The organism is Vagococcus proximus (assembly GCF_029143285.1).
Taxonomy (GTDB): Bacteria; Bacillota; Bacilli; order Lactobacillales; family Vagococcaceae; genus Vagococcus_D; species Vagococcus_D proximus.
The window spans coordinates 1-115,343 of record NZ_JAPDSH010000003.1 but is presented as its reverse complement, the minus strand read 5'-3'; the positions used below and the strand labels follow the sequence as shown (position 1 = coordinate 115,343).

The 115,343-nt window shown below is 35.1% G+C and carries 110 protein-coding genes, 1 tRNA gene and 1 pseudogene (1 of these 112 running past the window's edge); 83 read left to right on the top strand and 29 right to left on the bottom strand.

Annotated features, from left to right (window positions below; all coding sequences use genetic code 11):
* Positions 1-1,706, top strand: the 3' portion of a protein-coding gene (locus OL233_RS05145) for a Na+/H+ antiporter (protein ID WP_275471298.1). The gene continues 232 nt to the left of window position 1, outside the view; the window shows 1,706 of its 1,938 coding nt (coding positions 233-1,938); its start codon lies off the left edge, out of view; the stop codon is at positions 1,704-1,706.
* A 41-nt stretch (positions 1,707-1,747) separates the two neighbouring features.
* Here the strand turns inward: OL233_RS05145 and OL233_RS05140 are convergent, their stop codons facing one another.
* From OL233_RS05140 to OL233_RS05120, 5 genes are all read right to left on the bottom strand, one after another.
* On the bottom strand, positions 1,748-2,212 hold the full coding sequence (locus tag OL233_RS05140) for a hypothetical protein (RefSeq protein WP_275471297.1): 465 nt from the start codon (positions 2,210-2,212) through the stop codon (positions 1,748-1,750).
* Between the two features lie 138 nt (positions 2,213-2,350).
* Positions 2,351-2,497 (bottom strand): hypothetical protein, encoded by a 147-nt coding sequence (locus OL233_RS05135; RefSeq protein ID WP_275471296.1) that lies wholly within the window; start codon positions 2,495-2,497, stop codon positions 2,351-2,353.
* 431 nt (positions 2,498-2,928) lie between these two features.
* Positions 2,929-3,765, bottom strand: coding sequence for a hypothetical protein (locus OL233_RS05130; RefSeq protein ID WP_275471295.1), 837 nt, complete (start codon positions 3,763-3,765; stop codon positions 2,929-2,931).
* A 108-nt stretch (positions 3,766-3,873) separates the two neighbouring features.
* Positions 3,874-5,433, bottom strand: coding sequence for a LysM peptidoglycan-binding domain-containing protein (locus tag OL233_RS05125; protein WP_275471294.1), 1,560 nt, complete (start codon positions 5,431-5,433; stop codon positions 3,874-3,876).
* A complete protein-coding gene (locus tag OL233_RS05120; protein ID WP_275471293.1) occupies positions 5,417-5,806 on the bottom strand; it encodes a hypothetical protein in 390 nt (129 codons plus the stop codon). The genes OL233_RS05125 and OL233_RS05120 overlap by 17 nt, the downstream gene beginning before the upstream one ends.
* A gap of 189 nt (positions 5,807-5,995) precedes the next feature.
* On the opposite strand from OL233_RS05120, the gene OL233_RS05115 reads away from it, so the two are divergent.
* A complete protein-coding gene (locus tag OL233_RS05115; protein WP_275471292.1) occupies positions 5,996-6,322 on the top strand; it encodes a helix-turn-helix domain-containing protein in 327 nt (108 codons plus the stop codon).
* 125 nt (positions 6,323-6,447) lie between these two features.
* On the opposite strand, the gene OL233_RS05110 is transcribed toward OL233_RS05115, so the two are convergent.
* Entirely contained in the window at positions 6,448-6,921 is a 474-nt protein-coding gene (locus OL233_RS05110) for a hypothetical protein (protein WP_275471291.1), read from the bottom strand.
* A gap of 574 nt (positions 6,922-7,495) precedes the next feature.
* On the opposite strand from OL233_RS05110, the gene OL233_RS05105 reads away from it, so the two are divergent.
* Positions 7,496-7,642 carry a hypothetical protein gene (locus OL233_RS05105; RefSeq protein WP_275471290.1) on the top strand — a complete coding sequence of 49 codons (147 nt, stop codon included), beginning with the start codon at positions 7,496-7,498 and terminating at the stop codon, positions 7,640-7,642.
* 3 nt (positions 7,643-7,645) lie between these two features.
* On the top strand, positions 7,646-8,842 hold the full coding sequence (locus OL233_RS05100) for a PIN-like domain-containing protein (RefSeq protein WP_275471451.1): 1,197 nt from the start codon (positions 7,646-7,648) through the stop codon (positions 8,840-8,842).
* Between the two features lie 468 nt (positions 8,843-9,310).
* Here the strand turns inward: OL233_RS05100 and OL233_RS05095 are convergent, their stop codons facing one another.
* Entirely contained in the window at positions 9,311-9,826 is a 516-nt protein-coding gene (locus OL233_RS05095) for a helix-turn-helix transcriptional regulator (protein ID WP_275471289.1), read from the bottom strand.
* A gap of 368 nt (positions 9,827-10,194) precedes the next feature.
* Here OL233_RS05095 and OL233_RS05090 point away from each other — a divergent pair, with 368 nt between their 5' ends.
* The 4 genes from OL233_RS05090 (at position 10,195) to OL233_RS05075 (ending at position 13,063) form a co-directional block, all read left to right on the top strand.
* Positions 10,195-11,238: a replication initiation factor domain-containing protein gene (locus tag OL233_RS05090; RefSeq protein ID WP_275471450.1), complete on the top strand. Its 1,044-nt coding sequence runs from the start codon at positions 10,195-10,197 to the stop codon at positions 11,236-11,238.
* Positions 11,239-11,338: 100 nt separating this feature from the next.
* Complete coding sequence (locus OL233_RS05085; protein WP_275471288.1) at positions 11,339-11,539, top strand: DUF3173 domain-containing protein; 201 nt, start codon at positions 11,339-11,341, stop codon at positions 11,537-11,539.
* Complete coding sequence (locus tag OL233_RS05080; RefSeq protein ID WP_275471287.1) at positions 11,539-12,714, top strand: site-specific integrase; 1,176 nt, start codon at positions 11,539-11,541, stop codon at positions 12,712-12,714. Before OL233_RS05085 ends, OL233_RS05080 begins: the two co-directional genes overlap by 1 nt.
* A gap of 1 nt (position 12,715) precedes the next feature.
* On the top strand, positions 12,716-13,063 hold the full coding sequence (locus tag OL233_RS05075) for a hypothetical protein (RefSeq protein WP_275471286.1): 348 nt from the start codon (positions 12,716-12,718) through the stop codon (positions 13,061-13,063).
* A gap of 81 nt (positions 13,064-13,144) precedes the next feature.
* On the opposite strand, the gene OL233_RS05070 is transcribed toward OL233_RS05075, so the two are convergent.
* The 6 genes from OL233_RS05070 to OL233_RS05045 all read right to left on the bottom strand — a co-directional run bounded on the left by OL233_RS05070 (position 13,145) and on the right by OL233_RS05045 (position 18,807).
* Positions 13,145-14,221, bottom strand: a complete 1,077-nt coding sequence (locus OL233_RS05070; RefSeq protein ID WP_275471285.1) for an HpaII family restriction endonuclease — start codon at positions 14,219-14,221, stop codon at positions 13,145-13,147.
* The gene (locus OL233_RS05065; RefSeq protein WP_275471284.1) at positions 14,218-15,171 is read right to left on the bottom strand and encodes a DNA cytosine methyltransferase; all 954 of its coding nucleotides are present in this window, start codon (positions 15,169-15,171) and stop codon (positions 14,218-14,220) included. Before OL233_RS05065 ends, OL233_RS05070 begins: the two co-directional genes overlap by 4 nt.
* Positions 15,172-15,215: 44 nt before the next feature.
* Positions 15,216-15,401, bottom strand: a complete 186-nt coding sequence (locus tag OL233_RS05060; RefSeq protein WP_302470540.1) for a helix-turn-helix domain-containing protein — start codon at positions 15,399-15,401, stop codon at positions 15,216-15,218.
* Between the two features lie 182 nt (positions 15,402-15,583).
* On the bottom strand, positions 15,584-17,140 hold the full coding sequence (guaA, locus tag OL233_RS05055; protein WP_275471283.1) for a glutamine-hydrolyzing GMP synthase: 1,557 nt from the start codon (positions 17,138-17,140) through the stop codon (positions 15,584-15,586).
* A gap of 80 nt (positions 17,141-17,220) precedes the next feature.
* Entirely contained in the window at positions 17,221-18,144 is a 924-nt protein-coding gene (coaA, locus tag OL233_RS05050; protein ID WP_275471282.1) for a type I pantothenate kinase, read from the bottom strand.
* 126 nt (positions 18,145-18,270) lie between these two features.
* A complete protein-coding gene (locus OL233_RS05045) occupies positions 18,271-18,807 on the bottom strand; it encodes an acyl-CoA thioesterase (protein WP_275471449.1) in 537 nt (178 codons plus the stop codon).
* A gap of 111 nt (positions 18,808-18,918) precedes the next feature.
* On the opposite strand from OL233_RS05045, the gene OL233_RS05040 reads away from it, so the two are divergent.
* Positions 18,919-19,479 carry an SGNH/GDSL hydrolase family protein gene (locus tag OL233_RS05040; RefSeq protein ID WP_275471281.1) on the top strand — a complete coding sequence of 187 codons (561 nt, stop codon included), beginning with the start codon at positions 18,919-18,921 and terminating at the stop codon, positions 19,477-19,479.
* A gap of 11 nt (positions 19,480-19,490) precedes the next feature.
* A complete protein-coding gene (locus OL233_RS05035; RefSeq protein WP_275471280.1) occupies positions 19,491-20,093 on the top strand; it encodes a class I SAM-dependent methyltransferase in 603 nt (200 codons plus the stop codon).
* A 31-nt stretch (positions 20,094-20,124) separates the two neighbouring features.
* Here OL233_RS05035 and OL233_RS05030 read toward each other — a convergent pair whose 3' ends face one another.
* Complete coding sequence (locus OL233_RS05030) at positions 20,125-20,544, bottom strand: hypothetical protein (RefSeq protein WP_275471279.1); 420 nt, start codon at positions 20,542-20,544, stop codon at positions 20,125-20,127.
* A 419-nt stretch (positions 20,545-20,963) separates the two neighbouring features.
* On the opposite strand from OL233_RS05030, the pseudogene rpoB reads away from it, so the two are divergent.
* From rpoB to comGG, 12 genes and pseudogenes are all read left to right on the top strand, one after another.
* Positions 20,964-24,506, top strand: a pseudogene (rpoB, locus tag OL233_RS05025) (DNA-directed RNA polymerase subunit beta); the annotation flags it as partial.
* Positions 24,507-24,681: 175 nt separating this feature from the next.
* On the top strand, positions 24,682-28,335 hold the full coding sequence (gene rpoC, locus OL233_RS05020; protein WP_302470538.1) for a DNA-directed RNA polymerase subunit beta': 3,654 nt from the start codon (positions 24,682-24,684) through the stop codon (positions 28,333-28,335).
* Positions 28,336-28,450: 115 nt separating this feature from the next.
* Complete coding sequence (locus tag OL233_RS05015; protein ID WP_275471277.1) at positions 28,451-28,738, top strand: hypothetical protein; 288 nt, start codon at positions 28,451-28,453, stop codon at positions 28,736-28,738.
* Positions 28,716-29,240, top strand: a complete 525-nt coding sequence (locus tag OL233_RS05010; protein WP_275471276.1) for a VanZ family protein — start codon at positions 28,716-28,718, stop codon at positions 29,238-29,240. The genes OL233_RS05015 and OL233_RS05010 overlap by 23 nt, the downstream gene beginning before the upstream one ends.
* A 23-nt stretch (positions 29,241-29,263) precedes the next feature.
* Entirely contained in the window at positions 29,264-29,989 is a 726-nt protein-coding gene (locus OL233_RS05005; RefSeq protein ID WP_275471275.1) for a YebC/PmpR family DNA-binding transcriptional regulator, read from the top strand.
* 83 nt (positions 29,990-30,072) lie between these two features.
* Complete coding sequence (gene comGA / locus OL233_RS05000) at positions 30,073-31,089, top strand: competence type IV pilus ATPase ComGA (RefSeq protein WP_275471274.1); 1,017 nt, start codon at positions 30,073-30,075, stop codon at positions 31,087-31,089.
* Positions 31,070-32,095, top strand: a complete 1,026-nt coding sequence (gene comGB, locus OL233_RS04995; protein WP_275471273.1) for a competence type IV pilus assembly protein ComGB — start codon at positions 31,070-31,072, stop codon at positions 32,093-32,095. The genes comGA and comGB overlap by 20 nt, the downstream gene beginning before the upstream one ends.
* Entirely contained in the window at positions 32,092-32,412 is a 321-nt protein-coding gene (gene comGC, locus OL233_RS04990; RefSeq protein WP_275471272.1) for a competence type IV pilus major pilin ComGC, read from the top strand. The genes comGB and comGC overlap by 4 nt, the downstream gene beginning before the upstream one ends.
* Positions 32,393-32,851, top strand: a complete 459-nt coding sequence (gene comGD, locus OL233_RS04985; RefSeq protein WP_275471271.1) for a competence type IV pilus minor pilin ComGD — start codon at positions 32,393-32,395, stop codon at positions 32,849-32,851. The genes comGC and comGD overlap by 20 nt, the downstream gene beginning before the upstream one ends.
* Entirely contained in the window at positions 32,832-33,170 is a 339-nt protein-coding gene (locus OL233_RS04980; RefSeq protein WP_275471270.1) for a hypothetical protein, read from the top strand. Before comGD ends, OL233_RS04980 begins: the two co-directional genes overlap by 20 nt.
* Entirely contained in the window at positions 33,154-33,588 is a 435-nt protein-coding gene (gene comGF / locus OL233_RS04975) for a competence type IV pilus minor pilin ComGF (protein ID WP_275471269.1), read from the top strand. Before OL233_RS04980 ends, comGF begins: the two co-directional genes overlap by 17 nt.
* The gene (gene comGG / locus OL233_RS04970) at positions 33,551-33,901 is read left to right on the top strand and encodes a competence type IV pilus minor pilin ComGG (RefSeq protein ID WP_275471268.1); all 351 of its coding nucleotides are present in this window, start codon (positions 33,551-33,553) and stop codon (positions 33,899-33,901) included. Before comGF ends, comGG begins: the two co-directional genes overlap by 38 nt.
* Before the next feature lie 59 nt (positions 33,902-33,960).
* On the opposite strand, the gene rpsD is transcribed toward comGG, so the two are convergent.
* On the bottom strand, positions 33,961-34,572 hold the full coding sequence (gene rpsD / locus OL233_RS04965) for a 30S ribosomal protein S4 (RefSeq protein WP_275471267.1): 612 nt from the start codon (positions 34,570-34,572) through the stop codon (positions 33,961-33,963).
* 409 nt (positions 34,573-34,981) lie between these two features.
* On the opposite strand from rpsD, the gene OL233_RS04960 reads away from it, so the two are divergent.
* From OL233_RS04960 to OL233_RS04950, 3 genes are all read left to right on the top strand, one after another.
* Positions 34,982-35,389 (top strand): CidA/LrgA family protein, encoded by a 408-nt coding sequence (locus OL233_RS04960; RefSeq protein WP_275471266.1) that lies wholly within the window; start codon positions 34,982-34,984, stop codon positions 35,387-35,389.
* Positions 35,367-36,071 (top strand): LrgB family protein, encoded by a 705-nt coding sequence (locus OL233_RS04955; protein WP_275471265.1) that lies wholly within the window; start codon positions 35,367-35,369, stop codon positions 36,069-36,071. The genes OL233_RS04960 and OL233_RS04955 overlap by 23 nt, the downstream gene beginning before the upstream one ends.
* Before the next feature lie 153 nt (positions 36,072-36,224).
* Positions 36,225-37,007, top strand: coding sequence for an HAD family hydrolase (locus OL233_RS04950; RefSeq protein ID WP_275471264.1), 783 nt, complete (start codon positions 36,225-36,227; stop codon positions 37,005-37,007).
* Between the two features lie 35 nt (positions 37,008-37,042).
* On the opposite strand, the gene def is transcribed toward OL233_RS04950, so the two are convergent.
* Positions 37,043-37,606 (bottom strand): peptide deformylase, encoded by a 564-nt coding sequence (gene def, locus OL233_RS04945; RefSeq protein WP_275471263.1) that lies wholly within the window; start codon positions 37,604-37,606, stop codon positions 37,043-37,045.
* 282 nt (positions 37,607-37,888) lie between these two features.
* Between def and rpsO the strand changes: the two genes are divergently transcribed.
* Both rpsO and pnp read left to right on the top strand, forming a co-directional pair.
* Positions 37,889-38,158: a 30S ribosomal protein S15 gene (rpsO, locus tag OL233_RS04940; RefSeq protein WP_275471262.1), complete on the top strand. Its 270-nt coding sequence runs from the start codon at positions 37,889-37,891 to the stop codon at positions 38,156-38,158.
* A 240-nt stretch (positions 38,159-38,398) separates the two neighbouring features.
* The gene (pnp, locus tag OL233_RS04935; protein WP_275471261.1) at positions 38,399-40,540 is read left to right on the top strand and encodes a polyribonucleotide nucleotidyltransferase; all 2,142 of its coding nucleotides are present in this window, start codon (positions 38,399-38,401) and stop codon (positions 40,538-40,540) included.
* Between the two features lie 36 nt (positions 40,541-40,576).
* Here pnp and OL233_RS04930 read toward each other — a convergent pair whose 3' ends face one another.
* Positions 40,577-43,084: a glycosyltransferase gene (locus tag OL233_RS04930; protein ID WP_275471260.1), complete on the bottom strand. Its 2,508-nt coding sequence runs from the start codon at positions 43,082-43,084 to the stop codon at positions 40,577-40,579.
* Between the two features lie 249 nt (positions 43,085-43,333).
* On the opposite strand from OL233_RS04930, the gene OL233_RS04925 reads away from it, so the two are divergent.
* Positions 43,334-44,467 carry a CDP-glycerol glycerophosphotransferase family protein gene (locus OL233_RS04925; RefSeq protein WP_275471259.1) on the top strand — a complete coding sequence of 378 codons (1,134 nt, stop codon included), beginning with the start codon at positions 43,334-43,336 and terminating at the stop codon, positions 44,465-44,467.
* 30 nt (positions 44,468-44,497) lie between these two features.
* Here the strand turns inward: OL233_RS04925 and OL233_RS04920 are convergent, their stop codons facing one another.
* Positions 44,498-45,145, bottom strand: coding sequence for a pentapeptide repeat-containing protein (locus tag OL233_RS04920; RefSeq protein WP_275471258.1), 648 nt, complete (start codon positions 45,143-45,145; stop codon positions 44,498-44,500).
* Between the two features lie 273 nt (positions 45,146-45,418).
* Here OL233_RS04920 and infC point away from each other — a divergent pair, with 273 nt between their 5' ends.
* The 6 genes from infC to nrdG all read left to right on the top strand — a co-directional run bounded on the left by infC (position 45,419) and on the right by nrdG (position 51,304).
* Positions 45,419-45,940, top strand: a complete 522-nt coding sequence (gene infC, locus OL233_RS04915; RefSeq protein WP_126831677.1) for a translation initiation factor IF-3 — start codon at positions 45,419-45,421, stop codon at positions 45,938-45,940.
* 27 nt (positions 45,941-45,967) lie between these two features.
* Positions 45,968-46,171 carry a 50S ribosomal protein L35 gene (gene rpmI, locus OL233_RS04910; RefSeq protein ID WP_275471257.1) on the top strand — a complete coding sequence of 68 codons (204 nt, stop codon included), beginning with the start codon at positions 45,968-45,970 and terminating at the stop codon, positions 46,169-46,171.
* A 56-nt stretch (positions 46,172-46,227) separates the two neighbouring features.
* Positions 46,228-46,587, top strand: a complete 360-nt coding sequence (gene rplT, locus OL233_RS04905; protein WP_275471256.1) for a 50S ribosomal protein L20 — start codon at positions 46,228-46,230, stop codon at positions 46,585-46,587.
* Between the two features lie 296 nt (positions 46,588-46,883).
* A complete protein-coding gene (locus tag OL233_RS04900) occupies positions 46,884-48,167 on the top strand; it encodes a dicarboxylate/amino acid:cation symporter (RefSeq protein WP_275471255.1) in 1,284 nt (427 codons plus the stop codon).
* Positions 48,168-48,476: 309 nt separating this feature from the next.
* Complete coding sequence (gene nrdD / locus OL233_RS04895) at positions 48,477-50,651, top strand: anaerobic ribonucleoside-triphosphate reductase (RefSeq protein WP_437184404.1); 2,175 nt, start codon at positions 48,477-48,479, stop codon at positions 50,649-50,651.
* A 56-nt stretch (positions 50,652-50,707) separates the two neighbouring features.
* A complete protein-coding gene (gene nrdG, locus OL233_RS04890) occupies positions 50,708-51,304 on the top strand; it encodes an anaerobic ribonucleoside-triphosphate reductase activating protein (protein WP_275471253.1) in 597 nt (198 codons plus the stop codon).
* A 36-nt stretch (positions 51,305-51,340) separates the two neighbouring features.
* Here nrdG and OL233_RS04885 read toward each other — a convergent pair whose 3' ends face one another.
* Together OL233_RS04885 and OL233_RS04880 are read right to left on the bottom strand one after the other, a co-directional pair.
* A complete protein-coding gene (locus OL233_RS04885; RefSeq protein WP_275471252.1) occupies positions 51,341-52,384 on the bottom strand; it encodes a sensor histidine kinase in 1,044 nt (347 codons plus the stop codon).
* Between the two features lie 18 nt (positions 52,385-52,402).
* Positions 52,403-53,077 carry a response regulator transcription factor gene (locus OL233_RS04880; RefSeq protein WP_275471251.1) on the bottom strand — a complete coding sequence of 225 codons (675 nt, stop codon included), beginning with the start codon at positions 53,075-53,077 and terminating at the stop codon, positions 52,403-52,405.
* A 186-nt stretch (positions 53,078-53,263) separates the two neighbouring features.
* On the opposite strand from OL233_RS04880, the gene OL233_RS04875 reads away from it, so the two are divergent.
* The 7 genes from OL233_RS04875 to dltD all read left to right on the top strand — a co-directional run bounded on the left by OL233_RS04875 (position 53,264) and on the right by dltD (position 60,934).
* The gene (locus tag OL233_RS04875) at positions 53,264-54,031 is read left to right on the top strand and encodes an ABC transporter ATP-binding protein (RefSeq protein WP_275471250.1); all 768 of its coding nucleotides are present in this window, start codon (positions 53,264-53,266) and stop codon (positions 54,029-54,031) included.
* Complete coding sequence (locus OL233_RS04870) at positions 54,018-56,096, top strand: ABC transporter permease (RefSeq protein ID WP_275471249.1); 2,079 nt, start codon at positions 54,018-54,020, stop codon at positions 56,094-56,096. Before OL233_RS04875 ends, OL233_RS04870 begins: the two co-directional genes overlap by 14 nt.
* A 313-nt stretch (positions 56,097-56,409) precedes the next feature.
* A complete protein-coding gene (locus tag OL233_RS04865; RefSeq protein ID WP_275471248.1) occupies positions 56,410-56,571 on the top strand; it encodes a teichoic acid D-Ala incorporation-associated protein DltX in 162 nt (53 codons plus the stop codon).
* A gap of 40 nt (positions 56,572-56,611) precedes the next feature.
* Complete coding sequence (dltA, locus tag OL233_RS04860) at positions 56,612-58,123, top strand: D-alanine--poly(phosphoribitol) ligase subunit DltA (RefSeq protein ID WP_275471247.1); 1,512 nt, start codon at positions 56,612-56,614, stop codon at positions 58,121-58,123.
* The gene (dltB, locus tag OL233_RS04855) at positions 58,123-59,406 is read left to right on the top strand and encodes a D-alanyl-lipoteichoic acid biosynthesis protein DltB (protein WP_275471246.1); all 1,284 of its coding nucleotides are present in this window, start codon (positions 58,123-58,125) and stop codon (positions 59,404-59,406) included. The genes dltA (OL233_RS04860) and dltB (OL233_RS04855) overlap by 1 nt, the downstream gene beginning before the upstream one ends.
* Positions 59,407-59,432: 26 nt before the next feature.
* Complete coding sequence (gene dltC / locus OL233_RS04850; protein WP_275471245.1) at positions 59,433-59,669, top strand: D-alanine--poly(phosphoribitol) ligase subunit DltC; 237 nt, start codon at positions 59,433-59,435, stop codon at positions 59,667-59,669.
* Entirely contained in the window at positions 59,669-60,934 is a 1,266-nt protein-coding gene (dltD, locus tag OL233_RS04845; RefSeq protein ID WP_275471244.1) for a D-alanyl-lipoteichoic acid biosynthesis protein DltD, read from the top strand. Before dltC (OL233_RS04850) ends, dltD begins: the two co-directional genes overlap by 1 nt.
* A 37-nt stretch (positions 60,935-60,971) precedes the next feature.
* Here dltD and OL233_RS04840 read toward each other — a convergent pair whose 3' ends face one another.
* Positions 60,972-61,745: an endonuclease/exonuclease/phosphatase family protein gene (locus OL233_RS04840; RefSeq protein ID WP_275471243.1), complete on the bottom strand. Its 774-nt coding sequence runs from the start codon at positions 61,743-61,745 to the stop codon at positions 60,972-60,974.
* Positions 61,746-61,910: 165 nt separating this feature from the next.
* On the opposite strand from OL233_RS04840, the gene OL233_RS04835 reads away from it, so the two are divergent.
* The 8 genes from OL233_RS04835 to lrgB all read left to right on the top strand — a co-directional run bounded on the left by OL233_RS04835 (position 61,911) and on the right by lrgB (position 70,024).
* The gene (locus OL233_RS04835) at positions 61,911-62,996 is read left to right on the top strand and encodes a M42 family metallopeptidase (protein WP_275471242.1); all 1,086 of its coding nucleotides are present in this window, start codon (positions 61,911-61,913) and stop codon (positions 62,994-62,996) included.
* A gap of 128 nt (positions 62,997-63,124) precedes the next feature.
* Positions 63,125-63,865 carry an MBL fold metallo-hydrolase gene (locus tag OL233_RS04830; RefSeq protein ID WP_275471241.1) on the top strand — a complete coding sequence of 247 codons (741 nt, stop codon included), beginning with the start codon at positions 63,125-63,127 and terminating at the stop codon, positions 63,863-63,865.
* 11 nt (positions 63,866-63,876) lie between these two features.
* Positions 63,877-64,881, top strand: coding sequence for a lipoate--protein ligase (gene lplA, locus OL233_RS04825; RefSeq protein ID WP_275471240.1), 1,005 nt, complete (start codon positions 63,877-63,879; stop codon positions 64,879-64,881).
* 114 nt (positions 64,882-64,995) lie between these two features.
* A complete protein-coding gene (locus tag OL233_RS04820; RefSeq protein ID WP_275471239.1) occupies positions 64,996-66,072 on the top strand; it encodes a M24 family metallopeptidase in 1,077 nt (358 codons plus the stop codon).
* A gap of 157 nt (positions 66,073-66,229) precedes the next feature.
* Entirely contained in the window at positions 66,230-67,999 is a 1,770-nt protein-coding gene (locus OL233_RS04815; protein ID WP_275471238.1) for a sensor histidine kinase, read from the top strand.
* Positions 67,996-68,727 carry a LytTR family transcriptional regulator DNA-binding domain-containing protein gene (locus tag OL233_RS04810; protein WP_275471237.1) on the top strand — a complete coding sequence of 244 codons (732 nt, stop codon included), beginning with the start codon at positions 67,996-67,998 and terminating at the stop codon, positions 68,725-68,727. Before OL233_RS04815 ends, OL233_RS04810 begins: the two co-directional genes overlap by 4 nt.
* Positions 68,728-68,901: 174 nt before the next feature.
* On the top strand, positions 68,902-69,339 hold the full coding sequence (lrgA, locus tag OL233_RS04805) for an antiholin-like murein hydrolase modulator LrgA (RefSeq protein ID WP_275471236.1): 438 nt from the start codon (positions 68,902-68,904) through the stop codon (positions 69,337-69,339).
* Between the two features lies 1 nt (position 69,340).
* Entirely contained in the window at positions 69,341-70,024 is a 684-nt protein-coding gene (gene lrgB, locus OL233_RS04800; protein WP_275471235.1) for an antiholin-like protein LrgB, read from the top strand.
* A gap of 96 nt (positions 70,025-70,120) precedes the next feature.
* On the opposite strand, the gene trpS is transcribed toward lrgB, so the two are convergent.
* Complete coding sequence (gene trpS, locus OL233_RS04795; RefSeq protein ID WP_275471234.1) at positions 70,121-71,137, bottom strand: tryptophan--tRNA ligase; 1,017 nt, start codon at positions 71,135-71,137, stop codon at positions 70,121-70,123.
* A gap of 316 nt (positions 71,138-71,453) precedes the next feature.
* On the opposite strand from trpS, the gene spxA reads away from it, so the two are divergent.
* From spxA to OL233_RS04780, 3 genes are all read left to right on the top strand, one after another.
* A complete protein-coding gene (gene spxA / locus OL233_RS04790; protein ID WP_126831655.1) occupies positions 71,454-71,852 on the top strand; it encodes a transcriptional regulator SpxA in 399 nt (132 codons plus the stop codon).
* Between the two features lie 137 nt (positions 71,853-71,989).
* Positions 71,990-72,700, top strand: coding sequence for an adaptor protein MecA (locus OL233_RS04785; protein ID WP_275471233.1), 711 nt, complete (start codon positions 71,990-71,992; stop codon positions 72,698-72,700).
* A 55-nt stretch (positions 72,701-72,755) separates the two neighbouring features.
* Positions 72,756-73,442: a YjjG family noncanonical pyrimidine nucleotidase gene (locus OL233_RS04780; protein ID WP_275471232.1), complete on the top strand. Its 687-nt coding sequence runs from the start codon at positions 72,756-72,758 to the stop codon at positions 73,440-73,442.
* A gap of 20 nt (positions 73,443-73,462) precedes the next feature.
* On the opposite strand, the gene nrdF is transcribed toward OL233_RS04780, so the two are convergent.
* From nrdF to nrdH, 3 genes are all read right to left on the bottom strand, one after another.
* Positions 73,463-74,431, bottom strand: a complete 969-nt coding sequence (gene nrdF / locus OL233_RS04775) for a class 1b ribonucleoside-diphosphate reductase subunit beta (protein ID WP_275471231.1) — start codon at positions 74,429-74,431, stop codon at positions 73,463-73,465.
* A gap of 15 nt (positions 74,432-74,446) precedes the next feature.
* Entirely contained in the window at positions 74,447-76,609 is a 2,163-nt protein-coding gene (nrdE, locus tag OL233_RS04770) for a class 1b ribonucleoside-diphosphate reductase subunit alpha (protein WP_275471230.1), read from the bottom strand.
* A gap of 207 nt (positions 76,610-76,816) precedes the next feature.
* Positions 76,817-77,044 carry a glutaredoxin-like protein NrdH gene (gene nrdH / locus OL233_RS04765; protein WP_275471229.1) on the bottom strand — a complete coding sequence of 76 codons (228 nt, stop codon included), beginning with the start codon at positions 77,042-77,044 and terminating at the stop codon, positions 76,817-76,819.
* A 414-nt stretch (positions 77,045-77,458) separates the two neighbouring features.
* Here nrdH and OL233_RS04760 point away from each other — a divergent pair, with 414 nt between their 5' ends.
* From OL233_RS04760 to OL233_RS04745, 4 genes are all read left to right on the top strand, one after another.
* Complete coding sequence (locus tag OL233_RS04760) at positions 77,459-77,923, top strand: FeoA family protein (RefSeq protein WP_275471228.1); 465 nt, start codon at positions 77,459-77,461, stop codon at positions 77,921-77,923.
* A 3-nt stretch (positions 77,924-77,926) separates the two neighbouring features.
* On the top strand, positions 77,927-80,083 hold the full coding sequence (gene feoB, locus OL233_RS04755; protein WP_275471227.1) for a ferrous iron transport protein B: 2,157 nt from the start codon (positions 77,927-77,929) through the stop codon (positions 80,081-80,083).
* A gap of 12 nt (positions 80,084-80,095) precedes the next feature.
* A complete protein-coding gene (locus OL233_RS04750; RefSeq protein WP_437184403.1) occupies positions 80,096-80,239 on the top strand; it encodes a FeoB-associated Cys-rich membrane protein in 144 nt (47 codons plus the stop codon).
* Positions 80,240-80,317: 78 nt separating this feature from the next.
* Positions 80,318-80,390, top strand: a tRNA-Lys gene (locus tag OL233_RS04745).
* Positions 80,391-80,747: 357 nt separating this feature from the next.
* Here the strand turns inward: OL233_RS04745 and OL233_RS04740 are convergent.
* Together OL233_RS04740 and OL233_RS04735 are read right to left on the bottom strand one after the other, a co-directional pair.
* Positions 80,748-82,097 (bottom strand): FAD-dependent oxidoreductase, encoded by a 1,350-nt coding sequence (locus OL233_RS04740; protein ID WP_275471226.1) that lies wholly within the window; start codon positions 82,095-82,097, stop codon positions 80,748-80,750.
* Between the two features lie 118 nt (positions 82,098-82,215).
* A complete protein-coding gene (locus tag OL233_RS04735) occupies positions 82,216-82,983 on the bottom strand; it encodes a class I SAM-dependent methyltransferase (RefSeq protein ID WP_275471225.1) in 768 nt (255 codons plus the stop codon).
* A gap of 164 nt (positions 82,984-83,147) precedes the next feature.
* Between OL233_RS04735 and OL233_RS04730 the strand changes: the two genes are divergently transcribed.
* From OL233_RS04730 to OL233_RS04700, 7 genes are all read left to right on the top strand, one after another.
* Positions 83,148-85,298, top strand: coding sequence for a HelD family protein (locus OL233_RS04730; RefSeq protein WP_275471224.1), 2,151 nt, complete (start codon positions 83,148-83,150; stop codon positions 85,296-85,298).
* Between the two features lie 67 nt (positions 85,299-85,365).
* Positions 85,366-85,854 carry a methylated-DNA--[protein]-cysteine S-methyltransferase gene (locus tag OL233_RS04725; protein WP_275471223.1) on the top strand — a complete coding sequence of 163 codons (489 nt, stop codon included), beginning with the start codon at positions 85,366-85,368 and terminating at the stop codon, positions 85,852-85,854.
* A 116-nt stretch (positions 85,855-85,970) separates the two neighbouring features.
* Positions 85,971-86,681, top strand: a complete 711-nt coding sequence (gene yycF, locus OL233_RS04720) for a response regulator YycF (protein ID WP_275471222.1) — start codon at positions 85,971-85,973, stop codon at positions 86,679-86,681.
* An 11-nt stretch (positions 86,682-86,692) separates the two neighbouring features.
* The gene (gene walK / locus OL233_RS04715; RefSeq protein WP_275471221.1) at positions 86,693-88,516 is read left to right on the top strand and encodes a cell wall metabolism sensor histidine kinase WalK; all 1,824 of its coding nucleotides are present in this window, start codon (positions 86,693-86,695) and stop codon (positions 88,514-88,516) included.
* Positions 88,516-89,814, top strand: coding sequence for a YycH family regulatory protein (locus OL233_RS04710; protein ID WP_275471220.1), 1,299 nt, complete (start codon positions 88,516-88,518; stop codon positions 89,812-89,814). Before walK ends, OL233_RS04710 begins: the two co-directional genes overlap by 1 nt.
* Positions 89,815-89,906: 92 nt before the next feature.
* The gene (gene yycI, locus OL233_RS04705; RefSeq protein WP_275471219.1) at positions 89,907-90,632 is read left to right on the top strand and encodes a two-component system regulatory protein YycI; all 726 of its coding nucleotides are present in this window, start codon (positions 89,907-89,909) and stop codon (positions 90,630-90,632) included.
* 31 nt (positions 90,633-90,663) lie between these two features.
* Positions 90,664-91,470: an MBL fold metallo-hydrolase gene (locus tag OL233_RS04700; protein ID WP_275471218.1), complete on the top strand. Its 807-nt coding sequence runs from the start codon at positions 90,664-90,666 to the stop codon at positions 91,468-91,470.
* Positions 91,471-91,515: 45 nt separating this feature from the next.
* Here the strand turns inward: OL233_RS04700 and OL233_RS04695 are convergent, their stop codons facing one another.
* Positions 91,516-92,775 (bottom strand): S1C family serine protease, encoded by a 1,260-nt coding sequence (locus OL233_RS04695; protein ID WP_275471217.1) that lies wholly within the window; start codon positions 92,773-92,775, stop codon positions 91,516-91,518.
* A 375-nt stretch (positions 92,776-93,150) separates the two neighbouring features.
* Between OL233_RS04695 and rlmH the strand changes: the two genes are divergently transcribed.
* From rlmH to OL233_RS04660, 7 genes are all read left to right on the top strand, one after another.
* The gene (gene rlmH, locus OL233_RS04690) at positions 93,151-93,630 is read left to right on the top strand and encodes a 23S rRNA (pseudouridine(1915)-N(3))-methyltransferase RlmH (RefSeq protein ID WP_275471216.1); all 480 of its coding nucleotides are present in this window, start codon (positions 93,151-93,153) and stop codon (positions 93,628-93,630) included.
* A 66-nt stretch (positions 93,631-93,696) separates the two neighbouring features.
* Positions 93,697-95,037 carry a hypothetical protein gene (locus OL233_RS04685; RefSeq protein WP_275471215.1) on the top strand — a complete coding sequence of 447 codons (1,341 nt, stop codon included), beginning with the start codon at positions 93,697-93,699 and terminating at the stop codon, positions 95,035-95,037.
* A 64-nt stretch (positions 95,038-95,101) separates the two neighbouring features.
* Entirely contained in the window at positions 95,102-95,500 is a 399-nt protein-coding gene (locus OL233_RS04680; RefSeq protein ID WP_275471214.1) for a hypothetical protein, read from the top strand.
* 384 nt (positions 95,501-95,884) lie between these two features.
* The gene (locus OL233_RS04675; protein WP_275471213.1) at positions 95,885-97,687 is read left to right on the top strand and encodes a zinc ribbon domain-containing protein; all 1,803 of its coding nucleotides are present in this window, start codon (positions 95,885-95,887) and stop codon (positions 97,685-97,687) included.
* 3 nt (positions 97,688-97,690) lie between these two features.
* Positions 97,691-99,301 carry a hypothetical protein gene (locus OL233_RS04670; protein ID WP_275471212.1) on the top strand — a complete coding sequence of 537 codons (1,611 nt, stop codon included), beginning with the start codon at positions 97,691-97,693 and terminating at the stop codon, positions 99,299-99,301.
* A 463-nt stretch (positions 99,302-99,764) separates the two neighbouring features.
* On the top strand, positions 99,765-100,025 hold the full coding sequence (locus tag OL233_RS04665) for a helix-turn-helix transcriptional regulator (RefSeq protein ID WP_275471211.1): 261 nt from the start codon (positions 99,765-99,767) through the stop codon (positions 100,023-100,025).
* Positions 100,026-100,038: 13 nt separating this feature from the next.
* Positions 100,039-100,431, top strand: coding sequence for a DUF805 domain-containing protein (locus OL233_RS04660; protein WP_275471210.1), 393 nt, complete (start codon positions 100,039-100,041; stop codon positions 100,429-100,431).
* 134 nt (positions 100,432-100,565) lie between these two features.
* Here the strand turns inward: OL233_RS04660 and OL233_RS04655 are convergent, their stop codons facing one another.
* On the bottom strand, positions 100,566-101,477 hold the full coding sequence (locus tag OL233_RS04655) for a helix-turn-helix transcriptional regulator (RefSeq protein ID WP_275471209.1): 912 nt from the start codon (positions 101,475-101,477) through the stop codon (positions 100,566-100,568).
* Positions 101,478-101,801: 324 nt separating this feature from the next.
* On the opposite strand from OL233_RS04655, the gene OL233_RS04650 reads away from it, so the two are divergent.
* The 13 genes from OL233_RS04650 to OL233_RS04590 all read left to right on the top strand — a co-directional run.
* Positions 101,802-102,281 carry a prolyl-tRNA synthetase associated domain-containing protein gene (locus OL233_RS04650; RefSeq protein WP_275471208.1) on the top strand — a complete coding sequence of 160 codons (480 nt, stop codon included), beginning with the start codon at positions 101,802-101,804 and terminating at the stop codon, positions 102,279-102,281.
* Between the two features lie 296 nt (positions 102,282-102,577).
* Positions 102,578-105,061, top strand: coding sequence for a lectin-like domain-containing protein (locus tag OL233_RS04645; RefSeq protein WP_275471207.1), 2,484 nt, complete (start codon positions 102,578-102,580; stop codon positions 105,059-105,061).
* On the top strand, positions 105,051-105,386 hold the full coding sequence (locus tag OL233_RS04640) for a hypothetical protein (RefSeq protein WP_275471206.1): 336 nt from the start codon (positions 105,051-105,053) through the stop codon (positions 105,384-105,386). The genes OL233_RS04645 and OL233_RS04640 overlap by 11 nt, the downstream gene beginning before the upstream one ends.
* The gene (locus OL233_RS04635) at positions 105,370-106,116 is read left to right on the top strand and encodes a WxL domain-containing protein (protein WP_275471205.1); all 747 of its coding nucleotides are present in this window, start codon (positions 105,370-105,372) and stop codon (positions 106,114-106,116) included. Before OL233_RS04640 ends, OL233_RS04635 begins: the two co-directional genes overlap by 17 nt.
* 59 nt (positions 106,117-106,175) lie before the next feature.
* Positions 106,176-107,189 carry a WxLIP family cell surface protein gene (locus OL233_RS04630; protein ID WP_275471204.1) on the top strand — a complete coding sequence of 338 codons (1,014 nt, stop codon included), beginning with the start codon at positions 106,176-106,178 and terminating at the stop codon, positions 107,187-107,189.
* Between the two features lie 508 nt (positions 107,190-107,697).
* The gene (locus OL233_RS04625; protein ID WP_275471203.1) at positions 107,698-108,390 is read left to right on the top strand and encodes a hypothetical protein; all 693 of its coding nucleotides are present in this window, start codon (positions 107,698-107,700) and stop codon (positions 108,388-108,390) included.
* Positions 108,391-108,525: 135 nt separating this feature from the next.
* Positions 108,526-108,891, top strand: a complete 366-nt coding sequence (locus OL233_RS04620; RefSeq protein ID WP_275471202.1) for a DUF960 family protein — start codon at positions 108,526-108,528, stop codon at positions 108,889-108,891.
* 425 nt (positions 108,892-109,316) lie between these two features.
* Positions 109,317-109,460, top strand: coding sequence for a teichoic acid D-Ala incorporation-associated protein DltX (dltX, locus tag OL233_RS04615; RefSeq protein ID WP_275471201.1), 144 nt, complete (start codon positions 109,317-109,319; stop codon positions 109,458-109,460).
* Positions 109,461-109,487: 27 nt separating this feature from the next.
* Positions 109,488-110,996 (top strand): D-alanine--poly(phosphoribitol) ligase subunit DltA, encoded by a 1,509-nt coding sequence (gene dltA, locus OL233_RS04610; protein ID WP_275471200.1) that lies wholly within the window; start codon positions 109,488-109,490, stop codon positions 110,994-110,996.
* A 35-nt stretch (positions 110,997-111,031) separates the two neighbouring features.
* Positions 111,032-112,276: a D-alanyl-lipoteichoic acid biosynthesis protein DltB gene (gene dltB / locus OL233_RS04605; RefSeq protein WP_275471447.1), complete on the top strand. Its 1,245-nt coding sequence runs from the start codon at positions 111,032-111,034 to the stop codon at positions 112,274-112,276.
* A gap of 18 nt (positions 112,277-112,294) precedes the next feature.
* Positions 112,295-112,525 carry a D-alanine--poly(phosphoribitol) ligase subunit DltC gene (gene dltC, locus OL233_RS04600; RefSeq protein ID WP_275471199.1) on the top strand — a complete coding sequence of 77 codons (231 nt, stop codon included), beginning with the start codon at positions 112,295-112,297 and terminating at the stop codon, positions 112,523-112,525.
* Between the two features lie 175 nt (positions 112,526-112,700).
* Complete coding sequence (locus OL233_RS04595) at positions 112,701-113,693, top strand: hypothetical protein (RefSeq protein WP_275471198.1); 993 nt, start codon at positions 112,701-112,703, stop codon at positions 113,691-113,693.
* A 401-nt stretch (positions 113,694-114,094) separates the two neighbouring features.
* A partial coding sequence (locus tag OL233_RS04590) for a SpaA isopeptide-forming pilin-related protein (RefSeq protein WP_275471197.1) occupies positions 114,095-115,343 on the top strand: 1,249 nt, incomplete at its 3' end.

Below are 115,343 nucleotides of genomic sequence, written 5' to 3'. Positions count from 1 at the left end.
GGAAAGAGCGCAAGGCAGTGCTAGTCTTATCAATCGGCTTGGTTTTTGTGACGGTTGCGGTTTTAGGGAGCTTTATTCACTGGCTCATTCCATCTGCACCGTGGGCGGCTAGTTTTGCCTTAGCGGCAGCTCTTGCACCGACCGATCCGGTTGCGGTGTCGGCTTTAGCTGAGAAAGTAAAAATTCCTCACAGAATTATGCACACGCTTGAGGGTGAGTCGTTAATCAATGATGCGTCGGGGTTGGTATCATTCCAATTCGCTTCGGCAGCATTATTAACAGGTATTTTCTCATTCACCAATGCCAGTATTAGTTTTGTCCTGATTTCTTTGGGTGGAATTTTTGTAGGGATTGTGATTAGTTTCTTAGCAATGCAACTGGTTCGGTGGTTGCGAAGCCAAGGGATTGAAAGTACGGTATCGTTTATGTTGTTAGAGTTACTGTTACCTTTTGGCATTTTCTTAGTAGCAGAGCATTTTCATGTAAATGGCATCCTAGCTGCGGTTAGTGGTGGGATTGTCTATTCCTTTAGTTATAATAAGGTGACACCAGAGGTTGCGCAGTTGACAGTGTTGTCAAAAAACACGTGGTCAATTTTAAGCTTTAGTTTAAATGGCTTAGTTTTCGTTTTACTAGGAACGCAATTACCTCGTGTTATCCGTGTTGTATGGGAAAATAATAACATCAGTAATGTCACCTTAATCCTATATATATTAAGTATTACTGCTATTTTATTAGCCATTCGTTTTGTTTGTTTCTGGTTATTCAAGAACTTCGATAAAAAAGGTGACAACCGTTTAGCGACGTCATTCTTATACACGATTTCAGGTGTCCGTGGAACGATTACCCTAGTCAGTGCCTTGAGTTTACCTATCTTTTTAGCAGATGGATCGGCTTTTATGGAGCGAGAGTTGATGATTAGTATTGCAGGTGGTGTTATCATTGCAACCCTAATTTTAGCCAACTTTGCGATGCCGTTATTCGCAGAAGAGAAAGAAAGTTCGACAGAGCGCATGGCTCATGAGAAGGAAATTGAGATTTTAAGAGATGTTATTTTACAGCTGAAAGCACAAGAGACGGAAGACAATCATCTAGCCGTGGAACGTGTGATTACAATGTATAATGATCGAATTATTACGCTATTGAACTCTGATGAGACGGACGATAGCCAAGACCGCTTGATGGAAACCATTTTGAAATGGAAATACGTGGATACAATTAGTCAAATGGCGAATGGAAAGGTGAGTTTTCAAACGGCCTTCTTAAATTTAAGACGTTTGAATAAACGCTTGTACCGATTAACTCACGATAAAAGTTATCGTAGTCAGATGTTCTATGGGCGTTTGATTCGTAAAAAACTACGCTTCGCGAAATTGCGGTCAGGAAGTTTTGATGACCGACGAGCTGAGCGAGAGTATTTGAAGCAGAGTAACCGTGACTATGTGCTTAATCATCTGGAAGAATTAGATCAAGATGCTTTTCCGCAAGAGTTGGTAGACTTTTACTTTGCGAGATTACAGCACCGAGGACCAAGAGCGGGACGTGCGTCGGTTGACCGTGTTGATGAGTGGTTGACGTATGCAATTCAATTGGAACGTGACAGTATCCAAGATGCTTTTGAATTAGGTGATATCAACCGTAATGAAATGCGTGTTTACCGTGAAAACTTACTTGCTATTGAAAATACGATCCAGTATATGGTGTAATAAAAAAAGGTTCCTGACAGTTGTCGGGAACCTTTTTTTATTTATAGTCCTTTATGGCATTTACGGATGTTCTTTACCACTTTGTGAACTAACTCTTGGGCATCTAAGACCTTTTCATAGGCATTATGATCGAGCGCTAAGATGTTATCTAGAATACTATTCAATCGGATAAGGTCAGTGTCGCCGTAATATTTTTCGTAGCGTTTGGTATCGATGGAATTGAGAACACGGGCAAAATTTTTCCCACTCATACTAAATTTGACGTCGATTTCATCTTTAACAAAGACAGGATAAGATTCGTCAATTCTTAAAAAACTAGCCGCAGCACCAAGCATATCGGCATAATGGTCTTCAAGTGACTCGGCTTTATCTTCATTTATTCGGCGAGCAGCCTGCTTTCGGTCGTAAAAAATACCAAGTGCCCACAAGATAATCCCAGCATACAAAGCAATCGATAAATCGCGTAAGTACTCACCAGATGAAAAGAATTTGATAAAATTTTCCATTATTGTCACCTCCGTTAGTGTTATTTTAAGTATAGCAGAGATGGTCGGAAAAGTAGTGTGGGAGCCTGAAGGAAATAGGGATAAGAAACGCAAAAAGCCTAGATCTATATTGATGAGATCTAAGCTTTTTTACTGTTATTATTTATCAGTGTTCTTTTTGTTTTTTAGCATTTTTTCACGGAGCGCTTTTACTTGTTGTTTTTTATCGAATTTTTCAGGTTTATTTTTTTCGTAAAATTTTGTAATAGCAGCTTGCCCTTTATTATCGAATAGATATTTTCCCATGTTAATCACCTCATCTAATAATATACCTTATTTTTTAGGTGAGTGCATTAAAAGGTCAATTGTTTTATTAGTCCTGAGGCAATCTATTTTACGTTTGAGCCTACGGATTTAAGATTATTCCACATTAATATAAGCTGTTTTTTTAACGGTTACTCCGACGAGTGATGCTCTTATGTGAGGCATAGCTATGACGCCTTTCATAGCTGTAAAACTGTTGACTAACTTCACTAAAGTATTGTGTAGTCAATTTTTTTGTGTTGAGTAATTGTTCACAAATTTTATAGATGTATAAAATTTGTAGCGGAATAGTTGTGGAGAGATGAGAAAAGGAAAATTCCAAATAAGTAAAACCAAGATTCAGAACAAAAGATATTGTTTTAAATTTTGGTTTCACTGTTTAGAAATTAATTTTTTGTGATTTTATTGAAAAGCTAGTTATCTTTAAGGTTAATATTTCTCACTAATTTTAGTAGAGATTTTTGAAATGTAATTAAGGTTATAAGGATAAAAAATAAAATAGAATAAGGCATAATAAGCAATCCAATTAAAAAAAGTGAAATATTCATGATAGCGGAATACTTTTTAGGTCTAAGTTGGTTGTAGATGCTAAAGGCAATGGTAAGTAGAGAAATATAGATTATGATAGTAAGACTATCAGTTTTCTTAATAGAGCTTTGTATTGCAATGGATAATGTTCCTAATCCTAACAGTATAGTAAATAGAGTGAAACGACCAATTTTGATTTTAGAGTGGACTTTCAGCCAATTCTTCGCGTCTGCTTCTTGTAGTTTAGCTTCAAATGTTTGTGCGTTAAGATATTTTACTTTTTTAGTTTGATAGTGTTTCTTCTTTTTAAGTTGCTGTTCTTTGCTAATTCTCTGTAGGCGTTCAGCATTATGAGCGTCAAACTGTTTATTTTTAACAATTTGTTGTTTATCCCAAAGGAATTTGTGTAGATTTACAAATTCACCAGTACTAATTTTAGTTTTTGTCAAAGATTTAAAGTAGAGTGTAATCCATTTTTTCGTTTGCTCCATGTCGCCTTGAATAGACCAAGCGTAATTATTATGAGAACTAACGCCTTTTCTTGGACTTCCGACAATAGCTAATAGTGATTGAACATCTTGGATCCTAATATTGTACTTTTGTGCTAACTGTAAGGGGGTGAATCCTTGATTATACACATAAAAGTGGATTGAGTTTTTAGAACGGGTAAACTTGTCAGAACTCATAGTTTGTATATGGTTTATTGCTGTATTCAGGTTCATCTTATTCTCCTTTTCTAATGACCTAACCCAAATGATATAGTTAGGAAAAAACGCTAGCATAGGAAGTACCCATATCTAGCGTTTCTCTTATTTATTATTTTTGTTTACTTATACGTAATCAACATAAAATACAATCGTGTAATATGTTGAGCCGTCAGTCATTTTGACTGGGGCAGTTTTATAAGCCCAAACTTTATCGTCGGAACCTTCATTGATTGCAAACCATGCCCAGTAGAATTCTGAGTTAGGATCGTTGTGCATTGCTTCGCCTTGTGCTCCAGCGTCAGCCAGAGTTGAAGCTAAGATACCACTGTTACCCACATCATTTGGATTTACTGGTACTACTTCAACAGGAGCATTCTTCTTCCAAGTTTTGGTAGTGGTATAAGTAGTGATTGTATTTCCGTTTGGTAGCGTTTGGACACTTGAAGTTGTTGATTCAGATACAAACGAGTACCCATCAACGTTATCTAATATAGTGCCGTTTACGTCAACATTAATTGTGACATACTTATCTTCATTTGTTGGTTCAGTTGGCTTTTCGTCTAACTTCCAGATTTTTGTAGTGGTGTGAGTAGTGATAGTATTGCCATTTTCAAGTGTTTCAACCTTTTTATCAGTAGATTCTGATATGAAAGAGTACCCTTTAGTTGAAGTTAAAACTGTTCCATTTACGTCAATATTAATTGTGACATACTTATCTTCATTTGTCGGTTCAGTTGGCTTTTCGTCTAACTTCCAGATTTTTGTAGTGGTGTGAGTAGTGACAGTATTGCCGTTTTCAAGTGTTTCAACCTTTTTATCAGTAGATTCTGATATGAAAGAGTACCCTTCAGTTGAAGTTAAAACTGTTCCATTTACATCAACATTAACTGTTACAAAAACATCTTTATTTGTTGGTGTGGTTGGCTTTTCAGCATCTTTTACCCATACTTTTGTAGTGGTATAAGTAGTGACAGTATTTCCTTTATCGTCTTTTACCACTTTTTTGGCAGTAGATTCTGAGAAGAATTTGTAGCCCGTAGTTGATTCAAGTAAATTTCCTTTTTCATCAACGTTGATAGTAACAAATTTATCACTATTAACAGGTTTTTCATCAGGTTTTACTGGCTCAATCGGTTTAGTGGGCTTACTTTCACTAGTATCATTATTGGGATTAGGCAATTTACCAGTATTGTTAGGTTTACCAATTATTTCAGAAGGGGTCACTTTACCTGCTGAAATCTCTTTAGAAACGTTTGCTCCGATTGGTTTGTCTTTAACAATTTTGTTGCTATCGTTGACTTTAACACCTTTATTGATAGCAGAACCAGTTGAGTCGACTGCCTTAATTTTTGATTCGTCAAAATGAATGACTGTTCCGATTTGTAGTGTAAATTGGTCACCATTAGATAAATTGATGTTATTTATTGAGGCTAATGTGTTGACGTTTATATTTGTTTTAATGGCAATAGCCCAAAGTGTATCACCGCTCTTCATGGTGTAAGACTGAGAGCCTTGTGAGATTTGAATACTTTCTGGAGTATTTGCAACCCATTCAGATGCAAGTACTGGAACAGCAAATGCCCCTAATATAATACCAGTAGCACAAACAGTTGTGACCTTAGCTAATCGCTTATTTCTTATCTGATTAGCTAAGTTTTTCTTATAATTACTTCGTTTTTCCATTGTTTTCCTCCTGTAAACTGTGTAGTTGTTTCAGCTTCTTTAAGATTTCTGTATTGGTTTTTGCAATTATAGCGGTGTTTCTGAACTTTACAATTGAAAAGTTTAATAAGTAGTAGACAACTAAGGTTATTACAAAAACAACACCGACCAATAGCGCTATTATTTGAATGCCTGTTACGGTTGTTAAGATTATAGCTGCTAATGTTCCCACTATTAAACTAATAAGTAAGTTTAATGCTTGAGCTATTCCGATATAAGAAAAACCAAAATTCTTGTAGTCTCCTGATACTCTAATTTCAGATTGCTGTTTAATACCCCACACCATGTAAAAAGCTAAAATAATAAAGATTACAATAATACCAACAACAATCATAATAAGTGTGTCAGTTCCCGATTAATCACCCCGGCCCAATTGTTAATAAATGCTTACAGCTAATATTTTACCATTCTGTTTTCTATTAGTAAAGTTAATGTTCTGTATATATACAATTGTTCATATATAGAATGAGATGTTCTATATACAATTGTAAATATTAGGGAGATAGGAAAGGGGTGTAGGAGAATGAAGCAAGATTTATTGAATTCTTTAGGTAGTCAAGTAAGAGCTTTACGTTTAGGACAAGGGATGACCCAGCAAGAGTTAGCAGAGAGGTGTGAACTGAGTTTACCGTTTATAAATTTGATTGAGAATAATAAACGGAACGTGTCGTTAGAAACACTGGTGAAGTTACTTTCAGCATTGAATATTTCCCTAAGTGAGTTTTTTGAACCATTCTCACACGGTGAAGATGAAGGCTTGACTGCATTCTTGCTATTACTTCAACAATCACCTAAAAAGGATAAGTATATTAAGCTTTTTACTCAAGTTTTAGAGCTTTCAGAGGAATAAAAATGATGATATACATATTAAGATAACTGTAATAAGTATTTAATTATCTAAAAAAACAGCCTACTAAGCAGATTAGTAGGCTGTTTTTTTTTAGATAATTTAAGTTGCTTTAAATCATTTGTAGATTATTTTAAAAAAGAAAGTATGGTTACAATATTCGCTATAAAACCACTCAAAATCATAATAGAGCTTAAAATTATTTTAAAGTTGCTGTTGTTAGACTTATTTTTAGATGTAGTTTGTTGGGTGGCCTTTTGTTTATTGAAATGTAGTAATTTAAGTCCACCTGAGACTATGAAATTAAAACTAATTAAAAGCATTACTAGAAATAATATTTTGGTAAAGGTATTAAAGAAAAGTATTAAAATAGAAACTCCTATAAGTAAAATGCCTAGCCCCATAAATGTATTTGTATATCCGCTGTTAGGGTATAAGCTCTCTAGTTCTATTCCTGAGCCTGTAATTCCCATAGCAATTAAAAAAATTGAAACTGTCATTATAATTTTAATAGGGAATAGAAGTGGTAATGCAATCCCAACGATTATTAATCCAGCACCTAAACCGATACCATTAAAAAAAGCATCATTCTTTTTATCCATATTTACCTCCAAAATAAATATATTTCTAAGTACTAATTATATCATAGTAACCTAGGAATGTATGGATTGGTTTGCATTGCATTGCATTTAAAATAATGTGAACACCCTTCAAAGTTTAAGAGTCTACACTGATATGAGCATTAACAAAAATTTATCAAAACAATAATGTTATGTCATTATAAATTATAATATTTGTTTTATATAATAGTATCAGTGTTGTATATAAAAAGAAGAAGCTCACTAAAAATTAATTAGTGGGCTTCTTCTGGAGACAATCTTGGAGACAGTTCAAGTCATTTTAAATGATTTCAAACCATTCTAAAAATTGCTAAATGCTGTCAAATCAAGGATTATAGGTGTAAGTTATCCATTACTATTATTCCCATTCGGTAAATAGTTATATTTTATAGTTGTTTAGCATTTGTTAATATAATTTTAAAGTTGATTTAAGTATAAAAGATTATTAGATATTCGAGTTGATGGTATCGAATAGGTATCAAATATAAAAAATATCAGTGATATGGTAGAATGAAATCATGTTATTTAATTAATAGATAATCGAAAGGATGTTTTTATGGCAAAGTTAAAAGAGCTTTTTCCAGAATTTTATCAACCTGGTTTAAAAGTATCTGATTTGGCTATTGAATCGGATAACTTAATAGTTTTAGATACGAACTATCTATTGGATATAATCCAGCTACCTACAGTAGTTTCAAAATAGTATATCGAAGCATTAGAAAAAGTTAAAAATAATATATATATACCTTATTTAGTGGCATTAGAGTTCAATTTTCAAAAAAGTAGTTTAAAAAAAAGAAAGATAAAAAATATTCAAAAATATAAAGATGAAGTGCGTAGTTCACTCGGGAAAATTAAGAATATGATTTCTCCAGGTGAATTGATAGATGAGAGTGAAGAAGAAGAGTTTACAGAGGAAATGTTAAGTTTAACGGATAAGTTTTCTGAAGAGCTTATGGGACTGGTCGATTCTAAAATTAAATCAGTTATAACTGAGGAAGAAAGTGACATATATGATAGATTAATTAATCTAATCGAAGGCAGTATTGGTGAAAAATATACACAAGAGTGGATTGATGTCGTAGAGAAAGAAGGACAAGAACGTTATAGTAAAAAAATACCACCAGGATTTGATGATTCTTCTAAAGAGAATGAAGAAGATGCAATAAGATATTACGATAATATAAAATATCAAAGAAAATTTGGGGATTTATTGATATGGAAAGAAATTATTGATTATACAAAAATTGGGAATGAATCAGGAAGAAAGGTTATTTATGTTACAAATGATGGGCGGTCTAAAAGAAAGTCGGATTTGTTATATAAAGTAAATGATTTAGTAGTAGGTCCAAGTATATATTTAATGAATGAATTATGTAGGGAGTCCGATAAGCAACTCTATATAGTTAGTAATTTAAGGTTTATTCAACTTGTGAATGACTTGTCTGAGACGGAGGTAGATAAATTAAAAACCTCTTCTGAAACATTATATAGAATCAAGTTTCCCTCAGATTATATGGAGCAAGCGATAAAAGATATAGAAGAACTGAATAAGCGAGATGACGGGTTTGTGCATAGGATAAATGATGAAGGTTATTTAGAGAGAAAACAAATAATTGATGAGGATGTATTAAAACAAAGAATTAATGATGATATATTAAAACAAAGAATTAATGATGATATATTAAAACAAATAATTAATAATGATATATTAAAACAAAGAATTAATGATGATATATTAAAACAAATAATTGATGAGGATGTATTAAAACAAAGAATTAATAAGGATGCATTTAAACAAATAATTGATGATGATATATTTAAGCAAAAAATTAATAAGAATACATTCAAACATTATAAGAATATACTGGCTGAAAATAAGTATATTAGTGATGAAGAATAAATTTTTAAAATTACTTATGGATATTAATTTTAGGTAATAATAGTGTATTTTAGAGGGTCTAACGCTATAGCGATAGTATTATATAAATATTATTGTGAAATGATACATTTTGTATCTAAAGATAAGTGTTATATGGAATAACCATCAAAGCTGTGAAAAATGGTCGGCGAGGTCTCCTCGTTGAAGCCGTTCCGTGAGGTTAAGGCGTCCATTTTTAGACGGAAGTTGATGTCTCATCAACGTGAGTTGCTAGGCTTTTTAAGAATTAAGAAAGTTGGTATCTGTTTAGACAGGTACTGGCTTTTTTTGTTTTCAAGAAGCAGTCAGTTAGATAACAAACTTATAACTCACCAATCTGCCTTTTGCCAACCCTCTTTTATGCTGAATAAATAGGGCGTTAGAGGATAAAAAAATAGTGAGAGCAATAGAAAGTTAGCTCCCACCAATCAACGTTTCTGAACCACGTGTTTAATCTTTAAATCTTTTGATCTCTTTAATCTGCATTGCAAGTTTTTCGATTTCTTGAACGGGGACTTTACTATAAGGGCTATCGGCAAAGCTAACTTGGTTATCGTTGTCTAAAATTGGTTCTCCAGTTTCATCAGTACGAGGAGTTTTACTGAAAAAGTTTTGAATATAGCTAACTTGGTCTACAAGATTATCTAAATCAATTTTGTTAATTTTTTCGAGAGCTTGTTCCAATTTTAAGATGTTATGGATTTTATCTTGGTAACTATCGACTTCATCTAGCAATTTTGGAGTGTTATATAAAAGAATTTCATTTTCTGTTCCGAATAGTTCAGTAGGACCAGCTTTTAGTAACTGACTTATTTTTTCTAATGTTGTGAATGAAGGATAAGCTTTACTTTGTTCTATGTTGGAAATGGTTTGTTTAGTGATGCCTAGCATTTCAGAAAATTCTGTTTGAGTTAAGTTACGTTCTTTTCTTAGTCTTGCTAGGTTAGAACCGAAATTTTCAATCATGATAGTTAATAGCTCCTTTGATAATTTATTTAGTGTAATTATACGTTTTTAACTTGTATTAATCAATGTTAGTGGTATACTTCCATTAACGAGTATATGTTTTAGGTTTATTAGGTAATGTATTCACGTTACCGTTTAACGTTTAAGGTTTATACGTTTTGCTCGTTAGCGTTTGTTTAATAAATTAAAAATGTTGGGATTTAATCAATTGGATAAAGGGCAAAAGTGTTGTTTAAAGATGGGGTGCCCTCTAATAGCACCCTAATAGCACCCTGACATTCCTGTGGAAAACTGCTGTAACCGTTGATATGACGGTGTAAAACGCATTTGAGTTTTTACACAAAAAAGTGCGAAAGGAGGTGTGATATATTAAGACGACATTAGCTAACGTTACAGGCAAAATAGACTGGCTACAAATCCTGTTTTATCAAGTACCATTGGAGGAAATTCTTAGTCATTTGATGATGATTGATGTAACTTGTTTTACGATTGAAGAAGCAAAGGTGAAACATAAAGATTACGATTTAGCCTATGTATATGGCGATATAAGAGTTTATACAACTGAGCTTGATACTTTATCAGAAACATATCTAGTATTAAGTGGTGAAGGTTGTACGTTGTTTGAAAGGCTATTAGAGAACCTGGGAGAAACATGGAAAACCTTTTTTAAGAAATTATTTTTAGAATATATGGGTCATTTCAAAGTTAAACGAGTAGACTTGGCATTAGATGACAAGAATGAAAAACCGTTTTTTCAAGTGGAACAGTTGATCAAAAAATGTAAAAAAGGGCAATTCAATTCAAGCGGACGTACTTATCGTTTGAATGAAAGTAAATTTTTAGGCAATAAGACAGCTAAGACATTATATATTGGAGTGAGAACATCAGATGTGATGTTTAGGATTTATGAAAAAGACAAAGAACAAGCAATTAAACAAGATATAGCGATTGAGGAAATTGGCTCATGGAAACGAACAGAGGTTGAAGTGAAAAATGAGATTGCAGAAAGTATTATAAGGATAATCGCTTTTTCTGATGATAGTTTAGAAAATACGATAAGAGGATTTATCAAAAAAGAATTGGTTTTTTATTCAACTAGTGAGATGCAAGAAGTGGCGAGATTTTGGAAAAGTTATCTAGGAAAAGCTAAAGCTTTGGAGATTGAAAAGCTCTATGAAGTAACTGGATTGCATGAAACGGAACGTTGGTTAGAATTTGGTGGAGCAATTGGGGCAATTAAAGCCTTTCAGTTTTTGAGTGAACATAGGGCATTAGGAGAATTGAAAGATGTTCAAGATATGTTAGCAGATGTTGAATATCCAAGGGCATTGTCAAATAAACTAGTGTCTCATTTAATCAATATAGGTCGAGATGATTTGGTAAAAGAAGTATATGCAAATACAAAAAAGTGAACTCGGAAAAGAATGATAAAATCCCTTAGCCAAGCTCAACCTCGCAAGATGAGTATATCATATAAGGATTTATCATGACATAAGAAAGGTGGTAACAAGTATGATTACGGTAACGAAAAAAGATTTAATTGATTTAGGATTTGGACCTACTCAATCGCAAGACATTGTAAGGTTATCAAAGTATCTTATGGTTCAAAAAGGGTATGATTATTACAAAAGCAAACGTTTAGGTAGAGTTCCTGTTCAAGCAGTTGAGGAGATTTTAGGCGTAACACTGTATGTTCATAACGAGGAAAAATAATGTCTAACGTTTATAAAGATAAGGCGACAGGTAAGTATTATTTTTCGGCAAGTATCGGTTATGACAGTGTGACTGGCAAAAGGATAAGAAGTGTTAAGAGAGGTTTTTTGACAGAACGAGATGCAAAAAAAGCTTATCATCAATTCATGAATGATTATGGAGATATGGCTTTTAAGACTAATACAACTATGAGTTATAAAGAGTATTTTGAAAGTATATTTTTACCGTGGTACAAAGGGCGAGTAAAGAAGAGGACGTATGACAATCGGCTATCTACGATGTTAATTCATTTCAAAACATTTAATCGAACTAAACTATCGGAAATTAGTCCGATACAAATTCAAAAGTGGCAGAATAAAATGTTAGAAACTCAAAGTAATAGTTATACTAGAAATATTTTTGGTTTGTTTTCTATGAGTTTGGAACGTGCTGTGTTGCTGGGGATGTTGGTTAAAAATCCTGCTAAGGTAGTTGGTAATGTAAAAAAGAAAAGAGTAGAGGTTAGTTTTTGGACGTTAGAAGAATTTGAGAAAGTTATAGCGACCTTTGATAAATCAGATTATTACGAGCATTTTAGTTTTGTGGTTATATGGTTATTTTTTATGACAGGCTTACGATTAGGAGAAGGACAAGCATTGACTTGGAAAACCGATATTGATTTGGAGAATTGTCTTCTAAAAGTAACGAAAAGTATGTTTTATCAAAATTTAGAAGAATTTGAAATAGTACCACCAAAAACACCATCTAGTATTAGAACACTGGCATTAGATAGTGATACGGTTGAGGTATTGAAAGAGTGGAAAGTAGTTCAAGATGGTATGGGAGGTTCTGATTATGTTTTATCATACAACGGTATTCCGACGAATAAGCATACTGTAAGGCATATTATAAGGAGGCATTCGTCACTTGCAGATATTAATGATATTAGAATTCATGGTTTAAGACATTCTCATGCCTCGCTATTAATTTCATTAGGAGAAAATGCTTTGATAATAAAGGATAGATTAGGTCATGCTGATATTCAAACAACATTAGGAACGTATGGGCATTTGTATCCGAATAGCAATCTTGAAGTAGCAAATAAATTAACTGGTTTAGTCTCAATTGATGAAGAAGTGAATGTGAAGAAAAGGAAATTTAATGGGAACCAATATCTCAAGAAAGAAGGAAAATAAAATGGCGGAAATGAAAATGAAGGACTTTGATTTAGTAGGGCAGTTAGGTAAAGATTTAATGTTGATTGAGGTCACACCCAAAGTGAAGTATGAACTAAATGCAACTACTGGGAAAAATGAACGTACTGGAGAAATTGAAGGCTATAACTACGAAGTGTTGATGAAAGACAAAAAGCATAAAAGTATTAAAGTAAGTGTACTTGGAAACAGACCGATTGTGACACAAGATGAAATTGATAAAGGTAAAGTTATTTCAGTGAGATTTGAAGGTCTAACGTGTAACCCGTATGTACAAGGGAGAGGGATTAATTTATCATTCAAAGCTGAAAGTATGCATCCGCTAGTCTAGTTTATTCCGAAATTGGTATCGGATTAAAAAAATACTTAGGACACTTATAAGTAAGAGAGTCCTAAGTATTTTTGTTTTGTATTAACTAAACCGTACCTGTAAACTCAATTTAAACGTAGCCTCTGAGGTGTTTTTGTTGAATTCTAGTAAACCTGAACCAGTTCTTCCTGTAGAAGGGGTATCGAATTTGGTATGATTATATAGGTATGTTCTTAGTTTATTCCTATCGTATATGTGATAGCATAAAATCTCGCCATCACTTTTGACAACGATATAGCCACCATTAGCATCTTCTAATCCATCCCAGTGAGTGTTAGGTTCCATTCCTAATGCGGCGGCAGTTAGTAAATCCTTTATTTTATACTCGATAAGCTGTTCATCTTCATTATATTTTTTAACGTAATATTTAACAACATCTGTCATTTTTTTTCCGGAAACAAAGTAAGAAGATAAATATAAATTAGCAAGAATTTCAGGCAATCTAAAGTCGATCATTTGTAAATTTCTAGAAAATATATTACTGGAAAGTCCGATGTATTTTAATGTGATACCATGAGTATAAATGTGTTCAATTCTATCTTTTATTTTGTTCCGTGACTCTATTTGATTGATAGTATTTACAAATTGCTCAGTAACTAGATTTCCTTCTGTAGTGTAAGAAAAGACTGTTGCACCAGAAGAATTAATTAGTGTAGGCGCACCACCGATGTATGATTTAACAGAAAATCCAATTTGAGGTTTGAACCCAGTGAACTCATCATGAACTTGAAATATTAAATCTTTTTTACTATCACTACTTGCTTTAATTTTATCAACAAGTATTTGTTCCAGAAATTCTTCGATTTCGGGTATTTCAAAAGAGCGACCAGTTCCATTTTTTATACCTTCTAAAACTATAGGACCAAAGTTTAAAAAATCGGCTATCGGAATGCTTATTTTTTTTGTGCCATTGCTATAGATGACAACTAAATTTTTCTTTGTATCTCTCGAATATCTTTTTTCTTCATTTTCTTCTATTTTTATAGCTTGTAAAACAGTGTAGTAAGCTTCTTCAATTTTATTTAAATCTTCATCAGCAGCATATAATTTTCCTGTGGCTAAAACTGATAAAAACACATATAGTTCAGCCCATTCGCCTTTGTTTACTTTATGTTTCATTTTGTTCTCCTACCGTGACTGTTATTTTTAGTTGATGCGTAAAATTCTATTTTCATTGCATTTGCAACCTCTTTAATCATTGGGATAGCAACGGAATTTCCAAATTGACGATACATTTGAGTTCTTGAAACAGGTATTATAAAATCATCGGGAAATCCCATTATTCTCTTGCATTCTAATTGGGACAAAAGACGAATACCTGTTTCTCCACCTTTAACAAAAGTACCAGTAAGTCTTTGTATTTTGTGATAACTTGCTACCAAGGTCTTAACTTGAATATCAGAATTCTTATCTATTAACTGAGGTCGACCGTCATCCTTTTTGAATAAATATGATGACTGTAAGTGTTTTGATATTGAGTAACCAGTTGGGTTCTCTTCTAGAAATTTCCCTATTGGAACATTTGATTCTTGTCCTTCAGGAATATTAAAATTTGTGATGTTTAAATTATTATCAAAACCAACGATTATCACTCGTTTTCTGACTTGAGGTAACCCAAAATTTTGTGCATCTAGAACTTTGTATGAAACGTTATATCCTAATTCGTTCAAAGAGGCTACAATAACTCGCATAGTATTACCACTGTCATGTGTTAGTAAACCTTGTACATTTTCTAGTAAAAACATCTTAGGTCTATGATATTTTATTATTCTTAACACATCAAAAAAAAGAGTTCCTTGTGTTTCGTGCATAAACCCTTCACGCTTGCCAATCGAACTAAAAGGTTGGCAAGGAAACCCTGCTAATAATACATCGTGTTCGGGAATATCTTTTTCTTTAATTTCGGTAATATCTCCATAAGGGATTTCACCGTAGTTCGCCTCATATGTTTTTTGTGAAAATTTATCCCATTCAGAACTGAATACACATGTAGTATTATCATCTTCGAACCCTTGACGCATTCCTCCGATACCAGCAAATAAATCTATAAATTTTAGTTTTTTATTCATGTGTGGTCACCTCGTTTTCTATAAATTCGATAATGTCTCCGATATCACATTGTAGTGTACGGTATATTCTCCAGTGATACGTCTTTATTTTTACTAAGCCGAGCTAAAGTGGAAGAGGTTATTCCGCATTTATCTCTAAGTTGTGTCTTATTTAAATTTTTGTCTATAGTTAATTTCCAAAGGTTATTATAAGAAATAGGTATAGTACATTCCTTTTTATATTCATGCATATAAATTCTATATATGTAAACTTTATCGTGTTTTATATCTTATCACATTTTCAATAGATATACAGTTGATAATTGATTTTAATGATTATATTTTTTATTAGGAATTGGTATCATATTGGTATCACGAGAAACAAAAAAGCCTTAGAAACCCTTTAAACAAAGGACTTCTAAGGCTATTTATTCTATTCCCACTCAACAGTTGCTGGTGGCTTAGATGTAATATCGTACACGATACGGTTAACGTGTGCCACTTCATTTACGATACGTACTGATATTTTTTGTAAGATATCCCAATCGATACGAGCGAAGTCAGCTGTCATACCATCGATAGATGTGATCGCACGTAGACCAACAGTGTAGTCGTAAGTACGTCCGTCACCCATAACACCGACTGAACGGATACCAGGTAGGACTGTGAAGTATTGCCAGATGTCACGGTCAAGACCGGCAGCAGCGATTTCTTCACGTAAGATAGCATCAGATTCGCGAACGATTTCTAATTTCTCTTCAGTAATTTCACCAAGAACACGGATACCTAATCCAGGTCCTGGGAAAGGTTGACGCCATACTAATTCTTCTGGCATTCCTAATTCGATACCTAAAGCACGTACTTCATCTTTGAATAAAGTATTTAAAGGTTCGATTAGTTTGAATTGCATATCATCAGGAAGGCCACCTACGTTATGGTGAGACTTGATCACTTCAGCAGTTTCAGTTCCACTTTCGATAACGTCTGTATAAAGAGTTCCTTGAGCTAAGAATTCCATACCGTCTAATTTAGTTGCTTCATCATCAAATAGGTAAACGAATTCGTTTCCGATGATTTTACGTTTTTGTTCAGGGTCAGAAACACCTGCTAATTTGTCCATGAAACGTTCTTTAGCATTCACACGGATAATGTTTAGGCCGAATTTACCTGATAGGCTATCCATAACTTGGTCGCCTTCGCCTTTACGTAGTAAACCGTGGTCTACGAAGATACATGTTAATTGGTCGCCGATAGCGCGTTGTAAAAGCACACCAACTACTGATGAGTCTACGCCGCCTGATAGGCCAAGTAACACTTTTTTATCGCCAACTGTTTCGCGGATTTTTGCGATTTCGCTTTCGATAAAGCTGTCCATTGTCCAGTCGCCTTTACAGCCACAGATATCAAAGGCAAAGTGACGTAATAAGTCATTACCGTATTCTGAGTGGCGTACTTCTGGATGGAATTGTACAGCATGGAAGTTTTTCTCTTTGTTTTCCATAGCTGCGATTGGGCAGTCTGGACTTGTTGCTGTGATTTCAAATCCAGCGGGTACTTCAGTTACTAAGTCACCATGACTCATCCAAACTTGTTGGCGAGCAGGTAAGTTTTCGAATAAACCAGCTTTAGCATCTTGGATGTCGATGAAGGCTTGTCCGTATTCTTTTTTAGACGCTGCTTCAACTTTTCCGCCGAATTCAGCTGTCATTAATTGCATACCATAGCAGATACCTAATACTGGAATCCCTAAGTTAAAGATTTCAGGGTCTACTTTGAAGGCATCGTCAGCGTAAACGCTGTTTGGTCCGCCAGAGAAGATAATCCCTTTTGGATTGATGGCTTTAATTTCTTCCGCCGTGATGCGGTGGCTCATTAATTCTGAGAACACACCAAATTCACGAATACGGCGTGTGATTAATTGGTTGTATTGACTACCGAAGTCTAATACGATTACTTTTTCGATTGTTGTCATGTTGGCAACGTTGGTCACGTGTCTTCACCCTTATCTATATAGTTTTTTATCTAAAACTGATTAAAAATCAGCTTGTTAATACATTGATTGGGCCGAGGTTAATACTTATTCAAAGAGACTTGGTCAATTTGATGACCTTCTGTTTTGTGTAAGATAACGTTGGCGTTGTTACGTGTTGGTAAGATGAATTCTTCCAAGTTTTTTAAGTTGACGTCACGCCAGACATTTCGCGCCATGTTAAAGGCTTCCTCACGGTCACCAATGGCATAGGAATAGTAGAAATTATCTGGGTCAAGAAAAGCAGAGTCAAGTAATTTTCCGAAACGGTTAAGGTACCATTTTTCGATTAATTCTGGCTCGGCATCGACGTATACTGAGAAATCAAAGAAGTCGCTGATGTAAACTTGTTCGCTAGTAGGGACTTGTAACACGTTAATCCCTTCGACGATTAAGATGTCAGGTTCATTGATCGTTTCAGTCTTATTTGGAATAATATCATAAATATCGTGAGAATACACGGGAGTTTCAATATTTTCTTTACGATTTTTCACTTGTTCAAGAAAGGTGATCAATCGTTCCATATCATAACTCTCTGGAAATCCCTTACGATTCATGATGCCTTTTTCTTCGAGTACCTTATTTGGATATAAGAAACCATCAGTGGTAATCAGTTGAACATTGCGACGTTTAAAGATACGCGACAACATCATTTGTAGTAAACGAGCAGTCGTACTCTTACCGACAGCAACGCTTCCAGCGATTCCAATTACAAATGGTGTGACACCTGGATAAGATTGCATAAACAGGCCCTTACTTAATTGGAGTGATTCGTATTCCTTCATATAAATATGAATCAAGTGAGTTAAAGGCATATAAATGTCTTGTACGTCTTGTAAGGAAATACGGTCGTTTAAACTTTTAATCTCTTGCAGTTCGTTTTCTGTTAGTGGAGGAATACCATTACGATAAAATCGTTGCCACTCATCCCTAGAAAACTGATGGAATTTCTTTGTGCTATTCATTAAGTTAAAGCCTCCATTGTCTCGTGCGTCTGATTATGAATCTATTAGCAATTATTTTATCACAAAGCGTCTGAAATATCTTATATATATAAGTAAAAATCGTATTTTGCTAACGAAGTTTTAATGTTAGCCCCAAGGAACATCTAATGAGACCGTTTTCGAGAACTGTTCGTGGAAGGCAAGTTCTTGAAGTCCGCGTTTTCGACGCTCTTCATAGCCGCTTGTTACCATTTTTTCTTCATCCGTTTCGGGTACAACGTGTGGGACGGTAAAGTCTTTCTCTGGTTTTTCAGGAGAAGGAACAGCTACAAAGGTCATAAAACAAGTTGCAGCTAAGTAACGGTCGCCAGATACTAAATCTTCTCCAATGATTTTGGCGAAAACTTCCATAGATTTTCGACCTGTTCCACTAACATAAGTTTCCACACAAACAGAGTGGTTTTCATTAATAGGGTGCAGGAAATCTAAACGATCCATTGATGCGGTCACCGCATTACGGCGAGAGTGACGGGTAATTGAGATAGATGCCGTATCATCGATTAGCGACATTAATTTGCCACCAAAGAGTGTGCCGTGTGAATTTAAATCCGTTGGAAAGACGCGGTGAGTTTGGATCACGCGTGATTCGCGGCAAGCTTTGGTTGTGCGTTCTTCATTTGACATATTCAAAACTCCTCTAGCATGCTATGATGATGCTATAATATTTTTTATAATTTTTAATTATAGCACAGATTTGACTATCTGTTATTAAACAGGATTAGGAGTCGAGATAATATGACGAAACTTTTTTTATTTGGCGATAGTATTACGGCAGGATATGGCGAGGAAGGTATCACAGATGAACTGACAAAACGAGTGCAACAGGCTTTTCCTGATACAGAAGTTATTAATGCTGGTATTCCAGGAGATACGACAGCAGACGGCTTAAAGCGTATTGACGAGCATATCTTACGTTATAATCCAGATGAGGTTGTGGTCTTTTTTGGTGCCAATGATGTGGCAAATTATGTTGGAGTGAGTCCGGTTGATTACCGTCGTAATTTGATGGAGATTATTGAGCGAATCGGCAAAGAAAAAGTGATACTGTTATCTGGTCCTTATACGGGGCAAAAACGTCACGGTGAAGATCGTTCACTAGTTGCCATTAAGCAATATGTAGCAGTGGCAGAAACGGTCGCTTGTGAAACAGGAGTACCATTTGTTAATCTATTAGAAGCGATGGAAAAAGAAGCAGATGTAATGGCACTCTTGCAAGAGGATGAGTTACATTTTTCAGATAAAGGCTATGACTTTTTAGCTCGCATTATTAATCAAGAAATTGTTAAGAAACGATAAGGAGAATAAGTATGACAGAGAATAATCATTATTTTACTAACCAACCAAGTACCCCGCATGATTTATCAGAGTGGACGTTCGATTTAAAAGGCAAGCGATTCCGTTTTACAACGGATAGCGGTGTGTTTTCTAAAAAGACCGTTGATTTCGGCTCACGTGTTTTAATTGATGCATTCACGGAAGAAGACTTGCCAGAAGGTGATATTTTAGATGTTGGTTGTGGTTACGGACCAATCGGTTTATCGTTAGCGTCACAAAGTTCACGCGTTGTCGAAATGGTTGACATCAACGAACGCGCAGTTGAATTAGCTAAATTAAATGCTAAACATAACGGTGTTGCAAACGTGGAAATCCATGTGTCAAATATCTACGAAAGTGTAGAAGGTGAATTTGCAGCTGTCTTAAGTAACCCGCCAATCCGTGCTGGTAAAGCAGTCGTTCATACAATTTTAGAAGGCGCTTATCCTTTACTTGTTGAGGGTGGCACGCTAACAGTTGTCCTACAAAAAAAACAAGGGGCGCCAAGTGCGGCTAAAAAAATGGAAGAAGTTTTTGGAAACGTAAAAACTTTAACGAAAGATAAAGGTTACTATATTTTACAAAGTAGAAAGTAGCTTCTAAATAAAAAAACAACTCACTGTTCTTTTAAGGGAACAGTGAGTTGTTTTTTGTTGATTTAGGTAATTTAAAAATTAAGTACACTTGGATTAACAGCAATACGATGCCAACGACACCAAATACCCAATTCGTCCAAGTTGGAAGTGGGACGCTAGCACTGTTCTGTTTATCGAAGTAAACAAGAGGTAGGTTAATCATTGCGCTATAAAACAAGGAAGCTAAGATGAGGGTAGAGGTCATTAGGCGGGCTAATACGAATTTACCGTCAGTGTAGGTTGTCAACGCTACTAATGGTGAAAAAATAATAAGTGGGAAAACAAGTAACGTTATACCTGATGTGTGCAGAAATCCTTTTAGAGTCATTGTCCAAATAAGGATGGCATAGAATACGAGATAAAGTATCAGGTGTATCGTCCATAAGACGGGATTTGTTTTAAAGTTTTTCAAGTTGTCGCTCCTTAAAGGTGTTATTTAACACTAGTGTAGCATTAATGTTTTTGAAATTAAATTTTGAAAGTCTATCCAAATAAATCAATAGTGTTACAAATCTGAAAATACACAGCAGAAAATTTATGAAAACAACGGAAAAGGGGTTGTGGTGCGTTGACATTGTAAATGAAAGACGATATAATTAATAGTTGCAAAAGCTATCTAAAAACAAGGAAATACAGAGTGAAATATTGTCCATTTTGTGTTTTTAATCATAGGAAAACAAAAGTAGAAGCTCATATGAACGAGAAAATTCTATTTTTGGTTTTTTTTTGCCTTAAAAGGGTCTTGAAATATATATGTAATCAAATCTTAACATTTGTAACATATTGAAATTGATGGTGTTTTGAATAAAAAAATTCAGAGGGGTGAAGAGCTTGGCTGGACACGTAGTGAAATACGGAAAGCATCGCGAAAGAAGAAGTTATGCGCGAATTAGTGAAGTGTTAGAATTACCAGATTTAATCGAAATTCAAACAAACTCTTATCAATGGTTCTTGGATAGAGGACTTAAAGAGATGTTCGAAGACATTTTACCAATCAAGGATTTTAGTGACAAATTATCTCTAGAATTTGTTGGGTATGAATTGAAGGAACCAAAATATACAGTAGCAGAAGCTCGCGCACATGATGCGAACTACTCAGCTCCTATTCATGTGACATTACGTCTTGATAACAAAATTACAGGCGAAATTAAAGCACAAGAAGTATTCTTTGGAGATTTCCCATTAATGACTGAGATGGGTACATTTATTATCAACGGAGCAGAACGTGTTATTGTTTCTCAATTAGTTCGTTCTCCTGGTGTTTACTTCAGTGGTAAAACAGATAAAAATGGCCGTGAAAGTTTTGGAACAACTGTTATCCCTAACCGTGGTGCATGGTTAGAAATGGAAACAGATGCTAAAGATATCTCATATGTACGTATTGACCGTACACGTAAGATTCCTTTATCAGTATTAGTTCGTGCGTTAGGTTTCGGGTCAGATGATACAATCTTAGAAATCTTCGGCGATAACGAAAGCTTACGCTTGACGTTAGAAAAAGATATTCATAAAAATTCATCAGATTCTCGTACAGAGGAAGGCCTGAAAGATATTTATGACCGTTTACGCCCTGGTGAGCCGAAAACAGCTGACAGTTCTCGTAACTTGTTAAATGCTCGTTTCTTCGATCCAAAACGTTACGACTTAGCAGCAGTTGGTCGTTACAAAGTAAACAAAAAATTAAGTCTAAAAACTCGTTTATTAAACCAAACATTAGGTGAAACATTAGTTGACCCTGAAACTGGTGAAATCTTATTCGAAAAAGGTACTGTGATCACTCACGCTATCATGGAAGAATTAGAAAAACATTTAGATGCGGGTATCAACAACGTGACTTACTACCCATCAGAAGATGCGGTTGTAACGGAACCGATGACACTCCAAGTGATTAAAGTGGTATCACCTAAAGATCCTGAACGTGTTGTTAATGTGATCGGTAACGGTCAAATTGATGCAGATTGTAAAACAATTATTCCTGCTGATGTAGTTGCTTCAATGAGTTATTTCTTTAACTTACAAGAAGATATCGGTAAAGTGGATGACATCGATCACTTAGGTAATCGTCGTATCCGTTCAGTTGGTGAGTTATTACAAAATCAATTCCGTATCGGTTTAGCTCGTATGGAACGTGTGGTTCGTGAAAGAATGTCTATTCAAGACACTGAAACATTAACACCACAACAATTAATTAATATCCGTCCAGTTGTTGCGTCAATTAAAGAGTTCTTCGGTTCTTCTCAATTGTCACAGTTCATGGACCAAACAAACCCATTAGGTGAGTTAACTCACAAACGTCGTCTATCAGCCTTAGGGCCTGGTGGTTTGACTCGTGACCGTGCCGGTTATGAAGTTCGTGACGTACATTACTCGCATTACGGCCGTATGTGTCCGATTGAGACACCAGAGGGTCCTAATATTGGGTTAATCAATAGCTTGTCTAGTTATGCGAAAATCAACGATTATGGGTTCATCGAAACACCATACCGTCGTGTTGATCGTAAAACTGGTAAAGTAACAGAACATATTGATTACTTAACCGCTGACGAGGAAGATCATTACATGGTCGCTCAAGCGAACTCAAAATTAAACGAAGATGGAAGCTTTGCTAACGATGTTGTTATGGCTCGTATCCAAAGTGAAAACTTAGAAGTATCAATTGATAAAGTTGACTACATGGACGTTTCTCCTAAACAGGTAGTTGCCGTTGCGACATCTTGTATTCCTTTCTTGGAAAACGATGACTCCAACCGTGCCCTAATGGGAGCGAACATGCAACGTCAAGCTGTGCCACTAATCCAACCTCGTTCTCCATTTGTAGGAACGGGTATGGAATACAAAGCAGCTCATGACTCGGGTTCAGCTTTAGTATGTAAACATGATGGTGTTGTTGAATTTGTTGACGCTAGCGAAGTTCGCGTTCGTCGTTCAAACGGAACACTTGATAAATATTCAGTTATTAAATTTAGCCGTTCTAATGCGGGTATGTGTTATAACCAACGTCCAATCGTGACATTAGGTGAAAAAGTAGATAAAGGCGACGTTCTTGCGGATGGCCCATCTATGGAAGAAGGCGAAATGGCTTTAGGTCAAAACGTCTTAGTTGCCTTCATGACATGGGAAGGTTATAACTACGAGGATGCGATCATTATGAGTCGCCGTCTGGTTAAAGATGATGTGTATACATCTATCCATATTGAAGAATATGAATCAGAAGCTCGTGATACAAAATTAGGACCTGAAGAAATTACTCGCGAAATCCCTAACGTAGGGGAAGACGCTCTTAAAAACTTAGACGAAATGGGTATTATCCGTATCGGTGCTGAAGTTAAAGATGGTGACTTATTAGTTGGTAAAGTAACGCCTAAGGGTGTCACTGAATTATCAGCTGAAGAGCGTTTATTACACGCTATCTTTGGTGAAAAAGCGCGTGAAGTTCGTGACACGTCTCTACGTGTTCCACACGGTGGTGATGGAATCGTTCATGATGTTAAGATCTTTACTCGTGAAGCTGGTGATGAATTATCTCCTGGTGTTAATATGTTAGTTCGTGTTTATCTCGTTCAAAAACGTAAAATTAACGAAGGGGATAAAATGGCCGGACGTCATGGTAATAAAGGGGTAGTTTCTCGCATTATGCCAGAAGAAGACATGCCATTTATGCCAGACGGTACACCAGTTGATATCATGCTTAACCCATTAGGGGTACCATCTCGTATGAATATCGGGCAAGTACTTGAGTTACACTTAGGTATGGCTGCTCGTCAATTAGGTATTCATGTTGCAACTCCTGTATTTGATGGAGCTGACGAGGATGATGTATGGTCAACAGTTCGTGAAGCGGGTATGGCTAAAGATGCCAAAACAATTCTTTACGATGGTCGTACAGGGGAACCATTTGATAACCGCCTATCTGTTGGGGTTATGTACATGTTGAAATTAGCCCACATGGTTGATGACAAATTACATGCACGTTCAACAGGACCTTACTCATTAGTTACACAACAACCTCTTGGTGGTAAAGCACAATTTGGTGGACAACGTTTCGGAGAGATGGAAGTATGGGCACTGGAAGCTTACGGTGCGGCTTATACTCTTCAAGAAATCTTAACGTACAAATCAGATGACGTGGTTGGTCGTGTTAAAACTTACGAAGCAATCGTTAAAGGTGAACCAATTCCAAAACCAGGCGTACCGGAATCATTCCGCGTGTTGGTGAAAGAATTACAATCATTAGGTTTAGATATGCAAGTACTTGATATTGACGATCAAGAAATTGAATTGCGCGATATGGATGATGATGAAGACGATTTAATTACCGTCGATGCATTAACGAAATATGCTCAAGAACAAGCAGCAAAGAATGCAGAGAAAAAAGATTAATTGATCGTTAGTCTTTTTGAGGCTAGCATTTTAAAAATCGATCTGTTTAATAGAAGAATAGCAAGGGATATTACTGTGAAGTAACCTTCCTTGTTGTTCTAGCTATTAACAGCGACTAAGTTTAAATTCTCTAACTTATAGTCATAATATGAAATGGAGGGAACACCTTTTGATCGATGTAAATAAATTCGAAAGCATGCAAATTGGTTTAGCTTCTCCAGAAAAAATTAGAAGCTGGTCTTATGGTGAAGTTAAAAAGCCAGAAACAATCAATTATCGTACATTGAAACCAGAACGTGAAGGATTATTCTGTGAACGTATCTTTGGTCCTACTAAAGATTGGGAATGTGCGTGTGGTAAATACAAACGTATCCGTTATAAAGGAATCGTCTGTGACCGTTGTGGCGTGGAAGTAACACGCTCAAAAGTTCGTCGTGAACGTATGGCTCACATCGAGTTAGCAGCACCAGTATCACATATTTGGTACTTTAAAGGGATTCCAAGTCGTATGGGTCTTATCTTAGATATGAGTCCTCGTGCCCTTGAAGAAGTCATCTACTTTGCATCATATGTAGTGATTGAGCCAGGTGATACAACTTTAGAGAAAAAACAATTATTAACTGAACGTGAATATCGCGAAAAACGTGAACAGTACGGTCAATCTTTCCAAGCTGGAATGGGTGCGGAAGCTGTTAAACGTTTATTAGATGATGTTGATTTAGAACGCGAAGTTGTTGAATTAAAAGAAGAGTTAAAAACAGCTTCAGGTCAAAAACGTACACGTGCTATCCGTCGTTTAGATATTTTAGAAGCATTCCGTAGTTCAGGCAATCAACCTGGTTGGATGGTGATGGACGTCGTTCCAGTTATTCCACCAGATTTACGTCCGATGGTTCAATTAGAAGGTGGCCGTTTTGCTACATCTGATTTGAATGATTTATATCGTCGTGTAATTAACCGTAATAACCGTTTGAAACGCTTATTAGACTTAATGGCACCAAACATTATCGTTCAAAATGAAAAACGTATGTTACAAGAAGCTGTAGATGCTTTGATTGATAATGGTCGTCGTGGCCGTCCAGTTACTGGACCAGGTAACCGTCCGCTTAAATCTCTTTCTCATATGTTAAAAGGGAAACAAGGTCGTTTCCGTCAAAACTTACTTGGTAAACGTGTCGATTATTCAGGTCGTTCAGTTATCGTAGTAGGACCGTTCTTAAAAATGTACCAATGTGGTTTACCAAAAGAAATGGCGATTGAATTATTCAAACCATTTGTTATGCGTGAATTAGTTGGACGCGAAATCGCAAGCAATATTAAAAATGCGAAACGTAAAATCGAACGCCAAGAAGACGAAGTTTGGGATGTATTAGAAGATGTTATTAAAGAACATCCTGTATTACTTAACCGAGCACCTACTCTTCATAGACTTGGTATCCAAGCGTTCGAACCAGTTCTTGTTGAAGGACGCGCTATCCGTCTTCACCCATTAGTATGTGAAGCCTATAATGCCGATTTCGATGGAGACCAAATGGCCGTTCACGTGCCACTTAATGATGAAGCTCAAGCTGAAGCGCGTATGTTAATGCTTGCTGCTCAAAATATCTTGAATCCAAAAGATAGTAAACCAGTAGTAACACCATCTCAGGATATGGTCCTAGGTAACTACTACTTAACAATGGAAGAAGACGGCCGTGAAGGTGAAGGTATGGTCTTCCGTAACGTTCAAGAAGCTGAATTAGCATGGAAAAATGGCTATGTACATTTACACACTCGTATCGGGTTACAAACGTCATCAATGCCAGAAAAACCATTCACTGATTGGCAAAAAGAACGTACATTGATTACAACTGTTGGTAAGGCTCTTTTCAATGAAATTATGCCTCCTGAGTTTCCATACTTAAATGAACCAACAGATTATAACTTAACAATTCAAACTCCAGATAAATACTTCGTTGAAAACGGAACAGATATTCCTGCTCATATTAAAGCGCAAGAATTAGTTGGACCATTCAAGAAGAAAAATCTAGGTAATGTTATCGCTGAAGTCTTCAAACGCTTCAAGATTACAGAAACATCTAAAATGTTAGATAGAATGAAAGATTTAGGTTATAAGCACTCAACAATTGCGGGTATGACTGTAGGGATTGCGGATATCGTAGTCTTACACGAAAAACAAGAATTAATTGAAGAAGCCCACACTAAAGTTGAAAATGTAACAAAACAATTCCGTCGTGGTCTGATTACAGATGACGAACGTTATGAACGTGTTATTGGAATTTGGAATGGCGTTAAAGATGCCATCCAATTAAAACTGATGGAAAGTTTAGACGACAAAAACCCGATCTTCATGATGAGTGATTCTGGAGCCCGTGGTAATATCTCTAACTTTACGCAGCTTGCTGGTATGCGTGGACTGATGGCCGCTCCGAATGGACGTATCATGGAATTACCAATCATCTCAAACTTCCGAGAAGGTTTAACAGTCTTAGAGATGTTTATCTCAACTCATGGTGCTCGTAAAGGTATGACCGATACAGCCCTTAAGACAGCCGATTCAGGTTACTTAACTCGTCGTTTAGTTGACGTTGCCCAAGATGTTATTATTCGTGAAGACGATTGTGGTACTGATCGTGGTTTAGATGTAACGGCAATTAAAGAAGGTAACGAAGTTATTGAAACATTAGAAGAACGTTTATTAGGACGTTATGCTCGTAAGACAATTCTTCACCCAGAAACTGGCGAAGTGATTGTTGGGGCTAATGAAATGATTACTGAAGATTTAACAAAACAAGTTATTGAAGCTGGCGTTGAGAAAGTGACTATCCGTTCAGTATTTACATGTAATACTAAACATGGTGTTTGTCGTCACTGTTACGGCCGTAACATGGCTACTGGTCTTGAAGTTGAAGTGGGTGAAGCAGTTGGTACAATTGCCGCTCAATCAATCGGTGAGCCTGGTACTCAGTTAACAATGCGTACGTTCCATACGGGTGGGGTTGCCGGAGATGATATTACTCAAGGTTTACCTCGTATCCAAGAGATTTTTGAAGCACGTAATCCGAAAGGGCAAGCAGTTGTAACAGAAGTAACAGGTGATGTTATTGATATTACAGAAGATGCAGCTACTCGTACTCGTGAAATCACAATCAAAGGAACAACTGATACACGTACATATGCAGTCCCTTACACTTCTCGTTTGAAAGTGGCAGAAGGCGATATGATTAAACGTGGTGAAGCTCTTACAGAAGGTTCAATCGAACCAAAACAATTATTACAAATTCGTGATGTTTTATCTGTTGGCGTATACTTACTTCGTGAAGTACAAAAAGTATACCGTATGCAAGGGGTAGAAATCGGCGATAAACATATTGAAGTTATGGTACGTCAAATGTTACGTAAGATCCGCGTTATGGATCCAGGTGACACTGACATCTTACCAGGTACTTTAATTGATATCTCAGAATTTAAAGAACAAAACTACAGCACACTTGTTGCCGGTGGTACACCAGCGACTGGTCGTCCAGTATTGTTAGGTATTACTAAAGCGTCTCTAGAAACGAACAGTTTCTTATCAGCTGCATCATTCCAAGAAACAACTCGTGTTCTTACAGATGCTGCGATTCGTGGTAAGAAAGATCCATTACTTGGTCTTAAGGAAAATGTTATCATTGGTAAGATTATTCCAGCCGGAACAGGTATGCCTAAATACCGTAACATGGAGCCAAAAGAAGTTGGCGTAGCAAGCGAAAATGTGTATAGCATTAGCGATATTGAAGCGCAAATGGCTGCTGAAGATGCTTTACTTTCTGAAAAGAAATAGTCATCTAGCTAACTGAAGGGTCGAGACATCTGTCTCGGCTCTTTTTTGTATTTGAAAGAGTCGTTAAAAATATGGTACAGTTACGATAGAGAACTTATAGAAAGAAGGCATTTTTATGTTTGGTGTAAAAAGTTATATCAAAAAGAATTATGCAGGTGAAGAACAAGAGCGATTATTAAAGCTCTATACAAAATTTGCAGGTGTACTAAAAGGCAATTTTTATATTTGGGAAAATGAATTTTATGATTTAAGTAAAGAAGAACAAAATCACACAGGTTTAGAAGCATTTTTAACCAAAAAAATAAAACAAGTTATGGAAGCGGCTAAAGTGATTAGAGAAGAAGAGTTGTTGAAAGAACAGGCGGAAGAGGAAGAGGCAAGTGGCGAATTCAAAGAAGAGTAAGTATTTAAAGAATGGAAGTTTTTATTTAGGTGCAGCGTTACTAGTAGGTTTAATTTTATTTTTCAGTTCGTCACAGACGTATGAAGAGCAGTCGCAAGTTGGCTTACTTAGTAAGTTGCTAAGTGGTGAACCTTTTAAAGAACGACTGAGTCAGATTAGTTTTATGTATGGTGGAAGCCCTGTTAGTATAGAAGCGAGTGGTTATGCAAAATTTGTTGAGTTTTTTATCCGTAAAGCAGCCCATTTTATGAGTTTCTTTTTACTATCAGGTGCTTTATTTTTAGGACTAAGACCGAGATTGAAGAATTTAATGTTAACGGGAGTTGTGAGTTGGTTATCAGCTACAGGTTATGCAGCGCTTGATGAATGTCACCAAATGATTACAGGTGGACGTTCACCGATGTTTCAAGATGTTATTTTGGACAGTATTGGTGCGGCGACAGCAGGTATTATTTGTATATTAGTTTTTACAATTAGTACAAGTAGGAAGAAAAAATCATAATGGAATAGAAAGAGGTGTTTGGAATGGCAGGACATTCTAAATGGAAAAATATTCAAGGACGAAAAAATGCACAAGATGCGAAACGTGGAAAAGTATTTCAAAAATTATCGCGTGAAATTTATGTCGCAGCTAAAAGTGGTGGCCCTGATGCAGATACAAATCCCTCATTACGTCTGGTTTTAGATAAGGCTAAGTCTGCTAATATGCCAAATGATAATATTGAACGTGCGATAAAAAAAGCAACATCAGCCGGTGAAGGTGAAAATTATGATGAAGTAGTTTATGAGGGATATGGTCCAGCCGGTGTCGCTATTTTAGTTCATTGTCTGACGGATAATCGCAATCGTACAGGGACAAATATTCGTGTTGCTTTTAATAAAAATGGTGGGGCTTTAGGTGAGACGGGCTCTGTTAGTTATATGTTTGATAGAAAAGGTTATATTGCAATTGCTAGAGAAGACTTGGATCTGGATGAGGAAGACATGCTGATGTTAGTATTAGAAGCCGGTGCAGATGACTTACGAATAGAGGAAGATGTGTTTGAAGTGTATACGGAAGCTGGTGATTTTACAACGGTTCGTGATACGTTGAAAGCAGAAGGGTTGGAACTTGCTCAAGCCGAGTTAACAATGGAGTCACAAACGATGGTTGAATTATCCGAAGAGCATCAAGAAGTGTTAGAAAAACTGGTAGCAGCATTAGAAGAAGATGACGATGTATCAGAAGTATTTACATCTGCTGCTTTATAAAAAGACGACTTATTTTATAAGTTGTCTTTTTTTTTTCGTGAAATTTGGAGTTTATAGCATACTTTAATGCAAGGGAGGTAACTATGAACATAAAAGAGTTAGGAACACACTTGATGAAAGAAGGACAACGCTATAGAGCAAATGATTTGTATGTTTTACCCGTTGAGAAAGGGTATCGAATTGTATTTCGCCGAGGGAATACTCAATTTTTACCAATGGTTGTAAGTGAAGATGACGGTAAGCAATTGATATTATTTTTTAAGTACATGGCGGATATGGATGTGTCTGAAAAAAGAAGAGGGCAGATGGGAGCAGCAAATGTTGAGTTATCTGAAGTCACACAAACTGTTAGGATACGCTTGTCTACAGTAGCAGATTTTAAGAATAAGGAAAGCTTAGTCATACGATTTTTAGGTTATTTTACAGAGGAGAGTCCTTACCGTTTGTTTTTTCCTAATCAGTGGCAAGGTCTCTCTATAAATGTAAAGAAAAGAGGACTTTATCTATTTTGCGGACCAACAGGATCGGGTAAAACGAGTACAATGTACCGACTAGTAAACGACATCGTGAAAGACAGTGAACAGGTGATTTGTATCGAAGATCCCGTCGAAATAGAGGTGGCTAATTTTTTACAATTGCAGGTTAACGAAAAAATTGGAATGACGTATGATTCATTAATAGCGGTATGTTTGAGGCACCGACCAGATATTTTGATAGTTGGTGAAATAAGAGATAGTGAAACGGCAAGGGCTGTTATTAGGAGCGCGTTGACTGGGCATATGGTTTTCTCAACAGTTCATGCTAGAAGTAAACATCATGTTATTGAGCGATTAGTTGAGTTGGGAGTAACACGTAATGAAATTAATCAGTGTTTGGAAGGGGTTATATATCAACGCTTACTTCCTATTTATTGTCCTTATTGTGGCGAGCAGTCATGTAAGAAAGGGTGTTTAGGCAAAGGGGAGGGAGCGATTTTTGATACGTTATTTGGTGAAGAACTTCTTGCGGGAGAGGACTTTAAGACGTGGCGACACACGTTGCAAAAGGCTTGGGCATATGGTTTTATATCTAAAACAAATTATGACCAAGAAGCGCTATAGTAAACATAAAAAGAGGAGGCAACAAGCGGCTTTTTTAAAATTATTAGATGATTTATTGCGTAACGGGTTTAGTATTCAGGAGAGTTTATCTTATATAGTAACGATTAAAGCAGAATCAGCTTATCTAGCTGAACAGCTTCGACTAGATTTGGCTGAAGGAATAAGTTTATCTTCCGGTTTGGCAAAATCAAAATTCGAGTCGCAACAAGTCATGTTGTTATATTTAGCAGAAACACATGGTGATTTAGAAGGGACTCTTTCATTAATACATAAACAGGTCTTGGATAGGGAACGTCAGTTGGTAGAGTTAAAAAGAGTCCTGGCTTATCCTAGTTTACTTATCTTTTTCTTAGTAGGTGTTATGTTGATGATGAAAAGTGTTATCTTACCTCAATTAGGACTCAACAAAGAGGTGAAAGATTTACCGTTAGGACAAAAAATGATTGATAATGCTCCTACGTTGGTGATTAGTATTATTTTGTTAGCTGTAGTTAGCGTGCTTATAATTAATTATTCTTTTAAGAGTAAAAGTATGATTAGTAAGATTGTTTTTTGGTCAAAGATTCCTTTAGTGAGACAAATTATTCAAAGATACTATACCTCTTTTTTTGCAAGTGAATTAGGAAAATTACTGAATCAAGGCTTAGAGTTGAAACAAATTGTTCATTTGATGTCGGAAGTAGATGAACAAACGTTATTAAAAGAGGTTGCAATAGAAATTGGGAAAGAACTTGAAGAGGGACATTCGATATTATTTCCAATAAGGCGATGGTGCTTTTTTCGAAAAGAGTTGGTTTGGATTATAGAGCAAGGGGAAATGAAGGGGAATTTGGGAGACGAATTACAAGTTTACGGTAAACAATTATGGGAGGAATTGAACGATAATGTCTTGCGTTTATTTTCATGGATTCAGCCCATTATTTTCATATTAGTTGCGTTACTTATTGTGTTAGCTTATGGTTCTCTCTTGTTACCTATTTATCAAGAGATGGAGGGGATGTTATGAAAAATATGTTTAAAGGTAAACATGCACATAAAGCGTTTGATGGATTTACATTAATAGAGATGTTAGTTGTGTTATTTGTGATATCGGTATTGGTTCTTTTATTTGTACCTAATCTAGCTTCTCAACGTGTAAAGATTGAAGATCAAGGGAAAATTGCCTTTGAGAAAGTTATCAAAACGCAAGTAGAATTATTTGAAATGAATGAAACGATAGAAGTGTCTTATGAAAATTTAGTTAAAGAGCACTATTTAACTAAAAGCCAAGCTGACAAAGCGATTTCATGGCATATTTCTTTAGATGATGATACCGGAAAATAGAGCGTGGTCAGGTTTTACCTTACTAGAAATGATTTTAGTTTTATTTGTAGTGTCGGTTATTATGCTAGTCCCGAGTATGAAGATACCTAATATGGAACGCGCATTAACTGACATTTTTTTCTTTGAAGAATTTGAGAGGTTAATTCAAGTGACACAAGAATCTGCTGTTTTTTCAGGACAAGCTTGCCGAATTGTTATGAAAAAAGGGTCTAATGAGATACTGTTTGATTACGTTTTAAGTACAGGCGGTAAGAGACATTCCTATATAGAAATCCCTGAAACTATAAAGGCTCAAACTGATACATTTGTGACTTTTTTAGGTGAGACAGGAACGCTTAGTAAAGTCACGAAGTTCAAATTTTTAGTAGTTAAGTCTAATAAAACAGTAGTTTATCAGTTTTATTTGGGAAGTGGTAAATTTGTTAAAAAAGAAAATTAAGACGAAGCAATTTGGAGGATATATTTTATTAGAGAGTAGTGTAGCGTTAGGATTAATAACATTTATAATAGTGACGATAGTGCCGCTCTTTGTTTTTATAAATCATCAGCGTGAGTTAGATAGTAGTAAGATGGAAATGGCGAGATATTTATATGAGGAAACGGAATTAATTAGAAGAAGTAAACCTGTTATTGGAGAAAAGAAGAGCGGTCGTTTTATAATGAGTATGGACTATCGTAAGGATGAAAAAGGGATTATGACGCTAACGGTAAAAGGAAAGGATAAACAAATGGTTGTTATTAGTGAAGGGAAAAATTAAATGGTCAGGATTTACTCTTATAGAGAGTATTGTGGGGTTAGCGGTCGTCTCTCTAATGGTTATATTATTGAATATGCTAATTAAGGTGGAAACGAAAACGATTGAGTCAATTCAACAAAAATCTGAAATGAACTGGCATGTTTTTCTTAGTCAACTAGAATACAATAGTAATGATTGGGAATTTAAGGAAGTTAAACAAAACAGGCTCTATTTTTTAGAAAAGTCTGATAAAGGAAATGAAACTGTTATAGTGATTGAAAAGTATGCCAATCAACTGAAGGAACGTAAAAATGGAGGTTATAACCCCCTACTTATGGGAGTTGAAGCATGCACTTTTAGTAAAGTTGGTTATGGGGTGATAATAGATGTGACTATGGAAGATGGTAAAAAATTTAAAAGTATATTTCCGCAATGGTAATAGTTTTTCAGGCGGGATTCTTCCTTCTGTAGTGATAGTTTTTCTACTTCTATCTTTTGTTTTATTAAAATTTTTGACAGTGTATCGAGATGAATCGGAAATGTTTAGGCAAGTCACGCATTACTATGAAGGAAAAATATTAGAAGAGTTAACGATTAAACAGTTGTTAGAAGAGGATATTTTATCAGAGGAAGGAAGCTATTCTTATAATTTAGGAGTAGTGAAGTATACGATTATGAAAAAAGAGGTAGAATTTGATATTGTGCTTAATTCTGGTATGAGTTATACGAGGATTGAAAAATATAATAGATAATAAAAAAACTGTTTTCGTATAAAACGAAAACAGTTTTTTTGTAACTTGTAAGACGGATCTTAAAGTTTTTTGTTGTAGAATTCAACGATGAATGACTCATCAATTTCTTGAGATAATTCTTCGCGTTCAGGTAAGCGAGATAAGCTACCTTCTAATTTTTCTTCATCAAAAGTAACGTAAGCAGGGCGTCCTAGAGCAGTTTCTAAAGCACCTTTAACGATTGTTAAGTTTTGTGATTTTTCACGTAATGAGATCACTTGACCAACTGCTACTTGGTATGAAGGGATATCAACGCGTTTGCCATCAACCATGATATGACCGTGGTTTACTAATTGACGTGCTTGACGACGAGTAGTAGCTAAACCTAATTGGTAAACAACATTATCTAAACGTTGTTCTAATAAGATCATGAAGTTAACACCGTGTTTACCTTCTTTAATTTTTCCAGCTTTAACGAATGTGTTAACGAATTGACGTTCGTTCATTCCGTACATGTTACGTAATTTTTGTTTTTCAGCCATTTGTAAACCGTATTCTGATTTTTTACCGCGGCTGTTTGGTCCGTGTTGACCTGGAGCGTAAGGGCGACGAGCTAACTCTTTCCCTGTTCCTGATAATGAGATTCCTAAACGACGTGAAATTTTCCAACTTGGTCCTGTATAACGTGACATAATATAATTCCTCCAATAATGTTTTTTTGGAGTAAAATAATTTCTTGAAAATATTAGTATTCGTTCAGTTCAACCTTCAATCTTCACCGTTGCAGCCGTGGTTACGCAATTGAACCTCTCGGGCGCTAAACTGTTGACGAGTTACTTATTTTCTAGCTGCTTATTTTACACAAAGTCTATTATACGATAGTAATAGTGAAATATCAAGGGTTAGTATCAGGTTCTATTTTAAAAAAATGAGTAAATTTCTCCATGGTATTATACTTTTAAAGTAAGGGTTTTCACAAAGGCTTAGTGTAGTGAGTCACAATGGTTTGTATAAGGGATTGTTAATATAAAACCTTTAAAATAACGTTTCATGTGAAGTAATTCTGCTATATAATAAATGAGAACGTTAGGAGGAGAGAAAATGAAGTTGTTTAAAGAGTTTTTATTGATTATTAGTTTTTCTTATTTAGGGGAAATTGTATCAAAGCTATTTAAATTACCTATCCCCGGAAGTGTGATTGGCATGCTTTTACTATTCGCAGCTCTGTACTTTAAGTTTGTGAAAGTAGATGATGTTGATACGGTTGGGACCTTCTTATTAGATAATTTAAGTATTTTATTTTTACCAGCAGGAGTCGGTATTATGGTCGATTTCGATTTGGTTAAGGATAATTGGTTTAGTCTGTTATTGATGACTATTGTATTAACAGGTTTAACAATGGCGGTCGTTGGTCGTGTCGTTCAATTTGTTAAACGGAAATATGAAGGTGATTTAGCAGGGTTAAACGAAGAGGAGGAGCATGGGCATGTTACAAGAATTGACGAGTAATTATTTATTTGGTTTAGTTTTATCGATTGCTGTATTTTTATTAGCGAGAGAATTAGCAGCTAAGTTAAAGTTACCGATTTTTAATCCGCTGATTGTCTCTATCTTAGTAGTGATTGCATTTTTAAAGCTAACAAACATTCCATATGAAAATTATAATCGTGGCGGCAGTATCTTAACAATGTTAATTGCACCAGCGACTGTAGCTATAGCTATTCCATTGTATAAATCATTTCATTTGTTAAAATACCATGTGCGTTCAATCATGGCAGGAATTATTGTAGGCTCATTTTTCAGTACATTTATTACAGCTATTACGGCTATTTTATTTAAATATAGTCCAGAATTAACGGCGTCGGTATTGCCCAAATCTGTCACAACAGCAATCGCATCAGAGATTGCCGTTAAAATGGGTGGCATTCCAACGATTACTATTATTGTAGTAATCATCTCGGGTATCATGGGTGCAATTATTGGACCTACCGTTCTTAAGTGGGCAAAAATTGAAGAGCCGGTTGCTAAAGGAATAGCGTTAGGAACATCAGCCCATGCGATTGGCACCTCTAAAGCGATGGAGCTTGGAACAGTTGAAGGAGCAATGTCAGGCTTAGCGATTGGTGTAGCGGGTGTCGTGACGGTGGTCGCTGCGCCGCTTACTTTAAAAGTTGTTGCATTATTTATATAGAATAAAAAACAGTCGAGTACATACTAGGCTGTTTTTTTGTTTTACGGTGGAAAAGTTGCATCATAAAGTGATTTAGCATACCATAAAGAGGCAAGTCAAAATGAGTAAAGTATTTTCAATAATAGATAGAAAAGTAAGGGGAATGGACAAGGTATGACTAAAAAATTAATAGCATTTGATATTGATGGGACATTGTACACATCAGATCGTAAAATTTTGGATAGTAGTTTACGTGTGTTGAGAGAATTAGAAGAAGCAGGCCATTATGTAACGGTTGCGACTGGACGTAGTTATTTTACTGCCCAAGAAGCACTTAAAGAATTAGGTGTTAAAAATTACATATTGTGTAATGGAGCATATGCGTATGAAAATCATGAGTTATCTCATAGTTTTCCTATTGATAAAGAAGAGTTAAAAGAAATCGTTGCGATGGCAAATGAAAAAAATATAGACATTCTCTATCAAACAGAGCGTGAAGTGAAACAACAAAAAGAATTTAGAGAACAAAGTGATCGTCAGAAAAAAGTAGGATATGAGCATTTCAAACCATCATTTGAATTTGATATTGATAAGGAAAAAGCGATTTATCAAGCTATTATGTTCTGTAAAGCTGATCAAGAGGAATTTTTCACACCGTTACTTGATAAATTAAGATTTACACGTTGGGTATCTGACGGGGTAGATGTCGTTTCAAAACATGGTTCAAAAGCAGAAACCTTAAAAGTTATTGCTAAAGATAAAGGAATTTCTGAAAAAGATATTATTGCATTTGGTGATGGTGAAAATGACATTGAAATGCTAAATCTTGCAGGTTTAGGTGTTGTAATGGGAAATGCCTCTGACTTAGTAAAAGGGCATGGAGACTATATAACTAAGAGTAATGATGAACATGGCATTTTGCATGCAGCTATTGAGCATGGTCTAATTCAGAAATAAAAAAGACGCTTCCGCAAAAGGGAGCGTCTTTTTATTTAGTCAATAATTAAAACATCTTTGTTAATTGCGAAAGGTTGAACTTTGTTGATGTGATCGTAGAACATGACACCATTTAAATGGTCAATTTCATGTTGGATAACAATAGCATCGTAGTTTTTGAATTTTTTCTTTTGCGTTTCGCCGTTAACATCAGTATAAGTTACTGTAATACGTGCATGTCGGACAACATAGCCAGGAACTTCACGATCTACTGATAAGCAACCTTCACCATCACGCAGGCAAGCATCTTGAACAGTATGGCTAATGATTTTAGGATTAATCATCACATCGCTAAAAGTGGGTTCGTTAATTTCAGGGTCCATGTTGGGAATGTGAACAGCAATCATGCGTTTTTTCTTATCAAGTTGAGGGGCAGCAAGACCAACACCACCACGTAAGTTATACTTTTCAGCGATTTCGGGATCTTGACTATTCTTTAAGAATGTTAACATCTCATCGGCTAGAGTTTTATCGTCGTCAGATAGAGGTAGTTCAACTTCTGGAACAACTTCTCTAAGTGTGGGGTTACCTTCACGGATAATATCCTTCATTGTAATCATAATTAGTATCTCTCCTTATTCTTTAAATGACGTAAAAAATATAGTTGTACGTCATTTTTCATCACTATATTGTATCATAAAATAGTGAAAAAAGAATAAAAAGTGGCTGAAGTTATTGTCGACTAAAAAAGGGGAGAAATAGGGATTTTAACTTGCATTTAGATAGGGCTTAAGGTAAAGTAAGAATGTACGATTTAACTCGTATGACCCACTACTTGGTTTATCGAGTCACCAACGGTTTACTCAGTTTTCGGGTGAAACTATAGAAAGAGGTGGATACACATGGCAATGTCAAAAGAGCAAAAAAATGAAATCATCAAAGAGTACGCACGTAAAGAAGGAGATACTGGTTCACCAGAAGTACAAATCGCTGTATTAACTGCTGAAATCAATCACCTAAATGAGCATTCTCAAACACACAAAAAAGATCACCATTCATACCGTGGTTTAATGAAAAAAGTTGGACACCGTCGTAACCTATTAGCTTACTTACGTAACAACGATGTAGCTCGTTACCGCGAATTAATCCAAAAATTAGGTTTACGTCGTTAATCATAACTGACAACCTACTCGAAAGTGAGGTTCATTATGAATCTCGCTTTCTTTTGTTTTTTATTTACAGATAGAAAGTAAAAGTAGAAATGGAACAAAGGCGAGTATTCCAAAGGGATAGTCGTTTATATATAATTAAAGGGTGACGATAACCGCTACTATGCAAATGAGATGATCTGACTACATCAGACCCTGTCATTTGTTTAGTAGTTGCTGTCCCCCTAAAAAGGAGAAGATAATATGGTAAGTTCAGAAAAAAAAGTTTTTTCAATGGATTGGGGCGGACGTCCGCTATCAGTTGAGGTAGGCCAATTAGCCAAACAAGCAAACGGATCAGTTTTAGTTCGTTATGGGGATACAGTTGTATTAACTGCAGCAGTAGGATCAAAAGAGCCTAAAGATGTTGATTTCTTTCCGTTAACAGTTAACTACGAAGAGAAAATGTACGCAGCAGGTAAAGTACCTGGTGGCTTTATCAAACGTGAAGGTCGCCCGAGTGAGCATGCAACATTAACCGCTCGTTTAATTGACCGTCCGATTCGTCCGATGTTCGCGGAAGGATTCCGTAATGACGTTCAAATCACTAATATTGTAATGAGTGTTGATCAAAACTGTACACCTGAAATGTCAGCTATGTTAGGTTCATCATTAGCATTATCAATTTCAGATATCCCATTCAATGGCCCTATTGCTGGAGTAAACGTTGGTCGTATTAACGGTGAGTATGTGTTGAATCCAACTGTTGAACAAACTGAATTGTCAGATATCGAGTTAAGCGTAGCTGGTACAAAAGATGCGATTAACATGGTAGAAAGTGGCGCTAAAGAAGTATCTGAAGAAGATATGTTAGGTGCATTATTATTCGGGCATGCTGCTATTAAAGAATTAGTTGCTTTCCAAGAAAAAATTGCTGCTGAAGTTGGCAAAGAAAAAATGGAAATCAAATTATTACAAATTTCTGAAGAATTAGAAACTGAAATCAATGATGCTTACAAAGCTCGCATGGTTGAAGCAATCCAAACTGAAGAAAAATTAGCCCGTGAAGATAATATCGACGCTGTTAAAAAAGAAATCATCGAAACTTACGAAGAAAAATTCGCAGGTGAAGAAGATGCTGCGAAACGTATGAAAGAAGTACGTCAAATCGCAGAAGATATGGAAAAAAATGAAGTACGTCGTTTAATCACAATTGATAAAGTACGTCCTGATGGTCGTAAAATTGATGAGATTCGTCCGCTTGCAAGTGAAGTAGGTATTTTACCTCGCGTTCATGGTTCAGGATTATTCACTCGTGGTCAAACACAAGCGTTATCTACTGTAACATTAGCGCCATTAGGTGAGCACCAAATTATTGATGGTTTAGGTTCTGAGGAAACAAAACGTTTCATCCATCATTATAACTTCCCTCAATTCTGTGTTGGATCAACAGGTCCTACTCGTGCCCCAGGTCGTCGTGAAATTGGTCACGGTGCTTTAGGTGAACGTGCTATGGCTCAAGTTATTCCATCAGAAGAAGAATTCCCATACATGATTCGTGTGGTTTCTGAAGTATTAGAATCAAATGGGTCATCCTCTCAAGCAAGTATCTGTGGTGGTATCTTAGCGCTTATGGATGCTGGTGTACCAATTAAAGCACCTGTAGCTGGTATTGCAATGGGTCTTGTAATGGACGGAGATAACTATACAGTTTTAACAGATATTCAAGGTCTTGAAGATCACCTAGGCGACATGGACTTTAAAGTTGCAGGTACTGAAGCGGGTATTACTGCTTTACAAATGGATATCAAAATTGAAGGTATCACTGAACAAATCTTAACTGAAGCGTTAGCACAAGCTAAAAAAGCTCGTATGGAAATTCTTAATGTGATTACATCTGCGATTGCTGAACCTCGTGAAGAGTTAAGTGAATACGCTCCTAAGATTGAAATGATCCAAATCAATCCTGATAAGATCAAGACAGTCATTGGTAAAGGTGGCGACACAATCAATTCAATCATTGAAGAAACTGGCGTTAAGATTGACATTGACCAAGAAGGTAACGTAAGTATTGCAGCAGTTGATGCGGCAATGATTAAACGTGCTATCGAAATTATTGAAGAGTTAACAAGAGAAGCTAAAGTAGGTGAAACTTACAAGGCGACTGTTGTCCGTGTTGAAAAATTTGGTGCATTCGTTAACTTATTCAAAGGTAAAGATGCTCTAGTTCATATCTCTCAATTAGCACATGAACGTGTTGCTAATACGGAAGATGTTGTTAAAATGGGTGATGTTATCGATGTTAAAGTTACAGAAATCGATAAACAAGGCCGTGTTAATGCTTCTCGTAAAGAGTTATTACCAAAACCAGAAGTTAAAAAAGAAGAAAAATCAGAAGATAAATAAAAAATAAGCCTACTCCAATTGGAGTAGGCTTATTTTTTATTTAAGTTGTTCTAACATACTTTCGAACATCATAAGAGCTTTTTTATCATAAGCGTGTGCATCAAATTTTTTGTATGTTGTGGAAGAATCTGAAACAGTTATCATTTTTTTAGCTAAGCCAATATCAGTGGCTTCTACTAATTCACCATAGCCTTCTTTTAATATGTTATCTGGTCCTGGAATATCTGTGGAGATAACTTTTAGTCCAACAGCTAGCGCTTCTAAAATAACTAACGCCTGTCCTTCGTAAGAAGAAGTCAAGACGAATATATCGCATTTTTTTAGTAAGAAGAAAGGATTTGACATATGACCAACAAAGATAACGTGATCAGCCAATTGTAAAGAATTAACTAAGTTAACCAGTGAATTTTTTTGTGGTCCATCACCTATAATATAGAGCGTGCTATTTGGCTTTTCTTCTACGACTTTTGAAAATGCTTTAATTAATAGTGCTTGGTTTTTTTCGGGAGATAAGCGTCCTAGTGTAACATAATTGGTATGTGTTGTTCTAGGTTCGGGGATGCCTTTAACTATAACAACACCTTGGGGATCTTCGTCCATAACAGTATCGGTTAGTAAAGTGTGACCATCAATTGTAAAGTCAGAAAATTGATCTTCAAGTTCTGAAATACGTTCAGCGTCCAAGTAGTTGACAACATAAGTCATTTTATCAGTAACACGGAGCTTGCCCCCTAGTTTTTTAAGGTTAGCTTGGTAACTTGTTTCAGAAACAGAGACTAACTTATCGAAATAAGGATATATAGAAAACATAGCTTGTAAGTTTAAACGATTTGGTCTTTTTTTCTTAACAACTCGTTCTTTATCTTTTTCCATATCACTGTGCATGAAGACTGCTTTATGGTCAGCGTCGCTAAATCCTAAAATAGCACCGTAATATGCGCTATATCCGCTGAAATCTATTGCTTTATTATAGTGAACATTTCCTACTAAACGATGGAATTCGTTATTGAATATTTTAGGGATATTGAATTTTTTGGTTATGCCATTGTATCCTCTATTAAGGAAAAATTTATAACCGTATTGATCTTGAATTGTTGCATTAATTCGATTTCCGACAGGGAATAGTAAAGTTATCTCAGGGTGTAATCGTTCTAGTAAATAGAGAGCACCAGGATTTTTCTTAAGGTTTGTAGGGACTACGACTGTAACATGGTATTTATCATAATCAAGTTGATTGGACATTCTAATGAAAGATTCAGAAATACCGTTGTTTTTGAAAAGACCACTGTAAAATAAGAGTTTTTCTTTTTTTGTGACAGTTTTATAGGTTGAACCTACAGTTAAATCTATATTAAAGAAAGCTTTATCAATGATGCGTTTTGAAACGTTGCCATCGTCATAGGGAGAGAAGCGTTTGATTTCTTGCTCATAGTGTAATGGCTTTGAGTTGCTTTCAGATAATATAGCGGTAGCTAGTTCTTCTATAGTATGACTTTTAGTACCAGGTAGTTCATTTTGTTCTAGGTAAAATCCACGACCATTTTCAAATTCCTCATAATTTTTAAAGTAAAAATGAATAGGTTTTTGAAGGGGTAGATAGTCAAAAAAGATACTAGAATAGTCTGTAATTAGGTGGTCAGCAATGCTTAGTAACTCATTAGTATCGATGGAATTATCAATTAATGTGACAGCTGTTGTCATTTCTTTTATAGCGTTGTATTCCAAATAATGAGCTTTTAAGCAGACCAAGTAGTCTGATCCAAGTTGTTTTTGTAGATTTATAACATCAGTTGCAAGTTGTCCACCTGTGACAGTAGCGTTTTTTATAAAGTCGTTCCATGTTGGAGCATAAAGAACAATTTTTTTATCTAAAGGCAAATTAAGCTGGGCTTTAATTTTAGTAATGTCTGTACCAAACATCATATCTGTTCTAGGCATACCAGTTTCAATAACTACACCAGAAAAGAGGTCATAAGCATCTTGGCTATTTAAAATAGTTGTAGTTGTGAATTTTGATGGGGAGATAAAATAATCAGTGTGGAGCATGTTTTTCATAACATTTTTATGGGCTCCGACGGGAGTGTGCTGAATATCTTTTCCGATTGTTTTATAAGGTGTACCATGCCAAGCCATAATGTAGGTTTGCCCGTCTGTGCGTTTGTTAAAATAATGTGGGAATGTTGTATCTGTAACAAGATATTCAGAACGTGCAAGTGCTTCTGGATAAGCTGTAGATTCTCGTTTGATAAATTTAACATTTTTAGCGGACTTGTATTTTACTTGTATTGAATCAAAAGAATCAAGGCTCCAAATAAAGGTGAAGTCTTTAAAACGTGTGTCTTGATATATTTCTTGGAATAAGGCATAGCTATTTCCTGTCATACTTTTTCCAAGGTAAGCTTCAAATAAAATTGTTTTCTTTTTAATCGGTTTTTTTGAAGCACGGGCATAAGTTAAAAGCATCTTTTTAGCTTTATTTTTTATGGGTGATAACGCTGGTTCTACGATGAAACCTAAACGTCTTTTCATGATTTTAAAATTCATTATCAGAACTCCTCAATATAGTGATGGTGATTATTAGCTTAATTCAAATGTAAATTAGCTAGAAAAAGACTAGTCTAACATTACAATTATAATAGATATAAAGGGAAAGTCAAACTTATAAAAGCGGTGAAAAATCAATGTATTGTACATCTTACTGTATTGCTTGATATAGTGACTAGTGATATTATATTAAGGATAGCTGTTTATTGTTAAGAATTTTAATGTACAGGTAAAAAGGAGTAGGAAAAAATGAAGCGTTCAGAAAAAATTGCAAAAAAATTAAGTACCTTTTTGGCTACAGTAGTACCTGTTAATAAAAAAATTATGGTATTTGAAAGTTTTTTAGGAAGACAATATAGTGACAATCCGAGAGCGATGTATGAATACATTAAAGAGCACTATCCGGAATATAAATGTTACTGGAGTGTAGATGTTGCAGAACAAAAAAAATTTGAAAATAAAGGTTTAAATATTATAAAAAAAGGAACGATTAGATGGTTCTTTACAATGGCGCGTGCAAAGTATTGGATTTCTAATAGTCGTATACCATTATGGGTGATAAAACCTAAAAAGACGATATACGTACAAACTTGGCATGGGACACCTTTGAAAAAACTAGCGATTGATATGGATGATGCTAATATTTATCCATCGTGGAATAGACCTATACCGTATAAAAAAGCTTTTTCACTGGAATCAAGCCGTTGGAATTATCTGATTTCTCCTAATAAGTATTCAACAAATATCTTTAGGCGTTGTTTTGATTTTGAAAATGAGATGATTGAATCAGGTTATCCAAGAAATGATTATCTGATTAATGGTAATAACGAAGAAAATATTAATCATATAAAAAAAGCGTTAAACATTCCGTTAGATAAAAAGATTATTATGTATGCTCCGACATGGAGAGACAGTTTTACTTTTAATTTGCCACTTAGCCTTACAAACATGAAAAAAGAGCTAGGTGATGAGTACTACGTTATCTTTAGACTCCATTATCTTGTGAAGCACACATCTGAATTGATTGGTCATGAAGACTTTATTCAAAATGTAACAAGTTACAATGATATAAGTGACTTGTACTTAATTAGTGATGTATTAATTACGGATTACTCAAGCGTATTCTTTGATTATGCAGTGCTAAAACGCCCGATGATTTTCCATTGTTTTGATATGGATTTATACAAAAATGATCTGAGAGGCTTTTATTTTGATTTTGAAAAGAAGGCTCCCGGTCCGATTGTAACTACAACAGATGAATTAATTGATGCTGTTAAACGTGTAGACCAACAAGAAATATCATTAGAATTTCTCGATCAGTTTGCATCGCTAGAAGATGGTAAGGCAACAGAACGTGTTGTCGAGCGGATTTTAGAAAAATAAAAGACAAAGCTCGTAGGAGCTTTGTCTTTTTTAATACTCAACCGTTAGGCCAAGTTCTGTTGCGATGACTTCAGATTGTAGGGCACTGATTGTTAGACCACTTAATTTTTCTGGAGAAAAGGCAATTTTTTCAAAGGTGCAACTGGATAAGTTTAAGCCAGCTAAAGAAGTATTAAACCAGCTACTACCTGTTAGGTTACATTGATTAAGTGTGAGATGTTGCCAAGTAATTTCGTAAAAATCACTTTCTTTTAATGAACAATTTTTGAAGTTGATAATTTTAAGTGTCGCGTAGGCATACGAAGATAAGTCATTGATACAGTCGATAAATTGCACGTCTTTTAGCGTTCCTTCAGCAAAATTAGAACCCGTTAAACGGCAGTTTTTAAAGATAACACGTATAAAGGAACAACCTATCATTTCACAATTGGAAAAATCACAATTTTCAAAAATAGTATCTTGGACTTCAAAATTTTTAAATAAGCTAGAGCTAAAATGAGTCCCTATAAAATGGGACTGTTCTATTGCTTGGTAAGAAGTAGTTTGACAGCTAAAATCAGAAGACGCATCAATATGTCCTGTAATAAGAGAATCTTCTTCTAAATAACAGATCTCTTCTGATAGGATTTTGGGAACTTTTGGTTGGATAGGTATTTTTACTTTAGTAGGTTTAGCCATAATGAGCCCCCTTTTAAATTTACTAGTAGTGTACCATAAGTTTATCCGTTATAGGAGATGAAAAGTTATTGACAATATATTGAAAACTTGCTATACTTATGAGGTTGAGAATTAAGCAGAAGCACCCGCTTCTCGCCTTAGTAGATAATAATCTCTGGGCTAGATAGTTTTTCTTTTAATCGTTAAAGATTAAAATGAAAGTATGCGGGGGTCTTCAAAAAAGAAGGCTCTTTTTTTCTGTATTAAAACTCGTAATAAACAACAGAGAGGTGAATGACCATAGCAAAAGATATGATGGTAAATGACGGTATTCGTGCTCGTGAACTGCGATTAATTTCAGATACAGGAGAACAGTTGGGTGTCAAAACTAAAGCGGAAGCTTTAAAGATGGCCGAAGATGCAAACCTTGATTTAGTAGTTGTTTCTCCAACAGCGAAACCACCTGTAGCCCGCGTCATGGATTACGGTAAGTATCGTTTTGAACAACAAAAAAAATCTCGTGAAAATCGCAAAAATCAAAAAGTGATTAATGTGAAAGAAGTCAGACTTAGTCCAACAATTGATAGTAATGATTTTAATACAAAATTACGCCAAGCACTTAAGTTCTTAGAAAAAGGAGACAAAGTGAAAGCTTCTATCCGATTCAGAGGCCGTGCCATTACTCACAAACAAATTGGTCAGGACGTCTTAATGCGCTTCGCAGACGAAACAAAAGAACTAGCTGACATCGAGCAAAAGCCTAAGATGGATGGTAGAAGTATGTTTCTTATGTTAGCACCAAAAAATGAGAAGTAATAAAAAGATTTTGAGGAGGAAATAGAGATGCCAAAACAAAAAACTCACCGCGGATTAGCTAAACGTGTAAAACGTACAGGTGGTGGCGGACTTAAAAGATTCCGCGCTTTCACTAGTCACCGTTTCCACGGAAAAACTAAAAAACAACGTCGTCAATTGCGCAAATCAGCAATGGTATCAAAAGGCGATTACAAACGTATCCGTCAACAATTATACGCATTAAAAAAATAATTTAAAACTGAAATCGATCATGTAGATGATCATACAGAAATCAAGGAGGAATAACCATGGCACGTGTTAAAGGTGGTAAAGTAACTCGCCAACGTCGTAAAAAGACGCTTAAGTTAGCGAAAGGCTACTATGGCTCAAAACATACATTATACAGAACAGCAAAAGAACAGGTGATGAAATCTTATAGCTATGCTTACAGAGATCGTCGTCAAAAGAAACGTGACTTCCGTAAATTATGGATTGCACGTATCAACGCAGCTGCTCGTATGAATGGCTTAAGCTACAGCAAAATGATGCACGGCTTGAAATTAGCTGAAATCGACATCAACCGTAAAATGTTAGCTGATTTAGCAGTTAACGATGCAGCAGCATTTACTGCATTAGCTGATCAATCTAAAGATGCATTAGCTAAATAATCTTAATATTAAAAACACTTCTCTTAATTGAGAGGTGTTTTTTAGTTCTTAAATTAAAAAACAATGATAAAAAAGAATGTGAATTTGTTATATATTTTTGCGTTTTATTATGAATTAGAACTCATTTATTTTTACAAATGTAATAAAAATAATAATACCTAATTAATTTATCATGAAATTAATTGTTAAAAACTTCACAATTAACTGTCTTTTATGTTATGCTTTGATAGTTGTAAAGGTAGTTAAACAAATTAACTATTTTGAAAGTTGAGGCAGTTAAAGAAAGAGGTTATGTGATGAATCTTGTAGCATTAGTAGTAGGATTATGTAGTTTTATTGGTATCAAATGGTTAGCAAAGAGCAAAAGTTTTAGTTTTTTAACAATTATATCACTGGTTATTGGTATTATTTTAGGTTTAATTTTTAAAGGCCAAACGGAATATTTTTCAGTATTAGGAACAATTTACGTTAAAGTTATCTCGATGATGGTTATTCCACTTTTAATGGTATCCTTAATTAGAAGTATCTCGATGATGGAATCTTTGTCAGCTCTTAAATCAATAGGGCTTAAATCTTTCTTTTGGTTATTATTTCAAACATTATTAGCTGCTTGTGTGGGGTTATTTTTAGCTCTTATAACTGGAGTGGGAAAAGGAACACATCTAATCGCGGCTGCTGATTATACACAAAAAGAAGTCCCTGGAGTAACACAAGTTATAACAGATTTATTTTCAAATAACTTGTTCCAATCTATGGCGGAAGGTAAAGTTATCCCAGTTGTCTTTTTTGCGATAATGGTAGGGATAGCTATCGTAGCTGTTGATGGTGCTGGACGTAATGTTAAGGCATTTAAAGAATGGATCGACGCCGTTTATATTATTATTTATCAAATTGTAAAAGTGTTAGTTAAGTTATTACCGTATGCTATTATTCCGTTGATTGCTAATACGATTGCGATGAGTGATTCATCTGTATTGAAACCACTTTTATTGGTCATTATTTTAACGTTCGTTGGGTGTTTTTTCCATACGTTTATTACTGGAGGCATTTTAATTTCTGTTGTAGCTAAAATGAATCCAATTACTTATTTTAAAAATATTATGCCCGCTCAAGTCATGGCTTTTTCTTCAAGAAGTAGCTCTGGCACATTACCGCTTTATGTTGAGTGTTTAACGGATAATGTAGGGGTTTCGTCAACGATTGCCAACTTTGTTGGGTCACTAGGAACGACAGTCGGCATGGCAGGTTGCGCAGGTATCTGGCCCGTGTTACTTGGTGTGTTCGCTATGAATGCGACAACTGGAAGTATCTCTGTTTCACAAGCGATTATGCTTGTTTTATTAACACCATTAGTTTCATTAGGAACAGCAGGAGTGCCTGGTGGAGGGATTTTAATAGCGACAGCGATGTTCTTAACAATGGGGCTTCCTGTTGAGCTGGTTGGTATATTTGCTGGTATTGATGCTTTTGTTGATATGGCGAGAACAATGACCAATGTGAGTAGTTCGATGACAGCAGCGACACTTGTCGCACATTCGGAAGCTCAAATTCAATTAAAAAATAATAGGCAAGAGATTTAACAGAAAAAATAAAAGGCCGATAGTAGATTGAGTTATCTATATATCGGTCTTTTTTTGTTATAAATATTGTAAAATGAAATGTGGAAATCTTATTGATAGGTTAAGAAATAAATATGAAAAGTGTTAATGAAAACATGAACTTACGCCCCTAATAGGACTTGTTAACAGTTTCCACACGATAACTATATATAGTGGTATTGATTGATAAATCGAATGTTTAGTCTATATATTGTATTTGTTCGCATTGAAATTATATGCACAATGAGGTAGAATGAACAATAGAATTAACTAAGAAGGAGTTTGATGGACATGTTGGATAAGGGTAAGGATTCTGTTGAATTAGGCGCGATGAAGGTAGTGAAACGTGATGGCCGTTTAGTCGATTTTGATGACCAAAAAATTTATGATGCGTTGTTAAAAGCAGAACGTAAAATTACTGGTAGTGTAACGCCAATGGCAGAAGCACGCATTCAAAATGTGATGTCATTAATAACTTCTGAGATTGCCTCTCGTTTTAAAAAGGATGTAAAAATTTATGAAATTCAAAATATTGTGGAGCACATGTTACTTGATCAACAAGAGTATGACTTAGCTAAGGAATATATTAATTACCGTACAAATCGTGATTTTGAGCGCAGTCAAGCAACAGATATTAATTTTACTATTGGTAAACTTTTAGGAAAAGACCAAGCTGTAGTTAACGAAAATGCCAATAAAGATAGTGATGTCTTTAATACTCAACGTGATTTAACAGCAGGGATTGTTGGGAAATCAATTGGGTTAAAATTACTACCTGCTCATGTATCGAATGCGCATCAAAAAGGGGATATTCACTACCATGATTTAGACTACCATCCGTATACACCAATGACGAATTGCTGTTTAATTGACTTCAAAGGAATGCTAAACGAAGGGTTCAAAATTGGGAATGCCGATGTTGAAAAACCAAGATCTATCCAAACAGCAGCCGCTCAAATTTCGCAAATTATTGCTAATGTTGCATCTAGTCAATATGGAGGTTGTTCTGCTGATCGTATCGATGAGTTATTAGCTCCATTTGCAGAGTGTAATTACGAGAAACACTTAGTAGATGCAAGGGAGTGGATACCAGATGCTAGTCAGCATGACGCTTATGCAAAAGCTAAAACGAAAAAAGATATTTATGACTCTATGCAGAGTTTAGAATATGAAATCAATACGTTGTTTACGTCGAATGGTCAAACTCCCTTTACTTCCTTTGGTTTTGGTTTAGGAACAAGTTGGTTTGAGCGTGAAATCCAAAAAGCAATTTTACAAATTAGAATTGAGGGGTTGGGGCAAGAGCATCGTACGGCTATTTTCCCGAAACTTATTTTTTCAATTAAACGTGGGACAAACTTAAATCCGGAAGATCCTAACTATGATGTGAAGGAACTGGCATTAGAGTGTGCAACAAAACGTATGTATCCTGATGTTCTGAATTACGATAAATTAGTTGAGTTGACAGGTAGCTTTAAAGCACCGATGGGCTGTCGTTCATTCCTTCAAGGCTGGAAAGATGAGAATGGTGAAGAGGTTAACTCAGGACGTATGAACTTAGGCGTTGTGACACTTAATTTACCACGTATTGCCTTGGAAGCTGAAGGAGATAAGGAGAGGTTTTGGGCCATCCTTGAAGAACGTCTAGCGATTGCTAAGGATGCTTTAGTCTACCGTGTAGAACGGTGTAAGGAGGCTGAACCAGTTAATGCGCCAATCTTGTATATGTATGGTGCTTTCGGCAAACGTCTGGTTCCTGGTCAAAAAACTGATGAATTATTTAAAAATAAACGTGCGACAGTTTCACTTGGATATATTGGGTTATATGAAGTGGCGACAAGTTTTTATGGCGGCACTTGGGAGACCAATCCTGAAGCCAAAGAGTTTACTATTAAAATTATGTCACATCTTAAAGCCAATACAGATGCATGGAGCGATGAATACGGGTATCATTTCAGTGTTTATTCGACGCCGAGTGAAAGTTTAACAGATCGTTTCTGCCGTCTTGATCGTGAAAAATTTGGTGAGGTTGAGGATATTACGGATAAGGAATACTATACAAATAGTTTCCATTATGATGTTCGTAAAAATCCAACGCCTTTTGAGAAATTAGATTTTGAAAAAGAGTATCCAAACTATTGTTCAGGTGGGTTTATTCATTACTGTGAATACCCTGTTCTTCAACAAAATCCGAAAGCCTTGGAAGCAGTTTGGGATTACTCATATGATCGTATCGGTTATTTAGGAACGAATGCACCGATTGATCGTTGTTATGATTGTGGTTTTGAAGGAGATTTTTCACCAACAGAACGTGGATTTGAGTGTCCAAGTTGTGGCAACCATGATCCTAAAACGTGTGATGTTGTCAAACGTACCTGTGGTTATTTAGGTAATCCGCAAGCTCGTCCAATGGTTCACGGACGTCATCAAGAGATTTCATCACGTGTGAAACATTTAAAAGATTAATAGTTTAGAAGGCGGCCAGTGTGTCGTCTTTTAATTTACGATAGAGGAGTGTCAGTATGAGAAATCCAAAGCCAAAAGAGTGGTTGTCAGAAAATTATAGTAAAGGGTATTATGCTGATTATAAACCGTTTAATTTTGTAGACGGTGAAGGTGTGAGATGTAGTTTTTATGTGAGTGGTTGCTTATTTGCATGTAAGGGTTGCTATAATAAAGCGATTCAGGATTTTAATTATGGTAACCCCTATACCAAAGAGGTTGAGGATCAGATTATAGAAGATGTGGGGCAAAGTTATGTGCAAGGGTTAACCTTACTTGGTGGTGAGCCATTTTTAAATACAGAAGTTTGTCTTTCGTTAGTGAAAAGAGTTAGGGAAGCGTATGGTGCAACCAAAGATGTTTGGGCATGGTCAGGTTATACCTTTGATGAATTACTTCAAGAATCAGAGGACAAGCTTGCTTTGTTGCATCAGGTTGATATATTGGTTGACGGACGTTTTGAATTAGATTTGTTGGATCTAAACTTACAATTCCGAGGCAGTAGCAACCAACGAATTATAGATGTGAAAGAATCCCTAAAATTAGGGAAATGTGTCATCTGGGAAAAATGTAAGGATGCAGATCAAAAATTTGAACCTATAAAAAAAGAGATATAAAAAGCGACGCTCCATTTTTGGAGTGTCGCTTTTTTCTTAAATAAGTTTCTCCTCTTGTCCATTCGTATAATAAGACAGCGTAGGGAATAAAATACTGATGGTTGTTCCTTCTCCTTCAACAGAAGAGACATAAATCATATGATTTAATTTTTCGGATAAACTCTTAGCTAAATACAAGCCAAGGCCAGTTGAGTGGTGTGTTTGGTTTCGGCCTGTCTCTCCAGTGAAGCCTTTATCAAAAATGCGACGTTGGTCAGCTAATGGTATGCCGATACCAGTGTCTGTGATTTCAAGCCATTGGCCTAAGTCATTTTTAGACAACTTAAATGTAATAGCGCCATTATTGGGGGTATATTTTAATGAGTTACTTAAAATTTGGTTAATAATAAAGCCGAGCCATTTTTGGTCAGTTAAGACATCTTGATCCTCACCCACAAATTCATAGCGAATATTTTTTTGGATAAAGTAATTCGCATGTTGTCTAAGTAAGGGTTGAATAATACGTTTCAATGAGATTTCTTGAATTAAATAGTCGCGTGAAAAGCTGTCCAGTCTAGCATAATATAAAACTTGTTCGACATAACTTTCGATTTTTTGAAGGTTATCTTGCAGTTGATAATAGTGAGCCTCTGAAAGGTCATCTTCAAGCGTATCAGATAACAATTTAATAGAAGCTAGCGGTACTTTGATTTCATGAACCCAACTGTCGATAAATTCTTTTTGGTCTTGTTGATTTTGAATTAATTGACTAAGAGTATCTTGTTTTTCGGCTAGTAATAAGTTGAAATAGTCTTGAGTGATACGTTGTTCTTCCGTGATAGCATCGTTTAATGACTCAGAGAAGAAATCAGAGTTCTTTTCCATACTAGCCAACGCCTTAAGCCACTTATTTTTTTTACGATAACTGATAGTTAAATAAGTAATTAAGGCTAAGGATTGCAATAAGACAAGATAGCCAACTGCATCCCAATTCAGTTGAACGTTTGGTGTTAACCATAGGACCAGGCATGTAATGCTTGTCATGAGTAGCCAGAGACTGAATAGGCCTCGTTTATCTTTTAAAAAGTGTTTGATTGTCATACCATACTGCTCCTTATGTTAGGGGATAATGTAGCCTTGTCCAATTTTTGTTTCGATATAATTTGAAAGACCAGCTTGTTCGATTTTTTTTCTGAGGCGATTGATGTTAACTGTAAGTGTGTTGTCGTCAACGAATCGTTCGTCATCCCAAAGGGCACGTAATAGTTTATCACGGCTGACAATTTTTCCGTTGTTTTTTAGCAAATGAAAAAGTAATTTGAATTCATTTTTACTTAAATCAACGGTCTCATCCTCAACTTGAAAGCTGCTATTCTCCATATTAAGTATTAGACCGTTGTGAGTTAAGAGATTACTCGTTTGCTCACTATAATTATAAGTACGTCGTAGGAGGGCATTGATTTTGGCAATCAAGATATCCATAGAGAACGGTTTATTGACGAAATCGTCACCGCCCATATTCATCGACATAATCATGTCCATATTTGTGTTACGGCTGGAAATGAAAATAATCGGAACTTTGGATACTTCTCGTATTTTTTGGCACCAATAAAACCCATCGTAAATAGGTAGGTTAATATCTAGTAAAATAAGATGTGGGGAATAACGTGTGAATTCTTCTAAAATAGTATTGAAGTTCGTGACGCAGTAAGTATCAAAATTCCATTTTTGTAAGGAATCACTTAATAGCTCACTGATAGATTCTTCATCTTCTACAATCATAATTTTAAACATAATGTGGTCCTCCTGTAGCAACTAGTGGTTATGGTAGTAGTATACCATTTGTCAGTTAGGTGAAGAAACTAATCCGCTGATGTGACAGAATTGTTAGCTAGAATGTAGGTTTCTAACATGGTGTGAGCTTAGGTATTTTGATATGATAGTAAAATAAGAGAGTAAGAAAGAGAGGCGAGGACTCAGATGAATCCTGTATTAGAAGTAAAGCGGTTGACGAAAATTTATGGAAGTAAGTTTAATCCAACACCAGTATTAGAGTCGATTTCATTTTCAGTAACTAAAGGCGAGTTCGTGGGTGTCATGGGTCCTAGCGGTGCAGGTAAGACAACGCTACTTAATATCTTATCAACTATTGACACCCCAACAACTGGTAAAGTGTTGATTGACGGAACGGATATTACTCGTATATCAGAAGCTAAGTTAAGTCGGTTTAGACGTGAAAAGTTAGGCTTCATTTTCCAAGATTTTAATTTACTTGATTCGTTAAGTGTCAAAGATAATATCTTACTTCCGTTGGCTTTAGAAAAAGTACCAGTTTTAGAGATGGAAGAGCGTCTCGAAAAAATAACTCGTATTTTGGGAATCAACCATCTACTGGGAAAGAAACCTGTTGAGATTTCAATCGGACAGAAACAGCGTGTTGCAGCAGCACGAGCGATTATTACTGAACCACAGCTCATTTTTGCGGATGAGCCTACTGGATCGTTAGATTCAAAATCAGCAACAGAACTGTTACAATATTTAACTGAAATTAACCGTAAGGAGCAAGCCACGATTTTAATGGTGACTCACGATGCGTTTACAGCAAGTTATTGTCATCGTATTTTATTTATAAAAGACGGGGTTGTCTTTTCTGAGTTAGTTCGTCAAGGAACACGTAAAGAATTTTTTCAAAAGATTATGGATATGCAGACGGCTATTGGAGGTGGCGTAAGCAGTGACCTTACTTAAGCTTTCATGGAAGCGAATAAAAAATCAATCTGATGATTATCAGATGTATATCGGAAGTATGATTGTAGCAGTACTTGTTTATTATAGTTTTATGGCAATGAGTCAAAATCCAGAATTGGTTGACAGGTTGAAAGACAGTGCTAACATTGCAGCAACTTTGAAATTAAGTGGTGGATTAATTAGCTTTTTCCTATGGGTGTTTATGTTTACAGGAAATCGAATATTCATAAAAAAGCGAAAAAAAGAGTTGGCTCTCTACGGCTTATTAGGAATGAGAAAGTATCAAATTTTAATTATGCTTTTAGTAGAGAATATGATTATTGGTGCAGGTGCATTGATTTTAGGTGTGATTTTGGGAGTTATATTTTCTAAATTATTTTCGATGATTTTGTTAAAAGTGCTAGCCTTGCCCTTAGAATTAGGGATGTCACTATCAGTTAAAGCGATGTATCAAACGATTTCAATGTTTACGTGGTCCTTACTAACAGTGTCGATGCTGAGTGTGGTCACGATTTGGCGTAGTAAATTAATCGTGTTATTTAAAGCGACTCAAAAAGGAGACCGTGACAAGCGTATAACGTTATACACAGTAGTGAAGGCTCTCGTTGGTATTGCTTTGTTGACGTATTCTTATTATCAGGCTTCTCGTTTGGTTGACTATATGCTCGAATTAAATAAAAAAACGAATTCCGATGCGGGATTTCTGTTTGCGGTGTTGTTTATTTTAATCTATGCCGTTGTTGGGACGTATTTCTTTTTCTCAGGAACTTTGCCAGTAATAATGACTATCTTAAAAGGTCAGAAGAAAGTGTATTATCAAGGCATTCGAATGGTGACGTTAGGTAACTTGAGTTTTAATTTGAGACGAAATGCATTTTTACTTGCAACGATTGCCGTGTTTTCTGGGACAGCGTTTGCAGCAGTAGGTGGAGCGGCTAATGTGTATGAGTTTGGGATGAATGCCGCAGAAGCAGAAGGGCCTGTAGATTATATTGTGGACCAAGAAGATGCTGATCAATTGAAACTATTGATTAAGAAATATGCACCACAAGCTAAACTATCAGATAGAAAAATGACGATTGCGGTTAAGGGTGCTCAGTACGAGACAACGGCATTTAATGACAGCTCAACTTATGTTGGTCCAGTTAATATTGTATCTGAAGACGAGTATCTTGCAGTAAGTGACATCAATCCCTATATGGCTCAATTTCCAAAGCTAACAAGCGATGAAGATGTTATTTTTTTACCACGTAATGTTACGAATTATTTAGAAATTCAAAAACTAGAAGTAGCTTCTATTAGGTTGTCAGGAGTTAGAAAAAAACTTAAAGTTAGACATGTTGGTGAAGATAAAATTGGTGGATCAAGGTATAGTCGTTATAAATTACCAACAGTTATTGTAACCTCTCATCTATTTAAAAAAATATCTACAGAAATTAGTTCAGAGCAAGTTTTCTTTAACCTGTCGGGTGAGTTTGACGAAAAAGAGTTATTTGATTCTATCGCAAATGATTTTCAAGTTAAAGAAAGAGTGATGACAGATACAATAGGGTTTGATAAAGGTGGCAACAACGTGATAGGGAAAATTACAGAAAGTTCGTGGGAAAATACGGATAAGTATGGAACGGGTTCTTTTCTGACGCGTTATAATTTCATGGGAAGCTACCCTGTTATGGAAACCAATCGCCAATTGTTTGGTCAACTCGTATATCAAGCTGTTTTTCTAGGCTTGATATTTCTGATTGCAACAGGAAGTATTATTATGTTGAAACAATTATCAGAAGCTGAAGATGAGGTTGACAGGTATCAAATGCTGCGAAAAATAGGAGTCTCTTCTTCAGAAATTACAAGAAGTATTTATAGTCAGAATCTTGTCATTTTCTTAGCGCCGGTTGTTATTGCGTATTTGCACGCCAAATATGCTTTAACCGCCTTATCATTTTTAATTTATGGCGTAACCACACGTTTAACTTATTTTATATTTTTAGGGCTGGGTCTGATGTATTTTATATTTTATATTGTAACGTCCAAGAAGTATCTAGCAATTGTAAAAAATAACAGTTAAATTAAAAATAGAGGAATGAGAGATATTTCTAGAAAGAATTCGTAAAGAAACGCCTTACATTGCTACTTATTAAGAAAATACTTGTTTTTAAGTATGAAAAATATGGTATAATTTTTCAATGTATAATTAATAGAGTTGTCAGGAAAAAAGTGTTCAAATTCAGACTAAAGTCTTAATTTAAGTTAAGACAATTGCTTGATTTGTTTTTTGTCTAATCAGAGTAAACTATAAAAGTAAAAGACAAATCACAAAGGTGAATGATGGACATGTTAAATGTATATAAACAATGCCAACTTGGATGAGGAGAGAAATTATGCTTGAAACAGTTAAAGAAAAGCTATTAAACGAAACCGTGCAATACTGGCTTGTCTTTTTTGGAAAAACAATTTTTTATGTTGTTGTGATGTTGGTATTAATTTATCTGTATCATTTCAGTCATATTGATGGCGGTAGTTTTATTTATAATGAATTCTAACGATGAAAGATGTCGTATAGAATAAGAAAGGATAGTAACGATGAGAAAAAATAATTTAATTGAGCGAATTGATCATTGGGCAGAAGTTAGTCCGAATGCTATTTGTTTCAAGAGTGGTGAGATGTCGCATACATATGCGGAGTTAAAAGAGGCCTCAGATAAAGCAGCCCAACACCTTATTCGTCAGTTTGATAACAGGTTGCCTGTTATTGTCTATGGTGGATTGGACTATGACATGATAGTTTCTTTTATCGCATGTGCTAAAGCAGGTCATGCCTATATTCCGATTGACAGTCATACGCCTGCGGATCGTGTTGAATTGATTACACAGGTAGCAGATTATACAGCGATTATTGCGTGGGAGGACTGGCCGGTTGATTCTCAAGATAAGCCGGTCTTAAGTCGAGAGGATATGCTTAATTTACCACCCTCAAAAGAAGAGCTAACAGCAGAAAATGTGTCAGGTGATGAAACATTCTATATTATCTTTACATCAGGAACAACAGGCGTACCAAAAGGAGTTCAAATCAGTCACGATAACCTTGTGAGTTATACAGATTGGATGTTATCAGATTTTGGATTAGAAACAGGACAAGCTTTCTTATCACAAGCCCCTTACTCATTTGATTTGTCTGTTATGGACGTCTACCCGAGTTTACTAACGGGAGGACAGCTTGTTCCATTACATAAAGCTGTGATTAATGATTTCAAACAGTTATTTACGGTGTTACCTGAAATGAATTTGAATGTCTGGGTTTCTACACCTTCATTTGCTGATATTTGTTTGATGAACCCGTTATTTAATGGGGAAGCAATGGCTAGTATCTCACATTTCTTATTCTGTGGAGAAGAGCTAACGCATAGTACAGCATCTAAGTTAACGGAACGTTTTCCAAATGCTAGAATTTTTAATACGTACGGTCCAACGGAAGCAACCGTTGCTGTTACAGAAATTGAAATTACACCAGAAGTATTAGCTGGAAATGAGCGTCTTCCAATTGGTCGTGTGAAGTCCGATACAACTATTCATATTATGGATGAAAATGGTGTTCCTCTTCCTGAAGAGGAAGTTGGAGAGATTGTTATTGTAGGACCTAGTGTTTCTAAGGGTTACTTTAATAATGAAGAAAAAACAACCGAAGCTTTCTATGTATATGAGGGGCAACAAGCTTATCGAACAGGGGATGCGGGTTTATTTAAAGAAGATGTTCTATATTACCAAGGACGCATGGACTTCCAAGTGAAGTTACATGGTTATCGTATTGAATTAGAAGATATCGATCATCATTTGTCCGAAGTATCTTATGTTAAGGCGGCGACAGTTGTTCCGAAGTATCATGAACATAAAGTACAGCAATTAGTGGCCTATATCGTGGCTAATGAGCATGATTTTGAGAAGCCCTATCAATTATCTAAAGCAATTAAAGAAGAATTAAAAGAGCGCGTCATGGATTACATGATTCCTCAAAAGTATGTCTATGTTGATGCTTTACCGTTGACTCAAAATGGAAAAGTAGACCGTAAAGGCTTGATAAATGAGGTGAACGGTTAATGTTAGATAGTTTGCATAAATTATCAACTAAGATGGTTTACCTTTCGCCATACGAAAATCCGTATTATTTTATCCTATTAGCGGTAGCCTTACTGCCATTAGTGATTCAGTTATTACGTGGCAAACGTATGATGTGGTATCAAAATATTTTAACAGCTTTGTTTTTATGGATTAGTTTTGCTGGTCCAAACTTAAGACAAGGTATTGCCTTATTAATTTATATTGCTTGGCAAACACTCTTAGTGTATTGGTATTTTGGACATCGACAGAAGAAAAATAGCAACGGTGGGTTCTATACCGCTGTATGTTTAGCAATTTTACCATTATTTTTAGTTAAAATTATTCCGTTTTTATTAGAACGAAACCTATTTAAAAATGTAGTAGAAGCCAATCCCGATATTAAAAGTGTTGCAAGCTTTATGGGATTCTTAGGGATATCTTACCTGACATTTAAGGCTGTTCAGATGATTATGGAAATCAGAGATGGATTAATTAAAGAGTACCATGTGGGACGTTACTTACAGTTCTTGCTATTCTTTCCAACCATTTCGTCTGGTCCGATTGACCGTTATAGACGTTTTGAAAAAGAGTTACTTAATCCACCGGATCCAGAGAAATATGTTGAGTTAGTTGGTAAAGGAATTCAGATGTATTTCTTAGGTTTTCTTTACAAGTTCATCATTGGCTACATCTTAGGGATTCAGTTATTGCCTAAAGTTCAAAGTTTCGCTTTAGAACAAGGCGGCCTATCTTTAGGCTTAATAGGTACCATGTATGTTTACACTTTATATTTATTCTTTGATTTTGCAGGTTATAGCTTATTCGCAGTAGGAACAAGTAACCTAATGGGATATGAAACACCTGTTAACTTTAATAAGCCATTCTTAAGTCATAATATTAAAGAATTTTGGAATCGTTGGCATATGTCATTGTCATTTTGGTTCCGTGATTATGTCTACATGCGTTTGATGTTTACATTGATCAAGAAGAAAGTATTTAAAAGTAGAATTGTTGCTTCAAATGTCGGTTACTTTGCGTTATTCTTATTAATGGGAGTTTGGCACGGTTTAACATGGTTCTATCTTGTTTACGGGATTTATCATGCAGCTTTAATTTGTTTAACTGATGCATGGTTACGATTTAAGAAGAAACACCGCAAGTCAATTCCAAGTAACAAAGCAACGCACTGGTTAGCTATTTTCTTAACATTCCATGCCGTAGCGATTAGTTTCTTGATATTCTCAGGATTCTTAGATACATTAATTAAAGCAGCAATTAAATAAAAACAACTAAAAGGGGAGTATATATCATGTCATTACAAGAAACAGTATTAGATATTTTAGAAGAATTAACAGGAACAGAAGAAGTTAAAGATAATTTAGAATTAGATTTATTTGAGGAAGGGTTACTAGATTCTTTAGGAACTGTCCAATTATTAGTAGAAATTGAAGGCCAATGTGGGGTAACAATTCCTGTAGCAGATTTTGAACGTGATGAGTGGGCAACACCTCAAAAAATTATTAATAAAGTTGTAGCTAATCAATAATGAGTTTTAAAAAGAAATTATTTACTGCGATAGGACCCTTATGTTTAGCATTTGTCATTGTGGCAGGGATTTTTCTTTCGCCCTTCAGATTAAATCCTACAACGCCGAAAGTGACGTCGGAAGCAGCTACATCAATGGGTGTCAATGTAATCAAAGGGAATCAAATTAAGAATAAAGCGATGAAAGAGCATAATTATGTTCCATTCTTTGGATCATCTGAGTTTAGTCGTTTTAATGCGTTTCATCCGTCTGTACTGGCTGAAAAATATGATCGAAACTACCGTCCGTTCTTATTAGGATCTGCCGGAACGCAATCATTGTCACAATTCTTAATGTTACAATCTATGAGTAATGAGATACATGGAAAAAAGGCAGTGTTTGTTATTTCACCACAGTGGTTTGTTAAAGGTGGGGTAAGTAAAGAAATGTTTTCACTTTATTTTTCACCACTTCAAACGTATCAGTGGATACTAAATGTTAAAGACCTTGATGAAGCTGAGGCCTATACAGCAAAACGATTATTGAAATTTAAAAATGTTCGTTCTGACACAACTTTAAAATCATTACTTAAGCAAATTGCTAATGGCGAGCCTTTAAGTACTACACAAGAGAAAATGTGTCGCATGAGATTGAATGTCTTGAATCGTGAGGACCAATTGTTTGGTCACTTAGGTTTAATCAGTCGTCGTAATAAAATTGATAAGCAATTGAAAAAACTGCCAGATACATACGATTTTAATACGTTAGATGAGTTAGCGTATAAAACAGGTCAAAGTAAAACGAAAAGTAATTCTTATGAGATTACGGATTCATTTTATAAAAAGCGTATAATGCCTGTAGAAGCTTCATTAGAGGGCGCTCAGGTAGATTTTGATTATCGTAAATCTGTAGAGTTTTCAGATTTTCAATTATTTTTATCAGAAATAGAGAGACTGAAAATGGATGTTTTATTCGTTATTCCACCAGTCAACGAACGTTGGTCAGATTATACTGGATTATCTACAGAGATGTTAGATGAATTTAGTAAGAAAATTAATTATCAATTACGTTCGCAAGGCTTTACTAATATTGCTGATCTTACAGAGAAACGTGGAGAAGATTACTTTATGGAAGACACAATCCATATCGGATGGCGCGGTTGGTTAGAAATGGATCAATCAGTTGAACCATTTTTGAAAAATCGTAAAGCTAAAAAACAATCTTATAAAATTGATCCTTATTTCTTCACAAAAGAGTGGCAGAAATTAGATCCTAATACATTATAAAAAAACTAACTATCTGAAAAGATAGTTAGTTTTTTTTTTATAATATGATATCAGCTACAACTGGAAAATGATCAGAAGGGAAACGGCAATCGGTACTATCAGTCAATGTACCTAAGCGAGTAACTGTAATACTATCAGAAACAAATAAGTAATCAATTTCAACTAAATTATCCCAATGACAAGTGTAGTCGAATTCTTGAAAGGTTCCTTTAGGTCCATAGACAAGTGTGTTTTGTTTATATTTAGCATCAGTTAATTCCGATGACAGCAATGTATAGGCCTGTTCAGTAGGTTCGGCATTGAAGTCACCCATTAAAATGAAAGGTTGATTGAAATATTGTTTTACTCGACTAGTAATAATTTCAGCACCTAAAACACGCGCTTCTTCTGAAACATGATCCAAATGGGTAACGGCAATGCTTATTTCTTTGTTGCAAATTTTTTCTTTTAACTTAACGCAAACACAAATCCGTTTACACCCTGCACTAGGGTGGATACTAGGTTCATCCGGTGTATCAGATAACCAAAAATGATGAGAGTCAACTAATGAAAAACGATCTTTTTTGAAGAAGAGCCCATTGTACTCGCCTTCTGTTTCACCGTCATCTCGAGCAACGCCGACAAATTCATAGGCGGTTAATTCTTTTAAATCATCTAATTGGTGTGGCAGAGCTTCTTGGACGCCAAAAGCATCCCAATTGTGGTATTTAATTAAATCTTGGACGTGAGGTTTGCGTGCTTGCCAACTCCAATCTCCATCTTCAGGTGTATCTGTTCGGATATTATAGGTTGCGATTTTTAATGAGGTCATGTGGGACATCCTTTCGGTTTTATAATACGCTTAGTATAGGGAATGTAAGCGCTAAAATCAATGGGCGATTTGACCAAAAATAAGATTAAACTGACGGATTATTATATATTTATTTTTACTAATGGTATAATGAAGACGCTTAATAAATTTAGTGAGGTGACGTAGATGGAAAAGAAAGAAGAATTGTTCTTAAAAGAATTAACAGATGCTCGCGGTGTACCAGGTAATGAGGAAGAAGTACGTCAAATTTTTAATAAATACGCAACACCTTTAGCAGATAAAATGTTATATGATGGCTTAGGTGGCGTTGTTGCTAAACATACAGGTGATAAAGAAGGCCCACGTGTTCTAATTATGGGACATATGGATGAAGTAGGATTCATGGTAACGCAAATTACTGAAAAAGGATTTTTAAAATTCCAAACACTAGGTGGTTGGTGGGGACAAGTGATGCTTGCTCAACAAGTCCAAATTAAAACAGATAGTGGAAAAATCATTCATGGTGTTATTGGATGTAAACCGCCACATGTCTTATCAGCTGCGGTTCGTAATAAGCCGTATGATGTAGCAGAGATGTTTATTGATATTGGGGCAACAAGTGCTGATGAAGTGAAAGAATGGGGAATTAAACCAGGTAATATGGTCACACCTTCAACAGAATTCCGTCGTCTAAATGATTCTAAGTTTATGATGGCTAAAGCATGGGATAATCGTATTGGAACAGCTGTCTCACTTAAAGTTTTAGAGAACTTAGTAGAAGAGGGACATCCAAATATTTTATTTGCCGGCAGTAATGCGCAGGAAGAAGTTGGGTTACGAGGATCTAAAACAAGTACGCACCTTACTAAACCAGATATTGCCTTTGCATTAGATACGGGGACTGCAGGAGATACCCCTGGCATGACGCCTAAAGAGTCTTTATCAGAGTTGGGTAAAGGGCCGCAAATCCTAATTTACGATGCTTCAATGATCCCACATAGAAAATTACGTGACTTTGTGATTGATGTAGCCGATGAGTTAGGGATTCCATACCAATTAGAAGTGATTGCCGGTGGCGGAACAGATGCTGGAAGTCAACATGTCTCTAATGACGGCGTGCCATCACTAGCGATTACTGTTGCAACGCGTTACTTACATTCTCATACATCAGTGATTCATGAAGATGATTATTTAAATACGGTTAAACTTGTAACAGAAGTTGTGAAACGCTTGGACAAAAAAACAGTTTCATCATTATGTGATTATAAATAAAAAACAGTATTGTTTTTTATAATAGTAATTCGTCAAACAAAGCTCATAAATCATTGATTTATGAGCTTATTTATATCAATAGAAGTGAGTTTACTTTAAATTATAATATGTAGGAAAGAGGGAGTCGGATGAAGGTAACAGTATTGGGCTACTGGGGAGCGTATCCTTGGAATGGCGAAGGAACGAGTTCGTATCTATTAGAATCTGAAGGGTATCATCTACTTGTTGATGCTGGGAGTAGCACATTGAATAACCTTCAAAAACAGATTGACCCATTGGAACTAGATAGTGTGATTATTTCACATTATCATCATGATCATATTGCTGACCTTGGTGTGCTTCAGTATTACCGTCAGTTACGTGATACAAGTCGTGATGTGCCGGTCTTACCGATATACGGCCACATGGAAGACAACGAGCATTTTAAGACTTTATCCATGCCAGGGATTTCTGAAGGCATGGGATATAAAGAAGGGGATACGGTTGAAATCGGGCCATTCAATATCAGCTTTTTGAGAACAATTCATCCAGTTGTCTGTTTTGCTATGCGCATTGAGGAGCGACAAACAGGAAAAGTTCTAGTTTATACAGCTGATTCGGGTTATTTGGAGTCGTTTAAAGACTTTATGGCAGGAGCAGACCTGGTTATTGCAGATACGTATTTGTTCGAAGGCAATGAAAATCATCATGCCCATTTTACCTCTAAAGAAGCAGGCCAATTAGCAAAAGAAGCCAGCGTTTCTAAATTAGTCTTAAGCCATTTACCACAAGATAAAGACTTAACTCAACTAAAAGAAGAAGCGGTCCGAGCAGCAGGTTCTGCATGTGAGGTCGTTTTAGCAAGTGATAATCTAACATTAACTTTATAGGAGGCTATACCATGTTATTCGTACAAAATGAAAATAATGACCCACGTATTAATTTAGCAATTGAAACATATCTAATGAAAGAATTACCAGTGGACGAACCTATTTTATTATTCTATATTAATGAGCCATCAATTATTATTGGCCGTAACCAAAATACAATTGAAGAAATTAATAAAGAGTATGTTGAAGAAAAAGGCATTCACGTTGTTCGTCGTCTTAGTGGCGGTGGCGCAGTTTATCATGATTTTGGGAATTTAAATTTCAGTTTTATTATGCCAGATGATGGGGAGTCATTCCGTGATTTTGCTAAAGTGACGCAACCGATTATTGATGCGCTTCATGATATGGGCGTAACAGGTGCAGAGCTTAAGGGTCGTAACGATCTAGTGATTGGGGATAAAAAATTCTCTGGAAATGCGATGTACGCAACAAATGGACGCATGTTTGCACATGGGACGATTATGTTTGATAGTGATGTTAACGAAGTGGTTAATGCCCTTAAAGTACGTAAAGATAAAATCGAATCGAAAGGGATTAAATCAATTCGTTCGCGTGTAACAAATATTAAACCTTTCCTAGCAGACGAGTACCAAGATATGAGTACAACAGATTTCCGTCAAGCTATCTTATTTAGAATCTTTGGTGTGGACAATATGGATGATGTTAAAATTTATGATTTAACAGAAGAGGACTGGAAACGAATCAATGAGATTTCAGACCAGTATTACCGCAACTGGGATTGGAATTATGGCCGTTCACCAGAGTTTGATTTAGTCCGTCGTGAGCGTTTTGTAATCGGTTCGGTGGAAGCTAAGATGAACGTTGCTGGTGGTATTATTAACGACATTAGAATCTTTGGTGATTTCTTTGGGCTAGGGGAAATTAAAGATGTAGAGGATCTACTTCGTGGAACTAAGTACGATAAGGAAAGTATTCGCGAAGCAGTTGAGAAAATTGATATTCAAAAATATTTCGGGGGTATTCAAGTGGATGATTTAGTCCAACTTTTATATTAATTAGTGTAAGCAAAGGCCTCTATGCCTTTGCTTTTTTTATATGAGCAAAATGTTCATATATTCACAAGTTGTTGTGGTATAATAAAAGAAGTTAATCATAGGGAGGAACACATTATGAATCAAGAACGTTTAACAAAAGTACTCGATAAAATGTCTGAAAAAAAAGTAAGTCAATTAGTTATTTCAGATGCCACTACTATTTTTTATTTAACAGGTAAAATGATTCACTCAGGCGAGCGTATGCTAGCTTTAGTCATTAAAGAAGATGGGAATCATGCTTTAGTTGTCAATAAATTATTCCCAATTACAGAAGATTTAGGTGTGACATTAGTTGTGATTGATGATACGGATGATGCTGTTGCTGTGTTATTAGAACAATTAGATGCCTCAAAAACAATTGGTATTGATAAAAATTGGCCAGCTCATTTCCTATTAAGCTTAATGGAAAAAACGAATTCAACAGATTTTGTTAACGGTTCGGAAATTACAGATAGCGTGCGTGCCATTAAGAGTGAAGCAGAAATAGAATTAATGCGTGACGTGTCACGTGACAATGATACAGCAATTGGTCGTTTACAAGAGTTAGTTCCGGAAAAATTAACGGAATTAGAGATGAGCGAAAAATTAGCATCTATCTATAAAGAATTAGGTAACTCAGGCTTTTCATTTGAACCTATCGTAGCATATGGTGCTAATGGAGCAGATCCTCATCATGAAACGGATGAGTCAGTCGTTAAAGAAGGCGATAGCATTATTTTAGATATCGGTGGCGTGAAAAATGGTTATTGTTCAGATATGACACGTACGGTTTTCTACAAATCAGTGTCTGATAAGAGTCGTGAGGTCTTTGAAACGGTTTTAGAAGCGAATAAACGCGCGATTGCTAAAGTAAAACCAGGTGTTAAATTTAGCGAAATCGATGCAGCGGCACGTGATTACATTACTGAAAAAGGATATGGTGAATACTTTACGCATCGTACAGGTCACTTTATCGGAATTGAATGTCATGAAGCTGGAGATGTATCAGGTTCAAACCATAACGTTGTGGAACCAGGTATGATTTTCTCAATTGAACCAGGCATTTATATTCAAGGTGAAGTTGGTGTCAGAATTGAAGATTTAGTAGTAGCAACAGAAGACGGTTGCGAAGTCTTGAATCACTATCCAAAAGAAATAAAAATTATTGGTTAAATCAAAAGCTAACTCCAATGAGTTAGCTTTTTTTGTTTAAGGTAACTCAACTGCTCTTCAGGGCATCTCAGTGTGAGAAACACATGTAATTAGCAGATTTAGAGTATAATAGATACGTAGTTATTTTGGAGTTAGGTTACTAATTGGAGGAAATGAAATGGCACGAATTAATTTATTTATTATGATGATGGAACGCGTAGGGTTGATTATTTTACTAGCCTTCTTGCTTGTTAATGTGAATTATTTTAAGAAGATATTACTTAATCGAAGGGCGATGCGCTCCAAGATATTACTCATTACCGTTTTTGGGGTATTCGCTGTTATTTCAAACTTAACGGGAATAGAAATCACAGATAATGAAGTGATTTCGACTAGTTTTTTAACAGCATTGTCTGAAAATGCATCACTTGCTAATACCCGAACTCTTGCGATTGGTGTATCGGGTTTGACTGGGGGCCCATTAGTTGGGATTGGTGTAGGGTTAATTGGCGGTCTTCACCGCTTTCTACAAGGGAGTGGAAGTGGTGCTTTTTATATTATTTCATCAACATTAGTTGGGGTATTATCAGGCTTAGTGGGTTCAAAGTTTATCAAAAAAGCTAGTTTTCCTTCACCTCTTCAAGCTGCAGCGGTAGGGATGGTGATGGAAAGTATTCAGCTTGTTTTTGTAGGGTTATTTACGAGTTCTAACTTAGAAGTTGGCTGGAATTTAGTAAAATTCATTTCAATGCCAATGCTTCTTTTAAATAGTGTCGGAACATTTATTTTTATTTCTATTATCACCTCTACTTTACAACGTGAGGAACAAACTAAAGCAGTACAAACGCATGATGTTTTAGAACTAGCTGCGAAGACACTTCCTTATTTTAGAAGTGGTTTAAACGAAACATCATGTAAAGAAGTGGCAGAGATTATTAAACGTTATACCAAAGTAGATGCTATTAGTATGACAGATACGCATCAGATATTAGCGCACGTGGGAGCTGGGAGTGACCATCATATTCCAGAATTAGAAGTGATTACGGAATTGTCGAGAGCCGCTTTGAAGACAGGAGAACTGAAAATTGCTAGATCTCAAGAGGAAATTGGCTGTAATAATGCTCACTGTCCGCTTAGAGGAGCGATTGTTATTCCGTTAATTTCTCATGATAAAATGGTCGGCACTTTAAAAATGTACTTTTCAGATGCCAGTCGTCTGACTCATGTAGAGGAGCAATTAGCTCGTGGTTTAGGAGATATTTTTTCTACTCAATTAGAATTAGGGGAAGCCGAACAGCAATCTAGTTTACTGAAAGATGCTGAAATAAAATCGTTACAAGCGCAAGTCAATCCCCATTTCTTTTTCAATGCAATCAATACCATTTCAGCCTTAATGAGACGAGATGTTGATAAAGCAAGAGAGTTATTGCTCCAATTAAGTACCTATTTCAGATCTAATTTACAAGGGGCTAGGCAAGTTCAAATTCCATTAGAAAAAGAATTAGAACATGTGGCAGCGTACTTGTCATTAGAGCAAGCACGTTTTCCAGATAAGTATGATGTTGAGCTGATCGTAGAAGAACAGTTGAAAGAAGTGTTGGTGCCACCGTTTGCTATTCAAATATTGGTTGAAAATGCTATTCGTCATGCTTTTGGTCAGCGAGCCAAAGATAATCGGATAGTTGTGAGTATTGCACAGCACAATGAGTTATTAAGAGTACAAGTGGCGGACAATGGATACGGAATCGCACCAGACAAGTTAGATAAGGTCGGCAAGGAAGTAGTTGTTTCTGAAAAAGGAACAGGAACCGCTTTGGAAAATCTTCATAGACGACTTGTTAATTTGTATGGAGAACAAGGGAAACTTGAGTTTAAGAATAATACAGTAGGTGGGGCAACCATTACAATAACGATGCCCTTAGTTTTAGAGGAGGCAAATGATAAATGAAAATTTTAGTTGTAGACGATGAACCGTTAGCAAGAGATGAGCTGATTTACCTTTTAAATAAAATAGGTGGTGTAGATGAAATCAATGAAGCAGATAGTGTGGTTACGGCATTAGCAAGTATTATCGATACTAAACCTGATATTGTTTTTTTAGACATACACTTAACAGGAGAAAGTGGGTTTGATTTAGCTGAAAAATTTGTAGGGATGAAGCAGCCACCTAAGGTTATTTTTGCAACAGCCTATGATGAGTACGCTTTAAAAGCATTTGAAGTGAATGCAGTGGATTATGTGTTAAAACCTTTTGAAGAAAAGCGAATCAAGCAAGCACTTGATAAGGTGAAAGAAGGCTTACTGGTAAATTCAGAGAGTGAAGTGGAGGAAGAAAATGCTGTAACACCGTCTAATAACCTTGCTTTACAAGTAAATGATCGCATTGTCGTATTAAACTCCAAAGATATTTTATTTGCTAGCGTAGATACAGATGGTTTGAGTATTGTGACGAGCAAACAACACTATCATGTCAATGAAACATTAAGTTGGTTAGAGAAAAAATTAGATCCTTCTTTATTTTTTAAAACACATCGTAGTTACTTAGTGAATGCTACAGCGATTAAAGAAGTTCAACCTTGGTTTAATCATACGTATCAACTGACCTTAGTAGATGGACAGAAGCTGCCAGTCAGTCGTTCTTATGTTAAGGAATTGAAGAATCGAATTGGGTTATAAAAGAAGTTGCTACCTCTGTAGCAACTTCTTTTTTATTAGGGCATTTCAGCTTTTGATAAAGGTAACTCGGTTATGAATTTGGTCGTTTAGTCCGTAAAACACTCACAAAATGGCTTTTTCTCGTTATAGTAAAGACATCAAATAACAACAATTACTTAATAAGGAGCGAGAAAAATGTCTAAACAAAAAACGTACTCATTCTTACAACAAGCTTTTATTTTTGCAGCTATTATGCTAGTTTCTAATTTTATTGTTCAATTCTTACCTTTCCCGATGCCAACATCAGTGATGGGCTTGGTATTATTATTTATTTGCCTCTGCTTGAAAATTGTTAAACTTGAACAGGTAGAAGGGTTAGGAAATAGCTTAACAAGTTTGATTAGTTTCTTATTTGTTCCATCTGGAATATCTGTTATTAATTCATTAGGCTTAATGAAAGAATATGGTTTCCAAATTGTTTCAATTATTGTGATAGCTACGGTTATTTTATTAGCGGTAACAGGTTGGAGTGCTAGTTTCTTACTTAAATTACGTGACGGTGAACGTGGTAAATTGAAAGAGGTCGTTCAAAGTGCCACACCAATTTTTAAAGAAGTGAAAGAGGTGAATTAACATGACTCCATATTTCGGAATTATGGTATCATTAACAGCGTTTGGAATTGGTTCATTGTTATTCAAAAAAAGTAAAGGATTCTTCTTATTCACACCTTTATTTGTAGCGATGGTTTTAGGCGTAGCATTCTTAAAAATAGGTCACTTTTCATATGAGGATTACAGTAGTGGTGGGAAGATGATTGGGTTCTTCTTAGAACCAGCAACAATCGCTTTTGCAATTCCACTTTATAAACAACGTGATGTTTTGAAAAAATACTGGCTTGAAATTTTGTCAGCTATTACGATTGGTTCAATTGGCTCAGTATTAGTAGTTTACTTGCTAGCATCAGTGTTTGGTGTAGAACAAGGGATTATGGCCTCATTATTACCAGAAGCTTCAACAACAGCGATTGCGGTACCTCTATCAGAATCAATTGGCGGGATAAGCGCGATTACATCATTTGCTGTTATTTTTAATGCAGTTATTGTTTATGCGCTAGGTAAATTCCTAGTAGAGAAACTTAACATAAAAAATCCGATTGCTCGCGGATTAGCTTTAGGAACGAGTGGCCATGCGTTGGGTGTATCAGTCAGCATGGAAATGGGTGAAGTCGAAGCCGCAATGGCAAGTATTGCAGTGGTTGTGGTAGGTGTCATCACAGTAGTAGTTGTCCCAATCTTTGCAACAATGGTGGGACTATAAAAGTCGGTAACAGGTTTACTAGCTCAACTGTTTCATAAGTTGGGCTAGTTTTTTTGTGCAATAAAAAAACGAGATCATACGATCTCGTTTAGATTATTATAATGTCATACGACCTTTACGACCAAGTCCAACACCATTACGCATTTTTTGTAAGGTTTTCTTAGCAACTTTATTAGCTTTTTCAGCACCAGTATCCAAGATTTCATGTAATTCGTCAGAAGAAAGTAATTCTTTTTGACGTGTTTGGATAGGTTCTAAAACTGCGACAATTGCTTCAGCTAAATCAGTTTTGAATTCGCCATAACCAGCATCTTTGTAACGCTCTGCTAAAGTAGCGATACTTTCACCCGTCATAGCTGAGAAAATAGTCAGTAAGTTTGAGATTCCTGGTTTATTTTCAACATCATACTCAATTTTACCGCTAGAATCTGTTACAGCAGATTTTATTTTTTTACGAATAGCAGCAGGCTCATCTAACATTGAGATGTAACCTTTTGCATTTGTATCAGATTTACTCATTTTTTTAGTTGGCTCTTGTAAACTCATGATGCGAGCACCGTGTTTTGGAATTTTCACTTCTGGTTTAATTAGAATAGGTTGATCAGCCGTGCCGTAACGGTTATTGAAACGTTCAACGAAATCACGTGTTAATTCTAAATGTTGTTTTTGATCTTCTCCAACAGGAACTAAATTCGCATTGTAAAGAATAATATCAGCTACCATAAGTGGCGGGTAAGTTAAAAGTGCAGCACTTACACCAGTACGGCCATTATTTTGAGATTTATCTTTGAATTGAGTCATACGCTCTAATTCACCGATAGTTGTATTACATTGTACAATCCAAGCGGCTTCAGCATGAGCACTGACTTCTGATTGGATAAAAATAGTCGCTTTTTCAGGATCTAGTCCAACAGCTAAGTATAGAGCTGCTAAGCCTAATGTTTGTTGACGCAGTTTTAAACGGTCTTGAGGAACAGTAATAGCATGTTCATCTACGATACAGTAATAACAGTTATAATCATCTTGAAGGGCTACGAATTGTTGCATTGCCCCAATATAATTTCCGATAGTGGGGATACCACTAGGTTGAATACCTGAGAAAATAGTTTCCATATTATTTGATCTTCCTAACATCTTTTTTATCTATTATACGTGAAAAAAAGTGAAAAAGACAGTCACAAATCTGAGTAAAGCGCAGTTAAAAGGGTTTAAATAACAGATAATAAAGAGTAAGATTAAAGAATGATGAGTTTTGGTAGTTTTCTGAAAAAAAAGTGTCTATAAAGTCATGAAACTATGATAAATAGTGAGAACTTAAATGAGATTTTTTTCATTTAGGGGTGGTAATTATATTTATAATAGGTTATAATGAATTCAAGAGGTACTTAATAAAAGTACTAAAAGGATTGAATTAGAAGGAGTGATGCAAATGTTAACACTATATACGTCTCCAAGTTGTACATCATGTCGAAAAGCGAGAGCTTGGTTAGTTGACCAAGAAATTCCTTATACGGAACGTAATATCTTTTCTGAGCCATTGAATATCGATGAGCTTAAAGGGATTTTAAGAATGACAGAAGATGGTACTGAAGAAATCATCTCAACGCGTTCGAAAGTTTTCCGTAAATTAGATATGGACTTAGACGATTTATCATTGCCAGAACTGTTAACGCTAGTTCAAGAAAATCCTGGTTTGTTACGTCGACCAATCATGATCGATGAAAAACGTCTTCAAGTTGGTTTTAATGAAGATGAAATCCGTCGTTTCTTACCAAGAGAAGTAAGAGCATTAGAGTTACGCCAAGCTCAATTAATGGCTGGCTTATAGAAAGACACTTGTTCCCCATCATTAGATGGGGTTTTTTGTAGACTTTTTCCTTTACTTTTTAGGGTTTTAGGCTACAATGTTTTTATAGAGTAAATAGTTACTTGGTTACCAAGTAATAGAGAAGAGGTGTAGCAAAAATGGAAATGGAACGCATTAATGAAAATACCATTCGTGTATTAATTGAAAATGCTGATTTAGAGGCGCGAGGAATATCCTTTCTTGATCTATTAGGAAATCATAAACAAATTGAAAGTTTCTTTTACAGTATTTTAGAAGAAGTTGATATTGATGAACAGTTCCAAGAAACGGATGCTGTCACTTTCCAAGTGCTACCAAATCGTAATGGTTTAGAGTTATTCATAAGTAAAAATTTACTGAATGGTGAAGAGAATGATTTACCAGAGCTTTCAGAATTGATTAATCAAGACTCGTTTGGGGACTTTGTAAAAAGTCAGATGGGAGAGCGAGATGTGTTAGTTAAAGGTAATAATGCATTAGAGCAGAATTCAGACCAAGAGGTTGAAGTTGAACTTGATACAGCTAATCCATTTATTGACGCTGTTGTTCGATTTGCTAGCTTTGAAGATTTGATTAGTCTTGCTAAGATTGCATCTTTCAATCATGTCCTTTCTAATGTTTATCAATTAGCGGGTGATCCAGATGTTTTCTTTTTACAATTGTCCTTTTCAATGGAAGAGCTAACTGAAAATCAGGTGAATGAAGATTTAGCGATTGCGCTGGAATATGGAACATTAAGTAATGTGACACCAGAAGTCTTAGCTGAGTATGGAAAAGAAATCATGGTGGAAAGTGCACTAGAACAATTGAATCATTATTTTAAAAAATAACAAAACTTTAAGACTGAGGTCTTAAAGTTTTTCTTATATAGGAAAGGAATTTTAGATGATTAAAACGATTTTATTTGATATTGATGATACCTTGTTAAATTTTAAAAAAGGTCAAAAAAATGCCTTAAGAAAGATGTTTAATGATCAAGGTATAGAGATGACCTCAGATGTATTTGAAACGTACCAAGCACGTAACCATGAGCTTTGGCAACAGTTTGAACGAGGTGAGATTGAAAAAGACCGGGTATTATCAGAGCGTTTCACTTATATTTTTGACAAATGTGGATTGGTTCGAGATGGTAAAGAGATGGATGAGCTATTTCGCGGGTATTTAAAAGAAGAAGCCATTTTACTACCACATGCTTATGAAACGGTTAGTGTACTAAGTGAGCAGTATGACCTTTATATTGTAACCAATGGGGTATCTGTTACACAATATCATCGTTTGGATAAGTCCGGATTAAGACCTTATTTTAAAGATGTATTTGTATCAGAAGATACGGGCTATCAAAAACCAATGCGAGAGTTTTTTGATTATGCTTTTGAGCGGATGTCTAAAGCTGATCCAGATGAGACCATTATCATTGGGGATTCATTAAGTGCAGATATTGTTGGTGGCAATAGATACGGGATCAAAACGTGTTGGTATAATCCTGAAAACCTCGAGATGACAGGTGAAAGCCAACCTGATTATGTCATTAATGATCTATCTAAATTACCGGAACTATTAAAAAAAAGCTAACCCAAACGGGTTAGCTTTTTTTATTTATTCATTCCGATTAAATAATCGTCATCATTCATTGCTTCGACACTACCTAGTAGGTAACCATTTCCAACTTGTGAGAAGAAGTCATGATTGCTTGTACCTGTTGATAAGCCGTTCATAACGATAGGATTAACATCATTGGCAGTATCTGGGAATAGAGGATTCATCCCTAAGTTCATCAACGCTTTATTTGCATTGTAACGTAGGAATGTTTTCACTTCTTCTTGCCAGCCAAGCTCACCGTAAAGTAAGTCAGTATAGCCTTCTTCATTTTCATATAATTCATACAACAAATTATACATCCAGTCTTCCATTTCAGCTTGTTCGTCTTCTGTCAGCTGATTGAATCCCAATTGGAATTTGTAACCAATGTAAGTTCCATGTACTGATTCATCACGGATGATTAACTTAATAATCTCTGCTACGTTAGCAAGCTTGTTGTTTCCTAAGTAATAAAGAGGAGCAAAGAAACCTGAGTAGAACAAGAAAGTTTCAGCATAAACACTGGCTACTTTCTTTTGTAAAGGTGTTCCATCTTTGTAGATGTCGTTGATGATTTTTGCTTTCTTTTGTAAGAATTCATTTGTGTTTGTCCATTCGAAGATTTCATCAATCTCAGTTTTTGTATTTAGTGTACTAAAGATAGATGAGTAACTTTTAGCATGAACAGATTCCATGAATTGGATATTGTTTAAAACAGCCTCTTCGTGAGGGGTTCTAACATCAGGTCTAATCGCATCAATCGCACTTTCTGATTGAATGGTATCTAAAAGTGTTAGACCACCAAAAACGTAGCCGACCATTTGTTTTTCTGTTTCAGATAGCGCACGCCAGTCATCTAAATCGTTTGATAAAGGAATACGAGTGTCTAACCAAAATTGCTCCGTTAGTTTTTCCCATGTTGATTTATCAATCATATCTTCAATGCTGTTCCAGTTTATCGCTTCATAATATGTTTGGCTCATTTTAATCGTCCTCTCTTAAATAACACAACTTTCGCATGAGTTACTTCCAATTTCTTCTTCATCATCAGTGAAGGTACGGATGTAGTAAATTGATTTAACACCTTTATGGAACGCATAATGACGTAAAATATTTAGGTCACGTGTTGTTTGTTTTGTAGTCCCTGTTTTCCACTCGTAAAGCCCCTCTGGAATGTCAGAACGCATAAATAACGTTAAGCTCATACCTTGGTCGATGTGTTGTTGAGCAGTTGCATAAACATCAATGACTTTACGCATATCCATATCATAAGCTGATGTGTAATAAGGTAGCGTTTCGTTGCTTAGATACGGTGCTGGGTAGTAGATTTTACCAATTTTCTTCTCTTGACGTTCTTCGATTAAGCGAGTAATCGGATGGATACTTGCGCTTGTATCGTTGATATAAGAGATAGAACCATTTGGTGCCACAGCAAGACGGTTTTGGTGATACAGGCCATCTTTTTTAACAGCCGATTTTAATTTAGCCCAGTCTTCAGCAGTTGGAATGAAAATGCCTTCGAACAAAGCTTTAACTTTATCAAATTGTGGTTGGTGGTTAGCTTCAATGTATTGATCGAAGTAAGTCCCAGTTGCATAATCTGATTTTTCAAAGTGATTAAAAGTAGCTTGACGTTCACGTGCCATTTCATTACTTTCCACAAGTGTCCAGTAGTTTAATAACATGAAATAGATGTTAGTGAAGTCGATTGATTCAGGAGAGCCATATTCCATTTGATTTTTAGCGAAGTAGGAGTGTAAGCCCATTGCGCCTAAACCAATCGTATGGTTCAAGTCGTTACCGTTCTTAATAGAAGGAACAACATCAATGCTTGATGCATCTGTAACGTATGTTAAAGCACGTGTCATTGTACGAACTGACTTACCAAAATCAGTACTTGCCATTAAGTTTGGAATATTTGTAGACCCTAAGTTACAGCTAATGTCAGTCCCAAGAACATCATAGTCTTGCGTGTCATTAATAACAGAAGGCTCTTGAATTTGTAAGATTTCAGAACATAGGTTACTCATGATGATTTTACCATCAACAGGGTTGGCACGATTTGCTGTGTCAATATTGATGATATAAGGGTAACCTGATTCTTGTTGTAATTTACTAATTTCATTTTCTAAATCACGTGCTCTAATTTTAGATTTACGGATATTAGGGTTTGCTACTAACTTATCGTATTCTTTTGTAATATCGATATATGAGAAAGGAACGCCGTATTCTTTTTCAACACTATAAGGACTGAATAGATACATATCCTCATTGTTACGTGCTAATTCGTAAAACTTATCAGGGACATTTAAGCCAAGTGAGAGTGTTTTAACACGAATTTTTTCATCGGCATTTTCTTTTTTTGTTGATAGGAACATTTCGATATCTGGATGGAAGACGTTTAAGTAAACCACACCAGCACCTTGACGTTGACCTAATTGGTTACTGTAGCTGAAGCTATCTTCGAATAATTTCATAACAGGAACAACACCACTTGCTGCCCCTTCGTAACCTTTGATAGGGGCACCAGCTTCACGTAAATTATTAAGCGAAATCCCAACACCACCACCAATGCGTGATAATTGCAAAGCACTGTTGATTGAACGACCAATGCTGTTCATATCATCTGTTACTTGTAATAAGAAACACGATACAAGCTCTCCGCGGCGTTTACGGCCGGCATTTAAGAAAGAAGGTGTCGCAGGTTGGTAACGTTGATGGATCATCTCATCAGCAATGTCTAAGGCTAGTTGTTCATTGCCGTCAGCAAAGTACAACGCATTAAATGCTACACGATCTTCATAGCGTTCTAAATATAGAGTCCCTTCATTATTTTTAAGGGCATATTGCGAATAGAATTTGTAAGCAGCCATAAATGACTTGAACTGAAAGTTTTGTTCAGCCAAGTAAGTATAAAGCTCGTCAATAAAAGTCATTGAATACTTACTAATAAATTCAGCCTCAATAAAGTCATGCTCTATTAAATAATTGATTTTATCTTCAGTCGAGTTAAACGTCATCGTATTAGGTTCGACGTTCTCTTTAAAGAAAGCATCTAGAGCCTCTTTATCTTTGTGTAAAGGAATTTGGCCATCAACTGGACGGTTAATCTCATTGTTTAGCTCAAAATAGCTAACATCAGTTAATTGTTTTAAACTCACGTTGAATCACTACTTTCTTAAATTTTTTCTTCAATCATCTATTATACTAGATTTTTTATAATAACCAACTTAATTGTTTGATTTTTATAAAAAATCTAGCATAGGAAATTGAGCGGATAACTGACATATAACGCAACAAAATCGCCCGCTACCTGACTGTAGTGAACGATTTTGTCAGTCTATACCTTGTTTGATATAGTATCGCTATTAAACTGCTAAAGAGCGTAATTGGTCTGGACGGAATCCAACGATTGAGATATCTTCGTTAGCTGTTACAACAGGAACACTACGGTAGCCATTGTCTTTTAACCAATCAATATATTGTGGTTCAGTGTCGATGTTAACTTCATTATAAGAAACGTTCTTCTCGCTTAAGAAACGTTTTGTCATTTTGCATTGTGGGCAGTTATCTTTAGTATATAGTGTAATATTCATAGTATTATTTCCTCCGATTTGTTCGAATTAATTATATACCTAGTATACCCCCTAAAAGGTAAAAGTCAACACGAACACACAAGATATTGTGCCTGTGAAATAATGAGCCACTACCATTGGTATTTGGACTTGACAAGATGGAGCTTGATATTATCTGCTTTCACACTATTTTCATAAGAAAACGACTTGGAAAATAAAAAAAAAACAATCAAAATTGGTTTATTTTTTGAAAGGAAAAATACTAGATATAGTGTAGACAACTAAATTGAACTACATCTAGTAGTGGAACAAAATTACCCTCTAATTGACACTAGCAACTGAAAAGAGTAGGATGAGTTTAACAACTGATAATCATTATCAGTTACTAAAAAGAGTTCTAATTAATCGTTTCTTTCTATATAAAGGAGAATGATCATGCAATTAACAGAAGCAGTGATTGGTCAAAAATATTATGTCAGTGATTTATTACTTACAGGGAGCTCGGAGCGACATCTTGCTAACTTAGGTTTAGTGGTAGGCGCACCAATCCGTGTTATTTCAAAGAAAAAATCTGGCGATTATATTGTGAAAGTAAAAGATAGTCGTCTCGCAATGGATGACAGAGTAGTCAATCAAATTAGAATTACATCAGAGGAAAGACAACATCTGGTTCCGCAAACGCTAGCAGAAATAAGTGTAGGGGATAGTGTGGTTGTCGATAAAATAGTCGGCCCAAAAGAAGTGAAACGTCGTCTGATGGATATGGGATTGACACGAGGGACACCGATTGTCATACGAAAGGTTGCGCCTTTAGGTGACCCGTTAGAATTAAGTGTCAGAGGATACGAGTTGACGTTAAGAAAAACAGAAGCAGAGACAATTATGGTAAAGGAAGGCTAAACTATGCCCAAACATTCATTAGCATTAGTAGGTAATCCGAATAGTGGTAAGACAAGTTTGTTTAATCTTTTAACTGGAAGTAGTCAGTCAGTTGGCAATTGGCCAGGGGTTACAGTGGAACGAAAAGAAGGCAGTTACCGAAAAAATAAAGACCTTCTTATTCAAGATTTGCCAGGCATTTATTCGTTGTCACCTTATACACCGGAAGAAGTTGTCGCAAGAAATTATTTGTTACATGAACAGCCACAAGGCATTATTAATATAGTAGATGGCAGTAATTTGGAACGCAATTTGTATCTGACCTTGCAACTATTGGATTTGGGAACTCCCGTTGTTCTGGGTTTAAATATGTTGGATGTTGTCAAGAAGCAAGGGAAAGAAATTAACATTGAGAAACTAGCGTATGGTTTGGGTGTTGATGTTGTAGGCATGAGCGTGGTCAAAAAAGAAGGTGTCGAAGAGTTAATGACCATAGCTGAAAAGTTGACAGTTGATTGTCCGTTTCACCTTCGCTCAGTAATGTATGATGACCGTTTAGAAGCAGCCCTATCTGAGATTAAGCAATTGTTAATGAGCGAGCCGTTGACAGATAGTCAAGGTAAACTCCTTTCTAACGATAATTTAAGATGGTACAGTATTAAATTATTCGAACGAGATGAAGCCATTGAGCAAGAGCTAATGTTGCCAGAGGCAATCAAAAAAGAAATTAATGAGATTATTGCTATCACGGAAAAAATATTTGGTGATGATAGTGAAAGTATTATTATTAATGAGCGCTATGATTTTATTACAAAGTTGATCAGTTTGTGTTTGATTCAGACGAAGGACTTTAGCTTAACCGCGAGTGATAAAATTGATCGTGTGGTAACGAATCGTTTCTTAGCATTGCCCATTTTCGCGTTAATTATGTGGGCAGTGTACTATTTATCGATTCAAACATTAGGAACTATGGGGACCGATTGGTTAAACGATAAATTATTTGGAGAGTTTGTTCCGAATTATTTATCCGTATGGTTAGAAAAGGGGCAAGTTGCAGACTGGATGCAACGGTTAATCTTAGATGGTATTATTGCCGGTGTGGGAGCTGTTATCGGCTTCTTACCACAATTAATTATGTTGTTCTTATGTTTGGGATTATTAGAAGATTGTGGCTATATGTCTCGAATTGCGTTTGTTATGGACCGTTTGTTTAGACGATTTGGTTTATCTGGTAAGTCTTTTATTCCAATGTTAATTGCGACTGGATGTGGCGTACCAGGGATCATGGCTAGTCGTACGATTGAAAATGAAAAAGACCGAAAAATTACAGTGATAGTGACAACCTTTATGCCTTGCTCGGCCAAGCTACCAGTCATAGCTTTAATCGCAGGGGCGTTATTTCCACATGCGAGTTGGGTCGCCCCCTCCGCTTATTTTGTAGGAATTGCTGCCATTGTATTTTCGGGTATTATGCTTAAGAAAACACAGGCCTTATCAGGTGAGGCCGCTCCGTTTATTATGGAATTGCCAGCCTATCATTTGCCACGTTTTAGAGGGGTGTTACAACAAACCTACCATCGAAGTAAGGCTTTCGTAAAAAATGCAGGAACCTTAATTTTTGTATCGAGTATCTTAATTTGGTTGACGTCAAATGTTAGTTGGAGTCTCCATTTTGTATCAGAAGATAAAAGTATTTTGGCAAGTATTGGTGGCGTGGTAAGTTATCTATTTAAACCGCTTGGTTGGGGCGATTGGCGTAGTAGTGTTGCCACGATGACAGGTCTGGTTGCTAAGGAGAACGTCGTGAATACCTTTGGAATTTTATTTGGGAGTACAACTGAGGTGTCTGAATACGGTCAAGAAATTTGGCCAGCCCTTAGAGAAGCGTATACCCCTGTATCAGGTTACTCTTTCTTAATTTTTAATCTACTGTGTGCCCCATGCTTTGCAGCTATTGGTGCAATCCACCGTGAGATGGGCAACGTCAAATGGACGTTGATTGCAGTTGGATTCCAGTGTGGCTTAGCCTATATTGTCAGTCTTATTATTTACCAATTAGGGGTTGTCTTATTTGAAGGACAGTCTTTCGATTTTGGAACAGTAGTTGGACTTATAAGTTTAGCTTTCTTGGTTTACGCGGTTGTCAGACGACCCCGTGCCACTCGTGTTGAGTTAATGTAAAGAAATGGAGTGATGAACATGATAGCAACAATTATTTTAAGTATGTTGATTTTTGGTTCAGCTGGTTACATTATTTATAACAGAATCGTCAATAAAAGCGGTAGCTGTGATTGTGACGGTTGCGATTGTGGGATTAAAAAACCAGAGTCTAAATAAACACAGCTTAATAATAAAATAAGCGAGTGCAAGCCCTTGCCTAGTGACTGTGTTAGTGCTAAAATAAGGCTTGTAATCGGGCTGTTAGCTCAGTTGGTAGAGCAGCTGACTCTTAATCAGCGGGTCGTGGGTTCGATCCCCCCACAGCCCATGGGTGCCAAACCCACGAAGTCGGTCAGATGTTGGTGCGAAAGCATTTAGAAAACGTCTGGCGCGGCTTCATTTTTTATTTAAATTTATAATTAAGATACTAAAAAGCAGCTCACTTCTAAAGTGGGCTGCTTTTTTCGTTTTAAAATTAGTAAGGGAATCTAAACAAGGGAGTTTAGAAAATCAATTTATTAGCATTAGCTACAACTCTTATAATAGAGATGTAATTAGTATAAAGTGAGATAAAGGTGTAACGAATCATGAAAAAAACTGTGATAAAAGTGTGACCACCTCTTTTTCAAATAAAAAAGAATCCGAAGCAAGTCTAATAACTTGTTTCGGATTCTTTTATTTTAAATTAACGTTCTTGTTCGATTGCTTTCAAACCAGCCATGTTTAATAAGTTCCATGGTGTACCGATTTCTGGTTGGAAGAAGAAATCAGCGTAAGCTAATTGCTCAATCGTAAATTTAGTTTGAATAGCGATTGAAATAGCATTGATGTTTGCTGTTAAGTCAGCTTTTGACATAATTTGCGCACCTAAAATTACATGTGTTTTTGGATCATACACTAATTTGAACATAACACGTTCTTTCATGCTACCTGGAACAAAGTCCATTAATGTGTCTTGATCTAAGAAGACAGAGGCAATTTCAATGCCTAATTTTTCAGCCATTTGGTCATTTAAACCAGTTGAAGCAAATTTATAATCGAAGACGCGTAATGCTGAAGAGCCTTGAACGCCTTGGAATGGATGGTTAGCTTCTACTAAGTTCTTAGCAGCAAAGCGACCTTGACGGCGTGCATTTGTTGCTAATGAGATGTTAACTGCTGTGTTACCTGGGTTGTATTGGATTAATGTTGAATCTCCAACAGCAAACACGTCAGGTTCACTTGTTCTCATATATTCGTCTGTTTTAATCATACCGTTTGGTAGTAATTCAACAGAGTCTTTTAACCAAGCTGTGTTTGGACGTACGCCAGCAGACATAACGACTAAATCAGCAGGGTATTCGTTTTTATCAGTTACAACAGAAGTAACTTTATCGTCACCATTAAATTGAACAACAGATTCGCCCATAGCTAATGTGATGCCGTTTTCTGTCATTTCTTTTTCTAAAACGTCAGTGAATGGTTTATCAAGGTAAACCCCAAGAGGGCGCTTGATGATATCGATAAGTGTTACATTTTTACCTGCCATAGCAAATGCTTCAGCGGCTTCGATACCGATATAACCACTACCAATAACGGTTACGTTTTGAATATCAGGATCAACCGACTTAAGACGTAAATCAATCGTGTCTTGACGGCCTCTCATTGTTTCAATATTTTGTAGATCATTACCTGGAACAGGTAAGATAAATGGGTTAGCCCCTGGACTTAAGATGATTTTATCATAATCCTCTGTACGAACCTCACCAGAGATGTGATCCATAACTTGGACTTGATGTTTATCAGCTTCTAATTTGATAATTTCTTGGTTTGTGAAGACGCGGACCCCGCGCTTTTCCATCTCTTCAGCGGTCATATAACGAATTGAATTAACGTCTTTGACAACACCTTCAAGATACATTTGAGTGCCTCAACCCATGAACGAAATAAAATCGCCCTTTTCATACCACTGGATAGTAGCATCTGGATGAGTTAGTAATAATTCTTCGACAGCTTCGTAGCCGCCATGTGATGAACCTAAAACAATAACTTTCATAACAGTTCCTCCTTGTTTGTAGTTATTACAATTAAACAATAATACTAATATAACTTTAACTTATTTTCTAGTAAAAGTGTAGTGATTTGTTTGTGAATTTTAGAAAAATAGTATAAAGTTATGCATTATTTATTTTTTGGGCCTCGAAGGTTACGGTTTGATTGGCATCGACAGGTTCCTCTTCAAAGTTATAATCAGCTGAAAGAGAAATATTTTTAAAACCAACCGCTTCAAGCCTCAATTTAAATTCAGTTAAACCGTACCAGCGTAATATCATCTCTTGTAGTTCAGTTTGTATAAGTTGACCGTTCACCCATTTATGATAAGTCAAATGAGTCGTGATAGTTTGGTCTAGCCAATCCACAGCTAAGGTCTTACGTTCTAAGGTAATTCCAGATGTCTCATCAATAGTGTGAACAGAAGTAATTACTTCGCCAACTTCGGGATAGAAAGGTAAATCTAAATCTAAAATGAGTTTGCCACCAGGTACGAGTAAACGGTAAAGTTGTTTTAATGCCCTTGTAGCCTCTTCTTCTGTTGGAAGTAGGCAAAAAGTTGAAGTCGGAATAATGATAGCGTCATAAGTCTCAGTGCCAGGGTAGGATGTCCAGTCGTCGCAAATAAGTTTTGGAGAGAAAGAGACTCGCTTCGCTTCTTCTTTGCATACTGTAAGCATTTCTTTGGATTGGTCAATTCCAATCATATTAAAGCCTTGCTTTAATAAAGGAATGAACATCCGACCGGTTCCGACTCCGATTTCTAAGATAGGACCAGTAATGCCTACTAGTCTTTCGGCGTAATATCCGATATCGCCATTAAGAGAATAGCCAGTGGGTTTTGTTAAATGATAAACGGCCGTGCATAATGGCCCGTAGTGACTGTACATAAGTAAGCTCCTTTTTGTCATAAGTATAGGATTAGTATAACAGAATGAGTAAATGAGAAACAAACCGGAAAGCCTTTTCAAAAAGTGGCGGCTATTAATTGACTTATCTCAATTTAAAGCGTAAAATTATTTGTTCGTAAGATTATCTGGCAGGAGGAAAAAACGTGTCTAAAAATGAAGATTGGCAACTAGAGCAAGGCTATTTATCAGATGTATATGAGAAGTTACTTGCGATGAAAAATAGAGTATCAAATGAGTCAGAAGAGGCCGATGAAAATTCCCGCCTATTTTTAAAAAATCTATCTGAAGATGTGAGAATGAATAACTCATCAGCAGCAGATAGTTTTGAGTCGCTTATTCAAGTGGAACAGAAAAATCAAGAGTTAGCTCAATTAAATTATAAACGTGAATGGTTAGAGAAACAGAAAAATAATATCGCACAGTTATTAGAAGGACCTTACTTTGCGAAGTTAGATGTCCAGTATCCGGATGAAGAAGAGATGGAGCAGTTTTATATTGGGGTGGCAGGATTTAGTGATGAAGACCATATCCAATATGTTTACGATTGGCGCTCGCCGATTGCTAATCTTTATTATGAAAATAGCTTAGGTCAAACAACATATGAAGCGCCGATGGGTGAAGTTGCAGTTGATCTTAAAAAGCGTCGTCAGTTAAAAGTGGAGAAAAACAAATTAGTCGATTTCTTTGATACCAGTACAGCAATTGAAGACCCCATGTTATTAGAAGTATTGAATGAAGAATCTTCTGTTAAATTAACTGATATTACAAGTACTATTCAAAAAGAACAAAATGCCATTATTCGTGATACGAAAAGTGATGTACTTATTGTTGAAGGAATTGCCGGTAGTGGGAAAACCTCGACAGTCTTACAGCGTATTGCTTACTTACTATACCGTTACAAAGATAACTTACTACCGGAGCAAGTATTATTGCTATCACCGAACCCGATGTTTAGTAAATACATTGAAGAGGTATTGCCGAGTTTAGGTGAGAAAAACCCTCGTCAATTAACGTACCGTGAGTTAATGAAGACAAAAGGAAAGCAATATCAAATTGAAGAATTAGAATCGCAATTGTATGATGGTCGTCCGATTGATTCGATGTCAAACATGATCGCGATTGAAGAATATGTGGCAGAGTTAAATCCTGACCATCTTGATTTTATTGATTTGAAATTAGAAGACGAATTGGTTATTTCTGCGAAATGGATGGATCAAACGTTACAATCGTTACCGAACAATGTGGAGTTATATCGCAAACTGACGTTTTTACAAGAAAAAATGTCAGAAGCGTTGAAAAAATTCATTCGTACGGAAAGTCGTAAACCGAAATGGCGTAATGAGTTTGAAAACTTAAGTAGTGACCAGTATAATCAGTTGTTTGCTAAATCAAAGGGTGCAACAGAAGAAGAAGCGGTTCAAAAAGCTATTAATAAATTAGTCCACTACTATTATGCGCCAGTGCGTAAAGCGATTGCGTCATTTAGTTGGATTGATTTAGAAAGTCATTACTTATTAGCAACAGGACTGCCGTTATCTTCACCGATTACTTTAGATCAAGCGACAGAATATGCTTACTTAAATCATTTAATGGTTCAAAGTCGTCAACGTCAAAGAACAAAATTTGTTATTTTGGATGAAGTTCAAGATTATACGGAAGCGCAGTTATATTTCTTATCTAAAGTATACGGAGAAGCAAACTTTACCTTAGTAGGAGATGGTTACCAATCTATCTTTGCCCAAGGGACTAGCTTTGACCGTGTGGAAGAGCTCTTCACTGATGGAACACGAAACGTGAAGTCAGTTAAATTATTAAAATCTTACCGTTCAAGTGGACCTATCAGTCACTTTATGAAACATTTATTAGGTGGCGATGAAAGTGGTGTTGAGGTTATCGACCGTCCGGGTAAAGATCCAGAGTTTGTCGAACTAGCGGATGAAACAGCTTATTACTCATATTTAGCAGAACGTATGGCCAATCTAAAAGCAGATTATCGCCAAGTGATATTAACGAAAGATAGTAAGGAAGCCCATAAAGTGTTTAAAGCTTTAGGAAGTCCAGAAAACTTAACGTTAATTGCGGATTCAACTAAATTAGATTTAAGTGCGCGTCAATTTGTAATGCCAGTGCATTTGGCTAAAGGGTTAGAATTCGATAGTGTGGTTGTTCATAATGCATCAGAGAAACGCTTTGTTAGTCAACATGATCTGAATTTATTGTATACAGCAAGCTCACGTGCAATGCATGAGTTATACTTACCTTATATTCAAAAACCATCAGCTTTTATTAAATAAAAATCGAAAGATAGAACTGAGAAGTTCTATCTTTTTCTATAGAAATCTGGAGAAAAGAGGGAAAGAGATGTATGCAGAACGTTTAGATGTTTTTGGCGAGTCTTTTTTACTCGTAGCAGATGACGAAGGCATTATTTATTTGGGGATAGAACACGTTTTTGACAAGTACCAATTGTCTAAGCAGTTAGAAAAACCACAAAGGACTAAATTTGAAAGAATACAACGTTACAAAAAATACGTTCTTGATTATTTAGAGGGGGAATCCAACGCTATTGACTTGCCCATCAGTTCAGTTGGAAAGGGAACGGAGTTTCAAGAGAAAGTGTGGCAAGGGTTGTTAACTATTCCGTACGGTCAGACGATAAGTTATGGAGAGTTTGCAGAGAGGTTAGGCTGTCCAACCTCGGTTAGGGCGGTTGCAACCGCAGTGGGAAAAAATCCGTTACTGTTTATTAGACCTTGTCACCGTGTGATTCGATCATCTGGAGAATTAGGGGAGTATGCAGGCGGTCGTGAGTTAAAAAAAAGATTAATAGCGTTAGAAAAAACTAATTAAAAGCTGTGATTTAGGGCTTTAAGGCGCTAAGGTTTTATCTCAACCTGAAATAGGGTATAATAGAAGCAATACCTTGTGAATTATTTTTTGAAGTAGCAAGAGGAGGATAAAAATTTATGAAAAAAGTATTAGTTGTTGATGATGAAAAGCCAATCTCCGATATAGTGAAATTTAACTTAACAAAAGAAGGCTATGAAGTCTTTACTGCTTATGATGGTGAAGAAGCTTTAGAAGTTGTAAAAGAAGTTGAGCCTGACTTAGTTCTTCTTGATTTAATGTTACCTAAACTTGATGGATTAGAAGTATGTCGTGAAATCCGTAAAAATTTTGATATGCCGATTATCATGGTAACAGCTAAAGACTCTGAAATTGATAAAGTCTTAGGGCTAGAGCTTGGAGCGGATGATTATGTAACAAAACCGTTCTCAAATCGTGAGCTTGTCGCGCGTGTTAAAGCCAACTTACGCCGTCAAGGGTCACCGTCACAAAAACAAGTGGAGGAAGAGGAAGAAGTCAATGAGCTTGAAATTGGGGCTCTTACGATTCATCCAGATGCTTATATTGTGTCAAAACGTGGTGAAAAAATCGAATTAACACATCGTGAATTTGAATTACTACATTACTTAGGGAAACATTTAGGTCAAGTGATGACTCGTGAGCATTTACTGCAAACAGTTTGGGGCTATGATTACTTTGGTGATGTCCGTACAGTTGATGTAACAGTTCGTCGTTTGCGTGAAAAAATTGAGGATAACCCAAGTCATCCTGCATGGCTTGTAACCCGTCGTGGTGTTGGGTATTACTTAAGAAATCCAGAACAAGATTAGGAGAGAATGAGATGCGGAAAAAAATTCATTTTTTCCAATCCGTTCATTTTAAAATAGCCATGGTGTTTGTCCTACTGCTTCTTATATCAGTGGAGATCATCGGGGCTATTTTTATTCGTGAATTGGAAAAAAATACCATCACGTCTTTTGAAGATACGATGAATGCTCAAGTTGAACTATTAGCCTCTAATTTGAGCACGGAGTTAATATCAGTGGGGGATGATGGTGATATAACGTTAAAGAGAACGGTTAATGAGTTCTCAAAACGTGATGTATTTGAAGTACGAGTGGTTGATGATAAAGGGATTGTTCGTGCGACAAGTGATGCAAATCAACAAAATATGGTTGGTAAGAAAAATGATATTGCCGCTTTAAATGATTTTACAGAAAAGCGTAAAGAACAAAATGATCCAGCGACCAATCGTCGTGTCTATATTAACGTTCAGCAAATTAGGTCTCCTGCAGGTGATGCAGTTATTGGTGGACTGTATGTGAAGAGTGATATAGAGAGTCGATATAATGAAGTCAGTAATACAACGTTACTATTCTTCTCTGCCTCAATGATAGCTATGTCGATTTCGTTAGCAGTTGCTCTTTTAGTTGCTAGGACTATAACGAAACCAATTGGAGAGATGCAACAACAAGCTCTTAAAATCGCTCAGGGGGATTATACAGGTGAGCTTGAAGTTCACGGGCAAGATGAGCTGGGACAACTGGCCCAAACCTTTAATGAGCTATCTGCTCGAGTAGGAGAGGCTCAAGAAACGCTTGAATCAGAGCGGCACAGATTAGACAGTGTATTATCACATATGACAGATGGTGTTATTGCAACAGATCGACGTGGTAACGTGGTTATTATTAATGAAAAAGCACTGCTGTTATTAGAAACTACTCAAGAGCAAACTATTGGGAAATCAATATTAGAACTTTTAGATATTCACGAAAACTATACGTTACGTGAGTTACTGGAAGGACAAGCGGAGAAAATGATCCATGTTAATCCAGAATCAGAAGAAGATGCTACAATTTTGAAAGCTGATTATGCGATGATTCGACGTGAGTCAGGCTTTATTAGTGGGTTAGTTTGTGTGCTCCATGATGTCACAGAACAAGAAAAAAATGAACGTGAACGTCGTGCTTTCGTATCGAATGTGTCTCATGAATTACGAACACCTCTTACAAGTATGCGCAGTTATTTAGAGGCATTGTCAGACGGTGCTTGGGAAGACCCTGAGATTGCCCCCAGATTTATTAGTGTATCGTTAGTTGAAACAGATCGTATGATTCGTATGATTAACGATTTGCTGAATTTATCTCGTATGGATGCACAGAAGAGTCCGTTACAGCTTGAATTTGTTAATCTGAATGAATTGCTTAATTTTGTACTAGATCGTTTTGATATGGTGATTGCCAATGAGAATAAAAATTATAGCATTCGTCGTGAATTTACGTTACGTACCATTTGGTTAGAGGTCGATCCTGATAAAATTATTCAGGTATTAGATAACATTATGAATAATGCTCTGAAATACTCACCAGATGGTGGCGAAGTAACCTGTACATTATTGGAGACCCATAACAATGTTATTATTAGTATTTCAGATCAAGGTATGGGAATTCCTCAAAAAGATGTGAAGCGTATTTTTGATCGATTCTTCCGAGTAGATAAAGCACGCTCTCGTGCGATGGGTGGTTCTGGATTAGGTCTTGCTATCTCAAAAGAAGTGATTCAAGATCATGGCGGAACGATTTGGGCGGAGAGTAAAGAAGGAAAAGGATCAACATTCTATATTTCGTTACCATACGAGGCGTTTGAAGAGGAGGATTGGGGCTAATGAAACTAATCGGAAAATTAATTCGTTATACTTTATTTTTGATGATTGCTCTTAGCCTATTCCTGTCCTGGAAACTTTGGACAAATTCAGGTAGTAAAGTTGAAGAACAACCAGTCAATAAATCAGAGCAAATCGCTAATATGAAACAGCCTAAAGATGTCTTTTTACCTGTTAAACTGGTGTACCATGATAATAAAGGTGAGCATTATTACAGTAGTAAAGAAAGTCTGATTCAAAGTATGAGCAAAGAACTATTTGAAAGAATGGGCGATGAGTTGCCCGTTGAAAAGTCTAGAAAAAAAATAGAGCCACACTTGATTAAAGGTTCTTTTGATTTATCAATGTCGAGTCCATTGTCACTTGCTTACTATTTGAAGATTAACGATAAAGAAGTGCCATCACATATTAAGAAAGATGTGACATTTAGACGTATTCTAGTCTCATTTTCAGATAATCATATTCATTTTATTGACAATGAGAATAATCAAATCTATCAAACTGAATTATTAGGTGATTCAAGTGAAGTAAAAGCGATTCTAAAACATGAAGGAAACCGCTTCTTGCCAGTAGGTAATCCAAAAATGGATTTACCAGTGTATTATGAGTTTAAAAATGATATTACGTTGAAAAAATATAGTTATATTGTGGCGACTCAGTCCTACACGATGTTTTCAAAAGCTTTTTTTGATGATACTCAAGAAGTCTTTTCGAATGATGACCATAAAGCCAGCAAAAATGTGAGTTTAATGAATGCTGAAGGTGGGACTCTTGATATTATGTACGATACTGGAGAGGTTAGATTTAACAGTCGTTTTGATAGTGAAAAAGCGCGTGATTTAGGAACAGATACGATTTATGAAGATACATTTTTCTATTTAAAAAATACAGGAAATGCATTGGGAACGATTCGTTATTTTGAAGGGACACCTAATCGTGTGACTTACCGTAACTATGTTGAGGGGTATCCTATTTTTAGTGATAATGGTAAAGGTAGAATGGATATTTCAAGAGAAAATAAAAATATTAGAATCTCAACCAATCAAGAAACAATTCAAGTTCCAATACCGTCAGAAGAAGAAATTGTATTAGAAAGTACCGATAAAATCATTGAAAAACTAGAACTCAAAGGTATAGATGTTAAAGATATCCAAGGGCTTCAGATTGGCTATACATGGGAAGCCAACCAAGAAACAAAACAGGTCGTAGATTTAGTGCCAGAATGGTATATTAAATTGAAAGACAAGTGGGAAAGTTTGAATGACGTGAGTAAGATGTTAGAAAAAGGGGTGGGAGAGTAATGGATTTTAAACGAATTGAAATTATTTTTCTCTGTGCTTTTTTAGGACTAAACCTCTTCTTACTTTTCAGTTTTCAACAAGGAAGAGACACGGTGAATACGGGTGTCGATTTGAACTCTGTAGCTGATATTGAGACGCGTCTAAAATATGATAAAATCACAACGGAAAAAGATGTTTTTTCAGATGAGATTGTTGAAGGGTATTATTTAAGTGCAACCACAACAGACTTTAAAAAAGAAATGAAAAATGACACAACTCAAGATAGCCAACGTTTTGTTAGAACACAAGATGTCGTATATGAAGAGCCCATTAAAGCGAAACAATTGGAGAAAGACTTAACTCGTTTTAAAGATGGTAATAAACAGCTTTATAAAGGGAAAGACTATAAATTTTTTAACCGTCCAGCTTCTGATAATACTAACATGGTATTTTCTCAAGTATTTGAAAAAATTCCTTTTTATGATGAGACGAGTGAATTGAATATAGAATTATCAAAAATGACTAAAGAGGATTTAATTATAGAGACATTTACTCAAAGTCATTTAAAAGAGATTGAGCCCTTGCGTGAAAAGCAACCAGTAATATCTGAACGAGAAGCGATTGAAACATTATATATGAGTAATCGTATCCCGTCAGAGTCGACAATTACAGATACTCAATTGGCGTATACCCGTATTTTTACAGTTAGAGGAAAGAATGTTTATATCCCTGCTTGGTTTGTTTGGATAGAAAGTAGTAAGAAAAATGTCCGTGTGGAACGAGTGAATGCTTTTTCTAACTCGGTTATTGCACCAAATGTACCTGAAATGAAGAAGTAATGAGCAGATAAAGAAGGAGTCGCGGTGTGTAGTGAAAAATGAAGAAGCATTTAAGGTAAGTATTTTGGCTAGTGGAAGTAGTGGTAATTCACTATACATTGAGTCAGATAAAAAGAAATTATTAGTTGATGCAGGATTAAGTGGTAAAAAAATAACCAGTTTATTATCTGAAATTGATCGCTCGCCTGCTGATTTAGATGGTATTTTAGTTACTCATGAGCATAAAGATCATATCCACGGAGTTGGCGTGCTATCACGTAAACATGGTATAGATATTTATGCGAATGAAAAAACATGGTCAGCCATGTCAACAGGGATAGGAACAATTAAACCAGAGCATAAGCACATTTTTGAATTAGGAAAAACTAAAACGTTTGGAGATATGGATGTCGAAAGTTTTGGAGTTTCTCATGATGCTGCGGAACCTCAATTTTATTCCTTCCAAAAAGATAATAAATCATTTGTTGTATTAACTGATACAGGTTATTGTAGCGATCGTGTCAAAGGAACAATCCAGAATGCAAATGCCTATCTAATGGAAAGCAATCATGATTTAAATATGCTTCGTATGGGAAATTATCCATGGAGTTTGAAACAACGTATTTTAGGTGATATGGGTCATCTATCAAATGAAGATGGTGCTCTAGTTGCGGGAGAAGTGCTCGGTGACAAAACAAAGAGAATTTATTTGGGCCATCTAAGCCGTGAGAATAACTTAAAAGAGTTAGCTCATATGACGATGGAACATAGTTTAAGAACCCAAGGACTTGGCGTAGGACATGATTTTATGGTTTATGATACGGATCCTGATCAGGCGACTGAATTATTTTCAATTTAATAAAAAAAGAATCCCTAAGACTTACAGCCTTAGGGATTCTTTTTTTTATTTATCTTTTAAAGCAGCAGCTTGATCTAATGTTAATTCAACATTAGTTGTCATTTTTTCTTTCTCACGGTAATACGTTACTTTAACAGTATCGCCAACTTTTTTCTTATAAAGAATAGATTGTAAATCTGTCCCATTTTCAATGGCTTTTCCATCAATTTCGACAATAACATCGTATTGTTTTAAACCAGCTTTTTCAGCAGGTGATGCTAATTGTAAGCTGCGAACGATAACACCTGTTTTTACAGAAGCAGGAACTTTAAGGATGCGTTCTTGTTGTTCGCTACTGATAACAGATAAATCACTCATTGTAATACCTAACATTGGGCGTGTCACTTTTCCGTCTTTTTCGAGTTGACTAATAATAGAAACAACATCATTACTTGGAATAGAGAAGCCCATTCCTTCAGCAGCGATACCACTTGATGCCGCAGCAATTTTGATTGAGTTGATACCAATCACTTGTCCAGCAATATTGATAAGTGGACCACCGGAATTACCAGGATTGATAGCAGCATCGGTTTGAAGTGCGTTGATGTTAACCGGTTGTCCGCTTTCGTTTGTGTTCGTGATTTTACGATCTTTAGCAGAGATAATACCTAAAGTCGCACTGTTTGCATAAACAGATCCGAGTGGAGAACCGATAGCAATAGCAGGCTCACCAACTTTTAGTTTATCAGAATCGCCAAAGTCAGCAGTTGCTTTCACTTTATCACTTGGGATTTCTAAAACTGCTAGATCCGTGTAGCTGTCTGTTCCAACTAATTTAGCAGGGACTTTTGTTCCATCATTCATTAAGATTTCTAAACCGTCAGAACCATCTACAACGTGATTATTTGTAACGATATATGCTTTTTTACCATCTTTGCGGTAAATAACACCACTACCTTCGCTACTTGCTTCTAATTCATCATCAGATTGCTCTTTTTGAGGTTGTTCTTGTTGGCCATTTAATTGACCGAAGAAACGCTCAAAGTCATTAAGTTGTTCCTTTTTTTGCAAGTTAACAACCGAAACAACAGCATCTTGAACTTTTTCAATAGCTGTAGATGTATTAGATTCAACATCTAATTTTAATTTACTTGTTTTTGCTGTACTGTTAGTTGATTGTGGGACTTCTTGTGTTAGTGGAGCAGGTTTAATCAAAAGGACAGTAGCACCTACAGCGACTGCACCTCCGATAAGGCCACCTAAAATCCCTTTGAAAAAGCCTTTATTGGATTGTGGTGTTTGAGTTGATCTTTCATTTTTGTTCATAATAGTCGGTGTCTAGCACCTAACCCTCCTTTTATTTTTAGTATCCGATAGATATAGTATACATTTAATTCCTACTATTAGTCTAATATCTTAATTTGAATATTTTATGAAAAAGTTAGGATTAAAATACTAGTAAGAGGTGTTAAAAGTGTGAGATTCACTAATTTTTAATAAAGAGTTATCCCCAAAAGTTATACACAAACGTGTGTAAATGTGGATAACAAAAAACAGCAAAGAGTATAACTGACTTTTTTTACAAAAGAAACAGGTGTTTGGTGGATAAGTCTGTGGATAAGTGTGGATAACTTTAAGGTTGGTTTTTATGTGAATTTAGATTAAACTTTAAAGAGAATAAAAGAATAAGGGTGGAAAAATTTGAAAATTAAAATAATCGCGGTTGGAAAATTAAAAGAAAAATATTTAAAACAAGGGATAGATGAGTATGCAAAGCGTTTAACAAAGTATTGTAAGTTTGAAATTATTGAAGTTCCAGATGAAAAAGCGCCGGAAACGTTGAGTGAGACAGAGATGCTTCAACTAAAAGAACGCGAAGGTCAAAAGATATTAAGCAAAATTGGTGAAGGCGACTATGTTTTTGCCTTAGCTATTAATGGAAAAGATTATACCTCAGAGGAATTTGCAGATGCGATTGATAAAGTAACAGTAGCAGGAAAAAGTACAATTACTTTTGTGATTGGTGGATCATTAGGCTTATCTCCAGAAGTCTTAAAACGCAGCAACCAACAAATTTCATTCGGTCGAGTGACTTATCCACATCAATTGATGAGACTTATATTATCAGAGCAAGTATACAGATGCTTTAGAATTATCCATGGACATGCGTACCATAAATAATGAGGTTTTTATAGTTAAAAGGGTTGCTAGTGATGAATATGAAAAAATGGGTAGGAGGAATAAGAATTGGATACCGAAGAGATTAATGAGTTACTAGAGGATTTAATGGCTAATAGTAAAGTGAGAAATGAACAATCGGTTGTTAATAATTTAAAACTATTGCTATTCAAGGGACAATCAAATAAGCTTACAGTAAATGTAACACCTAAATTAAATTATGTTGGAAAATATCACGGATTTCATCCAAGCAATTCGACAAAAAAAATTGTAGAAATCTTTTTAGGAAAGCCACTTAGGAATAGGGAAGAGTTTGAAATATGTTTAAAAGAGTATTGTGAAGATGTTTTGGGAGAGACTAAAGGTTTTTCTTTATATGAAGCAGATGCTTTTATGGAACACGCTACTTCCGGAACTCTAGAGGATAAAGATGAGAAACTTCAGAAGTTAGAACAAGTGCTATTTAGACAAGCAATCTTACAAGTTTGTACACACTTTGGGTATGAAATAGAGGTTAAAAAAGAGTTAGTAGATCAAGTGACTGAGCTGATAAAGGGACATCCTCAATTGAAATTGAAAAAGGGTAAGTTGTTAATACCAGGTATTATAATAGGACTGGATGATTTATTTTATGATTTTAGTTTAAATGAAGCTAAGTTAGTAAAAAATAAAAATGAACACTTTGAGTATAAAGGGTTAAAACCTAAATTATTGCATGGTGGTGTTTACTATTCAGGAGTGATGCCTTCAGTCAAAGAGATAAAAGAAGTAGATAATTCTTTTTTTTCTGATGGGATAAAGGCACTCAATTTATCAGTCATTCAGACAACCTTTGCCACATTAGATATGTTTGATAATAATGAAATGATTCATCATGACCTTTTTGCCATTGAAGAACAGTTATTGTTAAAGCAGTTTTACTTTATAGAAGATCAATTACAGAATAACTACTTATACCAAGTTCATGAGAGTGATAGGCTAGAGAAGATGAATAGCTATTTAAAAGAGTCATTGAATAGTCATACAATTGCAGTGTCAGCTAACGTTGTAACATCAGATGATTATTTGATATTAGGGAGACGCTCAAGTAGCAGTATTGATTCGGATAGTTATTATTGTTCGGCCAATGGTCAAAGTGAGTTTTATGATAAAAATGTAAAATTTTATCAGCAATCGGTAACAGAGGATACCCCTTATTTAGAGTTTAGCCAGGATGCGAGAAATAATTTTGCATTAGAAATCGAAAGAGAAGTTGAGGCAGAGTTAGGGATTTCAGATTTTGAGAAATCATGGGAATATTACGGTATAAGCTATTTGAGTATTCATAATAAAGAGATTCATAGTTTAGAGGAGTCATCAAAGATATCAAAACGTCGGATGCATTTTAATGTTTTATTACATAATAAATAAAGTACGCACACCGTATGAAGAGGTGAGCAGAAGACAAGGGAATTCATCGGAATCTTTTGAGAACATGGGAATTATTGGGATTAAATTTAATTGGTATCGAGGTGTAAGAGATTTTTTTAATAATTCAATTAAATACAGCATTAACTTTTTGTATACTTACTTTAGCCAAATAGTACTTTTCCTAGTAATCCTTCTAGGTAGATCTAATTTAGAAAACTGGTTAGAAGCAATAATCATCATTTTGTACTTCTTTTTAACTTATTGGGGTTACTATAAAAATAAAAATATTCGTAAGGAAAAACATCGATTTAAACTATCTGAAAATAAATTTAAAAGAAATCAGAGAATACCGAATAAAAAACTAAAAGGGTTTATGACAAAAAATAATTTACATATGATTGCAATGTTGATGATCGTATTGTTCATCCAGGAAGAATTTAGTTTGAAAGATAAGGGGTCATGATGTTAAAAATGCTAATTTATTAGCATTTTTTTTTATAAGATAAATATATTTGTGTGTGGGGGAGAGAGCAAATATAACTACTTAATTGTTAGTTTTTTTACAAAGATAGAGCTTGATTATGTACGATGAAATAATGGTAGTTAAAAATATCATGTATTTTTATACTTGTTTAAATTAAGGAGAAAAGTTTGAATGAAAGCGTTGGATAGATAAAAAAAGAGTCTAAGTTAAGATGACTCGTTATATTTGTAATAGTATTAAAAGATGTAAGTAGCTCAGTTTGTTATAGATTATAAAAGTAAGGAATTTAAATATATTAATTTAACATTTGATAAAAATAACTTATAATAAAATGGGAAGTTTAAAAAAGGAGGAATAAAATCAATGTTTTGTTCAAAGTGTGGGAATGAATGTAGTGAGGGAGCATGTTTTTGTCCAGGTTGTGGGAATAAATTAGAAGAAATAAACAATGAAAAGTTATTATCAGAAGAGTTTATAAAAAAATCTCTTTTAGAATCTAAAGAAGCGAATATTAGTGTAGCACCAGATATAGAAGAAAAAAAATTATTAAGTATGACGAAAATAACATCTGATAATATTGATCCAACAAAGGTTATTGGTATTGTGGATACATCAGCTTTTTCAAATGGAAAGGCAGGTTTATTATTTACGGGAGATACCGCTTATATGAAGGAATCTTTTGGTACTGCTGATTGTATCCCATATGTGGGGATTAATAATGTGGAGTATGATTTAAATCAGGAATATTTAGATAATGGAAAGGTAAAAGAGAAAAAGAAATTAGTTATTCAATATGAAGATGAAGAAAACGTTCGCGAGATTTATACAGATGTTTCGTACCCGTTAAATTTATTAGGAGAAATTTTAAAAGGCATAAAAGATAATGTAGAAACTATAGATTCAAAAGATCAAGTAGTACAATTACAAAATTTAGATCCGATGATTATTGAATTATACTTTAGAGTTATTATATGTTATTTAAAATTAAACGATGGTGTAATTGATCAAAATGAATATAAAGAGCTTATTTCTTTAATGGTTCGTTTGAAATTATCTAAAGAATTATCGGCTAATCTGAGAACATATAGATTTTCTGAAGATAATGAAGATGTGGATGAGTTGTTAAGAGAGTTAAATCATCAGTTAGATGTTCATAAAATTTCGTCAAATGCAATTTATCAGTCATTAGGTATGGATATTATTGGGATGAATTTAGCAAGCTTAGATGAGTGGAAAGAAGACAAATGCTTAGTTTACATGCTAGATAAACTACATATGACAGATAAGCAAGTAGAGTTTACTATCAGAAAGATTAATATTGAGAAACAAATTATCGAGAGTAGAATGGATGACAGTCAGATTAAAGGGATTGTAACGGAGTTGTCAGCATTGGCTGCAGGAGCAGGGATTTCCTTGGGTGCTTTAGCTATTACGGGTGCAGTAAGTGGTTTTGGAGGTATAACTGGAGGCTTACTAGCTGTTAGTTTAGGATCTGGTGGAACTTTAATAGGGGCGGCAGCAGTTGCGGCGAGTGCTTATGGTGTATATAAAGGAATTAAACATATCGCAGGAACAAGTGAGTTAGAAAAATTTGGCATACGTATGGCAACATTGACTAAAAAAATAGAAATTTTGAGAGATTCAAATGTACACATTATTGAAGATATTAATTGGATAAATCAAGAAATGGGAGAGTTAGCCAATACTTTGTTTGATGCAGAAACATTAAACGAGGAGTTAGTACTAGAATTAAGGCACATGATATTAAAGGTTCAGAAAGTTTCAGGCTCAGGCCGCCTTATTGAAGAAGAACAAACGCGTACTGAGAAAGAGTATATTATAACTAAGTTACCAGAGGTCTTAGATGAAGAGAAATTTAATGAGCTTAATAAAAATAAAGTCCAACGAGTAGAATATTCAAAAATTATAAATAAAGCTTATAAAATGAATCAAGAAAGTATGACTAATGAAAATGAGTCAGAAGGGCCTGAAGTTCAAGCTAAATTATATTTAGATGAAAGTCAAAATAGTGATTCCTTAGAATTAGTACTCAATATCCTGGAAGATATAGGGTATTTTAATACGGCTACCTCAAGTATGGCGCAAGGAAAAGTTGTTGCTAAAAAAGGGATGGAAACATTAAAAAAAGGATTGTTTGGTAAGTAGTTAATGAAAATTAAATCAGATAAGCTTGTTAAAAAATCTCAATTAAGAAAAATAGAAGAATCACTGATGATTGATACTGTACTTCAAGAAAAAGGACGAGAATCTTTAGACAAGATGAGCCATAATGTAACTAAAATGAATGAAACGGTAAAAAAATCAAATGACAATACACGTGAATTATTAAAAATGTTACGAGAAAATAGATCAGGGGCAGATAATAACGTAGAGATGTTACAAAAGATTGAGTCAATTGAAGGATCTTCATTTAAACGTGAGTCATTAGAGCACGTTATGGTTATTGATACGCCAGAAATCTATTTGAATTGGAAAGAGCAAGTAAAAGAAAATGAAGTATTTGCTAAACGTAATAACATTGATTTAACCCAACCTTTTATTAATACCTTTTCTAATGTTGAAAGAGCTAATCTGTATAAAGAACTAACAGATAAGTTTGATATAATAGAATTGGATAAATATGATTATTTATTTGCTACCTCAGCAGGAGTTGTTGCAGGTTTTATTGATGCGGCTTTTGTAGGAACTATTACAAATAATACTACGCAGTCTGCTATTCCTAAGATGATGGATAAGCAGTTTGATAAGATTGTAAATTGGTATGCCAAGCAAGAAAAAATAGGAATGTTAGAAAAACAGGTAGAAGCTGCTAAAAGTACGTCAGCTAAAGAAAATTTAACTAATAGAATCCATGCTTTGAAAAATAATAAAAAAATTGGTAGAGCGGGCCAAATTAGTGAATGGACTAAAAAAGATAGTATTAAAGTTTTAGAAAAAAATCATAGGGTAAGCTATGATACGGCTATAAACAAAGCGGTTAAAGGAATGTCTCCTGATAACCACCACTTATTATCACTTGCACATGAACCGAGTTTATTTGGTCTTTTGGTGGGAATAATAGATCAATTAACTGGCAAGTCCACATTTGTGGATACTCTAGGAAATGTGATTAGAACATCAACAGGAAATCTTAATAATGAGCTGACCGGTAATATAGTTCAAAAAATATCTCAAGCGACAGAAAATTGGTTTGGACATATAATGAGTGATATTGTTGGTAGCAGTAGTTCTGTTGGCCGTGGGAGTGGTTTACCCGTTCCAGGATGGTCATCTTTACAGAAGCTCCAAGTAGGGAATATTACTATTAATGATAAAAATATGAACGTAGCACAAGTTTCTGATTGGATGTTTAAAAATGGTTATGATGTAAGAGCGTTCAGTGCCCAACTTATACCCGTTATTATTTATGAAACATTAGTACGCTGTTATTGGTTTTTTAAACAAAAATTTTATTTTGGGAAAAGTATAAAAGAAAGCTTTCCTGTGGCTAATAATAGAGAGCTTTCAAGATTACTATTATTTTCTGCGGCTTCTTTTACAGCAATAGATGTCGGTGATGCGACAATAAAATCTATTAATCCAGTGGGATTTAACTGGGGAAAATTTCTCATGACTATCAATGTACCAGGAATTATTGATTTAGGTTTCAGATGTGTACAGAATATTAAGAATGAGATATGCCATCGAAATAAAATAGAACTTGTAATAAAGGATGATGTTCTGAGGGAATATGATAGGGTACTAAGCGAAGTTTATTAATCACAGTATAAATTTCATATAAAGAGCATAACAAACAGAGTAGAGAGTTATCTGTTTGCTATGCTTTTTTTGTTTAAATATAAATAAATCCTCAAAGGGAAATAGAAAGTGAAAAAGTAGTAGTATCAGTGTGCTATGTTTAGCTTTTTTATTGAGTTCTTGAGGAAAATCATAATTAAGTGGGGACAGGCAAATAAAAAGAAGTTCTCGAGGTATAAAAAAATATAAAATATAGATAATCTTCAAAAAGAAGTATGAGGCTTAAGTCTCATACTTCTTTTTGATAAACTCTTTTAATAAAGAGACGTATTACGTCTATTTGCCTGTTGTATTATATAAATAGATTCAAGAGCAAGTCTTGGTCGACTTAATGACATTTGAAAGGTTTTTGACTATGACAAGGGAGTTAGTTTATGGGAGAAAACTGTTTTATGATGAATATGACATTATTTTAAAGGAGGGAATGATAATTCAGCAGGAAATTAAAAATTGGTACCCAGTTTACCAAGACTTAGTCAAATTAATTGGAAAAAAGAATGCGTTATTAATTTATGAGGAATTCAAAGGGATTCAAGTAACCTTCCCGTTGAAGCTTGTGGATAGAAAACATTTGCCAGTATTAATTAACAAACAAAAAAATCAAAAAAGTCCAAAGGAATTAGCAAAAGAATTAGGTTACTCTGAGCGACATATTAAGCGATTATTGAAGAAGATGAAGGCTTAGTAAAATAGTAATATTGAAGATTAGTGAAAATAATAGAAGAAAGTTGGGAACAGTTATGGAAGAAAATATAGCAAAAATAAAAGAAGCAAGCCGTTTAATGGTAGATAATATTTTTAATTTTGAAGGGAGAACGAGTAGAGGTAACTATTGGTGGGCCGGTGTAGGGCTGTTTGGGTTAGCTATAATTGTTGGGATATTGGACAGTGTTAGTCATTTTTTAGGGAATATTGGAATATTAATCCTTTTTGTTTTAAGCCTAGCATTAACAGTACGTCGGTATCATGATGTGGGAAAACCTTGGTACTATATGGTATGGCAAGCTCTCTTTCCCCCATTTGGTTTGTACTTCTTAATAAAAAAAGGAGACGAGTCAACAAATAAGTATGGTGAACCAGATAATAATTAGTGATGAGGGATAAAAAGACAGAAAAAATACACTATTTGTTAATGGTGGGAGGGTTAGTTTTAAGAAATTGTCTACAAAGGCGGTAGACTGGATAATAAATAGAAGCAAAAAGAGAAAGATATCTCTTTTTACTTCTATTTATAATAACTAAGCATACAATTTAAAATTGCTAGATAGTCTGTTTTAAATGACTCTGGTCCGAGTATTTTAACTAAATCACGTTGACTAAACAACCACATTTCTAAACCTTTCTGATAAGCCGTGATTTCTATTTGTGGCAGTTCCCCTGGACTATTTTCTAATAGACTATGATGAGGGAATTTATCAAGAAGAGCTTCCAAGGTACCGCTAAATTCAACTGTAACGGTAACTAATTTATCCACTTGCATGAGGTGGGCATGTTTTCGGAACTCACTATCTTCAACTTTAATCGTTGTGTTAGTTGCCTGGTTTTTATAGTTCTCGATAGCTAATATGCGATCAACTCGGTATGTATTAACTTGTTTCTTATTAATATTATAGGCAGTAAGGTAGAAATAGAAGTCAGAGAAAATAATAGATTGCGGAATAAGATAATAAGTATTAACTTGTTTATCACTGCGTTTATATAATAGTTTTATTTCTTGATTATCTGTTATTTTTTCCGTAAGGTTCCAAATGAAGTGAGCTAATGGTTTCTCATGTTTGGGTCCGATATAATGGTTCAGTTCATTGCCGTAAAGGCGGTAAAGTTCTTTTTTATCCGATGAATCAAGATTAGTGCTAAGTTGATTGATAATAGTAAGTAGTTCGGATTTTGTTAAAGAACGACTTTCTAAAAGAATCTTTGTTAAGACTAATAGATATTCTTTATTTAAGACAGTATTAGATTCAAGTATATAACCGTTTAGTGAGCGTTTGTAAAGCAGCATACTATCAGGCGAGTGTAGGGTTAAAAAATCTTTTAGAGTGGCTAAATCCCGTTGGATAGTCCGAGTGTTAACACCAAATAGCTCACTCATTTTTTGTTTATGAATGACTTTTCGTTGTAGTAATTGGGTATACATATAGAGTAATCGGTGGTTGATAATCCCCCCTCCTTTTTTATTAATGGACAATATATGTCTGTTAATCAAGTGTAAGCTATTAATAAGTGGGAGGCAATGGAAAATTTGATATGTATGTGAAAACAATTTTATAAAGAATAGAATACTGCTTGAAATACACTGTGAACTAATCATAATATATTTTTATCTAAGAATGATATAAAGGAGGATGAGAAAATTTATTTAGAAATAACCTCATTATTTATGATACGGACATGCGTATCATAAATAATGAGTTAGTTCACCTGCCTAGATAGATACTTTTCAAGGAGCAAGGAGTTCATTATGAAAAATATAAGAGATGTATTTGAAGACTTATGTATAGATTACGATGTTATTAATCATCCACCAATTACTACTATTGAAGAGATGAATAGCTTATCGTTAAAAAATACTGATAGGATTGCTAAAAATTTATTTTTACGTGATGATAAAAAGAGGAATTATTATATTATTGTTGTTAAGAATACTTATCGTGTAAATTTAAAAGAATTAAAGGCAACCATAGGCTCTCGTCCACTGAGCTTTGCATCAGAAAAAGATTTAAATCATTATTTATCCTTGGAAAGAGGAGCTGTAACACCTTTAGGGGTCATAAATAATAAAATTAATAACGTAACAGTGGTTATTGATAGCTATTTTGAGTCTGGGATAATCGGGGTACATCCTAACGTAAACACAAGTACAGTTTTTTTAGAAACTAAAGATTTGAAATTATTTATAGAAAAGTGTGGTAATGTCGTAGAATCTATTGAATTTGATTGAGTGGTTTAACGATACAAGCAGGTAATTATTTTTAATCTATATTAGTTTAAAGTCCAACTGACACAATTTGTTAGTTGGACTTTTTTGTTTAATAAAAAATCAAACTAATGGTTTTTATCGTTTATGTCACACTTTTATTGAGTAGGTTAATGGATATTTGTTTAGATAGCACTTTTGTGGATAGAAAAATAGATAACTGTGAAAGACCTATTTTGTAATAAGGCCTATACTTTAATAATATAATGTATTTTAATTTTTCTAAATGATGATCTAATTTTGAATCGAGGAGGATATGATTGAAATTTAATAAGCTCAAAGTATTAGTCATGATAGGGGTGTTGGGTTCTCAGCTTATTACTAAGTCGGGCCTTACACAAATTGTGAAAAAAAATGAAAATGAGACAATAGGCTCTTGTCAGATAAAAGGAGAATTTAATTCAGAAGTTGAAACAGAAATTAAAGAAGAATGCTCAAGTGATGTAATATCAACTGAAGAAAATAATCAAGAAAGCCAAGTAAGTTACAAACGATTTGACGAGGGGACAGAAAGAAGTATATCAAAGATACCGAGTTTGATTGATATACATGGAAATAAAATTGAAGATGTTCAAAAAATATTAGATGTCTTTTCACCGCCAAATATTATCCAACGATTAAATGGGGGATCTACTTTAAATCCTGATCCAGAAAAAGGGCAGCAAGGAGAAATTCAACGAGAAGATAAAGTATTACAGTTGACTGATGCAGCAGTTCGTCCTGCTAAGGGAACATCGACATCTATTTGGGCCAAAACTAAAGTTGATTTATCTAAAAAGTTTACTTATGAATCTTATATTTATCTTGGAGATAGAAATAATGGCGAAATTGCTGATGGGATTACGTTTACTTTACATAATGATAAGGATGGTAAAAATGCAACCGATATAGGAAAAAAAGGTGGTCAATATGCCTCAAACGGTAATGCCGAAGGTGCCTATCTAGGAGTAAATGGTCCAAAAGTCAGTGGGATAGCAGCACAACAAAGTCCTAAAAATAGAAGAGTGAAAAATTCCTTATCTTTTGAATTGGATACTCATTTAAACCCACGAGTATCAGGTGATTTTGGTGCAGTTGATAATGATGTTCATAATGTAAGAGGAAGTAATGGGAGCAATTTTAATAAAAAAGGATCACATATGGGGTTTGTTAAAGGGTATGCTAACGAACCAAACGATCTTATTCCGCATGAATCTTTAGCGTTTTCTAAAGTTGACCTAGGTGATGGGAAATGGCACAAATTTCAAATATCATGGAACCCAACTGGTACTAATAGTGGGAGTTTAACGGCGGAGACAGATATGCAAGTAGTCTATAGAGATCAATCTGAGTCGGAAAATCCAATGGAGACAGACCATAGCTTAGTTTCATATCAATCAATGGATATAGCTGATATCAATGCTGTTTTTGGCTTTAAAATGGGAGAACCTAAAGAAGTGTGGTGGGGATACACAGGGTCCACTGGAGATATGTCTGCATCATCGGCGATTGCGGTTACTAAATTACCAGATGATCCGAACGTGAATGAAAAATTAGCGATTAAGAAACGAGAGGCTAACGATAAAGAGTATTCAGAAAAAATTAAAGTATCTAAGGGAAATAAACTGACATTAAAGAGTAATAATTTAGTTGAAAATAGCAAAACGAATGACACGAAAGTAAAGCACTGGCAGAATGTGACAACTTCTTTGAGATTACCTAAAGGCATAATATTGGATAGGGAGAGTTCTAAGGCAAGAATTTATAACTATCGTATTGGGTCAAAAAAAAAAGAATTGATGGATGAAGTAGATGTTTCTTTAGTAGAACAAGAAGGAATTGAATTAGTTAAAATCAAAGTTGATGGTAGTGTTAATGGTAATGATGGATATGAGGATAATCAAGAAATTGAGCTAGATTTAATTGTTGAAGATATGAAGAATTTAGAAGAGGATAAAAAAAGTATGATTACTGGTTTAGCTGAAGGTGAGAACGGTGTAACAAAATCTGAAAAACCAGTTTGTTTAGAAGTACTGGATCGTCAACCTATTACCGTCAACTATGTTTATAATAATGGATTGGATGACAAGTTATTGCCTAAAGAAATGGTTGAAAGTAAAATTTATGAGCCCAAAGACGAGCAACTATCTGTCTTAGTACCAACAGATATGCTGGACAAGCATTTCAATTATATTGAAAATAATTTGGGATTGGAGGAAATAAATGAGAAAGGAGAGTTAGTAATTCCGTTTAATGAAAATAGGCAAGTGGTTAATCTGAGATATGATGGAATGACATGGTTTGCATCATTAGAGGGAGGGCTGTCTTTTAAAGGAAAAATGCAAGCAGGCGCACAGGTATTGGACAGAGTAACAGACCAAATATATATTGAGGTGGAAAGTACTGTACTTGAACCAAATTGGCAACTAAAAGCTAAATTAACTGATTTTACAGGTGAAACACAAGTACCGGACAAAGGGTTAGAACTGAGAGTGGCAAATCAGTTTATTGGAAAAGAAATGACTACTCTTATAAGCGGAACAGCTAAAGCGAAAGAATTTGTTATTGGGGTGAAAGATAACAATAGCGCCCGTAATAATCTACAGGCAGATTTAATTGTGGCACCTAATAGTTATATGTGGACAAAGAAAGAATTGATCTATGATACAACTATTACATGGTTTTTAATAGATAATCAAGTTGGACAAACTTATAAAAATCAAAACGTATTTCCATTAAAAGAGGTGTTGGAGTATGAAAAGTAAACTTTGTTTTTTTATAGGTTTTATAGTAGTGATGGGGTGTTTCATAGGAGTAAGTAGTTCAGCTAAAGAAGTGAATAGTGATGAAAGAAGTCAAACGAGTGTCACGTTTTTACCTAATCCGTCTTGGCCATTACACCCAAAATCAATTAAAGTAACGACTCAGCATAGGGGACGTCTTCCGCAAACAGGAGAAGAAAAAGTATCTCGTCTGTGGGGAGGGTCAAGTCTAGTAGTAGTAGGTATAATGGGGTTATATTTTAGATGGCGAGTTTTAGATAATAAAAAAAGTAATAAGGGAGAATTTAAACATGAAAAAAACGATTAAAGTATTATTAGTATCAGGTATTGCATTGGGAGGGAGTTCAATAGGTTTAGTTGCCAATGCAGTCTCTGTGAAGGATGATCAGGCAGGAAAAACCGTAGGACATGTTACTTTTGAAAAGGGTGAATTAAGTTTTGTAAATAAAGATGCGGCTAATAAAGAGTTGGTAGTACCGACATTTGATTTTGAACCTGGCCAAGTAGGAAGCGAAAGTATAGCAAAACTAAAAGATAACTCTAATGAAAGTGATAATCATAATAATGCAGTTAGAGATACAGTAGGTGTGGTTGACTATACAGGTGAAGAACTAGGTTGGACAGTATCAGTTCAAGCAGAACAATTTATAGCGCCTCATAAGACGACAGAACCCGAAGAAACAACAAGAGCAGTGAAAGATGCTTTAGAGATAATGAGTATTGATTTTTCAATTAAAGCTAAAGATGTAACGGGACGAGATGGCGAGTTGTCATCTGATAAATTTGGAATGACAGATATTCAACTAGTAACAGTGGATGCTAAAAAAAATAGTGAACCTACGGCGATCTTTACAGCACCTAAAGGTGAAGAAAGTGCTGGAAAATTTTTATTTGACTATAGTAAAACAAAATTACGTATCCCACAAGCAACCGCAGCAACTGCTAAATCAACAACAGAGTATAAATCGGATTTAACTTGGAAACTTTCCCAAGGCACAAATAATTCTGGCCAAGAAGCAGCTGTACCAGTGAAATAATTAAAAATAAGGACTTTGGTCCTTATTTTTGTTTAATCAAGTAAAAAGGAGAAGTCTTAATGAAAAAGATAACAGTATTCTTTCTAGGAGTATTATTTCTAATGGTATCTATGATTGGTCATGGGGAAGGGTTTTCGATAAGCGTGACCCCTAATATTCCGGATAATCAACAAGGTGATAGTCGGAGTATGTATAATATTCGAATGAACCCTTCAGAAACGAAGACGTATAAACTTATAATTCATAATAGCGGAGAGATTGAAAAAAAAGTCGAGGTCATGATTGTTAATGCTAGCACTTTAGCAGAGGGAGTAATTGATAAATCAGATCCGAAAGCAAGGATGGTTAAAGGTGCTAAAAATAAATTAACAGATTTAACAACATTGAATGAGAATGAAGTGATTGTTCGAGCTGATAGTAGTCGAGAAGTACGGTTCACTATCACAGCTCCTAAAGAAGAGATTCAGGGAATTGTTTTAGGTGGAATTTATGTTATAGATAAGAATGAAAGTTTAGAAAGTGAAGACAAGCAAGACGGCGGTATGTCGATTCATAATCAAATGGGATATCCTGTTGAAATTATGTTATCAACATCTAAAAAACAAGTCAAAGCTAAGTTGGATTTAGAAGAAGTTAAAGTTGGACAATACGGTGGCCATCCATCTTTAGAAGTCCCCATTCAAAATATTAATTCTAATATTATTCCAGATTTAAAGGTGCAAACTAAAATTTATAAAAAAGGCTCAACTAAACTCCTAATAGAAAAGACGAAAGGAGACAATCAGTTGGCGCCACAAGCAATTTTTCCTTACCAAGTTCAATTGTCTGAAAATAAGTTATTGCCAGGTAAGTACCAGGCTTATATTAAAGCGACATCTGAATATGGTGAATGGGAATGGAATCGTGATTTTACAGTAACCAATGATGAAGCGAAGAAAATCAATGAGCGAACGATTCAAGAACCACTATCGTATCTTAAGTATTATTTGATTGGTGGAGGAATAGTAATCTTTTTAATAATCGTTTACTTGATTATTAAAGTTAGAAAGTTATCAAAAAAAGTGAATGAGTAATAAAATAGTTGGTGTAAAAATCAAAGAGCGATGATAGTCTTTAGTTTATGAAGAGATGACTAGTGACGAGTGTTACTGGAGTTCGAAGGGGGAGTATTTACTTTACGAAATAAGCTCCTTGTTATTAAGCTAATGTGTATAAGAGTAAGAGGAGTCTAAACATATTAATTAATTTATTGTTAATAATAAAAATGAGCTAAGGAACTTTCTAGAGTACTGCTTGTTAGATTAGTATTGAATCGCTAGAAATAGGGCAAATTATATATGATGATATATCTAGAAATTTATCTCAAATTGAAAAAGTTTATAAGTATCAGAACAATTTTGTAAAAGAACTATAATACTTATATATATAGCATGTAATGACATTATCAATTTATTGCAAAGACATGCGTATCATAAATAGTGGGATTTTTTTAATTTAGAATAAATATTACACCTGATTTTGATATAATAGTATGAGTTAGAGTTTGATTACTAGCTGAGCAAGGTAAAGATGGAGGGTATTATGAAAAAAGGGTTAGTTATATCATCACTATGTGTATTATGTTTATTAACGGGATGTGGAAAAAACGAAGGTGGAAAGACAAGCAAGACAGAAGAAATGCCATCGAAGGTTGAAACAACGCAAGATAAAGATTTAGAAGAAATGAAAAAAGAGGTAACGGATTTAAAGAAAGAGTTATCGAAGATGAAAAAAGAGTCATCTAAAGAATCAGATATAAGTGAAGAAAGTACAGAACAGTCAATTGAAAAAGAAAATACAACAACAGGTACTAAAAGTTTAGAAGAACAGGCTCATGAGAGATACAGAGAAGCAGAAGCAGCAGGTGCAAGTCCAGAAGCAGCAATAGCATATGGCGATGGACGAGTGGAACATTGGGAAGATTATAAAGAGGAGAAAGTTTCTAATGAAGTAAATAATGCGGAAGAAGCTGCTGAACGAGTATTAGCTATTAAGGATCAATGGCCTAAAAATAATGCTGATGTCACACTAGAAATTATCGAGCAATTAGGTGGTGGGGAGCTAATATCAGATGAAATAGGAGATTATTATGCGATTGGCTTTAAAACAAATGATCCAGCACCGATTGAAAAAAGCGGATTTGGTATGAAAGCTTTTAGAGTCTATACTGATGGTAGAATTGATGCTCAAACAAGACATACAGGGACGGATTTTGCAACAATAGTTTCGCCTTAAATACGGTAACTAAGTTAGAAAATTAAACTTAAATGTTATAGTATTATTTTATTTTGAAATACATATTCTAATTATGAGACAACTAACATTAAGTGTTGGTTGTCTTTTTTATTATAAAAATTAGGAGGAAAGTTAATGTTTAGTAATCAATTGAATCGATATATCACAAGAAGGGGCAATGAACGCGGCCCATACTTATTACAAAAGAAATTGTGGCAGTTGATTGATGAGTCAGTAAAAAGGAAGGAACGCTTAGATTATCTTCAAGTATTTAAATTAGAAAAAGAGGATAGTCAGTACTTACAAAAAATAACATATGGTCAGGAAAAGCCGAGACGAGAGACAAATAGTCATCAACCTGTCAATTATCTTGGATTGAAAAGACCCGTAAATTTAAATAATGTTTATGTGACCTTTAGAAGTTGTTTGTCTAAGGAGGGTAAAACATTTTCAGTCCTAATTTCTGAAGTATTATTTAAAATAGTTTCGGAAGAATTGTGATTATTTATCTCAGCAAACTATTATTATATATGTACTATTTTAAATCCACTAGTTGTTGAAAGTTATTTGCTGTAGGCTCTTAGATAGAGCATATTTTGATAGTTATATATAGGTATGACAAGAATAATTCTCTTTACGTTACGTTATCTCAGCTGAGTAAAGATATTACTAGCGGGTTTATGTATCCAGATGAAAGATTCCACAAAATAAATAAACTATTACTAACGTATTATCTTGTTATTAAAAAAGGAAATATGGTATTTATAACTAACCTTTTTTTGATTTTCTTAATCATATGTAAGAGTACAACAATAGGGGTGTGTAAGTCCTGAAAACCTTTGTAGACTTACATTTTATGCTATGATATTATTAAAATATTGTACTAATGTATTTATTGGTTTAACCAAGTGAGAGGATGAGACTTTATGTCCAATAAAAGTAACTGGAGAAGATTAGGGGCTTTTTTTTATAAAACTATATTATATAGTGTAATTTTATTACTACTATTATATGTGTATGTTTTTGTTATTGGTGGAGATGTTCCTGACTTTGTATATACCGAATTTTAATAGAAAGAAAGTCTGATGGTGGATAATATGAATAAAATAGTCACACAATTAAATAAGATTGCACGTGAAGAACCAAATAAAATTTGTTTTAAAGATGGAGATTTTACTTATACATATGGGCAATTAAAAAGAGAATCCGATACTTTAGCTGTACTACTTGCTCAACGTTATAAAAAAAATAAAACAATCTTAATATATGGTGGTATGGAGCATCAAATGTTTGTTTCTTATATTGCATGTATGAAATCGGGCCATGCCTATGCACCAGTTGATAATCAAACTCCAATCGATCGTATTGAGTTGATGATTGAGGTATCAGATTGTGAAGCAGTTATCACATGGAATGATTGGCCTGTAGATGAGAAGTTGATCTCAGTTATAACAAAAGTGGAAGCTGAGCAAGTGATGAGTGAGGAATTAGTGTTAGAAAAAAGTATTAAGCCTGTAACTGATGACGAAACTATCTATATTATCTTCACTTCAGGGACAACTGGAGTTCCTAAAGGAGTTCAAATAAGTTATTCTAATTTAATTAATTTCTTAGAATGGTGTGTTAGTGACTTTGATTTTAAAGAAGGAGATAATTTTTTAGCTCAAGTTCCTTATTCATTCGATGTATCGGTAATGATAACATATAGTAGTTTGTTGATGGGTGGCGTGTTGATTCCAATAACAAAAGAACTAATTTCTGATTACGAAGTATTATTTAACCGTTTAGAAGAATCCGAATTAGATGTATGGATTTCAACACCATCATTTGTTGAAATTTGTTTGATGAATGATGATTTCAATGGAAGTAATTATCCTAATTTAAGAAAATTTTTATTAGCTGGAGAAGAATTAAAACATAAAACAGCAAGTGAACTAGTTAAGAGGTTCCCAAATGCTAAAACTTATAATGCATATGGTCCTACTGAAGCAACAGTTATTGTAACTAAAATTGAAATTACACAAGAGTTGTTAAATAAAATGGATCGCCTACCAATTGGTTACATAAAACCAGGAACAGATATGTTTACTATGTTAGAAGGCAAGCGTTTGCCAGATGGTGAAAAAGGAGAATTAATTATAGCGGGACCAACAGTCTCTAAAGGCTATATCAATAATTCAGAGAAAACAAATGAGGTTTTCTTTGATTATGAGGGTACCCCAGCTTACCATACGGGTGACGCTGCTATAATTGAAGATGGCATAGTATATTATCGTGGAAGAATTGATTTTCAAATTAAATTCCATGGTTATCGCATGGAGTTAGAAGATATAGAGTATCATTTAAGGAAAAATAAATATGTCAAGTCAGCTACGGTTGTGCCGAAGTACAAAGATTTTAAAGTACAGAGGTTGGTTGCCTATATTATTCCAGAACACCATGATTTTGAAAAAGAATTTCATTTAGCTAAATATATAAAGAATGAAATGAAAGAATTAGTAATGGAGTATATGATTCCGCAAACTTTTATTTTTAGAGATGAACTTCCTTTAACTCAAAATGGAAAAATTGATCGTAAGCATTTAATTAGTGAGGTGAACGATTAGTGAATGAGGCTCTACTTAAATTTGATGAAAGTTTTATGTACATGACACCGTATGAATCACCTATATACTTTATTTTATTATTATTAGCCTTGATCCCATTAATTATTCAGTTGAAACGTGGGAAAAAATTTATGTGGTATCAAAATCTAATTACAGTATTTTTCTTATACATTAGTTTTGGCGGACCAGGCTATCCTACAGCGATTGCATTAATCATGTATTTAATTTGGCAAATACTATTAATAACGGGATATTTTCATTATAGAAAAAGTAAGAATAGTACGGTAATCTTTTATCTAGCAGTCTTAATGGCACTGTTACCGTTGATAATAGTTAAGATAATTCCATTTATAAAAAGTTTGAGTTTAAAAAATCCGAGTCTCTTAACAACAAATAACTTAGATACTGTTGCGAGTCTTGTTGGTTTTTTAGGTATTTCTTATTTAACTTTTAAATCAGTACAAATGGTAATGGATATTAGAGATGAGATGATTACGGATTATCAAGCGAGAAATTTTTTTCAGTTTTTAATTTTTTTCCCAACCATATCTTCAGGTCCAATTGATCGTTATGAAAGATTTGAAGAAGATTTACTAAATGTCCCTGATAAAAAAACATATGACGCAATGTTATATAGTGGGGTTCATATGATTTATAAAGGATTATTGTATAAATTTATTTTAGCAATTTTAATTGATAAGTTTTTATTGGTGCCTTTCCAAGAGCAAGCTTTAGCAGCAGGTGGTCTGTCTTGGCCACTAGTAGGTGTGATGTATTCTTATACATTATATCTATTCTTTGACTTTGCAGGGTATAGCCTATTTGCTGTAGGTACAAGTCGAATTATGGGCTATGATACTCCGATTAACTTTAACAAGCCATTTATCAGCCATAATATTAAAGATTTTTGGGAAAGATGGCATATATCACTTTCGACATGGTTCAGAGATTATGTTTATATGAGATTGATGATGACACTTTTAAAAAAACGTGTATTCAAAAGTAGAATTGTAACATCAAATATTGGTTATTTTGTACTATTTCTTTTAATGGCTATCTGGCATGGGATAACTTGGTATTATTTGGTTTATGGTTTATACCACGCTTCATTAATTTGTCTGACAGACTGGTGGATTAGATTTAAAAGAAAAAATAAACGTAAAAAGAAAATTTGGTTACCTAGTAATAAATTAACACATGTTTTTGCGATCTTTTTAACGTTTAATGCAGTTGCATTTGGGTTATTATTATTTTCAGGATTTTTAGATAAATTATTATAAAAATGGAGGATGATTAAAATGGATTTAACAGAACAAATTTTAGACATATTAGAAGATTTAACAGGTACGGATGAGGTAAAGGAAGATTTAGAACTAGATTTATTTGAAGAAGGTTTATTTGATTCGCTATCGGCTGTTCAATTATTAATTGAGTTAGAAGAGAAATGTGGTAAAAAGGTTCATGTAACTAAATTTAAAAAAGCAGAATGGGCAACTCCTCAAAAAATAATCGAAAAAATGAGTGAATAATTTTATACGATTTAGTGTCAAGAGAGGGTGAGTTACTATTAAGGGATTAATAAATACTGTTGAGAAATTAGGCCCGATTGTTATCTCTTTGATTATCTTAGCCATTGGATTACAAGTAACGTACAATTTGACGACGGTTAATTTTAAAGAAAGAGATGGTCAAGTTTTCACTAGAATGAAACAAATAAAAGAATTGGAAAAAGATAATCATCAAGTTGACGTGCTTTATATGGGTGAAAGTAAAGTTCAGTTGGGAATATCTCCGAGTACTGTGTATAAGCATAGCGGTTTTTCGGGCTTGAATCTAGGTTCAGCAGCACAGCCTATATACTTAACAGCTGAGTTAATAGATAGTTATACAGATAGGTTTAAGCCTAAAGTTGTTGTTGTAGAAGGTTTAGGATGGAATTTAGCTACTGAGCCACAGCATGGAACAAGACCAGAATATTATAAGTATGGTATTGATTTGCTACCAACGCGCAAAGAAAAAATAGATTTTTTAGATTCTTTAAAAGAACGTGGATTATCAAATGAGTTGACAGAGGTTTTGAGAAATCCGATGAGTCAAATGTTAACCTATGCTCAAAATGTTAATGATATTGATAAGGTAGAGCTTTTTCGTTTAAAAAAAGGCATGAAATCATACCCTTATGAAGAAAGTGCTTTGGGCTATACTAATTTAAGACCAATTGATATGAAGACAAGTAATGCTAAAACGCTTAAGTTAACAGGGAAGGAACCAGTACCTGTATCGGATGAGGATGTAAAAGAGTTATTAAATGTAAAAAAAATATTAGATAAAAAGGGTATTTCCTTAGTAGTCATATCAATGCCGTCATTTTCTAATAACGAAGTTGAAATGACCTCATTAAAGCAAAAGTGTATAAGTAAAGGGATTATGTTTATTGATTTTATGGATGAAGAAAATCTAAAACTTTTGAATTTTGATGATTATGGTGACTATCAAAACTATGCTCACCTTACATTGCAAGGTTCTGAAAAATTGTCAGAAATTTTAGCCTATTATTTGATGGCAGAGACATCTCCAAGTAAAAAAGATGATAAAGAAGCGATGTACTGGGATAATTTATCAAAAAGACATGAAGTTTTTATTGAAGAAAAAAGTGACATTCATAGGGAAGAAATTTCAAAATTAAGAAAGAAGTAAGTGCTAATCACTCGATTAGCACTTTTTTTGAAGACATAAAAAATCTAATTTGATATTATTTGTCAAATTAACCTAGATAACTCATCTTTGTCTACGTAATCCAAAAATACTTCCAACAGAGACTAAAAGAAATGCATGCTTCATATGACTCACGAGAATATATACATAATTTTGATGTGAGTTGTTCATTATATAGGGCATCTTTTATTTAGTCACTACTTTCTATATATTTTTTTTTTTTTGTAAAAAAATTATTAATATTCTGAAAAATAAATACAAAATTATAGGAGAGATGCTATATAATTTTGTTTATATTAGGACCCTTATAAACAATTTTGTTTATAAGAAAAATTTAATAGTCTATATCAGATATGCTGATTTAAGAAAGAAGGGGATTTTTTATGAGAAAATTTATGACAGTATTGATGGTGATGATAATCTCAGTAATATCACCATTAGCAAGTTTAGCCACACAAGTGAATGATATGGGGGGAGCGACATTTAAGACTATTGATATACCAGGATTTCATGGGGGAAATGCAACCGGTAATAATGGTGAAACACTCCCAACAGATGATCCGAATGCGTGGCATGAAGGAAATCCAGTCGGAATTAATTATGAATGGTGTATTGATGATAAGGTAGATATTGAAAATGGAGACACGACTACTGTAACATTACCACCAAATAGTGTTTTAGACGCAGACACAGAATTTGATATTCTAGATAGTAATAACAATGTTGTAGGTCATTTTAGTGGGAAAAAAGGTGAAGCTACGGGAACGATTACGTGGAATGGTTATTTTAAAGAACATCCAAACAATAAATGTGGAGAGATTTCTTTCGCGGTTCATGGTAATCGCCCTGATCCAAACCGAGCGAGTTTTGTTGCTAAAAATGGATGGGTAATTGGAGAACCAGACGAACAAGGGCATTACCATCAAATTATGTGGAACTTATTAATTAATCCAGCATCAAGAACGCTAACTGATACAGTAGTGTCAGATAGTTTTGCTAATCCTGAGTATCATTCGATTGATGAAGGCTCATTTAGATTAACTTATAAAGATGGTGGTGTAGATCAAGAAGAAGTTCCTACAGCTGTGTATAATTTATCAATTAATCAAAGTACGGGATCGTTTATAATGACATTTAATGGGGAATTAAAGCGTCCGGTTCAAGTTCTTTATACAAGTACTTTAAAAGAAGGTATTGAGTATTTACAAAACGGAAAAACAACAGTATTTAGAAATGATGTTAATTTAAAAGCCAATGAAGATGGGAATCCAGTAACTGAAGATGCTTATAAAGAAGTTGTCCTAAGTGGTGGTGGTTCAGGTGTCGGAGAAGATGCGGGGAAAATAGAAGTTATCAAGCATGACGAAGATGATGAGAATTTATTATTGGCGGGTGCAGAATTTGATGTATATGATAGTACTGGGAATGTGGTAGATCATATTGTTGTCGGAGAAGATGGGCACGGATTTACAGCCAAAAGAATGCTTGTTGGAGAGTATAAATTAATTGAAACAAAGGCACCAGATGGCTATCAAATTGATGAAACACCGCATTACGTAAGTGTTGAGGGAACAGAAACAGCAACAATTGTTATTTACATTGGTAATAAACGACCAGAACCAGTAATGCCTG

Bases quoted from the DNA above. Each gene is read 5' to 3' on its own strand.
- OL233_RS05140 (WP_275471297.1), bottom strand. From the start codon at position 2,212: ATGGAAAATTTTATCAAATTCTTTTCATCTGGTGAGTACTTACGCGAT.
- OL233_RS05135 (WP_275471296.1), bottom strand. From the start codon at position 2,497: ATGGGAAAATATCTATTCGATAATAAAGGGCAAGCTGCTATTACAAAA.
- OL233_RS05130 (WP_275471295.1), bottom strand. From the start codon at position 3,765: ATGAACCTGAATACAGCAATAAACCATATACAAACTATGAGTTCTGAC.
- OL233_RS05125 (WP_275471294.1), bottom strand. From the start codon at position 5,433: ATGGAAAAACGAAGTAATTATAAGAAAAACTTAGCTAATCAGATAAGA.
- OL233_RS05120 (WP_275471293.1), bottom strand. From the start codon at position 5,806: ATGATTGTTGTTGGTATTATTGTAATCTTTATTATTTTAGCTTTTTAC.
- OL233_RS05115 (WP_275471292.1), top strand. From the start codon at position 5,996: ATGAAGCAAGATTTATTGAATTCTTTAGGTAGTCAAGTAAGAGCTTTA.
- OL233_RS05110 (WP_275471291.1), bottom strand. From the start codon at position 6,921: ATGGATAAAAAGAATGATGCTTTTTTTAATGGTATCGGTTTAGGTGCT.
- OL233_RS05105 (WP_275471290.1), top strand. From the start codon at position 7,496: ATGGCAAAGTTAAAAGAGCTTTTTCCAGAATTTTATCAACCTGGTTTA.
- OL233_RS05095 (WP_275471289.1), bottom strand. From the start codon at position 9,826: ATGATTGAAAATTTCGGTTCTAACCTAGCAAGACTAAGAAAAGAACGT.
- OL233_RS05085 (WP_275471288.1), top strand. From the start codon at position 11,339: ATGATTACGGTAACGAAAAAAGATTTAATTGATTTAGGATTTGGACCT.
- OL233_RS05080 (WP_275471287.1), top strand. From the start codon at position 11,539: ATGTCTAACGTTTATAAAGATAAGGCGACAGGTAAGTATTATTTTTCG.
- OL233_RS05075 (WP_275471286.1), top strand. From the start codon at position 12,716: ATGGCGGAAATGAAAATGAAGGACTTTGATTTAGTAGGGCAGTTAGGT.
- OL233_RS05070 (WP_275471285.1), bottom strand. From the start codon at position 14,221: ATGAAACATAAAGTAAACAAAGGCGAATGGGCTGAACTATATGTGTTT.
- OL233_RS05065 (WP_275471284.1), bottom strand. From the start codon at position 15,171: ATGAATAAAAAACTAAAATTTATAGATTTATTTGCTGGTATCGGAGGA.
- OL233_RS05060 (WP_302470540.1), bottom strand. From the start codon at position 15,401: ATGCATGAATATAAAAAGGAATGTACTATACCTATTTCTTATAATAAC.
- coaA (WP_275471282.1), bottom strand. From the start codon at position 18,144: ATGAATAGCACAAAGAAATTCCATCAGTTTTCTAGGGATGAGTGGCAA.
- OL233_RS05045 (WP_275471449.1), bottom strand. From the start codon at position 18,807: ATGTCAAATGAAGAACGCACAACCAAAGCTTGCCGCGAATCACGCGTG.
- OL233_RS05040 (WP_275471281.1), top strand. From the start codon at position 18,919: ATGACGAAACTTTTTTTATTTGGCGATAGTATTACGGCAGGATATGGC.
- OL233_RS05035 (WP_275471280.1), top strand. From the start codon at position 19,491: ATGACAGAGAATAATCATTATTTTACTAACCAACCAAGTACCCCGCAT.
- OL233_RS05015 (WP_275471277.1), top strand. From the start codon at position 28,451: ATGTTTGGTGTAAAAAGTTATATCAAAAAGAATTATGCAGGTGAAGAA.
- OL233_RS05005 (WP_275471275.1), top strand. From the start codon at position 29,264: ATGGCAGGACATTCTAAATGGAAAAATATTCAAGGACGAAAAAATGCA.
- comGA (WP_275471274.1), top strand. From the start codon at position 30,073: ATGAACATAAAAGAGTTAGGAACACACTTGATGAAAGAAGGACAACGC.
- comGB (WP_275471273.1), top strand. From the start codon at position 31,070: ATGACCAAGAAGCGCTATAGTAAACATAAAAAGAGGAGGCAACAAGCG.
- comGC (WP_275471272.1), top strand. From the start codon at position 32,092: ATGAAAAATATGTTTAAAGGTAAACATGCACATAAAGCGTTTGATGGA.
- comGD (WP_275471271.1), top strand. From the start codon at position 32,393: ATGATGATACCGGAAAATAGAGCGTGGTCAGGTTTTACCTTACTAGAA.
- comGG (WP_275471268.1), top strand. From the start codon at position 33,551: ATGGTAAAAAATTTAAAAGTATATTTCCGCAATGGTAATAGTTTTTCA.
- rpsD (WP_275471267.1), bottom strand. From the start codon at position 34,572: ATGTCACGTTATACAGGACCAAGTTGGAAAATTTCACGTCGTTTAGGA.
- OL233_RS04960 (WP_275471266.1), top strand. From the start codon at position 34,982: ATGAAGTTGTTTAAAGAGTTTTTATTGATTATTAGTTTTTCTTATTTA.
- OL233_RS04955 (WP_275471265.1), top strand. From the start codon at position 35,367: ATGTTACAAGAATTGACGAGTAATTATTTATTTGGTTTAGTTTTATCG.
- OL233_RS04950 (WP_275471264.1), top strand. From the start codon at position 36,225: ATGACTAAAAAATTAATAGCATTTGATATTGATGGGACATTGTACACA.
- def (WP_275471263.1), bottom strand. From the start codon at position 37,606: ATGATTACAATGAAGGATATTATCCGTGAAGGTAACCCCACACTTAGA.
- rpsO (WP_275471262.1), top strand. From the start codon at position 37,889: ATGGCAATGTCAAAAGAGCAAAAAAATGAAATCATCAAAGAGTACGCA.
- pnp (WP_275471261.1), top strand. From the start codon at position 38,399: ATGGTAAGTTCAGAAAAAAAAGTTTTTTCAATGGATTGGGGCGGACGT.
- OL233_RS04930 (WP_275471260.1), bottom strand. From the start codon at position 43,084: ATGAATTTTAAAATCATGAAAAGACGTTTAGGTTTCATCGTAGAACCA.
- OL233_RS04925 (WP_275471259.1), top strand. From the start codon at position 43,334: ATGAAGCGTTCAGAAAAAATTGCAAAAAAATTAAGTACCTTTTTGGCT.
- OL233_RS04920 (WP_275471258.1), bottom strand. From the start codon at position 45,145: ATGGCTAAACCTACTAAAGTAAAAATACCTATCCAACCAAAAGTTCCC.
- infC (WP_126831677.1), top strand. From the start codon at position 45,419: ATGACCATAGCAAAAGATATGATGGTAAATGACGGTATTCGTGCTCGT.
- rpmI (WP_275471257.1), top strand. From the start codon at position 45,968: ATGCCAAAACAAAAAACTCACCGCGGATTAGCTAAACGTGTAAAACGT.
- rplT (WP_275471256.1), top strand. From the start codon at position 46,228: ATGGCACGTGTTAAAGGTGGTAAAGTAACTCGCCAACGTCGTAAAAAG.
- OL233_RS04900 (WP_275471255.1), top strand. From the start codon at position 46,884: ATGAATCTTGTAGCATTAGTAGTAGGATTATGTAGTTTTATTGGTATC.
- nrdD (WP_437184404.1), top strand. From the start codon at position 48,477: ATGTTGGATAAGGGTAAGGATTCTGTTGAATTAGGCGCGATGAAGGTA.
- nrdG (WP_275471253.1), top strand. From the start codon at position 50,708: ATGAGAAATCCAAAGCCAAAAGAGTGGTTGTCAGAAAATTATAGTAAA.
- OL233_RS04885 (WP_275471252.1), bottom strand. From the start codon at position 52,384: ATGACAATCAAACACTTTTTAAAAGATAAACGAGGCCTATTCAGTCTC.
- OL233_RS04880 (WP_275471251.1), bottom strand. From the start codon at position 53,077: ATGTTTAAAATTATGATTGTAGAAGATGAAGAATCTATCAGTGAGCTA.
- OL233_RS04875 (WP_275471250.1), top strand. From the start codon at position 53,264: ATGAATCCTGTATTAGAAGTAAAGCGGTTGACGAAAATTTATGGAAGT.
- OL233_RS04865 (WP_275471248.1), top strand. From the start codon at position 56,410: ATGCTTGAAACAGTTAAAGAAAAGCTATTAAACGAAACCGTGCAATAC.
- dltA (WP_275471247.1), top strand. From the start codon at position 56,612: ATGAGAAAAAATAATTTAATTGAGCGAATTGATCATTGGGCAGAAGTT.
- dltB (WP_275471246.1), top strand. From the start codon at position 58,123: ATGTTAGATAGTTTGCATAAATTATCAACTAAGATGGTTTACCTTTCG.
- dltC (WP_275471245.1), top strand. From the start codon at position 59,433: ATGTCATTACAAGAAACAGTATTAGATATTTTAGAAGAATTAACAGGA.
- dltD (WP_275471244.1), top strand. From the start codon at position 59,669: ATGAGTTTTAAAAAGAAATTATTTACTGCGATAGGACCCTTATGTTTA.
- OL233_RS04840 (WP_275471243.1), bottom strand. From the start codon at position 61,745: ATGACCTCATTAAAAATCGCAACCTATAATATCCGAACAGATACACCT.
- OL233_RS04835 (WP_275471242.1), top strand. From the start codon at position 61,911: ATGGAAAAGAAAGAAGAATTGTTCTTAAAAGAATTAACAGATGCTCGC.
- OL233_RS04830 (WP_275471241.1), top strand. From the start codon at position 63,125: ATGAAGGTAACAGTATTGGGCTACTGGGGAGCGTATCCTTGGAATGGC.
- lplA (WP_275471240.1), top strand. From the start codon at position 63,877: ATGTTATTCGTACAAAATGAAAATAATGACCCACGTATTAATTTAGCA.
- OL233_RS04820 (WP_275471239.1), top strand. From the start codon at position 64,996: ATGAATCAAGAACGTTTAACAAAAGTACTCGATAAAATGTCTGAAAAA.
- OL233_RS04815 (WP_275471238.1), top strand. From the start codon at position 66,230: ATGGCACGAATTAATTTATTTATTATGATGATGGAACGCGTAGGGTTG.
- OL233_RS04810 (WP_275471237.1), top strand. From the start codon at position 67,996: ATGAAAATTTTAGTTGTAGACGATGAACCGTTAGCAAGAGATGAGCTG.
- lrgA (WP_275471236.1), top strand. From the start codon at position 68,902: ATGTCTAAACAAAAAACGTACTCATTCTTACAACAAGCTTTTATTTTT.
- lrgB (WP_275471235.1), top strand. From the start codon at position 69,341: ATGACTCCATATTTCGGAATTATGGTATCATTAACAGCGTTTGGAATT.
- trpS (WP_275471234.1), bottom strand. From the start codon at position 71,137: ATGGAAACTATTTTCTCAGGTATTCAACCTAGTGGTATCCCCACTATC.
- spxA (WP_126831655.1), top strand. From the start codon at position 71,454: ATGTTAACACTATATACGTCTCCAAGTTGTACATCATGTCGAAAAGCG.
- OL233_RS04785 (WP_275471233.1), top strand. From the start codon at position 71,990: ATGGAAATGGAACGCATTAATGAAAATACCATTCGTGTATTAATTGAA.
- OL233_RS04780 (WP_275471232.1), top strand. From the start codon at position 72,756: ATGATTAAAACGATTTTATTTGATATTGATGATACCTTGTTAAATTTT.
- nrdF (WP_275471231.1), bottom strand. From the start codon at position 74,431: ATGAGCCAAACATATTATGAAGCGATAAACTGGAACAGCATTGAAGAT.
- nrdH (WP_275471229.1), bottom strand. From the start codon at position 77,044: ATGAATATTACACTATATACTAAAGATAACTGCCCACAATGCAAAATG.
- OL233_RS04760 (WP_275471228.1), top strand. From the start codon at position 77,459: ATGCAATTAACAGAAGCAGTGATTGGTCAAAAATATTATGTCAGTGAT.
- feoB (WP_275471227.1), top strand. From the start codon at position 77,927: ATGCCCAAACATTCATTAGCATTAGTAGGTAATCCGAATAGTGGTAAG.
- OL233_RS04750 (WP_437184403.1), top strand. From the start codon at position 80,096: ATGAACATGATAGCAACAATTATTTTAAGTATGTTGATTTTTGGTTCA.
- OL233_RS04735 (WP_275471225.1), bottom strand. From the start codon at position 82,983: ATGTACAGTCACTACGGGCCATTATGCACGGCCGTTTATCATTTAACA.
- OL233_RS04725 (WP_275471223.1), top strand. From the start codon at position 85,366: ATGTATGCAGAACGTTTAGATGTTTTTGGCGAGTCTTTTTTACTCGTA.
- yycF (WP_275471222.1), top strand. From the start codon at position 85,971: ATGAAAAAAGTATTAGTTGTTGATGATGAAAAGCCAATCTCCGATATA.
- walK (WP_275471221.1), top strand. From the start codon at position 86,693: ATGCGGAAAAAAATTCATTTTTTCCAATCCGTTCATTTTAAAATAGCC.
- OL233_RS04710 (WP_275471220.1), top strand. From the start codon at position 88,516: ATGAAACTAATCGGAAAATTAATTCGTTATACTTTATTTTTGATGATT.
- OL233_RS04695 (WP_275471217.1), bottom strand. From the start codon at position 92,775: ATGAACAAAAATGAAAGATCAACTCAAACACCACAATCCAATAAAGGC.
- OL233_RS04680 (WP_275471214.1), top strand. From the start codon at position 95,102: ATGGGAATTATTGGGATTAAATTTAATTGGTATCGAGGTGTAAGAGAT.
- OL233_RS04675 (WP_275471213.1), top strand. From the start codon at position 95,885: ATGTTTTGTTCAAAGTGTGGGAATGAATGTAGTGAGGGAGCATGTTTT.
- OL233_RS04670 (WP_275471212.1), top strand. From the start codon at position 97,691: ATGAAAATTAAATCAGATAAGCTTGTTAAAAAATCTCAATTAAGAAAA.
- OL233_RS04665 (WP_275471211.1), top strand. From the start codon at position 99,765: ATGATAATTCAGCAGGAAATTAAAAATTGGTACCCAGTTTACCAAGAC.
- OL233_RS04655 (WP_275471209.1), bottom strand. From the start codon at position 101,477: ATGTATACCCAATTACTACAACGAAAAGTCATTCATAAACAAAAAATG.
- OL233_RS04650 (WP_275471208.1), top strand. From the start codon at position 101,802: ATGAAAAATATAAGAGATGTATTTGAAGACTTATGTATAGATTACGAT.
- OL233_RS04640 (WP_275471206.1), top strand. From the start codon at position 105,051: ATGAAAAGTAAACTTTGTTTTTTTATAGGTTTTATAGTAGTGATGGGG.
- OL233_RS04635 (WP_275471205.1), top strand. From the start codon at position 105,370: ATGAAAAAAACGATTAAAGTATTATTAGTATCAGGTATTGCATTGGGA.
- OL233_RS04630 (WP_275471204.1), top strand. From the start codon at position 106,176: ATGAAAAAGATAACAGTATTCTTTCTAGGAGTATTATTTCTAATGGTA.
- OL233_RS04625 (WP_275471203.1), top strand. From the start codon at position 107,698: ATGAAAAAAGGGTTAGTTATATCATCACTATGTGTATTATGTTTATTA.
- OL233_RS04620 (WP_275471202.1), top strand. From the start codon at position 108,526: ATGTTTAGTAATCAATTGAATCGATATATCACAAGAAGGGGCAATGAA.
- dltX (WP_275471201.1), top strand. From the start codon at position 109,317: ATGTCCAATAAAAGTAACTGGAGAAGATTAGGGGCTTTTTTTTATAAA.
- dltA (WP_275471200.1), top strand. From the start codon at position 109,488: ATGAATAAAATAGTCACACAATTAAATAAGATTGCACGTGAAGAACCA.
- dltB (WP_275471447.1), top strand. From the start codon at position 111,032: ATGTACATGACACCGTATGAATCACCTATATACTTTATTTTATTATTA.
- dltC (WP_275471199.1), top strand. From the start codon at position 112,295: ATGGATTTAACAGAACAAATTTTAGACATATTAGAAGATTTAACAGGT.
- OL233_RS04595 (WP_275471198.1), top strand. From the start codon at position 112,701: ATGAAACAAATAAAAGAATTGGAAAAAGATAATCATCAAGTTGACGTG.